Here is a 115,343-nt window from a genome sequence, read left to right as displayed (position 1 = left end):
TCACGCCTACTGATCGCGTATTGCCGAGTGCAGTGCTGGCCGATTCTACTTTATTTGAAAATTATATCGTTAACCGGTACATGAGCATCACCATGCAGGAAAAAGAAGGCGAAGGCTCTAATCCCGGTTTTGGCCGTGGCTTCGAATATGCACTGTGGAGCTCCATCTCCGACGAATCTATTTACAACAATGATGACAATACCTGGATCATTCAACAGGGACAGATCGCACCGGAAAATACCGGTATAGCGGGTACCATCTGGGGAAGAAGTTATCGCAGTATCCGCGAATGCAACTTCGCTATCAATAATATTGATACCGTGGAAATGAGCGCGCCTCACCGCAAAAAACTGTTGGCGGAATTGCGTTTTATCCGCGCCTACCGCTATCATGACCTGATCCGCAACTATGGCGGCGTAGTGATGATGGGCAATAAGGAATACAATTTGAGTGACAACCTCACCGATCCGGCTTTGTTCAAACGCGCTACCCTGCAGGAATCTATGGACTATGCAGTAGCAGAACTCGATGCCGCCGCCGCCGATTTACCGGTAACCAATGATAGCGACTGGAAACCAGGCCGTGCTACCAAAGGTGCAGCACTGGCCTTGAAAGCGCGCCTGTTGCTGTATGCAGCCAGCCCATTGTATAAAGTAGGCACCTGGCAGGCAGCTGCCACGGCTGCTAAAGCAGTGATGGATATGAGTAAATATTCGCTGGCCGACGATTATACCCAGCTGTTTGTAAAAGGCAGTAATACAGAAGTAATTTTTGCCCGTCAATATGCTGTGGGAGCCCGTCACGTGTGCCTGGAAATATCCAATGGTCCAAACGGCTACGGCGGCTGGGCTGGTAATTCGCCGCTGCAGAACATGGTAGATGCCTATGAAATGAATAATGGTAAACCTATTACAGATGCCACTTCCGGCTATAATCCGCAACAACCATATGCTAACAGGGATGCACGCTTTTATGCTTCCATCCTTTACAATGGTGCCAGCTACCGTGGTTCCATAATACAAACCTATTCGCCTGGTGGTAAGGATGGGAAAGATGGTCCATCTAACTGGAACGCCACCAAAACCGGTTACTATCTCCGTAAATTCATGGATGATAAAAATCCTATCGATAACCCATGGGATGTGGCCGGGTTACAACCATGGATTTATTTACGTTATGCAGAAGTATTGCTGAACTACGCAGAAGCCCAAAACGAAGTAGCCGGACCAGATGCCAGTGTATATGCCGCCGTTAATCAGATCAGGCAACGTAACAGCGTAAAACAACCGGCGCTCGCTCCCGGCTTGTCCCAGGCGGATATGCGGACAGCCATCCAGCGGGAAAGACAGGTGGAGTTAGCTTTTGAAGAACATCGTTTCTACGATGTACGCAGATGGAAAATTGCCAACGTTACGGAAAACGTTCCTGCTTACGGAATGGACGCTGCCGCTACCGCACCTGGTGTGTATACTTACACCCGCAAAGTGGCACTGGCAGGCCGTTTGTTTGCTGATAAAAACTATTGGCTGCCTATTCCGAGAGCCGACATCCTGGCTTCTAATAAAAAACTGGATCAAAACCCTGGTTACTAATAAGTAGAATTGTTCACGCAAAGCTGCAACAGCTGGTGGAGGTAAAATACCGGTCAACAAGTTTTAAAAATAATCCACCTGTATTTTACTATTTTACAGTCTTGCTCACAACATATGGTGATTGTTGGATGCTTACTTTTTGCGGCTTTGCGTGAACCAAACCGCAGCTACTATGAACATGAAAAAAACAATTTGCTCACTATTGCTATGCAGTGCGCTACAAACGGTAGTTGCACAAAGTAGCCCACCCGTACAAGTATATATCGACCTGCAACGTACTGCGCAAACCATTCATAACTTTGCTGCATCCGATGCGTGGGCCTGTCAGTTTACCGGTAACTGGCCCGATAGTAAACGTGTACAGTTAGCAGATTGGTTGTTTAGCATGGACACCACGCGCAATGGCCAGCCTACCGGCATTGGCTTATCTATGTGGCGATTTAATATTGGTGCAGGTAGTACCGAGCAAGGCAGCAACAGCGGTATTGGAGACGAGTGGCGACGCGCCGCCTGCTTTCGCAATACAGATGGTACTTATAACTGGCAAAAACAAGCAGGGCAACTATGGTTCCTTCAAGCTGCCAAAGCAAGAGGGGTTACCCGCTTTTTAGGATTCCTGAATAGCCCGCCGGTGGCGTTTACCCGCAACAGCAAAGCTTTTGCAGATAAAGGCATTTGCAATCTTACACCAGACAAATATGATTCTGTAGGTATTTTTTTGAGAGATGTGATACTGGGTATACAAAAAAATACCGGTGTAACGCTCAGTTATATCAGCCCTGTCAACGAGCCACAATGGGATTGGAGTGATGGCGGGCAGGAAGGATGCCCATACAATAATGAACAGATATACGGTCTCACCAAAGCCATTGACCAACAATTCAGTGCCGCGGGTATTAAAAGCCAGCTACTGATACCGGAAGCCGGGCAGTTCAACTATCTATATGCCAGCGAAAACAAGCCGGATAAAGGCATGCAGGTGAAAGCATTTTTTGATCCCCAAAGTTCCACTTATGTTGGTCATCTCAAAAATATTTATCACGGCATAGCCGCACACAGCTATTTCACTACTTCTCCCGCAGACACGGCCACCGCTATACGAAAAAGAGTGGTGGCAGCATTAAAGGGAATTCCCTTCTGGCAATCGGAATGTTGTATACTGGGTAGTAATGCCGGCGAAATGGATGGCGGCAAAGTAGACCTGGGCATGGATGCCGCTTTGTATATAGCAAGGGTGATTCATACCGATCTGACCGTAGCTAATGCGGCCGCCTGGCAATGGTGGCTGGCCATGTCGCCTTACGATTACAAAGACGGACTGATCTACATCGACAAAAATAAAACGGATGGACAAATCCACGACACCAAAATGTTGTGGGTACTGGGTAATTACAGCCGCTTTGTAAGACCCGGTGCCACGCGGGTATCGGCGGCACTGAATGATAGCGCTGCCGCAGCTCATCTCCTGGTATCGGCTTATAAAAATACCGATAACAGCCTGAATGTAGTGGTGATTAACAGTAGTCAAACTGCGGCCAACGTAGCAATTCAATGCAGGCAATTGCGCGCCGGCAGTATACGCAGCTATACTACCAATGCACAGGGTAACCTGCAGCCCGGCTATGTTCCGGGACGTACGCTTACCGTGCCCCCTCGCTCTGTAGTAACATTGACAGGAAAAATAAACAAGTGATGAAAAAAATTAGTGTTGTTATTTTAATGCTGATATGCTGTTTCCAGTTGAAAGCACAGCATACCTTCCAGTTGGGCGACTCCGCCTTCCTGCTGGATGGCAAACCATTCCAGATGATCTCCGGGGAGATCCACTACCTGCGCGTACCGAGGGAATCGTGGCGCGACCGGATCAGGATGGCAAAGGCCATGGGACTGAATACCATTGGGACCTACGTATTCTGGAATATGCATGAACCGGAGCAGGGGCATTATGAATTTACGGGCAACAATGACGTAGCTGCTTTCGTAAAAATAGCACAGGAAGAAGGTATGTGGGTTATATTACGTCCCAGCCCCTATGCCTGCGCAGAATGGGAGTTTGGTGGCTATCCTTACTGGCTGCAAAATAAAAAAGGACTGGTAGTACGAAGCAAAGAACCACAATACCTCAACGCTTATCACAACTATATCAAAGCGGTGGGCAAACAACTCGCGGGACTGCAAATCAACCATGGCGGTAACATCCTGATGGTACAGATCGAAAATGAATATGGTTCCTACTCCAACGATAAAGAGTACCTGGAAATCAACCGCAAAATGTTTGTGGATGCCGGGTTTGATGGTCTTCTATATACCTGCGACCCTGCTAACGACGTAGCCAACGGACATTTGCCCGGTTTGTTACCTGCCGTAAACGGCGTAGACGACCCGGTAAAAGTAAAGCAGCTGGTAAGAGATAATCATAATGGCAAAGGCCCTTTCTACATCGCAGAATGGTATCCTGCCTGGTTTGACTCCTGGGGCGAAAAACACCATACCGTGCCTTACGAAAACTTCCTGGACAGGCTCGATCGCGTATTAGCTGCCGGTATCTCCATCAACATGTATATGTTTCATGGCGGCACTACCAGGGGGTATATGAATGGCGCCAACTATGACGACCAGCATCCGTATTCTCCACAGGTGAGTAGCTACGACTACGATGCCCCACTCGATGAAGCAGGAAATGCTACGCCGAAGTTTATGAAATTCAGAGAAGTGATTGCAAAGCATTTACCTGCCGGCCAATCCTTACCGGAAGTTCCTGCTAAAAAGCCAGTGATCACAACACCGGTTATTACGTTTAGCCGTAGCAGTTCGTTATTCAACACTTTACCTGCCCCAGTGAAAAGCGTAGATCCGCTAACGTTTGAAGATCTCCACCAGGCATACGGCTATGTATTATATCGTACTACCGTTGGCGGCGGACAAACGGCATTGCTGAAAATAAAAGACCTCCGCGACTATGGCCTCGTATTCGTAAATGGCAAACGGGTAGCCATACTGGACAGGCGCCTGAAACAGGATAGCGTTACCGTAACACTACCGGCAGGTAAGGCGACCCTCGAGATCCTGGTGGAGAACCTGGGGCGCATCAATTTCGGTACTTATCTCCTGAAAAATAAAAAAGGAATTACAGAAGCCGTACTGCTCAATGGGCAGGCAATTCATAACTGGCAACAGTTTAAGCTCCCCTATGCTCAACAACCTGCAGTAAAAGCAGGCAAGGTAACGGCAGATGCCCCTGTATTAAAAGAAGGCAACTTTGTACTGAATACATTGGGAGATACCTACCTGGACATGACTAAATGGGGCAAGGGCGTAGTATGGATCAATGGCCATCACCTGGGCAGATACTGGCAGGTAGGCCCTCAACAGACATTATATGTACCATCAGGCTGGCTGAAAAAAGGCAGCAATAAAATCACCGTACTGGAAATGATTAAGCCTGATGTGAGTGCATTGCAGGGAATTGATCATCCCATACTCGACGTACAGCAATAACCCAACTGAGGAGATATAGAAAGGTAGTGAGACGGATATTCCGTTTCATTACCTTTTGTTTTTAATAACGAAAATTATCTAGTAACCGCCTATTCCGCCACCACAAATGCTCCTGGACCGATTTTTGATATTTTAATTCCATTGCCTGACCTTTTATTTGTAGCCATTCATCCCGTAATTGCCTGTTATGAAAAGGATCCTTTTGTTAGCTGTTATCTGCCTTACCGGCCTTCACACTTTCTCTCAAAGCTTTATGCATGCCGTTGGCTTATCGGTATTTGTGGATCATACTTCCGGATTGCGTAAGGTAACCAGTGCCGCTATTACCTACTCTCCCCGTTATAACATGATGGAGAACAACCGAATGTCGGTATCCATAGGGATTCCGCTGAGTATTGGCGGCTCGGGTGGCCGTGGAGGCACTACCGACGATGGCTACTGGATTGATGATGTATATTATTATACGGGTACCACTACCAGCACCCCTGAAGTGAAAGCCCGCTGGATGATAGATATTCCACTGATGATTAACCTGAACTTTGGTGCTCTTTCTACCAAAACCAACAAACAAACATTCGGCTTTTACGTAGGTGGCGGCTTTGGCTACCACTATGGCCCGGTGAACCTGGACAAGATAGACCGCTATGGGGAACATTATAAAGACTCCACGATGCAAAATTCTTACGGCCCCGTAGGAAATGCAGGTCTGAGGATCAATTTTTCGAAGCGTACCCGGGAAGGATTAGATCTCCGGTTTTCCTACATGAAAAGTGTCAGTAAAAAACAACCGGAGATCTATGGTATAACAGCGATGTACGCTTTTTAATGAGGAATATTAATGCCTAATCTTACAAAGTAAAATGCACCCAGTGATCCCATTTGTACAGAGGCGTATTTAAACACGCCGAAATAGCTGTTGCCATATACCTGTTTATCCGGGAAAACATCCAGGATATTATTGGCGCCAATGGTAATTACCACTGGCTTCAGTGCATAGCTAAGCGACAAATCTGTTACCACTTTTCCCTTATGCACCTGTACTTCACCGTAAGGGAAACTATTACGCGACACTTCTCCGAAATACACATTACGTAGTAATACACTGAACTTCTTGTAACCATAGGTGAGCGATAAGTTTGCTTTCACTCTCGGTGTACCTTCTGTGATCAGGATACTATCGTTTGGCGAAAAGAAGATTTGTTCCTGCCCTTTCAAACCAGCTGGTATGTGTAGGTTGCCGGTAATTTTATTTTTGTTGTAGTTGAATCCCAGCGATGCATTAAAGCTATGCGGGCCGCGGCGGAGGTTATAATCTGCTACCACATCTACTCCGGCTGTACGGGTATCTATGCCATTGCTAAAAAAGCGGGCAGAGGAAGCGCCCAGCGGATTGATGATATGCTGTATTGCCGGTACCGCCTCTCCATTGGCATCGAAGCCAAAACTACCGGTGAGTACAATCCTGTTCTTGATATCTGTGAGATATCCATCTACGGAAATGTTGAAATTGTTGCCTGCACGCGCGGTAAAGCCCAGGCTATAATTCACAGATGTTTCCTGTTTCAGCTTCGGAATACCCAATGCTATTGCCACTTTGCTGGGATTGGTAAAAAACCCGGATTGACCGAGGGTGTTATCCGGCAAAATATCTGTGCTCAATGCACTGAAATATTGCTGATGGAGAGATGGAGCGCGGAAACCATTACTAACGGCGCCACGCACATTAAACACGTCTGATAGTTTATAACGTGTAGCCAGCTTGCCGCTTAACGCCGTACCGAAATCGCTGTAGTGCTCCAAACGCGCTGCTGCGCTGACCAACCATTTGCTGGTCACATCCAGTTCTCCATCTACATAAACACCGGTATTATTCCGGCTTTTATGGATAACATTTTCGGGAGAGAAACCGGTAAAAGACTGGGAGCCGCCTGCCAGGCCGGAAGGGTTCGTGACAGTGCCATCCGGGTTGGTGATCAAAGCATAATTCTTCCAGGAGGCTTCCTCCCCTTGCCTTATACGATAATCATCGACGCGGAATTCAGCACCAAAAGCCAGGTTCAGACCAGCAGCCACTTGTGTAAAGCGGCGGCTAAAATCAAGGTTCGTGGTGTTTTGCAGGAACTCATGTCCGCCGGCTTTAAACTCAGTAGGTGAGGCTTCTTTCAGGGAAGCATTCACTGTATGATCTACCCGGTAATCGAAACGGTTGTCGCCGAGGGTATTGCTGAGATCTGCCTGCCAGGCGCCCAGCTTATGTTTCAGCCCAACAGCGATAGAGCGGTCGTGGATACGGGAATCTGTAGTAGGTTGAAACCCGTTGGGGAAGATGCTGTACACATTCACAGAAGGATCGCTGGGAAGGCGTCTGAAGCCGAATCCCTGTCCCTGGCGATAGCTGTAGCCACCGAAGGAATAGAATTCGCTTTTACTATTATTAAAGGGCAGTGATAAGTTATAGAAAACGCCCCCATTCTTTATTTGCGCATCACCGATCTGGAAATTGAAGTCATCTCTTTTCAGTCCTTTTTGCTTCAGCATGTCATCGTCGTACTTGCGGGAAGCAGCGGGATCGTTGGTGAAGTCGTACGCGAAATAATTGTCCAGCGACGACTGATCAAAAATGATCAGGTTATTATTTTGCGCCCTGGTGGTTTTACCCCGCTGGTAAGCTTCCCCGGTGATGTTGAGATAGCCACCCTGTTTACCCAGGCCGGTGCCGTAGTTGAGACTGAGTTGTCCCAGGCCTCCGTCGCCGCGGGAGGTAACACCGCCGGTGATGGCGGCTGATAACTGATGCGTGTTTTGTTTCAGTATAATGTTGATAACGCCGGCAATAGCATCGGATCCGTATTGGGCGGAAGCACCATCACGTAGTATTTCTATACGGTCGATCGCCGCAGCAGGAATTGCATTCAGATCGGTACCTACGGACCCATTGCCTACCGTACCCTGGTTATTGACCAGGGAGGTAGTATGACGACGTTTGCCATTAATCAGTACCAGCAACTGGTCCGGACCGAGGCCCCGGATGCTGGCCGGATCAATATGTTCACTTCCATCAGAAGACGATTGCCTGTTTGAATTAAAGGAAGGAGACACATATTGCAATAGTTGATTCAGATCGTTTTGTGGCGCCAGTATTTGTAACTTAGATAGATGAAATACATCTATCGGTGCTACTGAATTCAGCCGGGTACGCCCGGTGCTACGGGTTCCTACGGTCACCACTTCATTCAGGTTGCGTATGGCCGGGGCTGGAAGTACAGCGGTATCCTGCTGTGCCTGCGCCAGATGACTGATCAGTACAAGAAAAGAGGCAGGGATTAAAATTTTTATCATCAGCAGTATTATTATTTGTGTGAAACGGTTACTTCTACACTCCATTCACTTCCACTTCCAATATGATGGGTAGCTGCAAAATTTCCCTGGTTGAGGGCGAAAGACAGCTGCATTAAACTATTCAGGTAGCTGAGTGGCTGACCTACTTTTACGGCGCCAAAGGTTTGACTGTAGGGGGCGTTGGTTTCGTATACCTTCTTCCCGTTATGGAAGAAATTGACGTGTAATACATCGCCGTATTTCAATGCCAGCTGGTTCACTAAGTCAGCCGTGATATTTGTCCATACATTGCCATATTGTACATCCAGGATAGAGATATTTCCTTTCAGCCTGCCACCTTCCAATACGGCCGCCTGGTAAGGGATATCGACTACCTGCGAAGGTAAAACCTGGCCTACCTGTTCGAAGCCGATGGTACCTGCGGCCAGGCGTGCACCGGTATAGGCGTATACATCGCGGCCATGGAAAGTATACGACTTTTGTGAATCCTTGCGGCGATTCACTGCTTCGTCAATTTCCCTGACTTCTGCAATGCCCAATGACTTTGCTACCAGGGTGAGCGTGCCATTGTCTGGTGTCACGATAAAATGACCACTCTTTGTTTTTAATACCACAGATTTCCGGCTGGTACCTACGCCCGGATCTACTACAGATACGAATACAGTTCCTGCCGGCCAGTAAGGAACGGTTTGTTCCAGGCGATAAGCCGCTTCCCATATGTTATAGGCGGGAATTTCGTGCGTAAGGTCATAGAGTTTCAGATCAGGGGATACACCGGAAGCCACGCCTTTCATAGCGGAAACGGCGCCATCTTTCAAACCGAAATCTGATTGAAAAACGACTATTCTGTTTTGAGCAAATCCATAGCTGGTTACCAACAGGAGCACCAGGCAGCTGATAAAATGGTGTAATACTTTCTTCATGGGCAAAAATTAGTCTACAAAAATAGTAGATTATAAGTAAATCAGTAAAAATTGTTACCTTGAAGGTATGAAGTACCAGGAAATACCGCCGCCAATATATCTTAAAAACCATGTCCGTTATTTCTGGACTTTGGAAGGTAATGGTACCGGAGATGCACCGCATATCTTCGGACCAATGGCGGATGGCTGTCCGGGCTTGATGTTCCAGCAATCGGCAGATACTACTTTTCTCCTGAACGATAAACAATTGCCGGATCAGTTGCTGTACGGTCAAACCACTAAGTATACAGAGATGCAGTTAACCGGTGCATTTTATTCCATTGGTGTTTGTTGTTATCCGAATGCGTTGAAATCTATTTTCAGGTTAAACGCGGATGAGTTGACCAACACCTGTATGGACCTGGATTTGCTGTCGGTCACCAAAGATTTCAGTCTTGCCGAAAAATTATTGGAAACCCCTTCTTTAAGCGGGAAAATTGATGTGATTGCGGCATTCCTGTTTAAGCAAATTAACAAGAATGAATCAGCGGCGGATGATATCACGCAATTTGCATTGGACCAGATTATTCAATCCAACGGCAGCATATCACTGAAAGACCTCCAGGAACAGTTGCAGTTAACGGAAAGAAGTTTTGAGCGCCGGTTCAAACAAGGCGTAGGTATCTCTCCCAAATTATTTTCCCGGATATGCCGTTTTCAAAATTCACTGGCGCAATTGCGGAGCAATAAGTTCAGCAAGTTATCAGATATTGCTTTCGAAAACGACTATGCAGATCAATCCCATTATATCCGCGCCTTCAAAGAGTTTGCGGGTATTTCCCCTAACCAGTTTCAGAAAAAATCAACTGACCTTTCCGCTAATTTCCTCCTGAAACCCAACAAGTAACCGTTTTTTCCAGTGGCCATATGCGCCCATTCCATTAAATTGGGCCTTCAATAAAGGAACGATTGTATGGAAATATTTGCATCTACTGCCCGATTGATTCTGCGGGAGCTGATTCCGGCTGATGCCCCGGGCATGTTTGCACTTGATTCCGATCCGGAGGTACACCGCTACCTGGGAGGACATCCTATTAAAACCATTGAAGAAGCCCGGGAAAGTATCCAATTTATCCGGCAGCAATACAAAGACAATGGCATAGGCAGATGGGCGGTGATTGAAAAAGAAAGCAATGAATTTATAGGCTGGGCGGGGCTAAAGTTCGTTACCACACCTACAAATAACCATGTCAATTATTACGATGTAGGGTATCGTTTTATCAAAGATTACTGGGGTAAGGGATATGCCACTGAATGCACTATTGCCGCACTCCAATATGGTTTTACCCGGTTGAAGCCGGATATGATTTATGCCTGGGCGGATGCAGCCAATATAGCTTCCAACCGGGTATTGCAAAAAACCGGGCTGACCATGGATGGTACTTTTTACCAGGAAGGCGTATTAGTTAACTGGTTTAGGATCAGCCGGGAAGAGTGGGTTAAACGCTATTAACCGGGATCTGCTGACTGAGGTGTAGTTACAGCGGGCTTCATTAATTTGCTTTATACATTAAAGTGCCGGCGTTACAATCCATTACCCTCAATCAGTATCCCATTTTATGAAGATTAACAGCATTCAGTTCTTACGAGCCATAGCAGTACTTTTGGTTGTTCACGTACACGCTATTGATACACAGGAAGCATTTTCCGTATCGCATCAACAAAAATTCTATTTCCTGGAAAACTTTGGCGCCATTGGGGTGGACCTGTTCTTCGCGATATCGGGCTTTATTATCAGTTATGTGGCCAATAGTTACTTTGGTATAAGAGATGGTGTGGATTTTCTGAAGAAGCGCTTCCTGAGGATTAATCCTATTTATTATGTGGCCAGCCTGCTATTCATGGTCATGTTTTGTGTATTCGACAAATTTTTCCCGGTAATTGCTGTATTAAATTCATTGCGGGATACCATTTTTATGTTGCCGGTATTGAATTCGCAGAAATGGCTGGCACCTATGCTGGTAGTGGGTTGGTCACTCAGCTTTGAGTGGTGGTTTTATGTATTATTTTTCGGATTGATTTTACTCCGTGTAAAAAATAAAGCTTTATTGCTGTTACTTGTTATTCCTGCGCTGGTGCTGCTTGGCCAGCTGATACATCCACAAGACTTCCGCGTTATATTTTACACCAATCCTATTATGCTGGAATTTCTTTCCGGTGTTGTTATTTACTGGTTATACCAACGCGCCAAAATACCGACAGGTGTGGCCGCATTGCTGCTGGTGCTGGGCATCGGTGGGTATGTATATAATATTTTACATGGATTCGGGAACATCTCTGAACTGGGCAGTGTTACCAGTGGCAGCGGCAGTTTAAAACGGGTATTGCTCTGGGGCTTACCCAGTGCCTGTATCCTGGCGGGTGGTATTTTCCTCGAGAAAAAAGGGGTGCTGGTGAAGTTGTGGAACAATCGTTTCTGGCTCCTGGTAGGAGATGCGTCTTACTCTATTTATCTTACACACTACACGTTATTTTATATTCTTACGCAGGTATATATCCAGACTGGATTTTTCTGGAATCCGGATCTATCCATCTTCGTACATATGGCGCTGGCGGTAGGCGCAGGAATTTTGTTCTATCAGAAAGTAGAACGTCCGCTGTTGAAGTTACTTCATTCGAAGCCTCCCGTGCCTCCGCCACCTGTTCACGCTGCTATGCCATGACTCAATATCAGGGGGTATTGGGTAACCAGCCCCCTCTTTTCATCCACCAGATCATAGGATCGAGCCATTCGTATACGGGTAACCGTTGGGTAAATCCGTGGTTACCGGCAGGGTATAGATGTAATTCGGCCGGTATACCACCTTTCAGCATAGCCTGGTAGAATACCATGGCGTTGTTGGCGCTGACTACCCCATCATCGTTAGCATGGGTAATATAAGCAGGGGGCGTATTGTTATTCACCCATTCTTCATTGGAAAAAAAGGCAACTTTTTCCGCGGAAGGATTGTCGCCCAACAGGCCCATCATGGAACCTACATGAGTCAATTCCTTGTGCATGCTGATAACGGCATATACGAGGATCATAAAATCCGGTCGCAAATCTGTTTTCTCTTTGTTAGGAATATAGCTCCTGGCACTGTGTGTACCCAGCGTAGATGCCAGGTGTCCTCCGGCTGAATAGCCGGCAATCCCGATTTTATGCGGATCTATTCCCCATTCCGCGGCGTTCATTCTCACCAGTTTGATGGCTTGCTGGGCATCCTGTAGCGGGCCCATACTTTTATCACGCATGGTAGCGTCTGAAGGGAGGCGGTATTTTACCACGAAAGCCGTCACTCCTTTTGCAGCAAACGCTTCTGCTATTTTATAGCCTTCCTCATCGATGGCCAGGAAGGCGTAGGCGCCACCGGGGAAAATGATAATGCCGGTGCCATTGGGCTTTTCAGGTTTGTAAATCCTGATATTGGGCATATTTTCCGGTGCTAACTTGCCGATGCTGTTGGGAATAGAATCTTTATAGAGTGGTCTTGTTTCCTGTGCTTTTACGCGGATACCCAATATTGTTAGGGTGCAGATAATGAGGGCCAAGAGTTTTTTCATGCGCAGATAATTATGTTCGATTATCTGTCAAAAGAAAAAATTTCTGCCCAGGATACTGTTTCGGGGTTCAGAAGGTAACGTGATTAACAAATGATTTACAAAAAATGGCCACTTCTTGTCACGTTTTGCTGCAGTTTCCACTCTTATTAACGTTAATCAAATATTTAAAACCAAAAATGACTATAATGGAACAGCAGATTTCTTCTCCAGGCACCAGCAAACATCATCAGCATAAAATGGCCTTCATCATCTGGCTGGCCATCTTCCCACTCATTACCATTACTTTTTACCTGTTTGGCGACCTGTTGATGTTGTTGCCGCTGGTAGCAAGAACCTTTTTGCTAACAATTATCATTGTTCCCACAGTATTCTATATCATTGTGCCGTTTTACACCAGGTTACTGGCCAATTGGTTCAAATAGATATTGCTTAAATTATTTGTTTTGAAAGATTATCAGACTATCTTATTTCCATACGCCTATAATATTTTAGGTGCAGTAGAAGACGCGAAAGACGCGATACAGGACGTATTGTATAACTACCTGGCCACTGATAAAACGCATATAGAAAATGAGAAAAACTACCTGATTAAAAGTGTCATCAACCAGGCGTTATATATCAAACAAAAGAAAAAACAACTGAAACTGGGAGATGTGTGGCTGCCGGAACCGGTAGCTACGGAAAGCGCCGACACCAATATTAACCTGCACGACATCGCTTCCTACTCTATGCTGGTACTGCTGGAGCAACTCAGCCCCAAAGAGCGGGCTGTATTCATCCTGAAAGAAAGTTTTGGCTATGCACATGAAGAAATTGCCGATGTACTGGGCATTACCATTGAAGGATCCCGCAAATTATTAAGCCGCGCACGCACACGGCTAAACGAATCCAAACCCGTAAGTAACCGGCAAAAAGTACCTTCCGATATACTGAATAATTTTATTCATGCTATCAGAAGTCGCGATACACAGGTATTGGAAAGCTTACTATCCAAAGATGTGACCTTCTTTGCAGATGGTGGCACCAGGATGAACGTGGTGAAAAAGATAGCTATAGGTTTGGAAGAAGTGGCAGCACTGTTGCGCTATATCTACGAGAAATACGATGCCGGTTTCCGCGTTCAGTTTTCTGAAATCAATCACCAGCCGGCATTACTTTACTACAACGATACGCAACTGGTGGCCTGCCAGGTGCTTGGTGTATCCGCAGAAGACGGCAAAATATTCCAGGTGAGTAACATCGTGGATCCGGATAAACTGGCGACCCTTACAGTAGCATAGAAGGAAAGAGAACGGAAATAGTGGAGCAGTGAAAGTGTTCATGAAGAATTAATTCTCACTGCTATGAATAACACCTCTTCTGGTGTATTTTTAAGTATAAACCTTTTCCACTATGAAACAGAAAACCCTCTTTCTGGCTTTAGCCGCGTTCTCCCTTTTTGGCTGTAAAAAAGACCTGGTAAACCCAACTGCCGCCAGCGGCATTGAAACAGGCAAAAACAGCCTTACTGCCAGCACGTTAACGGTATCTCTCACTTCCTGGATGGGGTCTATTGCAGACAACACCAGCCTGAGCGCCTTGTCTATTCCCGGTACGCACGACAGCGGCGCCCGGAATGAACCGGTGAGTGGTACCGCCAAATGCCAGAACCTTAGCATCCGCGAACAATTGGATGCCGGTACCCGTTTTCTCGACATTCGATGCCGCCACATTGGCGATGCCTTTGCCATTCACCATGGCTCCATTTACCAGAACCTGAACTTTACGGATGTAACCACCGCCTGCTACGATTTCCTGGCAGCCAATCCGTCAGAAACCATTGTGATGTGCGTAAAAGAAGAATATGACCCTACCAACAACACCCGGACATTTGAACAAACATTCGACAGCTACACCGCACTGCAGCCCTCCAAATGGTATTTAGGCGATGCCGTACCGAACCTGGGATCCGTAAGAGGTAAGATTGTATTGCTTAGAAGATTCGGCGCCGCCAGCACACCTAAAGGCATTGAAGCCACCAACTGGGCTGACAACACCACCTTCTCCATCAATAACACCAACTCCAGCTTACGGGTGCAGGATCAATATGTAGTGCCTGATAATAACGTCAAATGGACCGGCATCACCAATTTGCTGACTGAAGCCCAAACCGGTAACTCATCTGTTTTATATATCAATTTTACCAGCGGATATAAATCGCTGATCTTTGGTATTCCCAGCATTACTACGGTTTCCAACAATATTAATCCAAGGATCAATACCTGGTTTACCAGCGCCACACACGGCAGGTATGGTATTATTCCGATGGATTTCGCGGCAGCCGACAGGAATACGTTGATCATTAACACCAACTTCTAACATATCTTCATAAAAAAACAGGCAGGAAATGGATATACCACTCCTGCCTGTTTTTTTAAATGAACAATGCTTACCAGCCCGGATTTTGCTTCAGGGAAGGCGCCTTAGACACTTCCCCTTCCGGAATCGGGAAGAGATAGAAATTAGGACTAAAAACGTGTTGACGGATATCGAACAACTCGTAATTGAAACCTCCACCTGCTTTGGCAGTTACTTTTACACCCTGCGCCATCCCTCTCAGTAATTCTTCTCCACGCAGCCAGCGCCGGGCATCCCATAACTTATGCTCTTCAAACATCAGCTCAATCATCCGTTCATGATGAATGGCTTTCCGCATTTCGTCCTTCGTCATACCGGCTTTCAAACCATATCCATTATCAGCGCCCGGATCGATACCCGCCCGTTTGCGGATATCTCTTAAAGCCTTGTATACCGGCTCAACCGGCCCATCGTATTCGTTGGTGGCTTCTGCAAAATTCAATACTATCTCTGCATAGCGGATCAGTGGCCAGCAACGTTCCGTGTTACCGCTACCATCTTCATACAACATCTTCCGGATATAATAACCGGTAGTGGCAGGGCGGCTTACACTCCAGCCATCATTGGAATTCACCGTTACATTGATCGGATCCTTTTTGTTGGTAGAAGCAAAGAACCAGGGCGCGCCATTATACAGGATAGAATTATTGAAGCGCGGATCCCTGTTTTTATACGGCTGCGCCGGGTCATATCCTGAGGCAGGATCGGTAATAGGTTTTCCGTTGATCATATCAAACATATCCACCGTGGCCTGCGTGGGCACACTGGAGTAGTTGCCGGATCTGCTGGGCGGCAACCAGCCTCCTTCCAGATCCCTTCCCGGCGCCCGCATACCTGGCAGGATATATTCATCATTACCGGCGCGTACCTGGAACACTTTGTAAAAACCATAACCAGGGCGGGTGGTATTGTCTTCATTTAAACTATAGAGAGATAAAGACATCACCCGCTCTGCGGCTGCTGCAGCCTTCTGCCAGCGGTCAGCAGAGAAGGCAGGGTATCCCACTATTGGTTTTATATCGCCGCTTACATCCGGACGGCCACCGTTGAACAGTGGGCTGGCGGCGTATAACAACACCCTGGATTTTAAAGCCAGGCAAGCCCCGCTGGTAATGCGACCATAATCTCCCGGTGCATACTCTCCTTTGGCGGGTAACAGTGTAGCAGCTTCATCGCATTCTTTCACAATGTAGTTGACACATTCTTCGTACGTAGCCCTGTTTAATACGATGTTCTCTGCCGGCGTAAATACTTTATCACCGATCAATGGTATGCCACCGTAGCATTTCAATAAAATACTGTAATACCAGGCCCGCAGAAAACGTGCTTCTGCTTTTAAACGTGCGCGCAGCTCCGGCGACAAAGGGGAAGCATCTACTTTGCTGAGAAAGAGGTTCACCCGCCTGATATTGCGATAAGGCGTCAGCCAGTTATTCAATATCTGCACATTCTTCGAGGCATCTGTGGTTTGAGAAGAAATGGCGCCACCAATCATGATCACCACATCATTTTGCGGTCCTACGTAACGTAAAGGTTCGCTTTCATTACTTACCACCGGATGCCCGCCGGCTTCCCAGCGGCCCGGATCAAAAGAAAAACCGATGTCGGCATAAATACCGGTTAGAAAATCCATGGTTTTGGCACTATCTGAAAAAGTACTGGCTTCATTCAGGTTACCAGATGTTTTTTTATCAAGGAAATCCCCGGATTTTTTACAGGCGTTGAGCCAAACAAAGATCAACAGCAGATTTACGGGTATAATCAGTTTTTTCATGTATGACTCATTTACTAAAAGGAAATATTAACACCGAAATTCATGATCTTCTGGTTAGGATAGGTAGATAACACGCCCCCAGAGCTAACTTCAGGATCTGCCTGGTACATTTTAGTGACGTTTGTCCAGGTGAGCACATTGTACGCGTTCGCATATACACGGATACTCCTCAGCTTTGTTGGTTTGATGAATGCAGCCGGCAACTCGTATCCCAGCTCCACATTTTTCAGGCGGATATACTTCGCATTGATAAACCAGAAATCAGAAGGATTGATAAATCCGCGGCTGATTTCTGAAGCGGGGCTTGACAATACCGGGAACTTTGCGTTGTCTTTATTCTCCGGTGTCCAGCGGTCCATGTGTATCGGCTGGAAATTGGTAGACATCACGTCGATACTTTCCGATGTCAGGCGTAAACTATAGTTAAAGGCCGATTGCACCAGCGCACTAAAGCTGAAACCCTTGTAATTGAAGCCCAGCGTAAGTCCTAACACGGTGTTAGGTAAGTTAGGGAATCCCATTACGCGCTGGTCCATTTTGTTAATGACTTTATCGCCATTCAGGTCAGCATATTTCAGGTCGCCTGGTATTACAGGTGTTGGTGGCACAGCGCTGGTGTCAATATCCCGCTGGTCGCGGTAAAAGCCGATGAAGTGATATCCGCGGATCTGCCCGATGGAGCTCCCGGTGAGCGCCAGCCATGGATAACGTTGTGCCGGTTCATCCTGGTAGAGAATTTTATTTTTTGCAAAAGAGAAAGTCCCCCGTACAGAATACTGGAATTTGCCGGCGTTGTTACGATAGGTGATCTCTCCGTCAAATCCTTTGTTTCTTACCCTACCCAGGTTTACCGGAGGTAAACCTACGCCTATTAACTGGGGAATACTGGAGCGTGGCGCCAGAATATCGAAGCGATAATTATTAAAATAATCTACTGTGGCAGAGAGCTTTCCATCAAAGAAGGCCAGATCTACACCGATGTTGGCTTTCTTTTCTTTTTCCCAGGTTACGTCATCATTACCAAGTGTACCTTCGCGGATACCGGTAACGGGTGTATGAATTTCACCGAAAGAATAGCTTCCTTCGCGATTGTATACCTGCTCATAAATGTAGCGATAACCGCCTACGTCATCGGAGCCCACCAATCCGTAAGAGCCGCGTATCTTGAGCAAATCAATACCACTTGCATGATCCCTGATGAATGGTTCCTCTGCCATATTCCAGCCTACGGAGATGGCCGGGAACAGTCCGTATCGTTTGTTGGATACAAACCTGTCTGTTCCATTGTAGCCGGCATTGAATTCCACCAGGTATTTCTGTGCATAATCATACCCTAAACGCATGGAATAGCCCAGGAAATTGGCCGGCGTATAGCGGGGTGTAATTTCCGCATCATCTTTAATAGCGGTGTTACGGTTAAACAATCCCAGGCTGTAGATGTGGTGTTTTTTATTAAAGGTGCGATCATAGTTGATCATTGCCTGGGTGGTGAGTATTTTATCTCCGGGTTCTGTAACATAGTCAAGCTTCCATCCCGGCACGCGATACAGGGTAGCATCACGCGGTGTATAGCTGCCGTCTGCAGGATTGTAATAATAAGCAGGAAAAGCTGCAGTAGTACGTGACAATCCTCTCGTATAGGAGTTACCGTTAGCATATGCAATGGTACCTTTCATCGACAATCCCTCTGTGATCATATCCAGCTTTTGCGTAGCTCCTACCGCCACATTCAGGTCGTTCTGGTGTTTGCGGCTATAGCCCAGCAATGCCAGTCGCCCTACAATATTCATGGTACCGGGCATGGCGATGTTATGTCCATAAGAACCATTTGGATTATAAACCGGATATGCAAAAGGCGGCAGGAAGTTATAACTGTATATTTCTCCGATCAGGCCGTTACCATTGGGACTATTGGTAATAGGAGAATTGGTTTCCCCAAAACGGCCGGTAATATCTGTGCGGATGCTCAGGGTTTTGGTAGCCTGTACATCCAGGTTGGAGCGGAAGTTATAACGTTTATAGTAATAGTTGTTATTTACATCTGCCTTATCAGAAAAGTTTTTGATAAACCCATTCTGCCACAGGTATCCCATAGATACGAAGTACTTTACTTTGTCTGTACCACCAGAAATATCAAGATTGTTACGGGACTGCAGCGAGTAGTTATTAGTGAGTGTTTCGAACCAGTTTACATCCGGATGCCCGTAAGGGTCAGCGCCACTTTTAAACAGGTCCAGGTCTTCCTGCGAAAAGCGGGGTGTTTGTTTTCCGTTTACCATGGCTTCATTGGTCAGCAGGGCTGATTCATAGGCATTCAGGAATTTCGGTTTATATGCCCATGTCTGCCGGCCCAGCTCTGATTTGAAGTTAATAGATGGCGGACCGTTTTTACCACGCCTGGTAGTTACCACCAACACGCCGTTAGCGCCTTTAATACCGTAAATAGCAGTGGTGGAGGCATCTTTCAGGATAGAGATACTTTCAATTTCATTGGGATCCAGTGCAGCCACATCGTCATAGCTTACTTCAATATCATCCATGATCACCAGTGGTTTATTGGAAGAAGCAAAAGAGCTTTGACCACGGATAAAGAAGGTAGCCGCATCAGCACCGGGTTGTCCGCTGCGTTGCTGCGAGAAAAAGCCTGGTAAACGGCCCATGAGGGTATTTTGTACACTCGCCGTAGGGCTTTGACGAATTTCCTTTCCACCTACTACGCTCACAGCGCCGGTATTGGTAATTTTCTTCTGTTTACCAAAACCTACAATCACCACATCTTCCAACCCTTTGGCATCTCTTCGCATGATTACTTTTACTTCATTTTTTCCGGCGATGCTCACTTCCTGGGATAAATATCCCATCATATTGATGACGAGTGTATTGGTGCGCCCTTTTATTTTCACTTCGAAGCCACCGGCTTCATTGGCTACTGCGCCATTGGAAGGAAGTCCTTTTTCAATAACAGTTGCACCTGGCAAGGGATTTTCGCCATCCGTAACTACTCCTTTTATGATGCGGGTTTCAATGACGGTAGTCCCCACTTCCTTCCCGACACGGCTTTGTGCCTGCATCATAAACGGAACCAGGGTAACCATTATGCTTAGTTGTAAAATACGTATGTTCATACCTGTTATACTTATCATTTAGTAATCAGCGGGATTCCCAGCCGTCATTTTGTTGCAGCCTGTTATTTTTGATTATCTCCGCATAAGGAATCGGATAGAGATACAGTTTAGTGGCAAACTTTACATCATTCACAGGTATCAACTGGTAGCTGAAACTGTTGTCAGCGTTCAGCGTGATACGGGTACCATGCAGCGTGCCATTCAGTACCTGGTCAGCTATTTTCCAGCGACGGATATCCCAGAAGCGATGTTCTTCAAACGCCAGTTCCACGCGTCTTTCATGACGAATTACATCGCGAAGCTGTTGTTGGGTAAGTCCGGCTTTCAACGTGAAGGGCTGTAATCCTGCGCGCTTACGGATACTTTCCACCGCCGCATAGATACCTGCATCAGGGCCGCTGGCTTCATTCTGAGCTTCTGCAAAGTCGAGTAATATTTCTGCGTAACGGAAATAGATGAAGTTATGTGTCTGGTTTGCATAGGCGGTGCTTTTAGAGTAATCGGCCATGAACTTACGCATATAGTACCCGGTGCGGGTTTGCAGTACGGTACCTCCGGGTTTGTCTTTACCGCCTTCATAGGTTTCCACTGGCCGGCCCAGCCATTTCATGCCGTTGTACATTACGGTGTAGTCAAGGCGGGGATCACGTCCTTCGTAAGGCCTGGCGGCGTTATACCCGGAAGCCGGATCTGTAATAGGTAGTCCATTTTTCATTTCAAAGGCATCCACTAATTCTTGCGTAGGGCTGGTAACACCAGATCCAAGGCCATTGCCGGTGTATCCAACAGGACCATTTGTTTTCTCTACATCTGTGGTATTGGCGCGTTGTTTAGCAAAAATCACTTCTGTATTTTTCCGGGTGGTAAATACATTGGGGAAAGATGGAACCAGGGAAAAGGTATTAAGGTCCATTACGGCCTTTGCCGCATCTGCAGCGGCCTGCCACCTGCTTTTGTCGTTGGCGGGATTATTCAGCGGACTGGCGTCGTAAAGTAGTACCCGGGCTTTCAGCGACATTGATACCGCTTTTGTAACACGCCCCAGGTCCTGGTCTGATACCGGATCCACCCGCAGGCTATCTTTCACCGCATCACATTCACTGCTGATGTATTGCACACATTCCTTCCAACTGTTCCGTGGTAGTTGCAGATCGTCTTGCAGGGTAAATACTTTATCTCCCAGCAAAGGCACACCACCGTAGCGTTTTATCAGTTCAAAATAGAAGTAGGAGCGCAGCAAACGAACTTCGGCCTTCCAGTATTTCTTCTCGTCGTTAGATATCAGGGGAACGCGATCGAAGCTTTTCATGAAAATATTACACTTACGAATAGCTGCATAAGCATCTCCCCAAAAATCATCCATGAGGTTAAATGCCGTAATACGACCGTTGGTAAAGCTTTCTATTGTAGATGTAACCTGTGACGACACCGCATCATCTGAAGCCGCATCCAGCAAATTCATCGGCGTGGTAGTGCCTATCCTGTTAAACCCATCCGGGAGCCGGGAGTAGATATCGAGTGAATAGTTGCGGGCATATAAACCCAGGGAATCGGTTACATCAAATATCTGGTCTTCCTGCCATTGTTCCAGCGGCACTTCTTCAATACCGTGTTTCTTACAGGAAAAGAGCAGTAAGCTCCCCGCCAGCAACGTAAAATATAGAGATCGTTTCATGTTTATGTAGTTTGTGGACGGCCGGTTATAGTTTGATATTCACGCCCGCGTTGTATACTTTTTGCAGTGGAAATAATCCGCCGAAGGTTTCCGGGTCACCGTGTTTCATCTGGCTGGCGGTCAGCAGGTTCATACCGTTCACGAATACACGAACACCGGCAATATGTGCGCGTTTCAGCATCGCTGTTGGCAATGAGTATCCCAGTTCCACATTCTTCAAACGGATATAATCTCCTTTCTGCATCCAGAAGGAAGAAGTAGTGTGATTGTTGGGATTGGTGCCGATGCTTAAGCGCGGATAAGTAGCAGTACCGGCTGTTTCAGGTGTCCAGCGATCCAGGTGATGTTCAAATACCTGGCCTTTCCCGTTGTTCTGGAATTCCCATTCAATGGCGCCTCCTAAGTAAACGGTCCTGTTTCTTACGCCCAGCAACAGCAGGTTTACATCAAATCCTTTCCAGCTTCCACCCAGCGATAGCCCATAAAACAGGATTGGCTTATTTGGAGTCAGTGCTTTCTGATCGAACTGGTTGATCACACCGTCCTGGTTGAGATCTTTATATTTCAGGTCTCCCGGCACCGGCGTATAGCCGTCGATGGTAGCATGGCCTGCTATTTCTTCTTTGTTTTGGAAGAAGCCCTCTGCCTCGTATCCGAACACCTGGTTAATGTTTTGGCCGGTACGGTTCATCCAGGGATACTTGCGGTATACTTCATCCTGGAATATGATAGTGCCTTTGTTCAGCGAAAGATTGCCGGATACAAACCAGTTAAAGCGCTGCATTTTTCCGGAGTAGTTTAACTGCAGCTCTGTACCGGTGTACCGGTTAATACCGATATTTTCGTTTGGATAGGTATTCCCGATAATCGTGGTATTGCGGCCACGTTGCTGCATCAGGTCAGTATAACGGTTGTTATAGTATTCGATGCTGACACCCAGCTTATCGGAGAAGAGGCTGGCATCCAGGCCTATATTAAACTTATGCGACTTTTCCCAGGTAGCATCCGGATTAGCCAATACTTTTTCAGTAGAGGTATAGAAGAAAGTACCGGAAGATCCAAGGTAATATCCTTTACTATCCCCATAGTACTGGTTGTATACAAAATAGCCCACATTGGCATTTCCACCGGCGCCATAGGAAGCACGCAGTTTCAATAAAGATACAAACGGTATATTTTCATAGATAAACGCTTCTTTAGCCATATTCCAGCCTATACCGATACTGGGAAACAAGCCATAACGTTTACCAGGTTTGTACCTGTCGAGGCCACTATAGGAAGCCGCTGCTTCCAGCATGTATTTCCCCTTGTAATCGTAGGAAAACCGGGCGGCGAGATTGGTATAATTAAGCGGCAGGGCAGATCCGCTCACGATGTTCTGCCTGTTGGCTATTACTTCAGTATTAAAATGATTGCTGCCGATGGCTCGTTCCCAGCCGAGCGACAGGGACGTATAGAAGTTTTTCCCCTGTGGCATCACCTGCATGGTATTCGCCTGATCGCCATCGTTACCAAACTTTTGATAGCTGGTATCGCCGGTGGGGCTGATATTCATCTTATAGGTAGCAAATGTTTTGGAGCGGTCTGTTGTTTCGGCGTAGGAAGTATTAAAGGAAGCCACACCTTTGATGTACAGTCCTTTTAACACATCATCCAGTTCTCTTTTCAATATCACGTCTGCCATCACGTCCCTGGCATAACCCGGACGATAGCCTGATTTTACGGCCTGTCCGTACAGGTTAGCCTGGTAGTCCTGGCTACCACCTAACGATCCGTCCGGGTTCATTTTCGGATAGGCGTTGGCGGGAGTGGTGAGCATACCTCCGTACAGGCTCATTGTATAGGCACCGGGGTCGTTACTGTTTTGAATACGGCCGGAGAGGTTGAGTGATACGTTAAGTCGTGGTGTAACGTCAACGGATATATTAGAACGAATAATATAGCGCTTATAATCTGAGTTGGTATTATAGGTATTAAAAGACGCTGTGTTAAAAGGTCCTTGTTGATTAAGATAATCCAGGGCAACAAAATAGCGGGCAATGTTGCTACCACCGGAGGCATTGAGATTGTAACTGCTGAAAGATGACCTGCTGCGCAGAATTTCATCGTACCAGTTTACATCCGGGTGGCCATAGGGATCTGCACCACTTTTATAGAGGTCCAGGTCTTGTTGGGAATACACGGGTATTTTATTGTCGTTGGCCAGTGCCTCATTGTATAACCGGGCGTAGTCGTAGGCTCCTAAAGGCTTTGGCAGGAATGCCAGTTGTTGTATACCTGTTTGAGCAGTAAAGGAGATGTGGTGACTTTGTGGGCTGCCTTTGCGGGTAGTAATTAACAGGGCGCCGCCGGAGGCTTGTTGTCCGAGCATGGCGGTAGCCAAGGCATCTTTCAGTACGGTGACTGATTCCACTTCTTCCGGAGAAATAGATAATGCTTCCCTGGGGATGCCATCAACAATAATGAGTGGAGTAACGCCGCGTAAGCTCATGGTGGGGGCATCGAGGCCGGGTAAGCCGCTGCTTTGTACGGTAAACAAGCCGGCGAGTCTTCCTGACAGTGCATTTGAAAGGACTCCTACGGGTGATTTCACCAATTCGTTAGTACCAATTTGTGATACTGCGGCCAGGGTAGCGGCGGGCTTTTGCTGGCGGTAAAGCAGGTTATAAGCAGGTGCCGGCGATAATTTGGTGGTGTCTTTAGCGGATAGCTTTGGACGTTCTTTTACCTGGGCCTGCCCTTGCTGAGAGGCAGTCAGGACCAGGGGCACGGCCCATAGCAAGGCCGTGACACGATTAAGGTAACGTATCATAACTAGATTAGGTTGAATAAAATACAATACAAGTCCGGGTAACGCCGTTGTGCAAACGTTTGCATTACCAGGTTAAATAATAAAATGCTGACGGAATACGCGTACTACATGATACAGGTTGTTTTGTGCATAACTATTGACGGAAATTTGGTTTGCATAAGGCAATTCATTGTTCGGGTTTACTAGTGTAAACGTTTGCATAAAAATAGCAATAAAAAAATCATATCCAAACTTCCGGGAAAAAATATATGGATGGCCGATAGTGTTATGCGATTTTTCTATTTACCTGATAACTATAAAAAATATCACTTCTTTGGATATTATCTGGCTAGTCTGCCGATCCATATGATCCGCATTTCCAGGAAGGCACCCTGATGAATATGTCAGAGCAAGCTGTTCACGATGCCTCTTTTCCGGATCACCCGTTAACGCTTGCCAGGCAGCTTATTTCGCAAATAAAATCTGGCTTCCACCAGGCGCCTGAGATAGATAAACTCTCTCCTTTTTATCGCTGATAAAACCATACGATGCTACCGCCATTACTTCGAACTTTTTCATAACAGCATTGTTAAATAAAAAACACCTGGCACAAACATATCCTTTAACTCAAAATAACTGTCATCATCATACATATACACCTTAACTATTATCCTGGAGTCAGCGAAACCCCTTCCTTACTCCCACTATATTCACCATACATCTGTATGCATATATGCAATGAAGATGCATAGTGAATGCTCATCCAATAAATATGAACAGGTAGCGGATGGACCGCACTATATAGTTAATGCAGATCCAATTATCCAGTGGTGTGGCGATTTTCCTGCATTTCTACCCACACAGGTGGCTAACCTGACGAGCACACTGGCAATGATTGTATAGTAACGTAGGTTCGAATCCTGCCCTGTTCACAACAACCATCGCTTTACCATAGCGCTGCATTCCCCCATAATGGGATTTCACCTTATTTTTTCGCAATATCCGGGTGGTACTAAACCCTCCTGTATCGTACTATTGCAACCGATGAGTATCCTTAACACTCACATCATATTTATATTTAATCCAATATTTGAATTTTGTATATAATAATCATAGTCGTAAATTGATACCGTGATTGTCATATCAGCAACGCGAAAAACACCTCATGGAGCAAGTACAAACCGGTAAATGTGTGTACATTCTGAACACAGGAAAAAACCTGTATAAGATTGGCAAAACGCAGGACCTGCATAAGCGGTTAGCTGCGTATCATACACATCTGCCCGTTATGTTCCGCGTTATCAGGCAGTATGCAGCGTTGAATATGACCGACCTGGAAGAAAGTCTGCATATCGTTTTTCAACATAAACGCGTAAAAGGCGAATGGTTTGAATTAAGTAAAGATGACCTGATTATCTGCGATAACGTAGCCCGTAACTACGCGCTGCAAAACCTGCAGCGACAGCCAAAAAAACAAGCGGATATTGTTTTCAGCAATAACCCGATGCTGCAGGTTATGGAAGCCAACGAAAAATACCTGCAGGATTATTCCAGGATCGCAGATGATGTTAAACTGGGCCTCAACAATAACGAGATTTTCGAATTACATGAAGGCACAGTGAGTAAAGTGGTTATTGAAACCGTGAGAAGGCTCCTGAAATACCGGACACCGAATTCGGAATTCCTGGGCAAATGGTTGCGGGTGGCCGGCGAGCTAAGTAATCAAACCAGTGAGCGTAGTATTCTTCAGAAATATAAGGGAGAAGTAAGCCGCGCTACTATACAAATGATCAAACGGATATTGCATAACCAATTATACTAGATGGGGCTCATTTAATGGTTTCCCGGCGAAATTCACCCGGCGCCATCCCGGTAGTTTGGGCAAATAAGCGGGAGAAAGATGCCAGGTCCTCATATCCTACCCGGTAACAGATTTCAGAAATACTCAGCTTCGTGGCTCCCAATAATTTTTTAGCCGTTTCAATTCGTTTTTCCTGGATCCATTTACCTGGTGATGGCGGTATGAGTTCAGCGCAATATTCGCTTCACAATTTCGATGTGCTGTTAAAAGGATTACAGATTCAATCGCACGTATACCGTTATTTCTTCACACCGCCTTCCCCGGAAGATGCGGCGCTGTTGCAGGAAATAGCCACTATATCCATGCAATTTGAAGCCAATGTTTCCGGTGTGCATCCCTTTGAGGATTTTACGATTGCCATTCAAAAAAGCAGGGATTCCTCAGAGGGAGGGAAACAAATTTTCCGTTCTTAAAATTGCTGTTTTGTTCGTTATTGTACAATTTCCGGCTGAGGCGCAGGTGGATCTTTGTAGAAAATAATATCAACTTATGAAATTATCCTTTTCTTTATTGGTACTGCTTATGATGACTGCCTTCTCCATGAAGAGCAGCGCACAATCCACAGATTTACAGGAAGCCAAACAGGCCATTGCGAAAGCGAATGCCGCCCATTTTGGTCTCTTTGCCAAAAATGATGGCTCTATTCTAAGCCTGTATACAGACGATGCCTGCCTTTTAATGCCAGGCTCTCCGGCCGCCTGCGGAAAGGAAGGTCTTACGAAATTCTTCAACAGCGCATATGCTGCCGGCTCCCGGAGTGGGAAAATTGTTACCCTGGATATTTATGGAGATGGAAATGAATTTGTAACGGAAGAAGGATTAACAGAAGTGTATGACGGCAATGGAAAACTGCTCGGAGCAGGCAAATACATAGTGATCTGGAAGAAAACGAAAGACGGCTGGAAGATGTTCAGAGATATGTTTAATGGCAATAAATAATACTACCCGCTGCCGGGCAGGCCACTGTGCGGCAGCGGATCATACCCCGGAAACCATTTGCCCCGCACGGATTTCCGAAGGCGTTACCCCGGTAAACTTTTTGAACTCCCGGATGAAATGCGCCTGGTCAAAATAGCCGCAATCGTAGGCAATGCTGGTCAACGATTGCTCCCCGGCATGAATCAGTTCCAGGCTTTTATTAAATCGTTGTATATGAAAGAAAACCCTTGGTGTAAGGCCTACGTTATCGAGAAATAATTGCTGGATATAGCGTTCAGAAAACCCATACTTATGCGCCAGCAACTTAATATTAAACAGTTCACCTTCTGCACTGATATGGCTACAAATCCGCTCCAGCATAGTGACTTTATTGCTGCGTTTTTTGCTGCCCAACAGTCGCTGAACCAGGAATTGATCCAATTCTTTTACTTTCTGCTCAATAGTGGGCGCCTGCATAAGCCGGTCGTAGAATTCAGCAGATACCTTTCCCAGCAAGCCTTCCAGGTCAACCGAATCATTGGTAAATGCTGAAATAGGATTGGGAAAAAAGAGCGCATTGGCATAGGGAAAAATCCGGGCAATCAACACCATCATTCCCCTGGTAACCGTTAGCCGGGTGGGCACGGTTAGCTGTCCCAGTACTTCTACATTAGGCATATCAATGGGGCGTCCATTGATAATAGTACTGGCAGTACCGCCGGATATATTAACGGCGAAATCGATATACCCACTGGGGAAAAATGTTTGGTTCGTCATGTCCTGTTCACTGGTAAAAACCCAGTATCCCTTTACATATGACTTTAATGGAAGCGATGGCTGATATTGCATAGGTGTTGTCTATATTTCGCTGAGTAAACGAAGCGTTGTATTAGATTTCTGGTAACTGTGTTATTATCACCATAGGGCCGGACAAATCATAGTACTACTCAGAAATCTACCTACCTAATATAACACATATTGACTAATTTATTTAAGCCTCATCGGCATGTGCTGATGAGACTTAAATAACTCATATAGAATGACAATGGTGTTAATTTGCTAAATAGCCCTGATTTTATTGAGTAGCCGGCTAAGTTCTACTACTTCTTTATCATTTAGCGACGCCATATACGTTATCTGCTGAAGGAGTAAGGTGATAGCCCAGTTTCCTACATATCAATAATTCGTTAGCGTTGTTCTTATGGAATGGCCTAACATTTGCATAATACATAATATATATTAAATATTAATAATCAAATTTCTGCTTCAAAATTTGCTACGCTAATGAAGTATTACTAACTTGTACTAACATATGACTTCTTTTTTCGAGAAAATAATCGCGATACTGAATCAACTCAATATCCCATATATGCTCTCTGGTAGTGTGGCGATGAGTTTATACATTGTTCCAAGAGCAACACGGGATTTTGACTTTATTATACATATTGAACTTAAGGATATTGACAGCTTTATTGCAAATTTCGCAGAAGGATACTATTGTGATAAAGATGCAATTCAAGATGCGATAAAACACCGTAGCATGTTTAATATTATTGATCACGCAACTGGTTTTAAAGCAGATTTTGTTGTTTTGAAGCCTGATCCGTTCAGGCAAATGGAATTTAGCAGAAGAGTACAAATGGACTTCTATGGCCAGGTTATATATGTTGTTTCTGCAGAAGATTTACTTATCTCTAAGCTCATATGGATTCAAACTTTACAGTCTGCTATACAGATGGATGACATTAGAAATCTTACCTCTCTTGAAAGCCTGAACTGGGAGTACATAAAGACATGGATTAATAAGCTTAATCTGAATACTTTTAATTTACTAAAAACATGAACGACACACCAGCCCATATAAAACAGCTCCAGCTTAAAATCTGGCTTTCCAAGCCTCCAATGGAAAGGCTCAAGCAGATGATGGAAGACAATACCGCGTTATATGCCTTCTGGACAGCAGCTAAACAAAAAGGAAAAAACAAACCAACGACGACTTCAAAATCTAATTAAATAAAAGCAGTAAAAATCATTTTAAATACAGAATAAAAAAAACGCTCAATGGGCGTTTTTTTTATTCTGTATTTAAAATGACTGTATATTAACCATTATGACAGATTCATCTCACACAGAAAAACACATTCACTATGTCTCGAGTTTTCAAGACCTTGTTGCCACACCATTTAGCGGAGGAATAAACGCAATTTGCTGGACACGTGAACTAACAGGCGATTTCTCTGAGATTGTCAAAAAAGTAAATCAAAATGGAAATATAACAGTAATCGAACCGGAAGAACTTGCTGCACTTCAGTTGAGTGAACAAGGACAACTTGCCCGTGAAATTGTTTTAAATGACCTGAACCTATTAAAAGCTCATGGCGCATCCCCGGTCCTTAATGTGATCAAACACTATGACCGGGATGATACCTACCCATTTTTCCCAACGGATGTTTATTCTTTTCACGTAGATAGCTCACCCATCCCCACTGATACTTTTTTATGTACTTACTTTGGCGAGTCCAGTGAAATATTACCGAACTCACAAGGCATCCAAAAAATACTCATTCCGGAAATACGTGACGAACTCAAAAAACTATATGATGGAGCGGACGAAGGTTTTGAGTCATTCTTAAGTGAAAACTGCTTTGATCTGCATTACCAGGCTATGCCTGATGCCTCTCCAATACGCCTGGGACTTGGTCATATATGGAGATTGGCAGTTGATCATCCTGAAAGCCAGGTGCCTCCTTGTCTTCACCGTGCACCAACGGAAAAGCCCGGAGAAAGCAGGTTATTACTGATCTGCTGAAATCCGTAAAAAATGTTTGTTCATCCGATTTTTGTAATCAAAAAATCAGTCGCAGCGCAATGCATCTAATAAATACCATTGAGATACTTCCATATAATTTTTGTCATAACGCCTATGAATCCCCTAAGGGAAGCTCGATGGAATTTCCAAACGAATGGAATCAGTTTTGGAAACAATGTATATCAGATAAAAAATTAGGCCGTTTAGAAGCAGTCAGAAAAGGTGCTTATTTCGTTGACATTAAAACGATCAATGATGACGAGCTTGCAATAATCCTGGAGGATGAACTTAAGGACGTTGAATTATGGGATTACGAAGAACAAGTTAGCCCAATAAATGGTGGGATAGTTTTAGAAGACGACAATATAACATACATAGAACCCAGCTGCTGCGGAGATATTGGAAACATTAACGACTGGGAAAGTATTTTCGAAAGCGAAGCAAATAAGTGGCATCAACTATGGATAGGACACCCCTGGATCTACTATAAAAAAAATAATGGAATCATTGAATTCTCCAACTATACCGAATTAAAGCCAGCACACGATGAAAATATATGCATACTCGTTCGTGTTTCTGAGCCCCTCCTGCAAATTGAATTTAATAAAATCAAAGAACAGCACAACAAGCTTGAATTCCGCATTCGAAAAGTACTTGATAAAATGGGGATAGCAAATGCAGCACAAATCGCGAAGCTAATGACTGGTAATGTGTAAAAATTAATTCCCCAGAGACATTGACAATAATTTCTACCAACCAAGAAAGCCTACCCATTACTGAGTAGGCTTTTTTTTGAAGTCGCCCTTATTTATATAAGCTTCCAACCAAAGATTGTTAGCGAGGCTACCTCCTTAAATACCAATCCCTTTCCTATTTTTAAGACTTACAACTACAAAATCCTGCGTTCAGGATATTCGGATTGGTATTGCCATTGAGTTTCTCAAGCAAATACTGGTAAACAGGTAATTGATGTGCACATCCGGCGCCGGGGGTGACATTCGTGTCATTGGTTGAATCAACTTTATAGCCCCTGGCTACCTGTGTATAAATGTTATTACCATTATTATCGAGCCATATCGGAAGGTTTGGAACATTATCCGGCACATTATATACCCGATGGCTTCTGCCCATGTTGCTATTGAACGTGTCGGTAAATGTTTTGTCTCCTGTCATGGGCGATGCAAAAGTATAGAGGCTAAGATCTATATCCTTATCCTGTCCAGCGGTGACAGCGGCAGCATAATAGGTTGCGATGGTGGATCCCAGGCTATGTCCTGCCACTACAGTCTGTACACTCATGGCATCTGGCATAAACTTTACCGGATTAGCTGCAACAGCTGATAAAGAAGCAGATAGTTGGGTATCGTGAGGCAATGATGTAATCGATCCTGCTCCATAAAGTGTGTAAAATCCAACCGGAACTTGCGCATTGTTGTTAAACTCATTAAAAGTCGTTGGATAAATTAAATCGTCTGAACCCAGTTCAGATATGGTTTCCGTTCCGCGAAAAACGATTACATAGTCTTTAGAAGACTTATTCTGTGCAATAAAACCAAAGTATACCGGGGAGCCATTCTCTGTCATCTGTATATTGTACAACAATTTGTACTCCAGATCGAAATTCGTGTCTACCAGCAACTGGTAGGTTTTACTTCTTAAGATAGTCCTGTAGGCTAATATAGATGGATTTTGTTGTGATGCAGTATCATTATTCTGTACTGCTACTTTGTAAACAATGTCCGCCAGATCTACCAATTTGGCGTACTTAACAGCCTCTACCAGGGAGATGGATATGGCTTGAGAAGGCGTTTGGGTTTGAGATTGTGTTTCCATAGAAAAATGGTTTTTGAGGGTGAAATAAATATACGTTGAGACACTAAAAAGCTATGGGTTTTCGTCAGGAATCCAAATTAATACATTTTTCTGTTTTGGCAACAAAAAATATTTAATTATGGGAGATTTAACATAGCTCATTTCAAACAAAAAAATTGATAGAATTGTAAATAAGAATAAATAACTCCAGGAATCCCATTTATTTTATCCAACATTTTATGCAATACAAAACTCAATCCCATATACCATGTTTCAAGATGCTTTTTCTTAGCGTTCTATTAATCCTGGGGTTCATTCAAAATATCAAATCGCAAACAATGACAGATAGTATCCTGATAAACACAATGAATACATACGGCCTGGGCGATTGTATGGATCACTATAAAGGATTTGTTCCAATAAAAGATGTAAAAGACAACTTCGCTATGAGCATCAGCTTTCACCCTTTCAGAGTGGACTACCTATTAGTTCAAGCAAAACTACCTGCGGGGATCCAAAACCTGGGGATTTCGGTAGTTGATGGAAATATTGCCGGTGTATATTTACAATTCATCGATACCAGTACCATTTTACCAATCCTGGAGGCGGCATATGGCCGATACGATTTAAAATTCAGTGGCATAGGAGACGGGTATTCATATAATTGGAAAAAACATCCCTGTATTAGCTATACCAACGTCACTCCCCCTGTTAAAAGTCAGGATAAAGAAGCTGTGATCTTATTATATTCTTGCGATAAGCTGAAGCAAATTATCCATAAACCGCTTTTAAAATTTTTAAAAGACTAACGATGCCTTCATCCATTTTCCCTTTGTGAGCATTCTTTTTCCCGACTGGCTATGACTTTGACAGCCATTGTAACCTGGGGCTTGGAGTGGAGAACTTGTTCAACAACGACTATTTCACTATACCATCCCAGTGGCAAGCAGATAACCTGACCTATGTAAAAGGAAACGGTGCCAGGATCAATTTTAATTACACATACAAGTTTTAAACAGCAGGGAAAACACTATAAGATTAGGAGAAATTTATTTAACGTTGCCGGGAAAATACTTCATGCATAGTAACGTTCCATCCTGGTACAAGGTATAACAGATAATTTTACTAAACATACAGAAGCCTATTCAGCGATGACCAGGCTTCTTCTTTACATAAAGATAGCTGGACAGATGTCGAACTTTATTATAGCAGATTTAATAAGAATTGACATTTTCATCAGGAAACAAATTATTATATACAATTAAATCTCAACTCTTACATATAATGGCATTGAATATTCCGCCGCTTATTATGCAGTTTATCGAGAACCCTACAGAAACGGGTGTCCTGTTATTGCCCTTTCATTACCCCAGGAAGGAGGAGTGGAGGGAGTTTCAAAGTGGGTTCAGGTATCACGGTATTACGCTGGAAGATCTGACTTCTACCAAAGAAGGTAAATGGCAACCGGGATGGCACGTTATAGCGCTTAATGGGATGGATGATCCATTTTTTATTGACCTGAATGAAGAGACCTCAGGTTTCCCGGTTTATTACGCACTACATGGAGCCGGGCGATGGGATGCCATTGCCCTTGATTTCAATATTGTTTCTTTTGCCCTCTTTTTAGAACAGATGGAAAAGGCTGGTAAAGATAAAACAGCCTGTCTTCAGCTGGTGGAACTTTCTACAGATACCAGGAATCCTTTCTGGATGGAACTTCACACAACCATACAGGAATGGGACGATGAAGAAGCGGAAAGTACAGAAATAGACCCTGCACTGCTCAGGTACGGAAAACTGGTCATTACAGGCGCAGGTCCCAATAAAGTAAAAGTGGCCAAATATCTCATGAAGATCTGGAATATTGGCCCGCAGGAAGCGTTAGCCAGGCTAACCCAACAGGATGTACCGGTAGCAGATGGGTTTCTGCTTCACTTACAAAAGTACATTGATGGTTTGCAGGAGCTTGGCGCAACAGTGGCATGGTCAGATAAAGAAATATTCTGACAAGTGTATGCGAGGTGGCATTGGTGACTTCTTTGATTTTCCGGTAGCGCAACGCCGTAACTGCGTTAGTGAACCTTTGGGTAAAGGTAGGTGTTGTTTATCAGCATAAGGCTCCCGGGCCCCAAAACCTTTGATATGAAATATATCCTACTCTTCTGCATTTGCATCGTACCTGGTATCGTATCGGGACAGGAATCCACCAAACCCGTTACGCTCGTCAATAACGTCCGGATCTTTACCGGAAAGGATGCGGCGCCCTTTCCTGGAAATGTATTGATAACAGGCAACATTATCACCAAAATATCGACCGGGCCTATTGCGACTGACCGCAGCATGAATACAACAATCATCGATGGCGGCGGGCAATTCCTTATGCCTGGACTTATTGATGCACATTATCATTGCATGTTTGCCAATGTGACTCAGGTCGCTACTTTGTCGAAAGACTACGGATTTGTGGTGCTGATGGCGGCAATGAATGCCCGCGAGGCGCTTCTGCGTGGCTTTACAAGCGTGCGGGATATGGGAGGCCCCATCTTCGGACTAAAAGATGCAATTGACGCGGGCGTAACGCCCGGGCCACGTATCTGGCCTTCCGGCGCGTTTATCAGTCAAACGGGAGGCCATGGAGATTTTCGTTTGCCATATGAAGTACCACGGGCCAATAATGAGCCGCTCAGTTATACGGAACGGATAAAAGCCGCTGCTATTGCAGACGGCGCGGACGCTGTACTACTCCGTGCACGTGAGCAACTGATGGCTGGCGCCAGCCAGTTGAAACTCATGGCTGGCGGCGGTGTTAGTTCCATGTACGATCCGCTGGACGTAACGCAGTACACAGAAGCAGAATTCCATGCGGCAGTAGAAGCGGCAGAAAACTGGGGAACCTATGTTACCGTACACGCCTACACGCCGAAAGCCATACAGGTAGCCATTAAAGCAGGTGTGAAATGCATTGAGCACGGGCAACTGGCTGATGAGGCAACAGCGAAGCTGATCGCAGAGAAGGGAATATGGTGGTCGTTACAACCGTTCATAGACGATGAGGACAGTAACCCTCAAACCGGCGAGAACCGCGAAAAGCAGCTCGAAATGTATGGAGGAACAGACAATGCATACGCGCTGGCAAAGAAATATAAAGTAAAACTCGCCTGGGGCACAGATGCACTTTTTAATGCCAGGAACGCAAAACGCCAGGGGGCACGGCTCGTAGCGATGACACGCTGGTTCAAGCCAGTAGAGATCCTTCAGATGGCAACGCGGAACAACGGCGAACTGCTGGCACTTTCCGGTAAACGAAGCCCGTACAAGGGGAAACTGGGCGTACTGGAAGAAGGCGCACTTGCTGATATGATCCTTGTAAACGGTGATCCCATCCAGGACCTTCAACTGCTGGCCGACCCCGAAAAGAATCTTTCGCTGATCATAAAAGATGGTGTGATATATAAGAACACGCTGTCGCAAAAATGATATGCTGCAAGTCACTCAGATTATTGCATAGTGGGCTTTTTTATTCCTTCATAAAAACTCATATATTTTTCTGCCAAATCAATCTCTTTCTCGTTTACGTCAGCAATACTCCATTCCATAACAACGCTTTGCCCGTTATTATCATAAAGTTCTAGTCTTGTTACAATTCCATTAAACAAATGATCTAATCCGGTGCTTAACAGATGTACCTTCATGCCATCCAGATCTTTATTAAGAAAAGCCCTTGCCTTTCGATAAAAGAAATGATCTATTTGAAAGCTAATAGTATCTTCCAATATTGCATATTTATACTTACCAATCACAGAGTCGCCGACAAAATGAAAGTTCCTGATTTGCTGCCGGAACTGAGGATACATTTCATCCTGGAAACTAAATCCACCCAACTTTCTCTTATCACTGATACTTATTTTTTCCAGTAATACCGGAGGAGATGATAAATCAAATTTAAGACACTCCTTTGCATGGATATCGGTTAATACATAATTCATCAGGCTATCACCGGTATCCTGCTCACTTCCGCGGTGTAACCTGCCGTCTTCTCCACGTTTTACATCTACCCTTGTCTTATGCATATAACCTTCTTCAAAAGCATACGCTTTAATTATTAACATCTCATTCCTTCCTATTGGCACCTTTCTTTCATTATAGTATAAATTGAATACTGCTTTTATAGGTGGATATACCCTGGATTGGCAACTTTGAAACAATAAGGGAAAGGACAGTAATAATAAGAAGAGGTGCCTGCTTTTGTAACAAGAAATCATTTTCTGACGCATTATTTATAAGAAATGTTATAACTATTACAACATGAATAACATCAACTGTCCTTTATATAGCGTTGAATACACCGGACAGTTGATGTATCAATACGGCCGATGTTATAAGCACAGCGTTATAAAACAAGTGTTATCAATATTTACATAAACCATTCCGATTCCAACCTCGCCGAAAACGCGTGTGCTGGCTACACAATCATAGAAAGGGCGGCTACTGGGATTAAGTGAATACCCGGTTTCATAAAAGTCTACCGGAATAGGTATATAAGAATATGCCGTAGATCCGTTATGCTCAAAATCAATCACCTCCGGCATGAATGAACTACCAATGTTCCTCACTGTTATTTTATCTGCTGACTTTACCTTCCAATAACCAGATTTGTTATCGGCTACTGTCCAATCCAGTTGGAAAGGCTGATCATAAGTAGGATCTGAAGAGATCTGCTCCCGTAACGAGATGTATTGGTAATCGCCCCAATATTCTTCCAGGCCAGGATAATCATCACTTAAAGACCCCGGCTGCATCCGTGCATTGTTTTTAACTGTAGCCGGTTTCTTTTGATCGGAGTAGCGGCGAATAGCATCCACCTGGGCAGATGTGGGTAAATCAGTGATGCTATGCATTAGCTTATCAAGCTCAACATCCTTAACGGCTGTCCCTTTTGACAGAACGCCAATCTTAGCCTGGCTAGAGATAACAGGAGAAGGTTTGGCTGCTTCTTTTTGACAGGAAAAAAAAGTTATTGCAATAAAAGCAATGTAAGTGATTCCTTTTTTCATATAGTGAAATTTAGAATTTCAAGTTACAACAAGCCATAGGTAAGTCCTTTAGAAACACAGGGGGTATTTCTATCAAATAACGGGGGTACTTACATCAGTTTGAAAGTTTGTAGCTCGCTGAGGGATATTTGTACCGTTCTAAGGATGATTTCCTTTTATTCTGACTACATTTCGACGGGGATTCGCATGATATATTAGTAAGAAGCGCTGATATCTATCACTTTCAGTGAATTGTCTCTTCCCGGCTTTTCTTGTTAATATTAATTTTGTAAAGTGACGGTCTATTTTCTACATTAGTTCCACTAAATATATAACCTCTATCCATGAAAAAGTTCACCCGTATTTTGCCGCTGCTGTTTGTAATCATCAGCATGTCCTGCAAAAAAGACTCCTCTCCAGTGTACCAGCCATTAAATCAGAGATCGGACCATATAGCTGTCAAGGCTGAGGGACAGGGCCTTGCTGCCGGCTCAATAACAACGGAAGGTCTTCCTTACCCTTTTGAGGAGTCGCCGCTCTATGATTATTATAATAGTGCAAATGGCGATCGTTTCCTTAGCCTGGATGCGAATTTTTCTGATCCGGGTTGGGTGCGCGTTGGTGTCGGCTTCGGTGCATATCCACAACCTATATCGCATATAGGCACCGTGCCGGTATACGAGTATTATAATAACGTTACACGGGACCATGCTTATTCACTTGATCCTAATGATCCTGGGATCCTGGGATACCCAAATTGGTATAGAAATACGCCGGACGCTGTATTTCATGTTTTCCCTAATAACTCAAGACCGGGGACTGTTGCCGTTTATAGTTACTATAATGCAAGTATTACAGCACACCTGTATTCTATTGACCCGGATATTCAAACAAAATACCCGGATTGGGGACAGAAGTTTGTGGCATGGTATGCATGGCCTCCTCAATAGCAGTAGCAGGTCCTTGTTATCGATTTTGTAAAGTAGATATTGAAAAATAGTTAACAAGTAGGGGGTACATTAACAATGTACCCCCTACTTGTTTTTAGGAATCGCTACATCTTTCCCCGGAGTTTTTTCTGATGAATTTTACCCCATTTTTCCAATGGAGCAGCCACTTCTTCTGTAGTTAAACAGTAATCCGTAATGGTATATTCGATCCTAACGGGGTAATCATCTATAACAGTTCTACTGATCAGTAAGTTTTCTTCCAGGTGCTTTAGCTCTTTGGATAATACACGGTTGGTAATGCCGGGAATAGAAGCGGCAATATCATTAAACCGTTTGTTGCCACTATAAATGGAAAGGATGACTGGTAACTTCCATTTACCCCCAAGTACAAACATCGTATCCTGTATGGCTTTTATCTTCTCTTTAAAACGCCGTTCGTTGTGTTTGCTTGTCATAGTAATACCAAAATAAATTAAGTATCCTAAAGGATACAGGTATCAAATGTATACTCTTTACGCAATATTTTTGAATCATAAATCTACCAGAATATATGAAAACAATTTTTATTACGGGTGCTTCATCAGGCATCGGCAAGGCAACAGCAAAATTATTTCAGGCGAGAGGCTGGAAAGTAATAGCCACTATGAGGACGCCAGAAAACGAAACGGAATTAACCGCACTTGAAAATGTATTAATCCTTCCTTTAGATGTTACAAATAATACACAAATTCATTCCACTGTTCAATCGGCAATTTCATCAGGCAACATTGATGTGGTGCTGAATAACGCCGGCCATGGGTTGTTTGGTCCGTTGGAAGCTGTTAACGAAGAGCAAATATTAAAGCAGGTTAACACAAATCTTTTAGGTCCATTGAAAGTCATCCAGGCCTTTATACCTTATTTCAGGGAAAAGAAAAGTGGATTGTTTATCAACACTACTTCCATGGCAGGACTTACAGGCTTTCCGCTAAGCAGTGTCTATAACTCAACCAAGTGGGCATTAGAAGGTTTAAGTGAATGCTTATCCATAGAGTTATCCATGTTTGGCATCGGTGTTAAAACTGTTTCACCGGATGCAACGAAAACCAATTTATTCACCTCCGCCGATGTCGTTTCACACCCTTTATATGATGATGTGATTAAGAAGATGATCGGCCGCATACAGCAGACCGGAGAATCCATAAATATTGCGGAAGTTATTTTTGATGCCGCAACCGACGGAAAAGATCAACTACGCTATCCTGCCGGTGGTGCAGCAAAGCAGATCTATGCAAGGCGCCTGGATATTGGGCCGGAAGCTTCAAGGATCGAAACTACTAAATGGTTCCTGAACTTGTAAGTATGGCAACAAACCTCCAGGTTGCTTAACCGTGTTGAGCATAAAACGCAAGGCTATCGAGGCCTTGCTTCTCAGCGTAATAATATTAGCTACTGATTGCCGGTGCTTGCTGTATGTAAGCGGGATTAGCTACCTGATTTAAAATGAAGTCCGCCATATCTGCACGGGAGGTTGAAAAACCGATAATACCATGCCCTAAATATCCAGACTTCACGTTGTTGGATTTAGCTTTGTTAGTCAACCCTGCAACTCTTACTAATGTCCAGTCCAAATCGGAGGTTCGTACAATCTCTGCTACCTTATAGAAATGCTTAGAGGAATACCTGGTATTTCAAGTAAAGTGTTGTCCAAAGAGTTAAAAGATCTGGAAATAAACAAACTTGTGGAACGTACTGTTCATGATACCAAACCTGTTACTGTAGAATATTCCATTACCAGTTATGGTAAAACGCTCATTCCTGTGGCCGAACAATTATTGCAATGGGGAATGTCTCACCGTAAAGTCATTAAGGAAAAATAATTTTGATTTCTTAGTAGTAGACACGTTGCCGTAGTCCCATGGTTGACAGGATTCAAACCTGCGTCACTTGACGTTTACAGCGGTACGATATATCTGATACGTTAAGCTAAAAACAAAGAATCCTACTCAGCAACAAAAGTGAACAAGGTAATTTTAAATAATTGATAAATTGTACCCCTTCGCATAACCAGACCGCTGAACCTGGTGTATTTCAATGCATTGACAGTGGAGTTTTATTTAATAAATATATTAGCAAAGCTTTAACGGCCTGTTTGTTATTTTCCGCCAGTGGGTGTTATAACTTGGAATCCATACAAACGTTGTTTTCGGAAGGGAAAGAATAAGTATAAATGTTGTTAATCCGGAGGCTCGTTAAGATTGTTTTTTATGTTGTATTAACTATCTTATTTAAAATGGGCAGGTACATCCAGGTTGGGATCCTTACAGTTGTATTATTCTTTTTCGTTTCTGACAGTTGGGGACAGAACCGACAATTTATGATTCGGGGTATTATCCTGGATGCAGCCACGGGAAAACCTGTCAGTCATGCTACTATCCAGTCATCGAGAGGTCTGTATAATACATACAGTGATGATGAAGGGCAATTTTCGCTCGTGGTACCGCTACATGATGGAAATGATAGCATATTGATTACGCATATAAAATATGCATCTGTTTCGTTACCCTCTCGACAAACCGATACGGCACATAAGATAATCAGGATGAATGCGAAGGTTAAACAATTATCTGAAGTGGTAGTATCGGGTATCAATGCCCTTGATCTGATCAGGCGGGCCATAGATAGCATCCCACTGAATTACGCTACCGTTCCGTACCTCGTGCATGGTTTTTACAGGATTATCACTTCCAATGGTAAGACTATCATCAATCTCTCCCAGGCACGTTTTAACATCTATAATGACAACTATGCGCGGCAGAATAAGCAATTGCAGGTTGATCGGGTCCGAGTCGTTAAAGACGAAACCGTTTTCAATGGCAACGACATCGATTTTGACATCACTCCATCAGATCTCTTCGATTATGACCTGGTTGCCAACGTTCATGAATCTGGTTTACTCAGTAAAAAAGGGCAGGAAGAGTACGATTTTTCCTTTAATGGATTGACCCAGCTCAATGGCCGAAAGGTATATGAGATCACTTTTGATCAAAAAGACGGCATAAAGAAACCACTATACAAGGGCCGTATGCTGCTTGATGCACAAAGCCTGGCTTTTCTTCAATTCGATGTTCAATTGAGCCAGAAGGGAATCAAATACTGGGGATTAAGTGCTATAAAAACATTAGTGATGCGTATTCTGCGCATGAATGTAAAGATGCTCAGTGATTCTGTATCGATTGTTTACGAGCAACACGGTGGTAAGTATTACCTGGATCATGTGCAGGACAATAATGCACTTCATATTTATGGTGGTAGAAAAGTTTTTGACCTTAATCCGGCCCGGAGCAATCTGAATTATTTTGTATTGGGAATTGATACCGGCAAAGTAGCGCCTTTCTCAAAGCAGGAGGTAGTGCGCCAGGGAAAATCTATGGCTGCATTAAGTCCGGATGTGAATACGGACAGTGCAGATGTGTTCTGGAAAGATTACGATAGCTTACAAGTGGGATACCGGGTGGATTCTGTAATCAGGATGATACGGGAAAAGAATTCAACACTTAACTACAAAGTCGTCCTGGGAAAACGCTTACCTCAATACAGAAAGGACAAGTCAGCCGGCATAGATTCCATACTTTCATTTTACTATCAGCAGCATCAGTTCAGCGGTGTAGCCCTGGTTAAATACCAGGGTAAAGTAATTTATGAGAAAGGTTTTGGTATGGCCAATGTTGAAAAGCATATACCGAATACCTTAGCCACTCAATTCAGGATTGGATCAATGAGCAAGCAATTCACAGCTATGCTCATTATGCAGTTGGCGGAACAGGGCAGGATCGGTATGCAGGATGCCGTAAGGAAGTACCTTCCGGAATATGTGAATGGCGGCGTAACAATAGCACAATTACTAACACACCAGGGAGGTATACCCAATTACACTGACAACATGGAGTATGTTCAGCAAATATTCTCCAGAACTTATTCCCCTGATAGTCTTGTACAGCGCTTTTGCAGTGACTCCCTGGATTTTGAACCGGGTACAGCCTTCAGCTATTCTAATTCAGGTTATGTTGTTTTGGCCGATGTGATAGAAAAGGTAACCGGTCAAAAATTTGGCGATCTGTTGGCCAGGCGTATTTTCTTGCCGGCCGGGATGAAGCATTCCGTGTTTGGATCTACTGTTCCTAACGATACTATCGCTATTGGCTATATTAATGGAGACCCCGAACTGAGCTACCCGCTGGAGAATGTAGTAGGGGCCGGAGGTATCACTTCTTGTGTAGAAGACCTTCTCGCATGGCATGATGCGCTGTCGACGCATACGTTATTATCGCCCTACTGGATGAATGAGCTGTTTAAACCCAGGGTGGAGTGGAAAGAATGGGACGCATGGTACGGCTATGGATGGATGATAGACAAATTACAGTTTAAAGCATCTAAAAAACACAACATTGAGTATCATCCGGGAACGGAATTAGGACAATATGCAATGCTGGCACGGCAGCCAGATAAAGATATTGTGATTATTTTATTAAACAACACGGGTGAATTTCCGAGATTCGAAATTACCGATCTGTTATTAGATCTCTTAAATTAATACGATAGTCTCCAAATACAAAAAGCGCGCTCGCTGCTGAGTAAGCTTCTTTATGAAAAATAGCCACCTATCACCCGCGCTGCCTGGCTAGCGGATCAATATGCTGATCAAGCTGTTTTTCGTATTTTACAGGAAAATCATTTTGAATGAAAAAATTTATCTTGTTAGGTGTTATGCAATTCTTAGGATGGTATAGCATGTATGCACAATCTGTACAACAGGGGGAATTTGAATTCAAAACAAGTGATAGTGTTAAGCTTTACGTGAAAGTTGCAGGTAAAGGCCCGGTTTGTATATTTATTCATGGAGGGCCGGGGCAAGGGAGCCGCTCGTTCGAAGAAATGAAAGGCAAGGAATTAGAAGCGTGCTTTACAATGGTATACCTTGATCAGCGAGGATCGGGAAAGTCGCAAAATGCAACAAATTATCATCTTTCCAGGGTGATACAGGATATAGAAGAATTGCGCCGATACCTAAAAGCCGACAAACCATTTCTGCTTGCCCATTCTTTTGGAGGTATGCTGGCATTTAATTATGCCTTAGCACATCCTGCCAATGTTCGGGCGTTAATGCTGGTATCCGTTACATTAAACATGTTGAGCAAAACCGCCTTAACGGAAGCTCTACAGTATAAGAAAGAACTCCTGGGTGAAGATACGAGTGTATCCGCTACGCTTAGCAGGGATACACTTTGGCAGTTAAATGTGGAGAAAATGACAGCACTACGTAAACGTGGCTTAGCATACAAGCTACTGTCGGAAGATACGGCGACTATTCAAAAACAAATGGCAATAGATGACTATAAGCGCTCACAGGATTTTGCGATAGCTGTGCTATTCAAACAAGAACAATACCCCGAGTATACAAAAGACTATATACCTTTTACACAGCAACTAAAGATACCGGTGCTGATTATTGCCGGAACAGCGGATCATGCCGTGGGCATAAAGGGCTACAAAACTTTTGCTTTCCCGAAAAAAACAGTGAGTATAATAGAAGGAGGACACCTGCTTTATTACGAAAACAATACTGCTTTCAAAGCTACGGTTTGCGATTTTGCGCAACAGCATTAGCCCTCGTATATCCGTTGCTACACCATTAAACCCTGAAACTATTCTAACATCATCTCCATTAAAAACCCTCCAGATTCAAATGATCTGAAGGGTTTCCTTTTGTTGCCGGGGCGGCTGAGCAATTGTCGAACCTGCTTATAAATCGGACAACAATAGTATTATAATGTTCTGTGGGCTTCCCAGCTGCCAGAACCGGTATCCGAACTCCAGTTTCCTTTAATATTTTTTTCGGTAATAACGCCTGTAATAGTTGCGATCTTATTGGGCTCTTCCCCTATACCAGCGGTAATGTTATTATTAGTTACTGAACCTTTTAAAGGCGGGATAACCTGGAAGTCAGCAGGAATAAACAATCCTTCAACTTTATCTTTTTTGATAACCAAATTTAGGGTACCATTACCACCTTGTTCAGTAAAAGTGCCTTCAAAGCAATATACTTGTGCATTAGACGCTTCTTTTAATACCCGAACTATCGCGTTGCTATGACCGCTGATATGAATATTTGCAATAGTCGGATTGCTTCCGTCTGCATTCACCGTAAAATCAAAATAGTCATTATTATTGCGGAAAGTGATAGTGCTATTTGTACCTTCTGTGGTTGAACTATTGGATGTGTAAGTATACAATTTGCTATCAATTACAAAATTTGCAGATAACGTGGTACCGTCATTTTTAAAATTGATCAAAACATTTCCGGTTGAACCTACAAAAACCCCTTTATAAATACCATAATTTTTGTTGTCGTATGTTACTTTTGCAGTCGGGGCGGTTGATAAATTGCCACCAGTTTCAGGTTCAGTTTTATTTTTATCTTTCGAGCAGGAAATAAGCATTACACATGCTACTAAATAAGTGTACAGTTTCTTCATTTAAGTTGTCTTTTCTAATGTAAAGTGTAATTCGTAAAGATTAGTGCTGTAAGCTACATTGCGTTTGCATCGTGTGCAATACTCACTTTTAGGTATTTTTTTAAAATTGAAAGTCGCCCCCGATATTAGCACGGTTCGGACCACGCCCTGAAAAACGAACCCGGGCTTGGGCGAGTCGGGGCGACAGGACCCAAACTTTTTCCTTTTTCGCGTTGATTATTTACCAGCCAGGGAAGATTTACCAGAAGGTGTGTAAGAATTGGGAGTAACAACGATTGATGGGAACAATAGTTGGATAGGCTGCTATGTGAGAGAATTGTTCAAGTTGTCACAGTATTCACAATTTGCGTCTAAGAGACAAACAAATTAAAAGGGCAATTATGAAAAAATCATCTTTCCATTTGAAAACAGCCATTGTAATCGGCGGAACAAGCGGTATGGGCAAAGCCACAGCAAAATTATTATTAGAGAATGGCGTTAAAGTGATTGTCATTAGTAAAAGCCAGACGAGTATTGATGCGGCATTAACCGAATTAAGTGCATTCGGCGAGGTTTCCGGAGTAAGGCTTAATCTTACCTCAGACATAGACGTGTCTGGTTACATTTCTATACTTGAACAAGATGGTCAATCGATTAATTATCTGGTTAATGCCTCCGGCATTTTCGCACCTAAACCATTTTTGGATAGTACTCGCGAGGATTATGACGCTTTCCTGAATATCAATCGTGGATTTTATTTTATTACCCAGGCGGTCGCAAAGAAAATGAAAGCAAATGGTGGTGGTTCGATTGTAAACATTGGTTCATACTGGGCAGAACATGCGGTCAAAGGAATGCCTACATCAGCTTACTCGATGGCAAAAGCAGCTTTGCAGGCTTTTACACGACATGCGGCTATGGAGTTGGCGGATGATAAGATCCGTGTAAACGCTATTGCTCCGGGAATTGTTGAAACCGGTGTTTTGGACGAACTGATGGGATCAGCGGAAGGTGTGAAAGAAGCCTATAAGGGATTTAACAGCATCCACCCTTTGGGACGAAATGGCCAACCAGCCGATGTCGCTAATGCGATCGTATTTTTATTGTCCGATGAAGCGGCATGGATTACAGGCACTGTACTGGATATTGATGGCGGCCTGGCTGCAGGCCGAAGTTAATCTTATTAAATAACTTATGGTTATTGGGAAATATTTCACCATTAAATATTGATCATGCATCCATTTACCGAAAAATACGATGAAAGCCAGGACATCATCCTAGTGCAGCAGGCTTGTCAAGGCTCAAGACAAGCCATGGAAAAACTGGTTAGCCGTCATCAGCGGTTCATTTATAATGTCGCGCTCAAACTGGTAAAGAATGCTGATGATGCCGCTGATTTGACACAGGAGGTGCTCATCAAAATGATCACCAAGCTTAGCTTATTCAATGGCAAAAGCAGTTTTCGCACCTGGTTATATCGCATGGTCGTGAATCATTTTATCAGCTGTAAGCGCAAAAGGGAAGAGAAGGAAGTGATTTCTTTTAATCAACTTGGTGTCTATATCGATGAAGTACACGCTGATGAGGATATGAGCGTTGAAGAACAGGAACAATATCGTGATTACATTATCGACGTACGAAACAATTGTATATCGGGCATGTTGCTATGCCTCGACAGGCAGCAAAGGATTGTCTTCATACTTGGTGGCATATTTAACCTTAAATCATCCGTTGCATCTTCATTGCTTGATATTACGCCGGAGAATTTCAGAAAGCAATTATCCCGGGCTAAGGCTGATCTTTTCCAATTTATGGATCATAAATGTGGGTTGATAAATCCAGAAAATCCATGCCGTTGTTTTAAGAAAACCAAGGGATTTATGAATGAAGGGAAAATAGATGTCAAAACCCAAACCTTCAAACCGGACTATCATCAATCTATTCTTTCCGTTTCGGGTGCTAAAAATAAAGAATTAGACAGCCTTATGGAGTATAGGTACCTTCATTTCTTTACCAGTCAGGCCTATGCGGATACTAAGGTTGGAGATCAGCTTACAGAAGCCCTGCTACTTGATCCAAAAATTAAGCAACTGTTTCATTTAAACTGAGAGCAATTTTACCAAAAACAAAAAAGCCTACTCATCTCTGAGTAGGCTTTTTTGTTAAGTCGCCCTGTTTAATAGATTTAAGACAGATTGCAAAATACCATCTGACAGTCAATTATTTGTAACCCTTTTCGACTTTAGAACCCACAGAGAATACCAGAATTGGATATAATTTGAAAATTATTTTCTTCTCTGGCAAAAATATTTCCCTTGTCACTGTCCATTTTTCGTTTTCTCAGTAGTTATTGTAGTGAAACAATTACTCAATTATATTTTTACCATGAACAAAAGAAAAACAATTTTGGGACTGATGCTCCTTTGCAGTGCTACACTTCCCAAGGTAAATTATGCTCAAATTGCGCAGACAGTAAACAAATCAAAAAAAGAAACAATAATGACAATCGAAAAAAACAAAGCAAGTGATGAAGCCCAGATTCGAGGGCAAATCGACAATTTTGTTAAGGCATTTCGCACCAGGGATTTGAATTTAATGATGTCTCTTTACGCTCCGGAATTCGTAGCGTTCGATATTGTGCCCCCGCTGCAGCAGGTGGGAACAGATACGTATAGAAATGTTTGGGAACAAGTATTCGCTTTTTTTCAGCACCCTATTGATTTCGAGACACGTGACCTAAGCATTGTCACGGGCGCCGACGTGGCGTTCAGCCACCAGCTCCTCCGGATGCAGACAACAATGCCGAATGGACAGAAGGTCGATCGTTGGGAACGTCTAACCTTTGGCTTCCGCAAAATTGATGGAGTATGGCTGATTGCGCACGAACACGTTTCGGTACCTGCAGACCTTTTCAGTGGTAGAGCAGTACTGGACCTCCAACCTTAAGTAAATTAAAAATTAGCCGAAATAAAAAGGCCGCTGCCAGAGCAGGATGACGATACAAAAATAAATCTGTCGGGGCGGCAGCATTCGAACCTGCGACCTTGCCGCTTACAGCGGTACGCGATACCAAGACGTTTAGCTAAAAACAAAGAAGCCTACTCATCTCTGAGTAAGCTTCTTTGTTAAGTCGGGATGACTGGACCGAGTTCGAACTTTTTGATAAATGAAATAGAAAATTTAAAGCAATTTTGTCAAACTCGCAATTCAGGACAATACACTAAATAAACTATTTCCATTCACAAGTTTGTACACTTTGTGTTTTAGTAGATGTACAGGTTATCCTTATGACACAGACAACTTACCAAATGTAACACCCAAACAATTTGAAAATTTTCCCAAAACTAATGGAGGAAAAAGTATTACAGCGAAAGCCGGAAACAAAGTGGAAGCTCGTTTTGTAGTGACAAAAACAAAAGTGAATATCTTGGAGAAGGAAATGCAGAAGAAGCACTTAAAATTGTAAAAGTAAATTTACCAGACAATATACGGCCAGCTAGATAAGGGACAGCAGATAAAGCAGCTACAGTCAACCCAACCTCTCCAGCGAAGGGCACCGGAATACATTATAATACTCTAGTAAGAAAACTAAAGAACCCAGGACTATTCAAACTTGATGAAATGGAGTTAATGGCTAATTACTTTAGAATAACCCCGAAAAACACAGAATATATTTTTAATATGTGATACTATTTATTGCACTTATTAATAAGTAAGCCAACACTGTAACTGCCTTCTACAAACCTATCAGACGAAAATGGCTCAAAACACCCTATGTATGGCGCGTTTGCACAGCCTTCGATTTATTATACTTGTGCATCTTTACATCCTAAATTTCAAGAAAATGATAAATAAAGAAACCTCTATTGTTTTGGCAAAACTTTCCATAGCAGCAGCAATGACTTATCATCTTTTAATAAGTGTATTAATTTTCATTAGACCGGACTTAGACCCCTATTGGCATCCATTGAGTGAATACGCCATTGGTTCTCATGGATGGATGATGTCTTTAGCATTTATTATTTCATCATTCAGTTATGGAATATTGCTATTTAACATTAAATCGCATGTAAAAGGATTTTTTGGGAAACTTGGATTGGTCATTTTATTTATCTGCTGTGCAGGAACTTTTTGTGTGGGAGTGTTTACCACCGACCCTTTAACGACTGCACCTGATAAAATATCAACAACAGGTTTAATTCACATGTTTTCAGGTATGGCAGGTTTGTTTCTTTTTCCATTTGCTGCGTTATTGATTAACATAAGCATTGCTTTAAAAAATAAATCATGGGCTGCGGCAAAGAAAGTTTTGATATGGACATCAGTTATACCATTACTTGGCTTAGTCGGTTTTATTATTCATCTCTCTATTTATGTAATACCAAAAGGCGACTACGCATATGGACCCGATGTCCCATTAGGCTATCCACCTCGTTTACTTTTTTTAACTTATTTGGTATGGCTAATAATCTTAAACGTACAACTTATTAGAATTCAAAAGTCAAATCACAATTAAAGTTAGCAATCATGGCAACATCAAAATTTAAAACAGTTGCTGAGTATTTTGCACAGCAACCTGAAGATACCCAAAAAACATTACTTGCTTTAAAGAAAATAATTTTAAAAACTGCTCCCAATGCGGAAGAGTTAATTAATTATGATATTCCAGCCTACGCTTTAGTAAAAGGCGGCAAACGAGACAAGCAAATTATGATTGCTGGGTATAAAAAGTTTGCAGGATTTTATGTAGGAACAGGGATTTTGCAAAACTTTGCAAAAGAGTTATCGGAATATGTCGTAGGCAAAGCATCCGTACAGTTTCCCAACAATCAACCATTGCCAGAAAAATTAATCATTGAAATTATTCAATTTAAGAAAAAGCAAATTTCATAACCGCATTACAGGCGAAAATAAAAAAGGACAGGATGGTATAAAAAACATCCCTATCCAGTTAAATCGGGGCGGCAGCATTCGAACCTGCGACCTTGCCGCTTACAGCGGTACGCGATACAAGACGTTTAGCTAAAAACAAAAAAGCCTACTCATCTCTGAGTAAGCTTCTTTATTAAGTCGGGGCGGCAGCATTCAAACCTGCGACCTTGCCGCTTACAGCGGTACGCGATACAAAACGTTTAGCTAAAAACAAAAAAGCCTACTCATCTCTGAGTAAGCTTCTTTATTAAGTCGGGGCGGCAGGATTCGAACCTGCGACCTCCTGCTCCCAAAGCAGGCGCGATACCGGGCTACGCTACGCCCCGTCTCCGACCTTTTGTAGCGGGATGCAAATGTAGGAAATAAAATCTCACAAAAACAAACCTTCTAAAAAATATTTTAGAAAATTGTTGAAAGTAATCTCCAAAACAGGCTACCACACTACTTATTAACCGGGTGTCCGGATAGTATATCCTTCACTGTTAGTCCGGGTAATAAACGGAATACAGGAATATTAATCGCGTATTTGTTGCATAAATCTTTGATGGCATGGTCTATCTGCTCAGCGGAATACCGGGAAGAGAAGTGCCCCAGGATAAGCTGTTCCACGCTGATATGGCTCACCATCTCCATCACTTCTTCCAGTTTGCTGTGCTTATTTTTATGCGCCACTACCTTTACATCGCCTTCGCTGGCTAAGAAAGTTGCTTCATGTATCAGTATACCCGATTGATCCCAACGCTGCAGGTCTTTTACTGGTGTATCGCCGGAATAGCCGACCAGGTTAGTTCTCACTTCCATGGTGGTGCTTTCCTTTCCCTTTTCCATGATGATTTCCTTCAGCGTGGCAGGAGGCAGGGTGGCCAGTTCCGGTTTTACTTTTTGCTTTACCTGCATCACTTTATAGCTCAGGCTTCTGATAATATGATGGTCGGTGGTTACATGTTCGTTTCGGATGGGAACGACAACTACGTCATCTCTCACCCAAATTTCGTCGCCGGGACCTACTGCGCGCCATTGTATGCCGCTGGTGTGCGGGTCAAATCTTTGCAGGAAGTCGGCCATGGCGGGGAATGATTTGCTGTCGCGGGGATAGCAGATCACCGGGAAGCCATCGCGGGCGTTGAGCTGGTTCAATTGTACCAGACCCGTGAGGTGATCCCTGTCGGCGTGTGATATAAACACGTAATTAATTTTCCTGCTCTTTTGCAATAAGGCCGATGTAAGTCCATCTCCCGCATCCATTAAAATCCCCAGCTCTTCCAGCAGATACCAGGTGGAAAATAAAGCGGTGGAGTATCCTGATATAGTGATTCTCATCTCTCTGCTATTGTTACATGATGAAGATACATATATTTTACGGAAGCAATACTATAAAGACTTATACAAAATCTGATCTGGTCTAAATAAACAAAAGTGAATCTGTTTTAAATGGTATTAAAGTTTGAATTTTACAGGCATTAAAATTCATCTCTCATGGAAATTATTAACAGCACTATTGAAGACATCGACATCATCTTCAGTTTGTATGATGCAGGCACTATCCTGCAGAAAAAAGCTAAACAAACGTACTGGCAGGGATTTAAGAGGACACTGATAGAAAATGAAATACAGGAAGGAAGATTGTGGAAGATAGTAGTGGATCAACAAATTGTATGCGTTTTCACCATTACTTTCCAGGATCCTTTTATCTGGAAAGAAAAAGATAAAGATCCCTCTGTTTATATCCACCGGATAGCCACCCATCCTGACTTCCGCGGCAATGGATATGTAAAAAAAATAGTGGCTTGGTCTAAAGATTATGCCGCCGAACATCATAAACAATTTGTCAGAATGGATACCGGCAGCGGCAACGACAAACTAAACAACTACTACATTAGTTGCGGGTTTAACTATCTTGGTGTGGTGCCTACCGGCGACGCCCCGGAGCTGCCTGCACACTACCGTGGCGGTAGTTCCAGCCTGTTTGAAATAGCACTGTAAGCAAAGAATATCACCGGCCCTGATCTGATGTCCTCAGCTACTACCTGCTGCCCCGGCCAACAGGCAGTAGCTACTATTAATATTTCACTCCTCCCTTTTTCCGGTTCACCCGCCATTTTCTCCGGTTCATTTATTTTATCCCCCACTCAGCCTGCACCGGTATTGATATTTGCCTTCTGTTATAAAAATTCAGATGGCAATGAGATATAAAACCGCTTACCATACTATTTTACCCGGATTACTGATGGCAGTTGCCCTATATAGCTGTGGCAATAACGCCGGGGCTGAAGCAGCCAACAGCGCTATGCCTGCACCGGAGCTGCCAGTGATCACACTGGATACCAGCAGCGCCATGACCAGCAGCCAATACTCCGCTGTGCTGGAAGGAAAAGTGAACGTAGACATACGGCCACAGGTAGATGGCTATCTCGATAAAATATTTATAGACGAAGGTAGCTTTGTAAAAGCCGGCCAACCGCTTTTCCAGATCAACGACCGCCCTTACCGCGAGCAACTGAATAAAGACATTGCTAACCTGCATGCCATGGAATCGGCAGTTACTGCCGCGGAACTGGAAGCTGATAAAATAAGACCGCTTGTGGCTAACAAAGTAGTGGCCGAAATGCAGTTGAAAACAGCCAACGCCGCACTTCAAACGGCCAAAGCAAATGTAGAACAGGCCAGAGCCGCGGTGGCTGCCTCCAGGATCAATATAGACTTTACCGTAGTGAAAGCCCCGGTAAGCGGCTACATTGGCCGCATTCCCAAAAGAGTGGGCAACCTAGTGGGCAGAGCAGATGCTACGCCACTGACTACCTTATCTGATATCAGCGAAGTATACGCCTACTTCTCCATGAGCGAAAATGATTTCATGAACTTCAGCAAAGGCGCTTCCGGCACCAGCTTACAGCAACAACTACGGCAACTGCGCCCCGTTTCCCTCCTGCTTTCCAATGGAGATGAGTTCCAGCAGAAAGGTCGCATTGAAATGATAGATGGACAGTTCAATAAAACAACCGCCGCCATCAGCTTACGCGCTACCTTCCCCAATCCCGCTGCTGTACTCCGTTCCGGCAATACCGGTAAAGTGAGGATAGAACAATTGTACACCGGTATACTACAGGTGCCACAGGCGGCTACCCTGGAAATGCAGAACAAAGTATTTGTGTATGAATTGGGCGACAGCAACATTGTAAAACGCCGGATCATACAACTGGCTGGCAGCAATGGTGATCAGTTTATTGTAAAAGAAGGATTAAAACGTGGCGATAAAATCATAACGGCTGGCATAGAAACCCTCGTGGAAGGCAGTGTAATAACACCCGCCGGCATCAAACCCACATCCAAAAAGTAAGTGCGCAGACCCGCTGCACAAAATGATACTGAGTTATGCTGAATAAAATCATACAACGTCCCGTACTGGCTACGGTGATTTCCGTTATCCTGGTGATACTGGGACTGGTGGGCCTTTCCCGCCTGCCTATTACACAGTTCCCTGATATTGCGCCACCCAGCGTGGTAGTCACCGCCTCTTTTCCCGGTAGTAATGCCGCTACCGTATTACGTTCTGTTGTTACACCACTGGAAGAAGCCATCAACGGCGTGGAAAACATGACCTATATTCAATCCAATGCCGGCAACGATGGCGTTGGCTCCGTTACTGTTTTCTTTAAGCTGGGCACCGATCCCGACCAGGCAGCAGTAAACGTGCAAAACCGCGTGGCACAGGTAACCAGCCAGCTTCCCACAGAAGTAGTACAGGCAGGCGTTACCACTACCAAACAACAAAGTGGCATGATCATGATCCTCGATATCTTTAGCGAGGATAAAGAAAAATATGATGAAGCGTTCCTGCAAAATTTCGCCAAGATCAATGTCATCCCGGAAATTAAACGTATCCCCGGCGTAGGACAGGCTCAGATCTTCGGCGCCAAAGATTATGCGATGCGTATCTGGCTGAAGCCGGAACAACTGTCGGCCTACAACGTTACACCAACAGAAGTCATGAACGCCATCCGCGACCAGAGCCTCGAAGCAGCCCCGGGTAGATTTGGCGAAGGCACCAATGAACCACTTTCGTATGTGATCAACTATCAGGGTAAATTTAACAAGCCCGAACAGTTTGAAAAAATCGTGATCCGCGCGGCTGCAGATGGTTCGGTGTTATACCTGAAAGACCTTGCCCGCATTGAGCTGGGATCTGCCAACTATACCACCGACAACAAGGTAAATGGCAAAGATGCCGTTACCATGGCTATCTTCCAGACCAATGGCTCCAATGCCAACCAAATACAAACCAGCATCCGGCAGGTAATGGATAATGCCGCCAAAACATTTCCCAAAGGCATCAAATACCAGGTGACCATGAGCACCAAAGAGCAACTGGACGTGTCTATTGCACAGGTAAAGTCCACGCTGATAGAAGCGTTCATACTGGTATTTGTGATCGTATTCCTGTTCCTGCAGGACTTCAGATCTACACTTATTCCTGCTATAGCCGTTCCCGTGTCATTGGTAGGTACCTTCTTCTTTTTGCAGATGATGGGCTTTTCTATCAACATGCTCACGTTATTTGCCCTGGTACTGGCCATTGGTATCGTGGTAGATGATGCCATTGTGGTAGTGGAAGCGGTGCACAGTAAAATGGAACGGACTCACCTACCTGCCAGGACCGCCACTATGTCGGCGATGAGTGAAATTACCGGCGCTATCTTATCCATTACATTGGTGATGGCAGCAGTATTCCTTCCGGTAGGATTCATGGAAGGCCCTACCGGCGTATTCTACCGGCAGTTTGCTTTTACGCTGGCTATTGCCATCCTCATCTCGGCATTAAATGCACTAACACTGAGTCCTGCGTTATGTGCTTTATTTTTAAAAAATACACATGCCGGGGAAGATGGCGCCAGCCACGGTCCACAAGGATTCTCCCGCAGATTTTTCACGGCATTCAACACCAGCTTCCAGGCAATGACCAACAAATACACCCGTGGTGTAAAATGGCTGGTTGCCCATAAATGGGTGAGTCTCGGCGGTTTATTATTGGTAACACTGGCCACCGGGTGGCTGATGCTCACTACACCGAAAGGCTTTATCCCCAATGAAGACGGCAGCTTCGTGGCTTACTCTTTATCACTGCCTCCGGGAGCAGGATTGGATCGTACGACAAAAGTGCTACATCAGGCAGACAGCATCCTTAAAAAGCTGCCAATGGTGGAATCTGAAACCAGTATCTCCGGTTATAATATCCTGAGCAATGGCGCCAGTCCCGCGTATGCCATGGGGTTTGTGAAACTGAAACCGATTAAAGAACGCGGCGAAGTACAACAGATCGATGATGTTGTGGGCCTGTTAAATACGGAGCTGAGCACACTAAAAGAAGGCACCTTCAGCGTATTTACGTTCCCTACTGTACCTGGGTTTGGTACTTTCAACGGACTGGAAATGGTGTTGCAGGACCGTACCGGCGGATCTGTCGAAAAGTTCAGTGAAGTCACCAATCGCTTTATTGGTGAAATGATGCAGGCAAAAGAGATAGGCGCAGCCTTTACCATGTTCAAAGCCGACTTTCCACAATACGAAATCATGGTAGATGCGGTGAAAGCAAAACAACTGGGCGTGAGTGTGAGCGACCTGATGATGACTGTACAAACGTACTATGGCAGCAACCAGGCGAATGATTTTAACCGCTTCGGTAAATATTACCGGGTAATGGTGCAGGGCACTCCTGAATCGCGTAACAATGCCGGCAGCCTGGAAGGAATTTTTGTTAAAAATGATCAGGGGGAGATGGTGCCCGTCAACAGTATCATTACGCTAAAAAAAGTGTATGGACCGGAGATGATGAACCGTTATAATCTTTTTAATTCCATTGCCATTAATGCAATGCCGAAACCCGGATACAGTACCGGTGAGGCCATCAAGGCGGTGGAAAAACTGGCCGCCACCAAACTTCCCGCAGGCTATAGTTATGAGTGGACGGGGTTGAGCAAAGAAGAAACCACTGCCGGCAACCAGATGATCATGATTTTTGCACTGGCCATCATTTTCGTGTACTTCCTGCTGGCGGCACAATACGAAAGTTATTTGCTGCCACTGGCGGTATTGTTCTCTATTCCTACGGGTATACTCGGTGTTTTTGTGGCCATTTCACTGGCGGGTATCGACAACAATATTTATGTACAGGTAGGACTGGTGATGCTGATAGGCCTGTTGGCTAAAAATGCCATCCTCATTGTGGAGTTTGCAGTACAACGGCGCCGTGCAGGAAAAACCCTGTTGGCAGCAGCACTGGAAGCAGCCAAGCTGAGGTTGCGGCCTATCATCATGACATCGCTGGCTTTTGTGGCCGGGCTGATACCGCTGATGGTAGTGAAAGGCCCGTCTGCATTAGGTAACCACTCTATCAGTATTGGCACCGCTGGCGGTATGTTGTCCGGTGTCATCCTCGGTGTGTTTATCATCCCGGTGCTGTTCGTGGTATTCCAGTTTTTACAGGAGAAAGTCAGCAGCAAAAAAATCACCACGATACCAGAACCGACGATGGTTGCTACCACCGTTTAATCATCATCTTCCAAAACAAAAAAATGAATAAATATATCATGCCTTTACTGCTGATAACAGGATTGAGCAGTATGATGATGGCCTGCCGCGTGGGTAAAGATTTCAGCAGACCCGACACTGCGCTGCCTGTTCAATATCGCAGCGCTGTGTTGCCGGCGGATAGCAACAACATCGGGTTGCTTCCCGCAAAAACATTTTTCACGGATCCGGTATTACAAACGCTGATCGACAGTGCCCTGATCAAAAACTTTGATATACAGGTCGCCATCCGGAATGTAGCCATTGCTGCGCAAACGGTCAAAACAGCCCGTTTAGGCGCCTTGCCTGATCTTAACCTGCAGGTGCAGGCAAATCGCAACTGGCCATCTAAAAACAGCCTGAATGGCTCTTTATCCGAACAGTTCATGGGGACCAAATATATGGACGACTATAACGCCAACCTGGGATTAAGCTGGGAGGTAATTGCCTGGGGAAAAATCAACCGGCTGAAAGAAGCCGCCCTGGCTACTTACCTGCAAAGCGCCGAAGCATCCAAAGCCGTGCAAACGAAAATTGTGAGCGAGGTGGCACAGGGATATTACAACCTGCTAATGCTGGATACCCAACAGGAAATTGCCGCTAAAAACCTGGCGCTGACAGACAGCACATTGCAGATCATGCAGCTACAGTTTACTTCCGGGCAGATTACTACGTTGGCTATTGAGCAAACGCAGGCCCAACGCCAGGTAGCCGCAGCACTGATTCCCAAAATAGCACAGGAAATTACCTTGCAGGAAAATGCGCTGCAACTGCTCACCGGCGCATTGCCGGGCGCCATCATCCGCCAGAGCCGCCTGGAATCCATTCGTTTCAACCTCCCGCTATCAGCGGGTGTACCGGCGGCCCTGCTTACGCAACGGCCGGATGTGCATGCCGCTGAACTGGCCGCAAAAGCTGCCAATGCCCGCACCGGTATAGCCCGGGCCAATATGTATCCCGCGCTGAATATTACCGCCAGCGCAGGTGTCAACTCCTTTAAAGCCAGTAATTGGTTTAATATACCAGGCAGCCTTTTTGAAACAGTAGGCGGCAGTATTACCCAACCCATCTTCCAACGGAAAAAGTTAAAAACAGACTGGGAAATAGCGAAACTGGAAGAAGAAAAGTCAGTCATTGAATTTAAACAATCTGTACTCACGGCTGTTGGGGAAGTATCTGATGCGTTGGTCCGGTTAGACAAGCTGCAAGCGCAGCATGCCATCACACAGGTAAGGGTGGAACAGTTGCAAAGCGCCACCCAACATGCCGGCCTGCTGTTTCAAAGTGGTATGGCCACCTACCTGGAAGTACTCAATGCACAAAGCAATGTGCTGCAAAGTGAACTGGATCTGGCCACCCTGCAACGGGATCAGCTGAGTGCCGCCGTAGATCTCTACCGCTCACTGGGAGGAGGCTGGCAGTAGGAAGTACCACCGAATTATCTATATTTAAGCGTGGTTAATTACGCAGCATGAATCAATATCAACAAAAACAAAACAGGCTATTCAACAGGTATTACAGGATACTGATCATTCCTGTGATATTTCTCCTGTATTACCTGTTGTCTTACCTGGTAAACCCCTTCAGTAAATATTGGACGTTACTGCCTACCAGGAGCTGGGACGACCTGCTCACGGAATGGCTGATACTCATGATTTTCTGCGGGCTGGTAACAGAAATCAGCCTGCTGTCTGCCCGCTTGATGGACAAGCGGATTCCCTGGGAACGATGGCCCCTAAAGCGGTTCATTGCACAACTGTTTTGCCAGATCATTTCTGTATTCCTGCTGCTGACCATCCTCACCATCGTACTCAATTTTATTTTTGGTCCTCCACCGGAGCCAAAAGACAATGGCCCTGAAAAGCTGGACGAATGGCAGGTAGTGTTTGTATGTGTGATGATGTCTATTCTGCTCAGCGCTGTGCAAACAGGTAATTACCTGCTGCAACGCTGGAAAACAGCTATGCTGGAAGCTGCCGCCCTGAAACTCAAAGCAGCAGAGCTGAAACAAATTGCTATGCAGGCAGAGCTACAATCGCTGAAATTACAGCTGGATCCACATTTCATGTTCAATAACTTCAGCACACTTTCTGCCCTGATCGAAGAGGACAAAAGCACTGCGCTGGCTTTCCTCGAAAATCTTTCCAGGGTATACCGGTATATGATTATTAATTTGCACAACGATATCATTACCCTGCGGGAGGAACTGAAATTCATACAGGCGTTCACGTACCTGATTAAAATTCGCCATGGCGACAATGTAGACATACAAATCACTATTCCGGAATCCAGCCAGTCGAAAGGCATTCCACCTATTACGCTGCAGTTGCTCATTGAAAATGCCATCAAGCACAATGTAGCATCAACGGCACAGCCACTGCATATACACATTTACCTGGATGACAGCAACCAGCTTGTTGTCAGCAACAATATACAGCTCATCCCAACCAATATTCCCTCTACCAAACTGGGACTGGAAAATATCCGGAACCGGTATCGGTTGTTATCAGATCAGTCCACCGCCATCAAAGAAGAACATGGGCAATTTATGGTGATACTGCCTTTACTTGATTTTTAAAACTAACTGTCATGCGTGTTGTGATTATTGAAGATGAAAAACCAAATGCGACCCGTTTAAAAAACATCCTGCTGGACATTGCGCCAGACATCACTATAGATGCAGTGCTGGATACCGTATCTGCCAGTGTAGCCTGGTTCAAACAGCATCCACACCCGGATGTGGCCCTGATGGATATCCGCCTGGCCGATGGATTATCGTTTGATATTTTTCCACAGGTAACGCTTACCTGCCCTGTTATTTTTACTACCGCCTACGATGAATACGCCATCCGTGCCTTTAAAGTAAACAGTGTCGACTACCTCCTCAAACCCATCGAAAAAGACGATCTGCAACAGGCATTGGAACGTATACACCAACAGCCCGCCACCACGGAGCCTACTGTAATGGTGCAACAACTGCTGGAGTTTTTCAAACAAAAAGAAGTGACTTACCGCAGCCGGTTTATGCTGCCCTTCCGCGACGGCTACAAAACTGTACTGGTGGCGGATGTGGATTATATCTTTTATGCCTTCAACGTTACCCATCTTGCCCTGAAAGATAAAACACAGGTTGCCCTCACGCACACAATGGACGAACTGGAAGAACAACTGGATCCTTCGCAATTTTTCCGCGCTAACCGCCAGCATATCATTAATATCAGCAGCATCGATAACATTCAACATTATTTCAACGGCAAGCTGAAAATTACCCTGAAGCGGGATCCCGACAGAGAAGTGCTGGTAAGTAAAGAGAAGGTTCCCTTGTTTAAACAATGGTTAGATAAATAGCTGCCATTTACGCAGCAGTGCTATCCCCAGGGGTGAAAGCGTATAGCCGGGATCATAGTTGATTTTGCTAAATATTATCAGGGAATAAACAACTTCCAATGTCCTTCGGAGATAACTTCGACGGTATCATCGATTACTTTAATGGCGGTGTGATCGTCAATTAAATAGGAGGGTACGGGTATTGTGGCGGCCAGCTTTTCCAGGTTAGCCAGAGAATTCTCAGGAAACCACTCGTTGTCCAAATGTGGATGCAATGCAAAATCAAGCAGCCCCAATGATTTATCACTTTCGGCTGGCAGCGTGTGGCTGTTGTAGGTCGTTCCAAAGCGGGTCATTACCATACTTCCTGCGCTCAAGCCTACGTAGACCGTCTTTTGCAGCAGTGAAGGCAAGAGCTCCGCTAGCCCGGACTGTTGCATCCAGTACGTCAAATACTGGCAATCTCCACCTCCGACCAACAAAGCGTCGGTTTCCTGAAGCGCAGGAACCCAAAGCTCCTGCCTGATACTAAGCAATGCAGTCAGCTCCAATATTCCTAACGACTTCCAACCCAATTCGCAGAAGGGATCACCTAATGATCCATTGATCACTCTTCGTGCTATGTTCGCCCCTCCGGGCAGGGCGTATATAGCGGTAGGTATGAAAAGAGCACTTGCCTCGGCAACCGGTTTGCCCATGAGGTCAACCAGCGCGTTGCGAATGAGGGTGTTGCTGATACCGGCTGAAGTAAGAAGCAATTTCATGATTTGTTGACTTTAACATTGCACTGCCGGCCTCCATGACAGGCCTCAGAAGAGCAGTGTTACAAAAATGAACTAATAAATTCTACCTGGCAAGGGCTAAATGAGACAGATTACAGGGGGAATCGCGCAATCGGTGGTCAATGAATGGAGATGGCGTGGCATGCCTTAAATATGTGGTACACGATGTTATTCTGCGCAAAAGTCTTCAAAATAAGAAGCCCGCTCAGTGATGAGCAGGCTTCTTTTATTAAGTCGAAACAACCGGATGAACTTCCAACCTGTTGCTAATAGCTTTAATAGAAATTCCCGGGGCTTACATTACACAAAATGATACAAGAATACAACACTACCAGTGTAAGCAGGCTTCGGCTGATCTTTAATCATCAATGTGGCTTCGATAATAACTTTGGTGACTCCTCTTAAATTAGTTATCGTATTGAGTTTAGCCTTCAGCTGCACTTCACTGTCTACCAAAACCGGCTGGCCAAATTTAAAACTCTCTATACCATAGTTTATTTCCATTTTAATATTGCGTACATCTACAATCTGTTTCCATAGATAGGGGATTAATGCTAATGTTAAGTAGCCGTGAGCGATGGTACCGCCAAATGGACCTTCCCGTTTTGCTTTTTCCTCATCCGTATGAATCCATTGGTGATCCAGTGTTGCGTCTGCAAACTTATTAATCTGTTCCTGGTCTATTTTATGCCAATTAGAAACACCTAATTCTTTTCCAAGGTGCATACTGTATTCCTCGAAAGAATTAATTACTAACAGTTGTCGATTGTCGATTGTGTCCATTATGGGCATTTTTTTGTCAAAAAGTTATAATATAGTGATTTCTGTGCTTTTATTGATTGGGAGTAAATGTATTCAGAAATATTTAAAAAAAATGCTTTTACTCAATTTAAGGCCATAATACACCCTTTCCAACTGTAGATTCCGGGCTGAGTCGTGAATAAAAAAGCCCACAGATGCAATATCTTCGGGCTTTTCGGCATATTGCGCAACAAAATGTTAAATGATTTTAGCCTTTTTGCCCGGACAAATAGGCTGCTGATGGGGGATCTGCCCCTTCTGAAGGTCTTTCTGTATACAAATCGCTATAAAAGAAGCAGGTTGAGCAAACATAAAGTATTCCTGTAAGTAGCCAAAAGGTTGCCACTGCAGCAAGATGATTAGGAGAGATTGCCAAAGGGTAAACTTAATTCAATGCCGTTTGATATTTTGGTCATCAAGAAGGAAAGTTATTTACAAAGAAGCCCAGTGGCTAAGTTTAGCCACCGGGCTTCTTTTATTTAATTAAAGCTCTACATCTTCTGTCATTTCCTGCGCTAATGATGCCAGGATTATTATCGCCACCAATTTTCGCCAGCAGGTACATATAAACAGGAAGCTGGTGTGCACATCCCAGCCCTTCTTTAGTAGTATCTTCATGGTTTACATTTGGATCCTTTGTTGAATCAATCCCGATACCACCAGTAACATGTACATAACTATCGTTTTGAGGTCCGTTCCACACCGGAAGATTAGGAACCTTATCTTCTGCATTATAAATACGGATGCTTTCAGCGAGGCTATCGTTCAGCAGAGATACAAATTTCTTGTCCCCTGCCTTTGGCGATGCAAAAGTATAAAGACAAAGATTCAATGCTTTTTTCAGGCTGAGTGTAGCAACAGCAGCAAAATAGGTAGCCACTGCAGCTCCCAGGCTATGGCCTGTTACCGTTATCCGTTGTTTACCCGTTAGGTTTAGATTTTTTACAAGATCGGCCGCAAATTTATTTAACATAACTTTTTTAGGGTTTGCCGCTCCAGGTAAAGATATAACCTGGGCTGTTTCAAAAATAATACGAAAGCCCTGCGGTACTAATCCCTGGTTATTATACTCATGGAATGGAACTGGAAAAAAATCATCGTCTCTTGAGGCTTCAAAGCCGTTTTGCGTACCTCGAATGGCAATCACATAATCACCAGACGTGTTATGAGATGCTATAAAACCAAAATAGGACCAAACATCAGAACCATTGTCATTCTCCGGCACCTGTATATTGTACTTTACCGTGTATTTATCAAGAAAATCAGGATCTAACAATAATTTATAGTCAGGATCAGAAACTATATCCTGGTAATCCTGCAGGGAAGGATTAAAATCTTTCTTTTTCCCTTTTTTGTTAAGACCAGCCGCTATGGCAACAAATCCGCCTATAGTAGTGGCTTCAGAATAGGAAATTGCTGCTGATGCTACTTGAGGTTCCATAGAGTATTAATTTTGAAAGTGAAGAATGAAATGATTATTGAGGTATGACATGACAGCTATTTTGAGGTATATAAACTGAAGTTAGTATTTTTTCCAATTATTCCAAATAAACATCCTAGGAGCAAAAAGGCTGGTTATGCCAGCATGATTCGAAGTCTTTTAAGGCTGGTTTTATTCATATCTTCATAACAAATACTAATTATGGAACCTCCGGTATATATCGATGGTGCAAAAGTTATAAAATGGGCCTGGTCTGAATTGCAGCCTTTTGGAATTGTGAGTAATGAAGAAGAATCGGAAAACCAGGAAATACATGGACTAGCAATTTGCCAATACGAAAATTCAAAAAAGATCTATCGTTTTAGCTGCAATAAAAACTGGGAAACTATTCAGGATGGAGCATATAGAAATATTGAAGATGCGGTTAGGCTATTACCAGATCAATACAAGAATGTACAAGCCAACTGGCATTCCCGGAAATCAAGTGAATAACCTGACTAGGTTACAGGATTCGAATCAAAGTCCTTGCTGCTTACCCCAGCGGGTGATATCATTACACCACATTGTGATTTGATCCCAATCGGAGATTCCGGCGTTAATCGACGGCAATAGCGCGCTAAACAAAACATATTAAGCAGGAACCTGACTACAGGACCCGGTTTCTATATTCTCTGGAAATACGGGGTGGGACAATTGTCCCGCCACAAGCAGTTTTTTTTCCAAACTTTGTGGAATTGCAATAAAAATAGCGCACATGAAAGTTTTGGTAACTGGCAGCGCCGGGCATCTTGGAGAAGCCCTGGTACGAACATTAAGGCAACGTTCTATTGACGTGATCGGGTTAGATATACAATCTTCTGCATTTACAACGAATGTAGGCTCCATAACGGACCGCTCCTTTGTCAGAGATTGTATGAAAGGAGTAACCAATGTCTTACATGCAGCAACGCTGCATAAGCCCCATGTGGCCACGCATACTATGCAGCAATTCGTAGATACCAATATTACCGGCACGCTTAACCTCTTACAGGAAGCAGTGGCTGCCGGTGTGCAGCGTTTTGTTTTCACCAGCACGACCAGTGTTTTTGGCGATGCATTAGTACCGCCGGCAGGAGCACCTGCAGCCTGGATTACGGAGGAAGTGCAGCCACAGCCCAAGAATATTTACGGGGTAACCAAAAAAGCAGCGGAAGATCTTTGCCAGCTCTTCTACAGAAATCATGGCCTGCCGTGCATTGTACTTCGTACTTCCCGTTTCTTTCCTGAAAAAGACGATGACAAACATATGCGTGAAACCTTTCAGGACGAGAACCTGAAGGCCAATGAGTTTCTGTTTCGCAGGGTAGAGCTGGAAGACGCAGTAAATGCACATTTGCTGGCGGCAGAAAAGGCTTCCTCCATCGGATGGGGCGTTTATATCATCAGCGCTACTACGCCTTTCCGTCCCGAAGATCTGCATGACCTGCGCCACAATGCACCGGAAGTAGTACTGCGCACCGTGCCGGCTTATGCAACAGTGTATAGCCATCGTGGATGGAAGATGCACCAAAGCATTGATCGGGTATATGTAAATGAAAAAGCGAGGAAAGAGCTGGGGTGGGAGCCAACATATGATTTCAATTATATAGTAGCTCGTTTAAACGCAGGAGAAAGTTTATCCAGCCCGCTTGCACAATTAACCGGCTCAAAAGGATATCATGCAGAGCGTTTTACGGATGGTCCCTATCCCATCGCAAATAGACCATAGATCCTGCAACGCCAGGGCTAATACTAAGATAACATAGCAGTTACCTCCCGTCAAAATTATGAAACGCATATTGCGGCTGTATAACGAAAAAAGGGCGCCTCCGCTCTGAAGACACCCTGCTATAAATGAAATCTTTTGCACTAATTATTCTGTGCGCCTTAGATGGAAGAGGATGCAATTAGCTAAATTTGCTTTTCAATCACAATTGAAAAACGATGATCTTACCCAAAGATAGAGACCCAAGATTTATAACCATAAGACGAGGTGGCACTTTAACGGATTCAAATCATCATTTACTTGCCCTATGGGCGGCGGATTGCGCAGAGCACGTACTGCATTTTTTTGAAGCAGTGCAACCATCCGACCCTCGTCCACGTTTGGCAATCGAGCAGATTAGGGCATGGGTGCGTGGCGAAGTTAAAATGATGCAGTGCCGTGCGGCAGGTGGCCATGCCATGGCCGCTGCACGAGATATAAAAGGCGCAGCCAGAAATGCGGCTTATGCGGCAGGACAAGCGGCCGTGACAGCGCACGTAGCAGCCCATGAACTTGGAGCAGCCGCTTATGCAATTAAAGCAGTTAAGGAATCTGTTTCAGAAAAAGAGAAAGACGATCTGGGCAAAAAAGAATGTCAATGGCAGCGTAATCAACTACCGGATAATATTCGCGATCTTGTGCTGGATGATCAGAAACTTAGAAATCATCTCTGTTGGTTTGTGTTCAATTGCTGAGATTACCAATTTCTGGAGTGCCAGCAGCAACAGGACTACAATCTTCGACCTTATTGCCTATAGAGGTACACGATATTAGAGTGGCATAAAACAAAGAAGCCTACTCATCTCTGAGTAGGCTTCTTCCTTTAAGTCGGGGCGGCAGGATTCGAACCTGCGACCTCCTGCTCCCAAAGCAGGCGCGATACCGGGCTACGCTACGCCCCGAAATCCCTTCTTAAATCCACTTTTTCAGCTTTATCGGCAACCCTTGTGGTGTGCCTTGCTTCAATTGCGGAGTGCAAATGTAGGGAATTGTTTCACATAAAAACAAATTTTTTTTCATAAAAATGTAACAACACGCGAAAACAGGCCATGATAAGGAGTTTACAGCTATAATAAATACACAAAAAAGGGAGCAGTCCACTGCTCCCTCTCCAACTTCAGGGTGAATATCCTTATTCTGCGCTCTTTTTAGAATTGTTCTGTGCGTTCATCGCTTTCAACTGGGTCAGCTGATCCGGTGTAAGAATAGTCTGATACTGCTGCTTGCGGTAAGCGGAAATTTCCTTAGCACCAGGTCCTCCTTTCTGTCCGCTGGCTTTCAGGGCATCTTTACGTTTAATGCACTCTGTATTTACTGCTAACACTTTCTGGTACTGATCATCGGTGAGGTGAAGCTTTGTTTTGAGCTCATCTGTGTAAGCGATCGCGCGCTTTTCAGGAGCAGGCAATGCTTTGGGAGTAGCAGGAGCTTGCCTCGCAGCAGGCGCTTGTTGTGGAGTAGCAGTTTTTGCGGTTTGTGCGAAAGCCGGAGATACCGCCAGCATGATAGCAATTGCAGTAATTAACTTTTTCATGTGTGTTTAGTGTTTTGTAAGAAGGATTAACCAATTTTCCTGCCAGCGGCACATAATCACGGTTAAGAGCAGCTTAAAATGTCCTTAAAAGGTAGCAGACACACGTCCATCAACACTTTCAGAGCGATAACAAGATAGCTGATTCCTATTTAAATAAATATCCAGGGAAAAGTCTTCCACAAAATCCAAAATACAGCCCGTTTTTCCACCTAAAAACACCCTTACAACCCGACGATCAGGAAGGTCATTTTCCCTGGCTAAATCCGCCTTATTTAAACTTAAAAAAGGCATCAAAAACCTTGCATAGACAGCATTTTCAAACTATCTTTACACTATCAGCAACATTGGTATTCAGGCAACCGGTTGCTGCGTCTGAAGAAATATTCACCGGCTTTTATCGCCACACATTTTCCTCCCGCTTTGCATAGCTATGATGATTGATTATCCAGCATAATCAGTCCGGCAATGCTATGGCTGCAAAGCAACGGAGCAGACATTATATGGATTATGGAAGGAACTACCACTACACATCCGGACTTTAAAACAGCTTTAAAATTCTGGTTTAAATTAGGTTGGATCAGCTTCGGCGGCACAGCAGGACATATCGCCATTATGCACGACTACCTCGTAGACAAAAAACAATGGATCAGTAACACCAAATTTTTGCACGCCCTCAATCATTGCATGTTACTACCAGGACCGGAAGCGCAACAACTCGCCATCTATATCGGCTGGCTGTTACATGGAAAGCGGGGAGGACTCGCAGCAGGAATATTGTTTGTGCTGCCCTCCATGTTTATTCTGCTGGGACTGAGCATTACTTATGTACTGTTTGGCAATATCCCGTGGGTAACCGCACTGTTTGCGGGACTAAAGCCTGCCGTTATTGCGCTCATCATAGTAGCGATGTTTAAAATAGCAGGAAAAGCATTGCATAGCCCTTTGCATTATTTCCTGGCGGCTATCGCTTTCGTGTGCATCTTCTTCTTCAATATCTCCCTGCTCGCCATCATAGGAGGAGTGATTATATTCGCTACCTGCTGCCGGTTCCTCTGGCCACGGGTCTTACAATCTGCGCCCAAACAAGTGCATCCTGCTATCGCTGAAAGCAACTATGTATTGGACCAGAAAACAACACCCGAAAGCGGTACGTTCAATATAAAAACAATCCTGCGAATACTGGCCGCAGGTATCTTTCTCTGGCTATTTCCGCTCCTGTTATTTTATTTATTGCTACCTGATTTTACTTTCTGGAAACAGCTAAGTTTCTTTTTTACCCAAACGGCCTTTGTGACCGTTGGTGGCTCCTATACGGTACTACCTTATGTGGCACAGTTTACCGTGACCAAATTAAACTGGCTGAGCAAACTACAGATGATGGATGGATTTGCACTCGCAGAAACCACACCAGGCCCATTGATCATCGTATTGTCGTACGTAGGCTTTATGGCTGGATACAATCATTTCAACGGCTCTCTATGGATGGGTACCATTGGACTATTAGCTACTACCTGGTTTACCTTTCTGCCTTGCTTTGGACTGATTTTCATCGGCGCCCCGCTTATTGAAAAAACACATGGGAATGCCCTGGTTGAAAACACCCTCAGCTTTATTACGGCTGCTGTAGTAGGGGTTATCCTGCATCTTGCACTTTACCTTGGGAAAGATGTATTATTTCCACAGGGTATGCATATCCGCGAACTGGATTACATGGCATTGATATGGATTATTGTTTCATTGGTACTGATATTACGATGGCAAGTGAATATTTTATACCTGATTGTATTAAGCATGGTGTATGGATGGGTACATTACCTCTTGCTATAAAGATAGAAAGTAGTGGCATTGCAGGAGTTATAAAAGTAATGAAGAATAAAAAGGGATGGCTTACTCCATCCCTTTTTATTGCTGCAACACCATAAACATTCCTATCCCTTCTCAATAAGTCCTTTTAACACCTCCAGGTTCTTCCCAACGGCCCTTTTTACACTTCCTTTAAATAAAATCCCCAATAAGCTATCTCCTAATCGCCCATGCAATTCAAAGGCATTGATTACAATCGTTCCTTGTCGTGAAGGCTTAAAGGAATAACTGACTAAAAAAGGATATTCAGCTTCAATGCTTCTCAGTGTCAATAAGCTATTGACCTGGTAGGAACTGATGATAAAAGTATCCTCAAGGATGCGACCCAAAAATTTTCTTTGCTGCCTGTAAACAGTGCCGGCACCCACAAATTCAGTTGATATCATTTCGGTTTTTACCACCGCATAATTCCATACCGGAATATTTTTGATATCACTCACATAGCGAAAAACAATCTCCGGAGAACGTGCTATAAAAATTTCGTTAATGAACTTCATCGTGGTAGTCTTTTATTGATTCACAGGTATAGGTTGCGTACTTTTTACGTTGGCATAACGGTATACGAAATACCAGGTAACCAGTATCTGGAATAATATCACCGATGGTAACAGAAATGGATAATGCATGAAAGGAGTCAGCGAATCACCATGTGCCAACATGATCGGCAGATCAATTACGTTGAACACAATGATAACCCAGAGTAAAGCCTTGCTTCCTTTAAAATACCACCAGCAAAATATGCCGTAAGCAAATTCAATGATGAAATTCAATATCGGGTAGTCGATAATGCCAAATCCCAAAACCGGTGTAGCAGAGAAAGGCGACAACCGGATATCCTTTTCATGGAAGACCAGGTCAATGAGAACATGCGATACAACGCCGATAGCGAAAGCAACGGCGAGCTTTCTATTGTGATAGCCCCAGTTAATCACACAAAATGAAAGCACGGCTGCTAACACTCCTGAAAAAATGGAATGTGAATAAGGCAGGTAGTCGAGATGAACGTGGCCGCCGGAAATGGAAAAATGTTCCCATCCCAGGTAGTTGAAAAGCACCCATAATATTTCCACTAATTGCACGGAGACCAACAGCGGAAACAATGGCAGTTTGGATTCTTTCTTTCTCAACAACAAAGCAGTTGCGGCGTGGTTAATTGCGTACATAAAGTTTGGATTTACTTTATGCAAAGATCCCGCTGTTACTTTACATAGGCTTGAATGATTTGGCTATTCTTCAATAAGAAGGAAGGGGCCAACCCGAACATTCTTTTAAAGGTCCGGTTGAAATGCGGAGCATCGGAGAAACCTGCTTCGAGGGCTGCATCTGTGATATCCCTGGCGTTAATGATATACTGCACTGCGGTTAAAATCCTGACCCATAGGATATATTTCCGGATGGGAATACCTACCTGTGTTGTAAATAAATGGATAAGGCGACTGGGAGAGAGGTAGACGATAGCTGATAAATGGCTGATCTTTAATGGCACTTCTCCCGGCTGTTTAAGCACCTCCAGTACCCTGGTGATGCGATCATCCATTTCTTCATTTCCTTCTGTATGTGAAAGTTCCCGGAGGAATTGAAGCGTAATATTAAAAATACGGTCAACAGCAGTATGATCCGGTAATAGCGGTTTTATTTCTTCCAATAATACTTCCACCATTGCAACAGGTAATGCGGCTATTTTTTTGTCAGCCAGGCAAGCCTTTTTAAGTCCCCTGCCTATTTTACATTCCGGGTCAATATTGATCAGTAGAAAGGTATTGTTTTGTGTTCTGCATTCATGTGGTTCATCAGAGCCGATGATAACGGCCTTATGTTTCAGTATTGAACCCGGTGAGATGATCTCTATGGTATCCTCAAAGCTGATGGCTATCTGTAAGGCATGATGCTCGTGAACAACAGTGTCTATAGCGCGGCCTATATACATAAAGTACCCGGTGGAAAAAAATAACAGGGGCTGTTCCATGCTATGCAGGTGTATGTTTTAAAGGATACCCCAATAAAGTTACAGGAATCAGGCAGATCAAACAAACTGCTGTTGAAGATGGGCGCTCCGGAGGTATGGAATAAAAAATGCCCCCGCGTTAGCGAGGGCATTGATGCGTTTAATCTCTGCGGAGAGAGAGGGATTCGAACCCTCGATACAGTTTAACCCGTATGACGGTTTAGCAAACCGTTCCTTTCGGCCACTCAGGCATCTCTCCGTATTCCCCGTTAGGGGTTGCAAAAATAAACAAAGTTTTATATTCACCAAAAGATTTTCATTTTTTTATAAAAAAAGTTGAAAACCCGGTGCTGCCCCGGTATACGCTTGTTCATAGCAGCAGATGGAATTTATCACATCTTCTCATATTCAAAATGCTATTAATCTATTTTTTGGGAAGAAGTAAATAAAAAAAGCTCCACAATGATTGCAGAGCTTTTTTAAATAGGTTATCAGGGTTAGGCTGGTCTTACATCGCTGCCAGTTGTACTTTCTGTTGCAATTCAATCACGCTGTCACGGAAGTTATTATCAGTATCCATCAGGTCTTTCACAGTCTGACAACTATGAATCACCGTAGTATGATCACGACCACCAAAATGTTCACCAATAGTTTTGAGTGAATTTTTAGTAAATGATTTGGCGAGGTACATGGTAATTTGTCTGGCCTGCACGATTTCACGTTTACGTGTTTTCTGCAGCAACTTATCATATGGTACATCAAAATATTCACATACCATTTTCTGTATACTCTCGATGGTAATTTCTTTGGAAGATGTTTTCACAAAAGATTTCAATACACGCTTCGCCAGCTCCAGGTCTATTTCTTTGCGGTTCAGTGACGACTGTGCCAGCAATGAAATCAATGCGCCTTCCAGTTCACGTACATTTGTTTGAATATTGTAGGCTACATACTTCACTACTTCTTTAGGCATTTCCAGTCCATCATTCCGCATTTTCATTTCGAGGATTTCCATCCTGGTTTCAAAATCCGGAATCTGAATGTCTGCGCTAAGCCCCCAACGGAAGCGGCTCAGCAACCTTTCCTGTACACCATCCAGATCTTTAGGCGCCTTATCAGACGTTAAGATCAGCTGTTTACCAGACTGGTGTAAATGGTTGAAGATAGCAAAGAAAGCATCCTGCGTTTTCTCTGCACGTGCAAAAAATTGAATATCATCTACAATCAACACATCTATCAATTGATAGAAGTGAATAAAATCATTGATGATATTATTCTTTGAGTGATCTATAAACTGGTTAATGAATTTCTCTGCACTTACATATAACACCGCTTTATTCGGATGTATACGTTTTACATCATTGCCCACAGCTTGCGCCAGATGGGTTTTTCCCAATCCTACGCCTCCATATATTACCAGTGGATTAAAAGACGTACCACCTGGCTTTTCAGCCACGGTTTTCCCTGCGCGTCTTGCTACCCGATTACTGTCACCTTCTACATACGCATCAAAGGTGTAATTTGGATTGAGCTGCGAGTCAATCTGTACTCTTTTAATACCCGGAATAACAAAGGGGTTCTTAACCGGGTTGTGAATCGTTAAAGGAAAATCTACTTCATTGTCTTTCTGAGGTTTTGTAAACTGCGTGGGCATGTTTACTGTTCTGGGATGCTGATGTGGTGTACCGTTCTCGACTACAATGCGATACTCCAACCTGGCTTCTTTACCTAATTCTCTTTTAATAGTTTTTCCTAGCAATCCCACATAATGCTCCTCAAGGTATTCATAAAAGAATTGGCTGGGGACCTGGATGGTTAAAACATTGTTTTCAAGTTTAATGGGTTTAATAGGTTCAAACCATGTCTTAAACGGCTGCCATTCTACTATATCCCTAATTATATTAAGACACTTTTCCCAAACTTGTTCGCAAGTTTTATTCATTGAGATAAAAAAAATTAGATTGTTTCTTAATTAAGGATGCTTAGTTCTCGAATTCGAAATTCCCCAACGCAGGATGTTGAAAAATTTTCAGACAGGACGACGAATATCTGTAGAAAATGTTGAAAAAAAAAATTTATCTACCCTTGTTTATATTCTCCTGATTACAGAGTACCCAAACTCCTCATTCCAATACTGCCGTGGCTTTACAGCCCAGACGTGACACGGTTTTCAATACTATGAACCCCATTGATTAACAGCACACTTATCTTCTTCATTCTCCTTTTTATCATAAATATGGATATATAATTGATAAAATAATATTGTATCCCTTCTTCCGAAAAAAATCGTTCACTGGTAAAGCGTGAGATATTCACACTTTTTCCGGAGAGGGTGCAAAACTATGTTAGTATCTCCATTAAAAAAAATGAATTCAGCAATAGTTATTATGAAACAATTTTTTTATATCCGCGCGCACCGGATTAATAAAAAATATTTGCCCGCACTAAGTCGAATACCTTATCTTTGACCCTTCTGAATTTAAAATAATTTTTCTATGAGTTTTGAAATTACCGGAAAGCTGATTGTGAAGTACAACACGGTACAACGTAGCGAAACTTTTAAAACAAGAGAGTTCGTTATAGAGAAGTCCGATGACATCAATGGCCGTGTTATCAATAACTACATTAAGTTTCAGTCGGTGCAAGACCGCACTGGTATTGTTGACCGGTTCAATGAAGGTGAAAACGTTAAAGTTTATTTCAATATTAAAGGCACCAGATGGGAAAAAGATGGTAAAGTAAATTACATCACCAACCTGGACGCATGGCGTATGGAATCTGTAATGGCAGCACCCGCTCCAGGCGCAGACCCAATGCCTAACTACAACGCACCACAAATGCCTGCTGGCGACGGTGGAGACGATTTACCGTTCTAGTAAGCTGAAGGCATAAAGCTAAAAGCACAAAGCTATTGAAGCGAATGACTGTTGCGAAAATATTACGCTACGGGCATTCGCTTCAATAGCTTTGTGCTTTCAGCTTTATGCTTTTTCCTATCTTTGCTCCAGTTTTAGGATAACCACCTAACCGTTAGCATGATACAACAACTATCTCTTAAATTACTGCCGGCTGATGCCGCCTCTCATACACATATCATACAGCACGCCGCTGCTGCACTGAGTGTAAAGCCCACTGATATTACCGGATTCAATCTGCTGAAACGCTCTATAGACGCGCGCTCCAGGCAAGTATTCTTTGTACTCACCATACAGGTATTTGTAAAAGAACCTTTCATCGAACGCCAACATACCCATCCGGTATATCCTACGCTCCCGGCCAATGCCCCCAGGGTATTGATCGCAGGCGCAGGCCCCGCAGGACTCTTTGCCGCACTACGGCTCATAGAAGCAGGACTGAAGCCTATCATTATTGAACGAGGCAAAGATGTACGCGCCAGACGCAGAGATCTCGCCGCTCTCAATAAAACCGGTATCGTAAATCCCGACTCCAACTACTGCTTCGGCGAAGGTGGCGCCGGTACTTACTCCGATGGGAAATTATATACCCGCTCCAACAAGCGTGGCGATATTAACCGCATACTCAACATTTTTGTTCACTTCGGCGCAGAAGAAAAAATCATGATTGATGCGCACCCACATATTGGTACCAACAAACTCCCGCATATCATCACCGCTATGCGCGAGCAAATTATCAACAGTGGCGGAGAAGTACACTTTGAACAAAAAGTATCGGCCATACAAATAAAAGACGGTGCCGTTACCGGCGTACAAACCGCCTCCGGACAACACTTCGAAGGCAGGCAACTCATCCTCGCTACCGGCCACTCTGCCCGCGATATTTTTATCATGCTCCACCAACAGGGCATCTTGCTGGAAGCCAAACCCTTTGCGCTTGGCGTACGGGTAGAACATCCACAGGAGCTGATCGACAGTGCACAGTACCACTGCAGCACACGCGGCGAATTCCTTCCTCCCGCCAGCTATAGCCTGGTAGAACAGGTAGATGGCCGTGGTGTATTCTCTTTCTGTATGTGCCCAGGTGGCATTATTGCCCCCGCCGCTACAGATCCCGGCGAACTGGTGGTAAACGGCTGGTCGCCTTCCAAACGCAACAACCCATTCGCCAACTCCGGCATGGTGGTTACCGTTGATAAATCCGATTTTGCACCCTTCGCTAAACACGGGCCACTGGCTGCCATGTATTTCCAGCAGGCAGTAGAAAAACAGGCTTATATCGCCGGTGGTGGCAACTTCGTAGCCCCCGCACAAAGAATGACCGACTTCGTCAACAAAAAAATATCCGCTTCTTTGCCCGACTGCTCCTATGTTCCAGGCCTCCAAAGCGCCGATCTGCGCAATGTATTACCCAAAGTAGTACACCAACGCCTCGCAGGCGCCTTCAAAGCATTTGGCCGCAAAATGAAAGGATACTATACGGAAAATGCCGTACTGGTAGCCACCGAGTCACGCACCTCTTCCCCTGTACGCATCCCCCGCGATAATGATACACTGGAACACCCACAGGTAGCCGGCCTGTATCCCTGCGCAGAAGGCGCCGGTTATGCCGGTGGCATTGTTTCCGCTGCCATGGATGGAGAACGCGTAGCTGCCATGATTGCAGATAAACTGCGATAAGCAGCAGGTAAACGTTGATGATTATTTATTGCAGATTAATCATTAATTTTTCACCATGAACTTACTCGAAGTCAAACACCTGAAAAAACATTATCAAACCCATAAAGCGGTAGATGATGTGAGCTTTGATATTCAACAGGGCAGCATCTTCGGACTACTGGGACCTAACGGCGCCGGTAAAACCACGCTGCTACGCATGATTACCGGCATCTTCTATCCCGATGAAGGAGAAATACTTTTCCATGGTAAAAAGTTTAACCCCGAAAACGATGTACAGTACATCGGCTACATGCCCGAAGAAAGAGGCCTTTACAAAAAGATGATGGTAGGAGAACAAACTCTCTACCTCGCTCAGTTAAAGGGCCTTTCCAAAAAAGAGGCGACACAAAAAATCAAATACTGGTTCGATAAGTTTGATATCAACTCCTGGTACCATAAAAAAGTAGATGAACTCAGTAAAGGCATGCAGCAAAAAGTACAGTTCATTTCCACCATCCTGCATGAACCTAAACTGCTGATACTCGATGAACCCTTTTCCGGCCTGGATCCTATTAATTCCAACCTGATCAAACAGGAAATCTTTCAACTCAGCAAACAAGGTACTACCATCATCTTTTCTACCCACCGTATGGAACAGGTTGAAGAGATCTGCGATCATATTATGCTGATCAACAAAGGACATAAAATATTGGATGGCGGCGTACAACAAATACAACAGGACTTCAAACAAGGTCTCTTCAAAATAGGCCTGGGTACGATGCCTAACCCGGCACAAATGGCCACCTGGCACTTCAACATTGTGGAAACACATGACAAAGCGTTTACGGTAAAAATGAATGAAGACAGTACCACTAACGATATCCTGCTACATTTCATCCGCCAGGATATCCCCGTAACTTATTTCGAAGAAATTCTGCCCTCCATTAACGAGGTATTTATCACCCAGGTACAGCAAACTGAAACGGCCAACGCCCGCCTGGCGGCTATGCCACTCACCTGATTACGCTACTTACTTATGGAAAAAATCTGGCTCATTATAAAGCGGGAATTTACCACCCGCGTTCGTAAAAAATCTTTCCTCGTTACCACGCTGCTGGTGCCGATTGCCTTTGCGGCCATGATCATTGTGCCTATACTGCTGGCTACTTCGTCATCAGAACACAAGCGCATAGCAGTAGTAGACAACAGTGGCTTATTTGATAACAAATTCCCCGATTCCAAAGGCACCTATTTCAAATACCTGCATGACCAGAACATTGATAGTCTCAAACAACACTATGCGGATCAGGGCTATGAAGGCCTGCTCTACATTCCACAGTTTGATATCAGTCGCCCTTCCGGATTCGAATTCTATAGCAGCGGCCAGGCCAGCATTACGATAGAAAGCAGTATCAATAAAGATATCAACGATATCATTGAAAAGAAGCGGCTGGAAATGCAGGGAATTGACCAGTCCAAAATGGAAGGTATCCGCTCTAACGTGGAAGTAACCTTCAAAAATGGACGCGATGAAAAGAAAGGCAGCTCCTGGGTGGCCTATGGAGTTGGCTATGCCAGCGGCTTTATCATCTACATTGTGCTGCTGTTGTTTGGTACCTCTGTGATGCGTGGAGTGATGGAAGAAAAAGTAAGTCGTATTGCGGAAGTGATGATATCCAGTGTAAAACCTTTTCAGCTGATGATGGGCAAAATCATTGGCATTGCAGCGGTTGGACTGCTGCAGTTTTGCATCTGGGGCATCCTCATCACGGCTATCTATTCTTTGATACCGTTGTTCTTTTCTCCGGAAAGCATGCAGGCCGCCGCACAGGGTGGTGGCGCAATGGCGCAGGCCAGTCATGCTGATCAGGTAGAAATGATTCATAAAATGCGTGAACTGGTAGGCAGTATTCCCTGGGGCCTGATTATCCCTTGCTTCGTCCTGTATTTCCTGGGGGGCTACCTGTTCTACTCTTCGCTGTATGCGGCTATTGGCAGTCTGGCCAATGAAGATGCCAGCGATATCCAGCAATTAACAATTCCGGTTACAGTACCTATTATCATTGGTATAATGATCATGATGAAAGCAGTACAGGATCCGGGCAGTCCACTGGCGGTATGGGGAAGTATTATTCCTTTCACCTCACCTATGGTGATGATGGCCCGCCTGCCATATGGTGTTCCCGGCACGGTGCCTTACTGGCAACTGGTGCTGTCCTTATTATGCCTCATAGGAGGCTTTATTGGTACTACCTGGGTAGCCGGCAGAATATATCGCACCGGTATCCTGATGTATGGCAAAAAAATTACGTTGAAAGAAGCCATGAAGTGGGTAGTGAGAAAGCCGTGATAGCTTCTAGCTTTTAGCTTTTAGCAAAATGCAGCGAATATATACGGGAATATAGCCTATTATCTTCGCTGCATTTGGCTAAATGCTGGCAGCTAAACGCTGTATCGTTTCCCTGAATTCGTTCCAGATTTCTTCCACTACCATTGCAGCCGGTTTTATTTCATGTATCAGTGCACTCACCTGGCCTATTTCCAGTTCTCCTTCTTCAAGATTACCTTCAAACATACCGGCTTTGGCGCGTGCGCGTCCCAGCAGGGTTTTCAGGGCTTCGGCATCGGCGCCGCTATCTTCAGCGGCCTTGATGGCCTGGTAGAAATTATTTTTAATTAAACGCACGGGGGTCAGCTTCTTTAAACTGAGCATGGTATCTCCTTCTTTTGCGTTGATCACCGCTTGTTTAAAATTTATATGGGAAGATGCTTCAGGGGTGGCTACAAAACGGCTGCCTATCTGTACACCGGAAGCTCCCAGCGCAAAGGCCGCTGCCATGGCTTTTCCGGTGGCAATACCACCCGCGGCTATTACCGGGATTTTCACCTGTTCGCATACGGATGGGATCAGTACCATGGTAGTTGTTTCTTCGCGACCATTATGACCACCTGCTTCGAAACCTTCAGCTACTACAGCGTCTACACCGGCAGCCTCACTTTTCAGGGCAAAAGCGGCGCTGGATACCACATGTACTACCTTTACGCCAGCAGCTTTCAGCACCGGCGTCCACGTTTTGGGATTGCCGGCAGAAGTGAACACCACTTGTACCCCTTCTTCCAAAATAATATTTATCAACTGGTCTATATCAGGATACAGCAAAGGCACATTCACACCAAAAGGCTTGCTGGTAGCTTTTTTACATTGCTGTAGATGCTCCCGCAATACATCCGGATACATGCTTCCGGCGCCGATCAGTCCAAGGCCCCCGGCATTACTAACAGCACTGGCTAAACGCCAGCCACTGGCCCAGATCATGCCCGCCTGAACAAGAGGGTACTGAATATTGAATAAGGAAGAGATATTGTTGTGCATAAGGCAAATATATTTTAAAAGCATAAAGCTGAAAGCAAAAAGCTATTGAAGCGGAGATAGAAGCGACCAATAATTTCATTATCCGCTCTTATCTCCGCTTCAATAGCTTTTTGCTTTCTGCTTTCCGCTTTATGCTCAACCAAGATCTATCTCGGTATTATCACCAATATTCAGGCTTTGGCTCAATCCCCGGATATTGGCATCGCTACCAATCAGGGAAGATTTCAGTACTACTTCATACAGGTTACTAAAGGACCCAATGATGGAATCCTTCACGATAGAGTAGTTGATCACGGTGTTATCGCCAATGGCCACATTAGGACCTATAATAGCATTTTTGATATTACAGCCTTCCCCTATACTCACCGGGGGAATAATGATCGTATTTTCGTAAGGTAATACCGGATTATTAGCCAGCTTATACTTCTTCAGCAGAATGGCGTTGGTTTCCAGGAGGGTATCTTTCCGGCCACAGTCGAACCAGTTGGATACTTTAAAGGAATTAAACTGTACGCCATGCTCAATCATGCATTCCAGGGCATCTGTGAGCTGGAACTCATCATGTGATTTGATCTTATTATCGATATTGCTTTGGAGGCAGTCGTACAGTTGTGTGGTTTCTTTGATTTTGTAAAGTCCTACCAGTGCAAGGTTCGACTTAGGAATCTGTGGTTTTTCCACCACGCGGGTAATTTTGCCATGTTCATCCAGTTCTGCCACACCGAAGTTTCGTGGGTCATCTACCTTCTTGAGCCCCAGCATAGAATAAGGAGACGCTATTATTTCCTTGAAATCACATTCACAAATGGTATCGCCTAATACAATGAGTATTTCGTCGTTGCCTACTATATCGCGGGTAAGTGATAATGCGTGTCCGGTGCCTTCACGGCTGTTTTGTTGTACAAAGTGACAGGTCAGTTGTGGGTATTTCTTCTCCACGTAGTGCTGGATCTTTTCGCCCAGGTAACCTACCACAAATACAAACTCGGTGATACCTGCATCCCTCAGCTGATCAATAATGATACTGAGAATGGTTCTGCCGGCTAAAGGTATTAATGCTTTAGGCTGTGTATATGTATGTGGACGAAGCTTGGTGCCTGCCCCTGCCACGGGTATAATTGCCTTCATTATTCGTTGTAGTTAGGATGTTACTATTGCACTCGAATGTGCGAAAATACTATATTTAGCAGAAAGCAGAAAGGATAAAGCAAAAAGCTCCCGTAGCGGATGATACGGGCGATTTAAATGCTTAAAAATCCGCTGCTATCTTCGCTTCGGGAGCTTTTTGCTTTCTGCTTTCTGCTTTCCGCTTGCTATTGATCTGCCTTTCATTTAATTTTGCCAAAAAATTTGGGCAACATGCAAAGAGACCAGCAAATATTTGATTTAATTGGCCAGGAATTGGAGCGTCAGCGCCATGGCATTGAATTAATCGCATCTGAGAACTTTACCAGCTACCAGGTAATGCAGGCAATGGGGCAGGTGATGACAAATAAATATGCCGAGGGCTATCCTGGCAAAAGATATTATGCAGGTTGTGAAATTGTAGACCAAAGCGAGCAACTGGCAATAGACAGAGCTAAACAAATATTTGGCGCTGCTTATGTAAACGTACAACCTCACTCCGGTGCACAAGCCAATGCCGCAGTAATGCTGGCCATCCTCCAACCGGGCGATAAAATCCTTGGACTGGATCTGAGCATGGGCGGTCACTTAACCCATGGTTCTGCAGTAAACTACTCCGGAAAGCTCTACCAACCTCATTTCTACGGTGTTAACAAAGAAACCGGCCTGGTAGAATATGATAAAATGGAAGAAATTGCACAACGCGAAAAACCAAAATTGATCGTGTGTGGTGCATCTGCTTACAGCCGCGACTGGGATTACAAACGTATCCGCGAAATTGCTGACTCAGTAGGCGCCTTTGTAATGGCTGATATCGCGCACCCTGCAGGTTTGATCGCCAAAGGTTTGCTCAACTCTCCATTTGCACATTGCCATTTCGTTACTACTACTACTCACAAAACATTGCGTGGACCTCGCGGTGGTATGATCATGATGGGTGCCGATTTCGAAAATCCATTTGGTCTGAAAACACCAAAAGGCGAAACCCGCATGATGAGCTCCCTCATTGATACCGCTGTATTCCCAGGTATCCAGGGTGGCCCGCTCGAACATATCATTGCCGCTAAAGCAGTGTCTTTCTTCGAAATATTATCAGACGACTATACCGTTTACGCCAACCAGATCCTGAAAAATGCACAGGCAATGGCGAAAAGCCTGGTAGGTAAAGGCTACGAAATCATTTCAGGTGGTACCGATAACCACCTGATGCTGATTGACCTCCGCAACAAAAATATCTCCGGTAAAAAAGCAGAACAAACACTCGTTAAGGCGGATATCACTGTTAACAAAAACATGGTGCCATTCGACGATAAATCTGCCTTCATTACTTCCGGTATCCGTGTTGGTGTACCTGCTATCACTACCCGTGGTCTGAAAGAAGGTCATATGGGCCAGATCGTTGACTGGATCGATCAACTGCTGATGGACGCTGATAACGAAGCACTCATCACCAGCATCAGAGGTGAAGTAAATACCTTCATGAAACAATTTACCCTGTATCCTGAACTGGGATAAAGCGGAAAACATAAACTCTACAATAAAAAGCCATTGTCGCGTACATCACTCGCGGCAATGGCTTTTGCTTCTGCTTTACGCTTTTGGCTACCTAATCTTATCTCTCAAAAAAAATTCTTTGAAATATTAAAATCTCCTTTATCTTTACAGTGTACTAGTTAAGTAGTACACTAAATCACACGATATGATTAACATCCAATCCCTGTCATTCAGCTATCGGAAAAACAAACCACTGTTTGAGAACCTGCAACTAACCCTGGAGGCAGGCCACATCTATGGTTTACTCGGAAAAAACGGAGCAGGTAAATCTACGCTGCTCAAACAAATAGCCGGCCTGCTATTTCCTGATGGCGGCACCTGCGAGGTAATGGGCTATACCTCCGCCAAAAGACAACCGGCCTTTCTCCGTGAATTGTTCCTCGTACCGGAAGAATTTTACCTGCCTAAAGTGAGCGTGAAAAAGTATGTGAACCTCTACGCACCGTTTTATCCCAACTTCGACGAGGCCGCCTTTTCACGCTACCTGAAAGAGTTTGAAATTCCCCGCGAACAACAGCTAACGGAGATGTCGTACGGGCAAAAGAAAAAAGTACTGATCAGTTTTGCACTGGCCACCAACACCAAAGTACTGATCATGGACGAACCCACCAATGGGCTCGACATCCCCTCCAAAAGCCAGTTCCGTAAGGTAATTGCAGCAGCTGTGACAGAAGATAAATGCATTGTCATCTCTACCCACCAGGTACGCGACCTCGACAACCTCATAGATAGTATTGTGATCATAGATGGTCATAAAATTATTTTCCGGGAAGATGTACAAACGGTAACGGATAAACTGAGCTTCAAAACCGTGAGCCGGATGGAAGAAACGGCCGGGGTATTGTTTGCCGACAGTAATCTCCGCGGCCATACCATTATCACTAAAAACACCGGCAATGAACAAAGTAAAATAGATATGGAACTCTTGTTCAATGCGGTATTGACTAATCAGCAACCTATCCAGGAAATATTCAACTAATTATATCCCATGCAAGCAAATAACGTTTTCAACCTACGACGCATGCAGCTTTACCTGCAGAAGCACTTAGCAGATCAACTCCGGTTTTACCTGATGGGAACATTGGCCATACTTGGGTTAGCGGCTGCATTTGGTACACTAATGCCCCTGATGCATACCGAGATCCATCAAACAAGTAATATTGTTCCGCTTTACTATATAGGCCTGTTTGCCGGCGGCCTGCTGTTTACCAGCAGATCTTTTAATGAACTGGCTCATAAAGAAAAAGGAATAGACTTTCTCCTGCTCCCTGCGTCACAATTCGAAAAATTCCTTACCACATTTCTTATCAGCACTGTTGGCTTCTTCGTGTTTTATCATATAAGTTGCTACCTGGCTCTTAATATATTTGAAAAGGTGCAAGTATCTTTGATAGGCCGTCATATACAAAGAGATTATCAATTCCTGAGCGCACCGGACGAAAAAGTGTATTTCTACCACGTGTACTTTATACTGCAATCCATCTTCCTCTTTGGCGCTACCTGTTTTCATAAATATAGTTTCATCAAAACGTTGCTCAGCACACTCCTCTTCCTGCTTGGACTATATGTGATTAACTGTTTGATCATTACTGTTCTCTTTGGCCTGCAAACAGAGTTCTGGAAAAGATCTGTACCATTTTTCATGGTAGCTAAACTGGATGGAGGTCCCATCAGCTGGCATACTACTGTATATGTCATCCCGCGCTGGTTGTCAGATACATACTTGTTTATTGTCCGGTTTATCATAGCACCCGTATTTTGGACATTGGCCTATTTCAGGTTGAAAGACCAGGAAATATAAAATTTTTGTGAGATGGAATTCAAAGAAACACAAGCCATATACGTACAAATCGCGGACTACGTCTGCGAACAGGTACTCCTGCATAAGTGGCAACCGGATGAGCGTATCCCTTCTGTAAGAGAACTGGCGGTATCACTGGAAGTAAATCCCAATACCGTGATGCGTACTTTCGAACTGCTGCAGCAACAGGAAATCATTTATAATAAAAGAGGCATCGGTTACTTCATCAGCCCGGATGCGGTAAAAAAAATCAGGCAGGTTAAAAAAGACGCGTTCATCAGCAATGAACTACCCAGCTTCTTCCGTGGCCTTTACCTGCTGGACCTTAGCCTCGATGAACTGAAACCTCACTACGAGAAATTCAAAAAATCTAATTTCAACTGATATGAAAACGAGTAAGAAATTATTGATCGGTTTTACTGGTATACTCGTGCTTATGATGCTATTTTCAGCCATCACATTGAGGGTGAATTATAGTAAAGGTGTTACCAACCAGGAACAATACAACAAGCATCAGGATGATAAACCCGATCCTAATTATAAAAAAGAAACACTGCAACCATTTCAGACAGTGGTATTTATAAACGGTCAAGCGGATTTAGCTACTGTAAAAACACAAGACTACGGTAACGGCAACACGGAAACACGAAGCATTAATAACGTCAACATTCAACACGGTGACGCATATACGCTGGAGCATCACACCCGTGTAACTACGCGGCAATCAGGCGACACCTTGTTTATTAACCTGAATGAACCAGGAGACATTACCCTTACCTGTCCGTCATTAAGTGCTATTCAGAACAACTACTGCAATGTATCTATATCTGATTTCAAACTACCGCGACTGCAGATTATCGCCGGACCTAAAGCAGGCGTTAATCTCTACAATAGTCAGATAACAACGCTGATTTATACCGGCGAGCTTGAAAATGATTTCTCCCTGAACAGTGGCATTACACTGGACAGCTTAAAAATAACTATGGGGAAAACAGGAGCGCTCCGGATGGAAGATATCACCTACAAAGTGGCTGATATCAAAGTAGATAGCTTAAGGGAACTTGCGGTATATGGCAAAGCTATCAACAACATTAAACAAATACATTAACAAGCGCGACACATGCTCTAAGCAATAATTTCTATCGATATAGTAAAAGGCTTATTTTCTAATCTGCCTTAATTCTTCAAAAAGATACGATACATAAAAAAGCTCCGATTTTCATCGGAGCTTTTTTATAAATACTATTTTAGAACTGCGTTGCCAGGTAAGCCATGGCACCCATTCCTACTTCTATCGCCTGTTCGTCAATATCAAAAGTAGGAGTATGTACACCGGAAGTAATTCCCCTGGCTACATTACCAGTACCCAATCTGAAAAAGCAGGCAGGTATTACCTGTGAATAAAAAGCAAAGTCTTCCGCCCCCATTCTTATCTCTGTATCTCCCACATGTTCCGCATCCAGGTATTCTGTAGCGAAATGGCGCGCCTTGCGGGTCACTTCTTCATTGTTATACAGGGTAGGATACCCCACCAGGATTTCAATGTCTATTTCAGCGCCCATCGCTTCTGCAATACCAATAGCCTGTTTGCGGATCAGCTCATGTGCTTTAAAGCGCCAGGTTTCATCCATTGCCCGGAAAGTACCCATCAGCTTTACTTCGCTCGGAATAACATTGGTAGTAAATCCGCCGTTGAAAGCGCAGATAGATAATACAGAAGGTGAGAAAGGATTATTGTTACGGGAAATAATTTGCTGTAAACTTACTACCAGCTGGGAAGCCACCAGGATAGTATCTACCGTAAGATGTGGCTGCGCCGCATGGCCGCCTTTACCTTTGATGGTGATATAAATTTCGTCTGCACTGGCCATGTATTTGCCTTCCCGGAAACCCAGCTTACCTGCTTCCAGCGTAGGATGCACGTGCATACCCAGGATAGCGTTTGGTCGCGGACTTTCGAGGGCGCCTTCTTCAATCATAATACTGGCGCCACCGGGATGTTTTTCTTCTCCCGGCTGAAACAATACTTTGATAGTTCCTTCAAACTGATCTTTCAGTTCATTTAAAATTTTGGTAGCGCCCAATACACAGGATGTATGTACATCATGGCCACAGGCGTGCATTACGCCGGGGTTAGTGGATTTATAAGTTACTTCATTGGCTTCTGTAATCGGCAGTGCATCGATATCCGCGCGGAGCGCAATTACTTTGGAAGTGGGGTTCTTTCCTTCAATCAGGGCAATAATACCGGTACCGGCAATACCTGCCTGAAAAGGAACACCATAGGCAGTAAGCTGCTGCTGTATATAAGCAGCTGTTTCAAATTCCTGGAAGGATAGCTCCGGATGTGCATGCAAATGCCGTCTGATGGCGGTAAATTCCGGTGCATATGCCTTCGCCAGCTCTTTAATTCGATTCTTCATTCGATAATTCTTTATCCAGTGGCACGTTGATAATGGCAGGTACTACAAATACACCGCCTGAAAACAGGTCAGATAATTTGTCCCGTAATTCAGCTGCTTCTTCACGGGTTTTAAAATCGCCTACGCGCACTTTAAAATAGGGGGCCTGGTAATCGAGATAGGTGCGATAGTCGCCATAAAGCTGCATTACTTTTGCTTTGGCTTCATTGGCATCACCGCGTTTGTTGGTGGAAATCACCTGTACCCGGAAACCGGACTGGTTGCGGATGGCCAGCGTGTTAATGTAGATCTGTTTTTTAATCAGCACATCCACACGACTATCTTTCACCACCCTTACACTTCCGTTGGTTGCTGTGGTATTGTCTTGCGCCATGGCCCAACTACTTCCCAACAGACAGCAAACCAGGATGAATAACTTTTGCATGAATACTGTATAATTAACTATGAATAATTATTTATTGCGCCGATGCATCTTTACTTTCTTTCACAATGTTCACACTGGCACTGGCTCCTATTCTGGTTGCTCCGGCAGCTATCAGCTCCTGGGCGAATACAAAGGTACGAATACCACCCGAAGCTTTTATTTGTATGTTAGCCGGTAAATTAGCACGCATCAGTCTTACTGCTTCTACAGTGGCTCCTCTTTCTGCATAGCCGGTAGAGGTTTTCATAAAATCAACCCCATATTTGGCATATAGCTGGCAGCATTTCACGATCTCTTCTTCCAATAATATGCCACTTTCAATTATGATCTTGATCACTTTTTTCTTCTCCCGGATGATATACATGATATTGGCGATCTCCTTTTCCAGGTATTCCCAGTCGTTGTTTTTAATAGCTGAGATGTTGATCACAAGGTCCAGTTCGTCCGCCCCGTCTACAATAGCCAGTACGGTTTCTGCTACTTTTGCTTCAATAGCGGAATAACCAAAGGGGAATCCTATTACGGTGGCTACTTTAGTATTGGTAGCGCCCAGGAATTGTTTGGCCAGTTTCACGTACAGCGGAGGTACGCAGGCCGCGGCAAAATCGTATTCCACGCATTCCATGCACAATTTCTTTACATCTTCCAGCGTAGTGGTAGGTTTTAATACAGTATGGTCTATATAGCGGTTAATCTCCATCATCATTCATTTATGGATTACAGGGCGAAATTAATGCAAAACGGATTACGTTGCCGTAATCCGTTCTGATATCATTTACCGGTAAAGCTACTTACGCATTCTTACCGTGGCATTGTTTGTATTTCTTTCCGCTACCGCAAGGGCAAAGGTCATTGCGACCAATCTGTGGTCCCTGATGACGAATGGGCTCAGATTTCACTTCTTCCGGCTGAAAATCCGGGGCACCAGCCTGATGACCGTTATGATCTACCAGGTCTTCATGAGAGGCACGCATGCGGCTCATATCGGTTCTTTCTTCTACTGCTTCCCTGATTTCAGGCGCTGTTTCCTCTGCCTGGTTATTTACAGGGATACCGCATTTAGACAGGAAGGAAACGATATCGCGGCTGGTTTCACCATCCATTTCTCTGAACAGGTTGAATGCTTCGAATTTATAGATCAGCAATGGATCTTTTTGTTCGTACACGGCGCTTTGCACAGATTGTTTCAGGTCGTCCATAGCACGCAGGTGCTCTTTCCAGGACTCATCGATCAACGCCAGGGTGATACTGCGTTCCAGGGCGTTCATGGTTTCCATGCCTTTGGTTTCTACTACTTTCTGCAGGTTCGCCATTACGTTGATACCTTTCTTACCATCTGTGAATGGAATAGAGATATTTTCGATGTGTTGACCTTGTTCTTCATAGATCCGCTCAATTACCGGCAGCGTGTTGCTGATCAGTTCATTGACTTTGCGGGTATAGTTACCTTTTCCTTCGTGATATAATTTAGAAGCCAGTGTGTTGGCATCGGTTTTACTCAGCTCTTCCCGGGTGATAGCAGTATCAATAGAGAAGTTCATGATAGCATCCATTTTGAAGGCTTCATAGTCGCCACTTGCCTTGTGGGTATTTACCATGTTTTCTGCAACGTCGTAGAAGGCGTTGTCGATATCGATGGCCAGACGTTCGCCAAACAATGCGTGGTTACGTTTTGCGTAGATCACGGTACGTTGCTTGTTCATTACGTCATCATACTCCAGCAAACGCTTACGGATACCGAAGTTATTTTCTTCCACTTTCTTCTGCGCTCTTTCAATGGAGCGGGTGATCATGCTGTGCTGGATCACTTCTCCTTCTTTATAACCCATACGGTCCATGAGGCCTGCAATACGTTCTGAACCGAACATACGCATCAGGTCATCTTCCAGGGAAACGAAGAACTGGGAAGTTCCCGGATCTCCCTGACGACCGGCACGACCACGTAACTGTCTGTCTACACGGCGGCTTTCATGTCTTTCTGTACCAATGATCGCCAAACCACCCGCTTCTTTAACGCCAGGTCCGAGTTTGATATCCGTACCACGACCGGCCATGTTGGTGGCGATGGTCACGGCGCCGGGCAAACCAGCTTCTGCTACGATCTGCGCTTCACGGGCATGTTGTTTCGCGTTCAATACATTGTGAGGCACTTTATCGAAGGTCAGCATCTTACTCAGCAATTCTGATACTTCCACGGAGGTAGTACCTACCAGTACCGGGCGTCCTTTTGCCTGTAATTGTTTTATTTCTTCGATAACGGCTTTATACTTATCCCTTTTGGTTTTATATACCAGGTCTTCCGCATCAACACGGGAGATAGGGAGGTTAGTAGGAATAGTTACCACATCCAGTTTGTAGATTTCCCAGAACTCGCCGGCTTCTGTAGAAGCGGTACCGGTCATACCGGCCAGCTTGTGATACATACGGAAGAAGTTCTGCAGGGTAATGGTAGCAAAGGTTTGGGTGGCAGCTTCCACTTTCACATTTTCCTTGGCTTCAATGGCCTGGTGTAAACCGTCGGAGTAGCGGCGTCCATCGAGGATACGACCGGTTTGCTCATCTACGATTTTCACTTTACCATCCATTACTACGTATTCTACGTCTTTATCAAATAAAGTGTAGGCTTTTAATAATTGCTGAACGGAGTGGATACGATCTGATTTAGCGGCAAAGTCCTGCAGTAATACATCTTTCTGCTGCAGTTTCTCTTCCGGCGACACTGACAGTTTTTCAATTTCTGCCAATTCAGAACCAACGTCTGGCAGAATAAAGAAGTTAGCATCTTCTCCGCCTTGTGTAATCAGGTGAATACCTTTATCGGTGAGGTCTACGCTGTTTTGTTTTTCTTCGATCACAAAGAACAGGCCTTCATCTACTTTTGGCATTTCACGTTGCTGATCTGCCAGGTAGTAGTTTTCTGCTTTCTGTAAGATAACACGGTTACCGGCTTCACTGAGGAATTTGATCAGCGCGCTGCTCTTAGGTAAACCTCTCCAGGCGCGCATCAGGGCCAGACCACCGGTTTTCGGATCGTCTTTACCTTCCGCGATCAGCTTTTTAGCTTCCTGCAGGTATTGGTTCACCGATTTCTTCTGCATTTCCACCAGGTATTCGATACGTGGCTTCAGTGCGTGGAATTCCTGTTCTTCTCCGCGGGGGATAGGACCAGAGATAATCAATGGTGTACGGGCATCATCTACCAATACGCTATCCACCTCATCCACCATGGCGTAGTGATGTTTACGCTGCACCATTTCATCGGGATTGTGTACCATGTTATCACGGAGGTAGTCAAAGCCGAATTCATTGTTGGTACCGTAGGTAATATCCGCCAGGTACGCGTTGCGGCGATCAGCCGTATTAGGCTGATGTTTATCGATACAGTCTACTGTAATACCGAGGAATTCGAAGAGAGGGCCGTTCCACTCAGAGTCACGACGAGCCAGGTAATCGTTCACGGTAACGATGTGAACACCTTGTCCGGCTAATGCGTTGAGGTAAGCGGGCAGGGTAGATACCAGGGTTTTACCTTCACCTGTGGCCATTTCAGCAATTTTACCCTGGTGCAATACGGTACCACCAATCAGCTGTACATCATAGTGAACCATGTTCCAGGTAACGCGGCTGCCGGCAGCATTCCAGCTGTTTTGCCAGATAGCTTTGTCGCCCTGGATGCTTACGTAGTCTCCTTTCAGGGCCAGTTGGCGATCGAGGTCGGTAGCGGTTACGGTGAGGGTGGTATTGTTGGTGAACCGGCGGGCGGTTTCTTTTACAACGGCAAAAGCCGCAGGCAACAACTCTTTCAGTACTACTTCCAGTTGCTTGTCGCGGTCTTTTTTCAGTGTATCTATTTCCTGGTAAATGGCATCTTTTTCGGTTACGTCTTCCGCTTCATCTGCAGCAGCCTTCTTATCCGCTATTTCTTTATCAATATTGGCGAGATGTTCGGCGATGCGGGCGCGGAATTCCTGCGTTTTATGGCGCAGCTCATCTATTGACAGGGATTGTAGCTTTTCGTACTCCTCATTAATCTGCTGCACCACTGGAGTGATGGATTTGATATCCCTTTCCGATTTATTCCCTCCAAATAGCTTTGATAAAAAACCTAACATGTTAAATGTTTAATTACGAATTACGATTTCTATTTATTGTAACCTAACCCCATCCAGGCTGAGTATATTATCAGTTGATATTTCCTGCTTTCCCGGCCTGTGGCACTTAGGCTGTGGGCTTAGTCAGTGGATAGATGGCACCCTGATTACTCAAATACTGTGCTTGTAAAGGAAAACTGTCAAGGTGTCAGGTTTGCAGCTTTCCGGGCAAGGCCTGTAAAAGTAGGAATAAATTCGGTGATTTGGGAGAGATTTTACAGGGATTTCGCAATTTATCTACATCAATTAACATATCCTTTATACTAGCTATAAAAGCTGGCAGGGTAGCGAGTTCGAAGAGAAAAAAAAGAACACCGGACCTGCATTTTCTTTGTACCATAAACACCTGCTGCTATCACCATGCATTACATTACTCCAGTGTTATGTATGTATTGCACAATAACACCCTCGTCTGCCGTCACAACTATTCATGGTAGCTGCAAAAATGGCTTTATCCTGGTTATGTGCTTAGTTATTATGGATAATATCTATATATTTGAGCAAAGATATCCTTGAAGATAGCTCACCCTATATCTGAGCTGCCGCAAAGGCCAATAAATCCCTATCGCCCGTACAATTTTAACAGTAACATGATTAAAACCCTTATTCTGACCCTTGCCGGATTACTGGCTTCTTTATTCAGTATTGGACAACAAGTTTACCAGATCCGCGCCGACAGTGTTCGCATCTACAACGTTTGTGATACCGCAGAACTTATCCTGGAAAACAGGACACAAGGCGTATCCGGCTTCCTCTATAACAAAGGCCGTGGACGCACCGAATTCCGGAAAATAAGATTGGAAAAAATCGGCAACAGCCAGATTGCCATCTCCGGGCAGGATACCCTGGATTTAGGCACATTACCCGGATTAAGTGGTGTGGATACTATATATCGCTCAGGCGATAATATCGTTTACAGAAAATATGGGCAACTGTATAACATTGCCGTCCCAACAGGTACTTCTTCCAACTATATTCAAAATCAATCAGCAGGCCCACAGGCTAACAGTGCGTTCTGGATTAATAATGCCGGCATTATGCGAAGCCTGAAAACCGCCAGTAATATAGGTGATGGGCACTGGGACCTCTATTCAGGCACCACACCAGCAAATACAAACATCAGATGGACCATGCTGCTGACTAAAGCAGAAGGAGGTAGCAACACTGGCGCCGATTTCTCTATTCAAAGATATGCTGATAACAATGGTGGCGCTATGAGCATTCCGCTGCTGATTAACAGAAACACCGGTATCGTAAATCTGAATAATGGTTTGAGAGCAGCCAACAGCTCTGGTATAACCGGTAGTGGTGCAGCAGGTAGCAATTATTCATGGCTCGGTTTTTACGACAATAACAACACGAACCGGAGTGGCTATGTTGGAAAAGGTAGCGCCACTACTACGGATATTCATTTAACCAGTGATAGTGGTAATGTAATATTGATTCCTAAAGGGATTGGTGTTATAGGTCAACTGATCGTTTCTCCTATTGTAGCGAATTATACCGGCGGACAAATTTCGTTGGGCAACACAACTTCCAACAATATTTTCTTCGGAAAAAATGGTGTCAATCCACCTACATTTACCTCCCGTAGTATAGGTACTAAAATCGTGTTGTTTGATAGTCTGAGTAGCACATCAACAGACTACGCAATTGGCGTGGAAAACAATCATATCTGGCAGGCAATTCCAGCGGCCAACGCTGTTACAGGCTTTAAATGGTATGCAGGCACCACACTGCTTTCCAGGCTTGATGGTACAGGTGTACAGGAATGGACCAATATGGGACGATTTAAAGGCTATAATGCCGGAGGGACCGGCATGGCTGCTGAAGCATACTTCGGCGGCGGAATGGCTTATTTCAATGGATTTGATCGCACCAATAATATTTACACACCAGTTGCATTACAAGGTGGCAACACTGGTACTGGCAGGGTATTTATTATTGATGGCACCGGCTACAAATTTCCCATGCTTGCCGGAGCAGGGATATTGGGAACAGATGCCAGTGGGTATCTGACAGATAAATCTGCCGCCTTTGCACCTGCAACAGGTGCTACCGGCTATATACAAAATCAGGTTACAGCTATGCAGCCTGCGGGTAACTTCTGGATTTCAGGTGCTGGCGTAGCTAATACATTGGCGGGCCTGAATTCCACTGTAGCAGCCACACCTGGCTCTCAAAGCATCAGGCTTTACAATGGCGATTTTACTACCGGCAAATTAAGATGGTCCATAGGACTTATGAATACAGAAACAGGCAGTAATCTAACCGGGTCAGATTTAATTTTATTCCGGTACACGGATGCCGGCGCACTCCAGGGCACTGCCATGATAATGAACAGAAATACCGGTCTTATCACTATGCCTTACGGATTCAGAACAGGCAATGCTTCCGGAGTTACAGGCACCGGGGCAGGCAATAGCAACTCTTCCTGGTTTGGCTTCTTTGAAAATAACGGCAGCACAAGAAGTGGTTATGTAGGTAAAGGCAGTACTTTAAACCCTGATATACACCTGGTAAGCGACAGTGGCAATGTGGTGTTGATACCCAAGGGTGTAGCTTCAACGGGGACGCTGATTTTATCCCCCACTTCATTGAATTATTCAGGTGGCCAGATTCTGCTAAATGAACCAACCGGAAACAATATTGCCTTCAGCAATGGTGGCGTAAATCCACCATCATTTACAACACGCAGCAGTGGCGCTAAAATAGTGCTCTATGGTGGTATGAATTCCGCCTCAACAGACTTTGCTATGGGGATTGAGCTGAATCATATCTGGCAGGCAGTACCAACGTCTATCACGGGATTAGGATTCAAATGGTATGGCGGCACTACCCAAATTGCCAGGTTAGGCGCAACAGGTAACCAGGAATGGGCCGGCGCCGGACGGTTCCAGGGTGCACCTTCACCTACCTCTGATGGTACAGGAAGTGCTATTGAATTAGGGTATGTAAGTGGTACCGGTGTGGTACAATCTATTAATAAAACAGGTAATTTATACATGCCTACACGCATTATTGGTGGTTCCGGCGCCGCATCTCCTGCTTTTAAAACTTTCCTGGTTGACAATGCCGGTTATAGAATAGATCTGCCCAATGCCGGCATACTCGGCACAGACGCCAGCGGATACCTGGTAGACAAAGCAGCTAATTTCGCAGCCGTAACGCATACGCATACACTCACTTTAACCGGTGCTGTTACAGGTACCGGCACTATAACAGGAAGCATTGCCACCACACTCGCTGCCGTTGATGCCGCAAAAATAACTACCGGAACAATAGCACCTGCAAGATTGGGTACGGGTACCGCCAGCAACACTACCTTCCTGAGAGGCGATGGTACATGGCAGACAGTTTCCACTACTACACCTACTCTGCAAAGTGTTACTACGGCAGGAGCAACCACCAATGTAGCTATTAGTTCTACTAACATCATTACTTCCACAGGATTTTATCAGTCTTCTTTGAGATCCTTAAAACAAAATATTAATGACTATACCGGCAATGCGACCGATATCATTAATCACTTTAAAATAAGAGAGTTCGAGTATAAAAATAATCCAGGAAAAAAAGTAGTTGGTATTATCGCGGATGATGAGGCTGAAATTATCTCCGGAAAAAATCACGATCGCTTCGATATGATGAATGCCATGGGCTTACTCCTCAAAAGCGTACAGGAACTCCATCAGCAAAATGAAAAAATAAAGCAAACGAGCGACCAGTTGCAAACAGAGAATGATCAACTGAAAAAACAATTGCAATCGCTGATGGAAAGAATGGAAAAATTAGAAAAACAATCGTCCAAATAGTAGTAGCCATGAAAAATATACTGGTCTTTTTTGGATGCTTTTGTTACAGCTTTTATTCACTGGCACAAAGTTTTGTACCTACGCATAACTATATTAAACAGAAAGTAACAGAAGGATATTTTACAACAAAAGCATCTGTGGTATGGCCCTCCGATGATAAGTGTATCAACAAACAGGAAGCCCTTGGCTATCTGAATCTTGACCCGTCGTATTTACCTACAGATGAACGGTCGCCCTGGTTTTCAGAACTGGTGCCCTGCCAGAATTCAGCAGTGCTAACTGCCATGCCTGCACAAAATGTCTATTCCGCCTGTGGAACATATATTTTGGGAACCGGTTATCCTGTGGATATTGAACATTTTTGTAATCGTTCCCGTATTACCGGTAATCCCTTCTGGGATGCAAATCCAACAGAACAAAGCCTTTGCGGGTTTAATTGCGCATCTGCTATGCCATTAGCAAAAGCCGGTACGGATACAACGCACAGGGATACCACACTAAAAAACCTGCGGACTTCCGGTTTACTGGCAACCACTTATGGCGGTCCCATGAACAGGGCTGGCGTTTGGGCAAATGTGCCCACGATGCAATGGGTAACCTTCTCCGTAAAGAGAACCCTGACCAGGAGCGGGACCTATTATATCGGAGTAGCTGCCGATAACCAGTTTAAGGTAAGTATCGACGGAGTAGAAATAGCCAAATATACTTCCAGTAACCAGGGGGCCTTTGAATTTTGGTTTATACTCCCGGTTACCATGACAGCCGGCACGCATGTCATTACCCTTTCAGCTAAGGATGACAGCAGTCCTGCTGGCGTAGCGGCAGAAATGTATGACAATACCGAAGCGGAAATAAGGGCGGCAACCAGTTATAGTATGTTAAATCTTGTGTTCAGTACCAAAGACATGATAGGTACTACCACCTATATGTGTTATTGATAACTACATTGCTGTCCTGACGATGTGGGTGGCTGGCTTCCCGGCTAAGCCGCCCCATGCTTCAACAAAAAAAATTTCCACGTAAAGAGAGGCCGTGGACAGCACAGCAGAATGCTCCAACCGCTTATCCTGAAATTTAACCGCCCTAATACTGCATTAGCATTTCATTTAAAATGTAAAACAAGACATTGGCATCGTAAATTAAATTTTTCCCAAAAAATGGGCAGAATCCATACAAAAAGATGGAAATATGCAAATACTTTTTATAAATTTAAAGGTTTAATTGCCGTTTTTTAACTTTTATTTAGACAAAACATCCACGTTTATGGCAAATGTAATACAGCCACAAAAACTGTTCGTAGCCAGCTGCATGGCGCTGCTGGTGACATCGTTGTCCTTTGGTATCCGCGCCGGAATTCTGGGCGGACTTGGTGTTGAATTCCATCTGGATAATCAACAACTGAGCATTATTACCAGTACTGCTTTCTGGGGTTTTCCACTGGCTGTGGTAATAGGCGGTTTTATAGTAGATGTAATAGGCATGAAACGATTGCTCCTTGCAGCTTTCGTTCTGCACCTGCTGGGTATTGTACTGACAATATTTGCCAGCGGATTCTGGTCCCTGTTTATATCCACTTTGTTTATAGGAATGGCCAACGGTACCGTAGAAGCGGCCTGCAACCCGCTGGTGGCCACCATTTTCCCGGATAACAAAACCACTAAACTCAATCACTTTCACCTGTGGTTCCCCGGCGGTATCGTTATAGGTACCCTGCTGGTATTCCTGCTTTCCAAATTGGGCCTTAGCTGGCAACTGCAGGTAGCTACCATGATCATCCCTACCCTCATCTATGGTTACCTGTTCCTGAAACTCGACTTCCCTGTTACTGAAAGGGTTGCCTCCGGGGTTTCTTCTGCCCAGATGTACAGATCTATTTTTAGTCCCCTGTTCGGCGTAATGTTTATCCTCATGTTTGGTACTGCCATCACTGAGTTGTTCACCGGCCAATGGATAAATGTACTGTTAAGTAACGTTACACAAAATGCAATCCTCATCCTGGCCTTAACTGCTGGAGTGCAAACATTGGGTAGAGGTGTAGCAGGTGCGGTAGTACATAAAATATCTCCTACCGGTGTATTACTGTTTTCAGCCATCTTCTCTGCACTGGGCTTGTATTTATTATCCCACGTGTCTGGCAATATGGTATTTGTGGCAGCATTCATTTTTGGTCTTGGTGTTACCTATTTCTGGCCCACTATGCTGGGATTTGTATCAGAAAACATTCCTCAATCCGGCGCTTTGGGTATGAACCTGATGGGCGGAGCCGGTATGTTTGCGGTATCCCTGTATATGATCTTTATGGGTGGTTTTTATGATCGTATCATTTTAAAACAACTTCCAGCCGGCGCTTCGCTGGATGCTTACAGCCACGCGGCACCTGGCTCTGCTGAAGCTACTGCTTTCGCCCAGGCCAATGCTGTTGCCGGTCCTGAAATCCTCAATGCTACGCTGATCATCCCGATTATGCTGATTGTTGCTTTCACCGGTCTGTTCTTTTATATGCGTAACCGCAAAAAAACAGATGTACCTGTTAAACATGTTGAAATAGTATAACTAATAAAAGATAATTGTATATATGACACGGAAACTTAGAATGGGAATGATAGGAGGCGGTAAAGATGCCTTCATTGGAGCGATTCATCGTATTGCTGCCAACATGGATGGACTGATTGAACTGGTGGCAGGCGCCCTCAGTATCAATAACGACATCGCCGTAGAATCAGGTAAAATGCTGTTCCTCGATCCGGAGCGTACGTACCTCGATTTCAAAACCATGTTGGAAAAAGAAGCGAAAATGCCGGCAGATAAACGCCTGGACTTTGTAACTATCGTTACACCGAACTTCGCCCACTTTGAACCAGCTATGATGGCGCTCGATCTCGGTTTCAACGTAGTAATAGAAAAGCCTATCACCTTCTCACTCGATGAAGCCAAACAATTAGATGCTAAAGTAAAAGCAACCGGCTTAACCCTGTTGCTCACACATACCTACACCGGCTACCCGATGGTAAAGCAAGCCAAACAAATGGTAAAAGACGGTGCATTGGGTAAAATCCGTAAAGTATGGGTAGAGTATCCACAAGGCTGGCTGAGCAAACTCAGTGAAAGAGAAGGCAACGCCCAGGCAGCGTGGAGAACAGATCCTAAAAAATCAGGTAAAAGCGGTTGTATGGGCGATATTGGTACCCATGCGGCTAACCTGGCAGAATATATTACCGGCGCACAGATTGAAAAATTATGTGCCGACCTGAACATCATGGTACCTGGCCGTGCACTGGACGATGATGGCGCCGTATTACTCCGCTTCGACAATGGCGCTGCCGGTGTGCTGATGGCGTCACAGGTTGCTGCCGGTGAAGAAAATGCGCTGAAAATCCGCGTATATGGAGAAAAAGGTGGCCTCGAATGGGCACAACACGAACCTAATACACTATTGGTAAAATGGCTGGATAAACCAACTGAAATCTACCGCGCAGGTGGTGGCTATTCTTTCCAATCCAGCTACATGACCCACAATACCCGCACTCCGGGCGGCCATCCGGAAGGATACCTGGAAGCATTCGGTAACCTGTATCGCAACTTCGCACAAACTTTAGGAGCGAAAATAGACGGCGTTACCCCATCTCCGGAATCCCTGGACTTCCCGGGTACTGCAGAAGGCATACGTGGTATGGCTTTCATCGACAACGTAGTACGTTCTTCCCAGAGCGATGCGAAATGGACAAACTTCGAGATATAGTATTCATAACCAGAACAAGCGTATGAAAACGATCAAAGGACCCGGCATTTTTCTGGCGCAATTCATGGGAGATGAAGCGCCTTTCAATAACCTGAAAACCATCTGCGAATGGGCTGCTTCCATCGGTTTTAAAGGCGTGCAGATCCCTTCCTGGGACAGCCGCCTGATAGACCTGCAAAAGGCAGCGGAAAGCAAAACCTACGCAGATGAAATCAAAGGCATCGTGAATGCAGCAGGACTGGAAATCACAGAACTGAGCAGCCACCTGCAAGGACAGCTGGTAGCAGTAAATCCTGCCTTCACCGAAATGTTCGACGGATTTGCCCCTGCACAATATCATAACAACCTGGCCGCCCGTACTGAATGGGCAGTGAACCAACTGAAATACGCAGCGAAAGCCAGCCGCAACCTGGGACTCAATGCCCATGCTACTTTCAGTGGTGCTTTGTTATGGGCGCCTGCCATGTATCCATGGCCACAACGTCCGGCAGGACTGGTAGAAACCGGCTTCGCCGAACTGGCGAAACGCTGGCTGCCTATCCTCAATGAATTTGATGCCAACGGAGTAGATGTATGTTATGAAATCCATCCGGGAGAAGACCTGCACGATGGTATTACTTTCGAACGCTTCCTGGAAGCTACCGGTAATCATAGCCGCGCCAACCTCTTATACGATCCAAGCCACCTGTTACTGCAATGCCTCGACTACCTCGAGTACATTGATATCTACCACGAAAGAATCAAAGCATTCCACGTAAAAGACGCGGAATTCAACGCTACCGGACGCTCCGGCGTTTATGGCGGATACCAGTCGTGGATCAATCGCCCGGGCCGTTTCCGCTCTCTTGGCGATGGACAGGTTGACTTTAAATCCATCTTCAGTAAAATGGCTCAATATGACTTTGCCGGTTGGGCAGTAATGGAGTGGGAATGTTGTATCAAACATCCGGAAGACGGCGCCAGAGAAGGAGCTCCGTTTATCAAGGATCATATTATCCGGGTAACGGAAAAAGCATTTGATGACTTTGCCGGTGCTGGCACGGATGATGCTTTTAATAAAAGAATACTCGGTATTTAAATTTGAAATATATCCATCGATCGTTTACGTAAACAATAACCAAATAAAAAAATCAACAATGAGAAAGAGATATCTGGCGCCGCTGGTACTAAGTGTTTTATTCTTTGCAGCATGCGGAGGAGGTGAAAAAAAACAAGAGAACGCTGACAGCGCAAGCACTCACGAAAGCGCAGCAGCAGATAATTCCATGGTATCACCTAATGCCAACAAACCTGTTAGCAAAGGTGAAACCCTGATGGCAGAAAGCGATTGCAAAACCTGTCACAAAGAAGAAATGAAAGTAGTAGGACCTGCACTGAAAGATATTGCAGCCAAATATCCTAACACACCGGAAAATGTGGATAAACTGGCAGACAAAGTAATCAAAGGCGGTTCAGGCAACTGGGGAGAAGTAGCCATGTTACCTCACCCACAGGTATCCAAAGAAGATGCTAAAGAAATGGTAAGCTATATCTTATCATTAGCTCCGGCCAAATAATTGCTATCCTAACAAAAAACACAATCATCCGGCATGAAAAAATTAATCATCGGAGCCTTCGCGGCAGGCGCACTACTGGGCACCTCCGCGGTGAAAGCCCAACAATTAAATACCTTATCGGCTAAAGAAAAGAAGCAGGGATGGGTATTGCTGTTCGATGGTACTTCTACCAAAGGCTGGCATACTTACCTGCAATCTACTGCAAGCCCGGCATGGAGCGTAACAGATGGCGCTATCGGCCTGAATCAGGCAGCTAAACAAAATGGCGCTCCTGGTGGTGACCTCGTTACCGATGCAGAATATGAAAATTATGAGCTGACGTACGAATGGAAAATTTCTCCGGGTGGTAACAGTGGCCTGATCTTCAGCGTACACGAAGATCCTGCTTTAGGCCAGACCTACCTGTCGGGGCCCGAAATGCAGGTACTCGATGATGCCGGACATCCGGATGGCAAAAATCCCAAACACAATGCAGGAGAATTATACGATCTCATAAAAGCCTCCAGCAGACCGGCTAAGCCAGTAGGTGAATGGAATTCCGCCAAATTATACAAGAAAAACGGCCACCTGATCCTCTGGCTCAATGGTGTGAAAACAGCTGAAACTACCATGGGTACCCCTGAATGGGATGCACTGATAGCTAAAAGCAAATTCCACGATTGGAAAGACTTCGGCAAATATGCCAAAGGACATATCGCTTTACAGGATCATGGTAACGATGTATGGTATCGTAACATCAAATTAAAAGTTCTTTAACATAAGCGGAAAGCTAAAAGCATAAAGCAAAAAGCTATTGTAGCGAATGATCTAAGCGAATATTTATCCTGCGCTTTATTCATTCGCTACAATAGCTTTTTGCTTTATGCTTTCAGCTTTCTGCCATTATTCATTTCTATTCCCACGTAAAACAATGAAAGCATTAACCGCGTTTATTGCACTCCTGATCCTCGCCGGCACTTTTTCTGTGCAGGCAAAAGATAAGCACAAACACAAGACTAAAAGAGTACTCGTGTTTTCTAAAACAATGGGCTTCCGCCACGATTGCATCCCCGCTGCCAAACTAGCGATCATGCAACTCGGTAAAGAAAATGGCTTCGACGTAGATACTACCGAAGATGCCAGCGCATTTACCGCCGACAACCTGAAAAAATACGCCGCCGTTATTTTCAGTTGCACCACCGGCGATGTACTCGATGATGCACAACAGGTAGCCTTCCAGAACTACATCCACAAAGGCGGCGCCTGGATGGGTATTCACGCGGCTACTGACACGGAATACGACTGGCCATGGTACAACAAACTGGCCGGCGCCTGGTTCCTCAGTCACCCTCACCAGCAGCAGGCTACGCTGAAAGTAGTAGACCACAATCACCCCGCTACCAAAGACCTGCCGGACGAATGGATCCGCAAAGATGAATGGTACAATTTCAAAGACCTGAATCCCGATGTACACGTGCTCATCAAAATTGATGAAAGCAGCTACACCGGCGGTAAAAACGGCGACAACCACCCTATGTGCTGGTATCATAGCTTCGAGGGAGGACGCGCCTTCTATACTGAAATGGGCCACGTAAAAGAAGCCTACCAGGACCCTGTTTACCTGAAACATTTACTCGGAGGCATTCAATACGCCATCGGCAACTGGTCTCCCAAAAAATAATCTGCTATACCATGAAACATACTATAAAACTTATTTTGCTGCTGGCCCTCGTAGTAGGCATGGCGGCGTGTAAAAAGTCGCGTCCGGGTAAACCGAAAGTACTCGTGTTTACCAAAACCTCCGGCTTTCACCACAGCTCTATTCCTGCCGGCATCGCCGCCGTACAAAAACTTGGCGCCGAAAACGGATTTGAAGTAGATACCACCACCGATGCCGGAAAATTCAATGAAGATACCCTGCAAACTTACTCTGCAGTCATCTTCCTGAATACTACCGGCGATGTACTCAACAACTACCAGGAAGCCGACTTTGAAAGATATATCCAGGCCGGCGGTGGATACGTTGGTGTACACGCAGCCGCAGACACAGAATACGAATGGGGTTGGTACAATCACCTCGCCGGCGCATGGTTCCAAAGCCATCCTCCGGGCGTTCACAAAGCCATCGTAGACGTGATCGTAAAATCATTCCCTGCTACTGAAGGCCTTCCTGAAAAATGGGAACATACTGACGAATGGTACAATTACAAAAACGTAGATACCACTACCACCGTGCTGTTAAAGCTGGATGAAAAATCCTACGAAGGAGGTATCATGGGCGCTAATCACCCCATCAGCTGGTACCACGATTATGACGGTGGCCGTGCATTCTACACCGGCCTCGGTCACACGGAAGAATCTTACACTGATAGCTTATTCCTGAAACATCTCGCAGGCGGTATTAAATATGCCATCGGTAAAAACCAGGTACTGGACTACAGCCTGGCTAAAACCCTGCGCGTACCGGAAGAAGATCGCTTCACCAAAAATGTATTGGTATCCGGCGAATTCTTCGAACCAACGGAAATGGCTATACTCCCTAACCTCGACATCCTCGTGGCTCAACGCCGCGGAGAACTGATGCTCTACAATGCAGCAGAGAAGAAACTGTCGCAGGTAGGTTTCCTCAAAGTATATCACCATACTGATGTACCTAAAGTGAATGCAGAAGAAGGATTCCTTGGCCTGGCCGCTGACCCCGACTTCAAAAACAATCACTTCATCTATGCCATGTATTCACCCGTAGATACGTCTGTGAACCGTTTGTCCCGTTTCAAATTTGAAAACAACAAACTGGACATGGCATCTGAAAAAGTAATTCTCCAGTTCTACTCCCAACGCGATATCTGCTGCCATACCGGTGGTTCAATTGCTTTCGGACCAGGTGGATTACTGTATTTGTCTACCGGTGATAACACTACTCCATTTGATGAACCCGGTCAGAAATATGTAAGTAAAGGTTATGGCCCCAGCGATGATCGCCCGGGTCACCTGCAATACGATGACCTCCGTGGATCTGCCAACACCAACGACCTGCGTGGAAAAATCCTGCGCATCAAAGTGGAAGCAAATGGTTCTTACACCATTCCTGATGGTAACCTGTTCCCGAAAGGCACTAAAGGTACCCGTCCTGAAATTTATGCTATGGGTACCCGTAATCCTTACCGGATGTCGGTAGACCAGAAAACAGGTTGGGTATATTGGGGAGAAGTAGGCCCTGATGCCAACAACGACGACTCGCTCCGCGGACCACGGGGATACGATGAGATCAACCAGGCGAAGAAACCGGGCAACTACGGTTACCCGATGTTCATTGCCAACAACAAACCTTATCGTAAATACAATTACGAAACCGGTGAAAGCGGTCCTTACTACGATCCGAAAAAACCAATGAACGAGTCACGTAACAATACGGGTCTGAAAGAACTGCCCCCGGCAACTTCTGCCTTCATCTGGTATCCTTATGGTAAATCAGATGAGTTCCCGATTGTAGGTAGTGGTGGCCGTAATGCGGAAGCAGGCCCTGTTTACCACAGTGAGTTCTATCCGAAAGAAACCCGTTTCCCGGATTATTTCAATGATAAACTGTTTATCTACGATTGGATCCGTGGCTGGATTATGGCCGTTACACTGGATAAAAACGGCGACTTCTCCAAAATGGAGCGCTTCATGCCGCATACCAAGCTGAATGCTCCTATCGACATGGAAATGGGACCAGACGGCAGATTGTATGTGCTGGAATATGGTAATGGATGGTTCAGCAAAAATGCCGATGCAGGCCTCTCCCGGATCGATTTCAACGGTGGTAACCGTGCACCGGTGGCAGACATCCACGCCGAGCGTTTAACCGGCGGATTGCCCTTTAAAGTGAAATTGAGCGCAACAGGTTCTGTAGATCCGGATGGTGATAAAATCACTTATCTCTGGAACTTCGGTAATGGTAGCAAAAAAGAAACCACTGAACCTACTGTTGAATACACCTACACTACCGCCGGCGAATTCCAGGTATATGTAGAAGTAGCAGACGACAAAGGTGCTAAAACAAAGAGCAGGTCCCTTGATGTTTACGCAGGTAACGAAACACCTGATGTAAAAATCACCCTCACCGGCAACCAGATGTTCTACTTCCCTGGTAAACCCGTACAATACACGGTAAATATCAGCGACAAGGAAGATGGCAACTCTGCTGATGGAAAACTCGACGCCAACAACATCTTTGTAAAAGCAGATTATATCCAGGGACGTGATAAAGCAGCGGCGCCACAAGGCCACCAGATTGTTACCGGCGCTATTGCAGGTAAAAATATCATGGAAGTATCCGACTGTAAAACCTGTCACAAACCGGATGAAAAATCTATCGGTCCTTCCTTCAAACAAATAACTGAAAAGTATAAGGATGATCCTTCCGCCGCAGAAAAGCTGGCTAAAAAGATCATCAGTGGCGGTGGTGGCGTATGGGGAGAAACAGCTATGTCTGCCCACCCTGGTATTTCTTTGGGAGAAGCTAAGCAACTGGTGGAATACATTTACTCCATTGGAGGCAACGCGCCAAAAGTAAGCTCCCTGCCTGTTTCCGGTACTATTAATCCTACAATGGGTGGTGAAGTTAAAGATAACGGCGTACTATACCTGCTCGCCAGCTACACCGATAAAGGTGGTCCCGGCATCAAACCAATCACCGGTACCGCACAAACAGAGCTGATCAGCCCTGTATTACCGGCGGCTGACTACAGCAAAGCCGACGGCGTATCTACCTTTGCAGTGGGTGGTATGAAATTCCTCATTCCCTCCAACACAGAAGGCTGGGTAGTTTACAATAAACTGGACCTTACAGATGTGAAAGGTATTGAACTTGCCTACATGGTACAGGAAACACCGCAACAGGGTTATGTGGTGGAAGCCTTCGTGGATGATGCCAATGGCACCCGTTTGGGAGAAGTCACCATCGGACCTGGCGCACAGCCTAAAACTGCCAACAACGTACATTTCAACTTTGCACCGGTAACAGATGGTAAAAAACACAACCTGTATTTCCGTTTCAAAGCAACAGATGCTACACAGAAAGTACAGTTGGGAATATTATCATTTACGTTGCATCCGTAATGGAAAGCTGAAAGCATAAAGCGTAAAGCAAAAAGCTATTGAGGCGAATGACCAAAGCGAAAAAATAATCATCGCTAAGGTCATTCGCCTCAATAGCTTTTTGCTTTACGCTTTATGCTTTCAGCTTAATTCGCATCCCACCATACGCGGTCATTCAGTGTTACCTTTTGATCAGGTTGTGGATTGGTCAGCGGTTCACTGGCCGGGTAAGGCCATCTGCGGGGAATGCTGTTCACCACTTCATCTTTGTAAGGCTTCAACACCGGGAAGCCGGTACGTCTCCAGTCATTGTATACTTCAGGAGATAGAAAATTCGCAATATACTTCTCTGTAATAATCTGTTCCAGGGCATTGGCAGTAGTTAACGCTGGTCTGGAGGCGATATAGGTTTGCTGTGCTTCCGGAGAAATACCCAGCATAGTCATATGCTGTGCAATGGCACTCCGGTATATTGGTGCGGCAGCAGCAGCGCCCTGTTTAATGAAAGTAGCTTCTGCTTTTATAAATAATGCTTCGCTGTAAGTAGCCAGGTAGAGGCTCGCAGCAGCACCCGCATAAAATTCGTTCACATGGGAAAAAGACTCCAGGTCCGGTGCCGGTGCATCACCTACTCTTCTTCCTGCATAAACGCTATCTTTACTTTTGGCAGCAATAACGGACAGGCGGGGATCTTTTCTCGATACCAGGGAATCAATAAATGACTGTGCCATTACCACGCCACCGGCTGCATCCTGGGTATTTACATACCATGGGCTTTCTGCCTGGCCACCGCCGGTATAAGCTACAGCAGCATTATCTTTATTGTCGCTAAATCCATTTGCGAGGGCCGCCAGCGCTTTATCTGCCTGTTCACCAGGAGTATGGCCCGGCGCCTTGCTCAAACGCATCGCATAGCGCGCTTTAAGCATATACACCAGTTTCTTCCATTGGTCCATTTTACCACCGTAAATGTAGTCTTCCGTACCTGGTACGGCTGGTCCTGCAGGCTGCGCTATATAGTATAACGCACTGTCCAGGGTTTGATCAATGGTAGCGTAAATCTCCTCTTGTTTGTCGTATGGCGTTTGCTTTACGGTTGTCACTTTAAACCCTTTTGAAAAAGGGATATTGCCCCAAAGGTCTGTAGTGATCGCCAGGTTGTACGCTATCAGGACTTTCCCGATAGCTACATACCTGTTGTTATGCCGGCTTCTTGCTACATCAATCATCGTATTCAGGTTGTTGAAAACATGCGGATACAACGCCCAACTCCAGGTATTTTCTACGTCCGGAGGAGTAACGTTGTAAGATTCTACGCTGGGGGTAGACTGGTTCAGCGACAATTGTTGCATCCAATACGATGATATGATCCCACAATATCCACCTACTACCCAGGTACTTGTAGTAACTTCCACCGGACCCAGCATCATCGATTCCTGTACACTGGGTGGATTATTAGGATCATCATTAATATCCAGGAATTTTTTACAGCCAGTACCCAGCAAAACGCTACCGGCTACCAGGTATATCATCAGTTTATTTTTCATGTTGTTTCTTTTGTTGTTGTTTAAAATGTAACCTTTACACCAGCAATAATGCCCCTGTTAGACGGCACAGAGAAGTTGGAAAACCCTTCACCATTGCCGCTTCCATACAAACCAACTTCAGGATCTGACCCGGAGTATTTTTTATGCAGGATAAAATTGGTACCAGTGAGGGTAACAGTAGCTGACTTGAAGAAGGAGTTTTTCAACAGGCTGGTACCGAGGTTGTAACCCAGCGTTACCTGCCGCAATTTCAGATAGGATCCATCTTCCACACTGTTTTCACTTACCGCAGAATAATAAGTCTTGTAATAAGTTTCATCCAACACTATTTCTTTGGTATTAGGCGCCCCTGTTTTCTGGTTTACACCAGGCAATACTACCTTAGTGCCTCTGTTCTCTGTGCCTTTAGCAGTACCGTAATAATAGAGAGAAGAGTTATCCAGGTTAATCACGTCACCACCATGCTTGGCGGCCAGTACAAAGGAGAAACTAAATCCTTTGTAAGTCAGGTTACTGGTAAGTCCTCCCAGCCATTTAGCGGTGGCATTACCAATAGGACCAAAGTCGTGTCCCACAATAGGATAACCATTATCCGTCAGTACCAATTCATGCTTGTCGTTACGTACGAAACTATTTCCATAAATAACATTGTATGGCTGATTAGCATATGCAAAAACACCCAACCCCGTAAACCCGGCCAACTGGATGTAATTCACACCATCAGACAGGTTTAGTACCTTGTTATCTATTTTCGTATAGTTGATACCAATAGTCCAGTTCAGGTCTTTAGTTTTCACCGGTGTGAAGCCCAGGGACACTTCAATTCCCTTGTTCTGCATGGCGCCGGCATTCAGCGATGCTGCATTGTAACCGGTAGCGGCAGATAATGGGGATCCTGGCGTAATCAAATCACTACTGCGCCTGTCGAACCAGGAAACCTCCAGTGAACCCCTGTTTTTAAGGAACCTGGCTTCAAATCCTACTTCAAATTCTTTCAGGGTTTCATTCTTTAACGGGAAATTATAGGTAGTACTCAGCGTATATCCGTTCGCACCATGGAAAGGGAAATATACATTACTGATGCTATTACCACCGGCAGCCTGGTACCAGTTGTTACTCAGTGAATAAGGCTGTACGTTATCGTTACCTACTACAGAATAAGAAAGCCGTACTTTACCGAAATTCAGAATAGGATCATCCTGCATATGTAACGCTTCTGTAAAAACAAAACCTGCACTGACAGAGCCATAGGGATAAAACTGTTTATCCTTCGACAATACAGAGCTTCCATCGTAACGACCCGTAAGTGCCAGGGTCAGCATGTGTTTATACTCCGCATTGGCCTGACCATAAAACCCTACCTTCCGGGTTCTGTAATAACCATAAGTAGAGGTTACTTTATCCGCATTAGTAATGTTATAGAACTTCTCCACTGATAAGCCCACCCCTTGTACAAAGTTGTTATCATTGTAATTACTGAGAATATTATTTCCCAGGAGCACACTGGTATACCAGTCTTTTCCAAATTCCTTCCGCGCTTCTACCATCAAATCATTACTGAACTGCTGGTACCTGATATCCCGTTGATATACCTGGCCGATATCGGGCGTAGAACCATTATTTCCCCAACCTATAGCACCAGGCGCTTCATGGTAGTTAGTACCATTCACATACATATCTGCACCCGCTCTCTCCGTAATAGTAAGCCATGACTTTGGGCTATAGCTGAGTGATATTACCGGAATAATACGATTGTTCTTGTCCGCTAACCCGGTGTTATCTAACACCCAGTAAGGGTTATTACGGGAACCACGATATAAACGCTGGCTGCCGTCCGGGTTAGTAGATGGCAACGGATCCCATGAAATAGGTGCACCGTATATTGTCCAGAGTGGATTCACAAAGTTGTTACCTTCCAGGTAACGGTGGTTATTGGTTTGTATGTAATTGAACTGTGCAGATAACTGCAGGTTATCCATCAATTTCACACCATATCGGGTAAACAGGGAGTGCCTGGAATAATCTGTATTAGGGATAGTACCGATGGTTTTCAGATAAGAGTACGATACGATGTAATTAGACTTGTCTGAATAACCACTTACGTTGATATTATTATCCGATGTATGTCCTGTTTGGAAGAACTCCTTCATGGGGTTGTGCTTCTGTACCGGCTTTCCATTTACTTTCAGCGTATCCATCAAAGGGCCCCAGGAAGAAGATCCATGTTTTCCGTTATTCCCATCTACGTACTCGCCTCCGGTTCCCTGCGCATATTTATCCTGGAATTCAGGTAAGATGGGTGTCTGGAACGAATAGCTACTGCTGAAAGATACCGTGGGTTTACCTTTTGCATTAGATCCCATTCCATTTTTGGTAGTAATAACGATGGCGCCCCTGGCAGCAGCAGAACCATAAATAGCAGTAGCCGCCGCACCTTTCAGTACAGTCATTGTTTCAATGATATTAGGGTCAATATCACTGCCCCTGTTGGAGGTACCACCATTGTATTCTGCCCTGTTAGGATTACCGGCTTCGCTGTTGTCCATGATCATACCGTCTATAACAAACAGGGGTTGGTTATTACCTACCAGCGATGTACTACCACGGATCACGATCCTGGCGGAACCGCCTGGCACGCCACTGGAGTTATTCACCTGTACACCGGCTACTTTTCCGGACAAGGCATTCACTACGTTGTCTTGTTTCGCCTCTGTCAGGGTAGCGCCTTTTACTTCCTGCACGCTATAGGTGAGCATCCTTTTATCGCGCTTAACACCTAAGCCGGTAACCACTACTTCAGTAATGTCTTTGGAATTGTCCACCAGGGAAATGGTAATGGGTGTTTTACTATTTGCTTTTACGGTGGCGGTAGTAAAACCGATCGCTGTTATCAATAGTACTTCGCCATCTTTTGCTTCAATTTTAAAAGAGCCATCCGCTGCGGCCGCCACGCCTGCATTGCGGCCCTGTACGTGAATGGAGGCGCCGGGAACAGGCGTACCTTCTTTAGTCAACACCTTCCCGGTGATCACCGGCGATTGGGCGTAGGCAAAAGCTACCGCGAACAGCAGCCATGCTGCCATTGCAATTGTTTTTTTCATAAGTGTTAAATTGTTGAGATTAAACCGCTACTGATGCTTACAAACGAAGCCCATACAGCATTGTAAGGAATGCAGAAAAACGATTGTTAAAAATGGTAAAGATTTTGTGTCTGATAATTTTTTTTCGCCTGATGGCCCGTTCATAACATGTACTCTGGTTGATACGCGCTACTTATCAATACCGATCACTCTTTTAGCGGAAACAGGATACATAACCTGAGTTTAATGTAAAAGTAAAATTAGATCACATTCCCGGATGTGGTCACACCAGAATTAACCAATTTAATGCAGATATTAACTTGGGGTAAAAATTAAAAACTAGAAAACAAAAAGCAGGACATATGCTATAAAATCAACAACAGCATTACTAGATATCAGATTAAATGTCCAACAGACAATAATATCAGCGTTATAACAGGTAATGGAGCAACACGGAATAATAGCTTTCTTATCTCCATAACATCAATAATACTGCTTTATAGGAAAGGTTAAAATTTGCGCACATTCAATTAAAATTTGCGTGTGCGATCTTTCTCCACCACACACGCAAACATTACCATTACGCGGTGATAAACGCATAATTCTTAATCAGGAACTGGTCTGCGAAACCCATCTTCAGGTAAATCCCAATGCCCATTTTAGAGGCCTGCAATGTGGCATAGGCGGCATTCAGCTCAATAGATTCATTCAACACATGTTCCATGATTTCATTGGCAAACCCTTTCTTCCTCATTTCCGGAATTACGCCTACACCATGAATACCCGCAATGCCATCCACACAATGTAGTATCGCTGTACCAACTAGCTGATCACCTAAATATGCCAGGTAAAAACGAATATCCTGGTATGTTTTTTTGAGGATCTCCCCGCTGATCTGATAACCGAATGATTGTGGATATATAGCAGCCCAGGCGTCTGCCTGCTCATGGCTACGAACCAACTCATAGCGGAGATGTTGAGCGCCTGTAAACGGCCGTCCCAGCTTCAGCGACATCCCCGCCTGCTCAGACGATTTTACACCACCCCGCGCTATTATATATTCGTCTGCGTTAGTGCCGTAAATATCCCAGTAAGGAATCGTCATTTTCCCTGTTGGCAGCGCCGCCAACGCAGCAGTCAGCGTTTCCGGCGTAACATCCTGCTTAAACCACAAACGATTGGGCCAGTCCGAACCCGGTACTTTGCAATAATTATAAATGGGCGTTTCTACAAAACCATTAAAGGGAATACCTACAGTTTTCCACAAAGAAGTGAGGTTGTCGAGATTGGTTTTAATAATATCGATAGGTGCTGTCATATTTTACGCGATTAAATAATACGCCCGCAATATATTACTTATCTCATTTCCAGTTGTTATAGCATGCCATAACAAAAAAATAGGCTGCCTCCGGAACTACCGGAAACAGCCACTGTCTGATCACTGTTTATAACTATTTCTTCGGCTTTGCTCCCATGTAAAATGTGAGGGTGCCTCCATTCATAATATCGGCATGCGTGATATACAGCCGGTTTAATGGTGTTCCATTCAGTAATAACCGTTGTACATATACGTTTTTATCGCTTTGATTTTTCACATCTATCACAAAGGTTTTTCCATTCTCCAACTGCAGCGTGGCCTTATCAATAGCCGGGCTTCCCAGCGCATACTGGTCACTACCCGGACAAACGGGATAGAAGCCAAGCGTGGTGAAAATGTACCATGCACTCATCTGGCCGCAGTCGTCGTTACCACCCAGTCCATCTGGTCCGGGATGATACATCTTCTTCAGAATCATGCGTACCCGCTCCTGTGTTTTCCATGGATAGCCGGTCCAGTTATACAGGTAGGCCACGTGATGCGAGGGCTCGTTCCCATGTACGTAGTTACCGATGATACCGTCGCGGGTAATATCTTCCGTTTCAGCAAAATATTTATCGGGTAATTCCATGGTGAACAGCGAATCCAGGTGAGCGGTGAATTGTTTCTTACCACCCATCATGGCAATCATTTCGTTAGGATCATGTGGCACATATAAACTGTAGTTCCAGGCGTTGCCTTCAATAAAGCCCTGGTCGTGTGTTTGCAACGGATCGAAGTTGGCTTTAAAAGTACCGTCGTTCAACCGTGGGCGCATAAACCCGGTGTTGCTGTCGTATACGTTTTTATAGTTAGCAGATCGTTTGGTGAATTCTTCATAAATAGCTGTTCTGCCCAATTTCTTCGCTACCTGCGCAATACACCAGTCGTCGTACGCATATTCCAGTACTTTGGAAACGGAAGAACCATTTCTGTCTTCCGGGATATAGCCCCGGTCTATATAATACTCCAGGCCATCATAACTGCGATGACGGGCGGTGGTAACGCAGGCATCCAGTGCTTTATTGACATCAAAAGGTGCATTACCTTTCATGATAGCATCCGCAATAACAGATACGCTGTGATAACCAATCATACACCAATTTTCATTGGCGTAATGCGCCCATATGGGCAGCATACGCTGTGCGCTTTGCTCATAGTGATGGAGCATCGACTGAATCATGTCTGCATTGCGCTGCGGCTGAATCACGTTAAACAACGGGTGTAAGGCACGATAGGTATCCCACAGGGAGAAAGTAGTATAATTCGTGTAGCCGTTAGCGGTATGAATGTTCATATCCAGTCCGCGGTATTGTCCATCCACATCCATATAAGTAGTAGGATTGATAAACGCGTGATACATGGCAGTATAGAAGTTTTCCTTCTCTTCGCGGCTAGTGGATTCAATATGAATTTTATTCAGTTCTTTGCTCCACAAGGCCTGTCCATCGCGCTTTACCTGCTCAAAATCCCAGCCTGGAATTTCTGCCCGCAGGTTTTTCAATGCACCTTCTGTGCTCACCGGCGACAGCGCCATTTTAATTTTAATCTTTTCGCCGGGTGTGGTTTTAAAATCGAAGTACGCACGAATCTGCCTGCCTGCCATTTCGGGGAAGTTCTTAGACTGGTCAAACTTGCGCCAAAAGCCTTTGTACACATCCTTTGCATGGTTCTGCTGACCGTATGCTACAAACGGCTTTGAGAACACCATCGCAAAATATTCTATTCTCGTACGTGCCCAACCGTTAGTTTGCCGGAAGCCGGTTACCAGGGTGTCATTCTCCACACGGATAAATGTCCATACGTTTTTGTTCTCGTAATTATAAATACCGGACATCATATCCAGGATGATATGTGCCTGGTCTGTACCGGGAAATGTATACTGATGAAAGCCCACACGGTTGCTGGCAGTCAGTTCCGCGAGGATATCCCCATCTTCCAGTTTCACTTTATAATAAGCGGGTTCCGCTACTTCTGTGCTATGGGAAAAAGGAGAGCGGTAACCACTTTCAGGATGATCTGCCGTACCTGGGTTTAATTGCAAAGCGCCTACGGTAGGCATAATTAAAAAGTCGCCCAGGTCAGAATGCCCGGTTCCGCTGAAATGCGTATGACTAAACCCTACAATGGTTTTATCTTCATACTGATATCCCGCGCAATACTTATACACATCCGGGTTATACTTACCATTCATTTCATAGGGAATGGTATCTGTTTCCGGGCTGAGTTGTACCATACCGAAAGGTACAGTAGCGCCGGGATAGGTATGTCCCATTCTCTGGGTGCCGGTGATCGGCTTTACATACTGTATGACGTTTTCCTGTGCTGCTGCTGATATGGCGGTCAACAGGATAACGGGTAATAAAAGTTTTCTCATCTCGGTTGATTTAGCTGTTAGCAGTTAGCTATTAGCTGTTAGATACTATCCGCTGCATGGCTAACAGCTAAAAGCTAAATAGAGTACATCCTGAAGAGTCAGGATGAAATATTTCAGTGAACAATGAAAATCGTTTACAGATCTATTTGTTCGCGGTAGGCGAATAAGAATATGGGTAATCAGCTGTGTTCGCACCTCTTGATTTTTCAGGAGTAGCGCCCATTTTGAACTCCAGGGTACCGCCTTTCTGCAGGTCCTGGTGGCTGATCCAATTCTTAGAATAAGGTTGTCCGTTTAAAGACGCACTTTGTACGTACAGGTTAGTATCACTGTTGCCTGGTGCATTAATCACCATTTGTTTACCGTCTTCCAGCGTCATCGTGAGTTTGGAAAACAGCGGGGTACCTAACACATACTGTTGTGTACCGGGGCATACAGGATAGAAGCCCATCGCGGAGAAAACGTACCATGCGCTGGTTTGGCCATTGTCTTCATCGCCACAGTATCCATCGGGGGTGGCTTTGTATAAACGGCTCATCACCTGGCGTACCCAGTATTGGGTTTTCCATGGCTGACCTGCATAATTATATAAGTAGATCATGTGTTGAATGGGTTGGTTGCCATGTGCATACTGTCCCATGTTCATGATCTGCATTTCGCGTATTTCGTGGATAACGGTGCCGTAGTAGCTTTCATCAAAGATGGGCGGCATGTTGAAAACAGAGTCCAGCATGTTGGCAAACATTTGCTGGCCACCCATCAGTTTCGCGAGGCCTTGTACATCGTGGAATACAGACCAGGTATAGTGCCAGCTGTTTCCTTCGGTGAATGCATCGCCCCATTTGAATGGGTTAAATGGCGCCTGGAATTTGCCGTCTTTATTTTTACCACGCATCAGTTTTGTTTCCGGATCGAAGAGGTTGCGATAGTTCTGAGAACGTTTTTCAAACAACGCAATTTCACTCTTAGGACGGTTCAGTGCTTTCGCCAACTGAAAAATGGTGAAGTCGTCGTATGCATACTCCAGCGTACGGGCGGCATTTTCATTGATGTTTACATCGTAAGGCACGTAGCCGAGCTTGTTATAATATTTCACCCCCAATCTGCCTACAGAGCTCATGGGTCCTTCGTTTTCCGTATTTTTCAATATGGCTTTGTACAGGTTGTTGATGTCATAGCCACGGATGCCTTTCAGGTAGGCGTCGGCGATGAGGGAAGCAGAGTTGGAGCCAATCATACAATCGCGGTGACCGGGGCTGGCCCATTCAGGCAACCATCCGCTTTCGTTGTATGCGTTGGATAATCCTTCCATGATATGCGCACTTAATGTGGGATACATCAGTGTGAAGAAAGGATGTACGGCGCGGAAAGTATCCCAGAATCCGTTGTCGGTGAACATATAGCCGGGTAATACCTGGCCGTTGAACGGACTATAGTGCACAATTTCATTCTTCGCATTGATTTCATAGAACTTCCGTGGGAACAGCATGGTGCGATACAGCGAAGAATAGAAGGTGCTGACCTGTTCGCTGGAACCGCCTTCTACAGATAATCTGCCCAGTTCTTTATTCCAGATATCTTTTGCTTTTTTACAGGTGGCGTCAAAGTTTTCATTGCCTATTTCGCGTTGCAGGTTGAGTTCTGCCTGTTCAAAGCTGATGAAGGAAGAAGCAGTTTTGATCCCTACTTTCTCACCTTTAGTGGTTTTGAAACCTACTACGGCGCCGGTATGATCAGCCTGTAATTCCAGCTGACCTTTCACCAGTACGCTGTCGTGCCAGATATTAGCTACGGTAAATGGCTTATCGAAGGTGATAACAAAGTAGTTCTTAAAATTGGAAGGTACGCCGCCGCTGTTTTTGGTGGTGTATCCGATTATTTTCTTTTGCTCCGGTAATATTTTAATATAAGAGCCATGATCAAATGCATCTACCACGATGTAGGCGCTGTCGGTCGCCGGGTAGGTGAACCGCAGTTGGGCGGCTCTTTCGGTAGGTGTAATTTCTGTGGTAACGTCGGGATCAGCGAGGTATACACTATAATAATATGGTTTGGCTACTTCTGATTTATGGGAAAACCAACTGGCGCGGGCATTCTGATCAAACTTCACGGTACCTGTTACCGGCATGATGGCAAATTGTCCGTAATCATTGATCCAGGGGGAGGGTTGGTGTGTTTGTTTGAATCCCCTGATTTTATCAGCGGTATATTGATAGGCCCAGCCATTACCCATGGTATTGGTTTGGGGCATCCAGAAGTTCATTCCCCAGGGCAGGGCAATAGCAGGATAGGTGTTACCATTTGACAGGCTTACTTTAGAATCAGTTCCCATCAGGGTGTTAACCCATTCCGCCGGTTCAGCTACTTTAAGCACTGTTTGGGCGAAGGCGCCGTGCAATGACAATAAAGCGGCTGCTAACAGTCCAACTTTTTTCATGAATCAGATATTATAAACAACAAAAATGATCTCTTCGCCAATAACACGCAAAGCTTGTGTAAGTTAACGTGAAATTTTCACAAAATCGATTTAGCACAGGTATAGAAAAAAAAGATTCTGCGAATCCTTTCTTCTGTAATCAAAATCTGGTACTAAAATTATAATTTTTTTTATCATTTGCAAGTATTTCACGCTTTTTTCACGGGTAGGGTCTGGGATCCTGCCAGCAGCGTGCATACCGCGTCCATTAAGCCGATCCCCGTAAGATAAATTTGCCGGGCAGCTCAATTGCATTTTTCTTCAGCGGCCCGCTGTTTTTATCCAACTGGTGCATCAGCAGGTCAATGGCTGTTTTAGCAATACCCTCAATGGGTTGTTCTATCACGGAAATACCGGGAGGGTATAAACGAAAAATATCATGGTCATCGAAGCAAAGCACGGCAATATCATCCGGCATCTTCAACCCCATACGGGCCAGCACTTCCAGCCCAAGGATACCCAGGTAGTTGGTAGAGAAAAAGATGGCTTCCAGCTCAGGATTGGCTTCTATAAAGTCCTGTAGCTGTTTCAGCGACTCTTCGCGTTCCCTGTGATATTGCAATTGCAGGATATATTTTTTCCGGACGGGGATCTTATGATCTTTCAGTGCGGTAACGTAGCCCCGTAGACGTTCTTCTATCTGTATCAGCTTCACATCTACCATTACAAAGGCAATCTTGGTAAACCCTTTACCAATCAGGTGTTTCATGCCCTGTTGTACGCCGTCGAAATTATTGATCAGTACATAAGGCGTTTTAATGGAAGGGAAAAAGCTGTCCATCAGTACTACCGGCTTATGTTGTTGTACCAGGTGCTGTATTTCTTTTTCCATACCTGGTGCGGGGGTAATCAGGTAGCCATCCACCATTTGGCGGCCCAGCATCCTGATCAGCTCTCCACCTTTCTGGGCGTTATTTTCGGTACTGCAGTATACTACATTATAACCCCGGCGCTCTGCTTCGGTTTCAATAGTTTTAGCCAGGCTGGCAAAGAAACTACCGGAAATACTTTCTACAATAAGGCCCAATGTTTTGGACTGCCCCGTACGAAGATTTACCGCCATACGGTGAGGCTCATAACCCGATTTCTCTGCTACCTGCATAATATGCATAGCCACTTCATCCCTGATGCGCATTTGCTTCCCCTTTCCGTTCAATACAAACGAAACCGTAGAAGGGGCCACCCCGGCCATTTTTGCAACATCTTTGAGGGTTAATCTCTTCATGTATAGTGATTGGTTTTGGCAACTATGAAATGGATTTTACAGGAACATTTCATCTAACCGGCCAGTTATATAATTTAAGCGCCCCTATTTTTTTGACAGATTCACTAAAACGGAAATTACAAAAATACCGGTAATTACTACCA

General features: G+C 44.6%; 94 protein-coding genes, 3 tRNA genes and 2 pseudogenes (1 of these 99 only partly in view). 60 read left to right on the top strand and 39 right to left on the bottom strand.

What is annotated here, in order from left to right; genetic code table 11:
- From J7623_RS12375 to J7623_RS12360, 4 genes are all read left to right on the top strand, one after another.
- Positions 1-1,592, top strand: partial view of a RagB/SusD family nutrient uptake outer membrane protein gene (locus J7623_RS12375; RefSeq protein ID WP_291920601.1) — the 3' portion only. 82 nt of this gene lie to the left of the window's left edge; only the last 1,592 of its 1,674 coding nucleotides appear in the window; the start codon falls outside the window, past its left edge; the stop codon is at positions 1,590-1,592.
- 172 nt (positions 1,593-1,764) lie between these two features.
- Positions 1,765-3,285, top strand: a complete 1,521-nt coding sequence (locus tag J7623_RS12370) for a glycoside hydrolase (protein ID WP_291920600.1) — start codon at positions 1,765-1,767, stop codon at positions 3,283-3,285.
- The gene (locus J7623_RS12365; RefSeq protein ID WP_291920599.1) at positions 3,285-5,090 is read left to right on the top strand and encodes a glycoside hydrolase family 35 protein; all 1,806 of its coding nucleotides are present in this window, start codon (positions 3,285-3,287) and stop codon (positions 5,088-5,090) included. Before J7623_RS12370 ends, J7623_RS12365 begins: the two co-directional genes overlap by 1 nt.
- Before the next feature lie 187 nt (positions 5,091-5,277).
- The gene (locus J7623_RS12360; RefSeq protein WP_291920598.1) at positions 5,278-5,916 is read left to right on the top strand and encodes a hypothetical protein; all 639 of its coding nucleotides are present in this window, start codon (positions 5,278-5,280) and stop codon (positions 5,914-5,916) included.
- Here J7623_RS12360 and J7623_RS12355 read toward each other — a convergent pair.
- Positions 5,913-8,429 (bottom strand): TonB-dependent receptor, encoded by a 2,517-nt coding sequence (locus tag J7623_RS12355; protein WP_291920597.1) that lies wholly within the window; start codon positions 8,427-8,429, stop codon positions 5,913-5,915. The genes J7623_RS12360 and J7623_RS12355 overlap by 4 nt on opposite strands.
- An 11-nt stretch (positions 8,430-8,440) precedes the next feature.
- Complete coding sequence (locus J7623_RS12350) at positions 8,441-9,352, bottom strand: S-adenosyl-l-methionine hydroxide adenosyltransferase family protein (RefSeq protein WP_291920596.1); 912 nt, start codon at positions 9,350-9,352, stop codon at positions 8,441-8,443.
- Positions 9,353-9,419: 67 nt separating this feature from the next.
- Between J7623_RS12350 and J7623_RS12345 the strand changes: the two genes are divergently transcribed.
- From J7623_RS12345 to J7623_RS12335, 3 genes are all read left to right on the top strand, one after another.
- Positions 9,420-10,238, top strand: a complete 819-nt coding sequence (locus J7623_RS12345) for an AraC family transcriptional regulator (protein WP_291920595.1) — start codon at positions 9,420-9,422, stop codon at positions 10,236-10,238.
- A gap of 66 nt (positions 10,239-10,304) precedes the next feature.
- Positions 10,305-10,844: a GNAT family N-acetyltransferase gene (locus tag J7623_RS12340; protein ID WP_291920594.1), complete on the top strand. Its 540-nt coding sequence runs from the start codon at positions 10,305-10,307 to the stop codon at positions 10,842-10,844.
- Between the two features lie 106 nt (positions 10,845-10,950).
- Positions 10,951-12,054, top strand: coding sequence for an acyltransferase (locus tag J7623_RS12335; protein ID WP_291920593.1), 1,104 nt, complete (start codon positions 10,951-10,953; stop codon positions 12,052-12,054).
- Between the two features lie 7 nt (positions 12,055-12,061).
- Here J7623_RS12335 and J7623_RS12330 read toward each other — a convergent pair whose 3' ends face one another.
- Positions 12,062-12,934, bottom strand: a complete 873-nt coding sequence (locus tag J7623_RS12330; RefSeq protein ID WP_291920592.1) for an alpha/beta hydrolase — start codon at positions 12,932-12,934, stop codon at positions 12,062-12,064.
- A 185-nt stretch (positions 12,935-13,119) separates the two neighbouring features.
- On the opposite strand from J7623_RS12330, the gene J7623_RS12325 reads away from it, so the two are divergent.
- From J7623_RS12325 to J7623_RS12315, 3 genes are all read left to right on the top strand, one after another.
- Positions 13,120-13,356, top strand: a complete 237-nt coding sequence (locus J7623_RS12325; RefSeq protein ID WP_291920591.1) for a hypothetical protein — start codon at positions 13,120-13,122, stop codon at positions 13,354-13,356.
- A 21-nt stretch (positions 13,357-13,377) separates the two neighbouring features.
- Positions 13,378-14,214 (top strand): sigma factor-like helix-turn-helix DNA-binding protein, encoded by an 837-nt coding sequence (locus tag J7623_RS12320; protein WP_291920590.1) that lies wholly within the window; start codon positions 13,378-13,380, stop codon positions 14,212-14,214.
- A 112-nt stretch (positions 14,215-14,326) separates the two neighbouring features.
- Positions 14,327-15,292, top strand: a complete 966-nt coding sequence (locus J7623_RS12315) for a phosphatidylinositol-specific phospholipase C (RefSeq protein ID WP_291920589.1) — start codon at positions 14,327-14,329, stop codon at positions 15,290-15,292.
- Positions 15,293-15,362: 70 nt separating this feature from the next.
- Here J7623_RS12315 and J7623_RS12310 read toward each other — a convergent pair whose 3' ends face one another.
- From J7623_RS12310 to J7623_RS12295, 4 genes are read right to left on the bottom strand one after another with little or no spacing between them, the layout of a single operon-like run.
- The gene (locus J7623_RS12310; protein WP_291920588.1) at positions 15,363-17,105 is read right to left on the bottom strand and encodes a RagB/SusD family nutrient uptake outer membrane protein; all 1,743 of its coding nucleotides are present in this window, start codon (positions 17,103-17,105) and stop codon (positions 15,363-15,365) included.
- 14 nt (positions 17,106-17,119) lie between these two features.
- Positions 17,120-20,230, bottom strand: a complete 3,111-nt coding sequence (locus tag J7623_RS12305) for a TonB-dependent receptor (protein WP_291920587.1) — start codon at positions 20,228-20,230, stop codon at positions 17,120-17,122.
- Positions 20,231-20,255: 25 nt separating this feature from the next.
- Positions 20,256-21,905 (bottom strand): RagB/SusD family nutrient uptake outer membrane protein, encoded by a 1,650-nt coding sequence (locus tag J7623_RS12300; protein ID WP_291920586.1) that lies wholly within the window; start codon positions 21,903-21,905, stop codon positions 20,256-20,258.
- Positions 21,906-21,930: 25 nt separating this feature from the next.
- Positions 21,931-24,717, bottom strand: coding sequence for a SusC/RagA family TonB-linked outer membrane protein (locus tag J7623_RS12295; protein ID WP_291920585.1), 2,787 nt, complete (start codon positions 24,715-24,717; stop codon positions 21,931-21,933).
- Between the two features lie 723 nt (positions 24,718-25,440).
- On the opposite strand from J7623_RS12295, the gene J7623_RS12290 reads away from it, so the two are divergent.
- Both J7623_RS12290 and J7623_RS12285 read left to right on the top strand, forming a co-directional pair.
- Positions 25,441-25,599: a hypothetical protein gene (locus J7623_RS12290; protein ID WP_291920584.1), complete on the top strand. Its 159-nt coding sequence runs from the start codon at positions 25,441-25,443 to the stop codon at positions 25,597-25,599.
- 262 nt (positions 25,600-25,861) lie between these two features.
- Positions 25,862-26,518, top strand: coding sequence for a GIY-YIG nuclease family protein (locus J7623_RS12285; protein WP_291920583.1), 657 nt, complete (start codon positions 25,862-25,864; stop codon positions 26,516-26,518).
- Positions 26,519-26,525: 7 nt separating this feature from the next.
- On the opposite strand, the gene J7623_RS12280 is transcribed toward J7623_RS12285, so the two are convergent.
- A complete protein-coding gene (locus tag J7623_RS12280) occupies positions 26,526-26,681 on the bottom strand; it encodes a helix-turn-helix domain-containing protein (RefSeq protein ID WP_366838914.1) in 156 nt (51 codons plus the stop codon).
- Positions 26,682-26,718: 37 nt separating this feature from the next.
- On the opposite strand from J7623_RS12280, the gene J7623_RS12275 reads away from it, so the two are divergent.
- Together J7623_RS12275 and J7623_RS12270 are read left to right on the top strand one after the other, a co-directional pair.
- A complete protein-coding gene (locus J7623_RS12275; RefSeq protein ID WP_291920582.1) occupies positions 26,719-26,970 on the top strand; it encodes a hypothetical protein in 252 nt (83 codons plus the stop codon).
- A 76-nt stretch (positions 26,971-27,046) separates the two neighbouring features.
- Complete coding sequence (locus J7623_RS12270; protein WP_291920581.1) at positions 27,047-27,496, top strand: nuclear transport factor 2 family protein; 450 nt, start codon at positions 27,047-27,049, stop codon at positions 27,494-27,496.
- A gap of 39 nt (positions 27,497-27,535) precedes the next feature.
- Here J7623_RS12270 and J7623_RS12265 read toward each other — a convergent pair whose 3' ends face one another.
- On the bottom strand, positions 27,536-28,324 hold the full coding sequence (locus J7623_RS12265) for an AraC family transcriptional regulator (protein ID WP_291920580.1): 789 nt from the start codon (positions 28,322-28,324) through the stop codon (positions 27,536-27,538).
- Positions 28,325-28,787: 463 nt separating this feature from the next.
- On the opposite strand from J7623_RS12265, the gene J7623_RS12260 reads away from it, so the two are divergent.
- From J7623_RS12260 to J7623_RS12245, 4 genes are all read left to right on the top strand, one after another.
- Positions 28,788-29,318, top strand: a complete 531-nt coding sequence (locus tag J7623_RS12260) for a hypothetical protein (protein ID WP_291920579.1) — start codon at positions 28,788-28,790, stop codon at positions 29,316-29,318.
- Positions 29,315-29,488, top strand: coding sequence for a hypothetical protein (locus tag J7623_RS12255; protein ID WP_291920578.1), 174 nt, complete (start codon positions 29,315-29,317; stop codon positions 29,486-29,488). Before J7623_RS12260 ends, J7623_RS12255 begins: the two co-directional genes overlap by 4 nt.
- A 97-nt stretch (positions 29,489-29,585) precedes the next feature.
- Positions 29,586-30,284: a hypothetical protein gene (locus J7623_RS12250; RefSeq protein ID WP_291920577.1), complete on the top strand. Its 699-nt coding sequence runs from the start codon at positions 29,586-29,588 to the stop codon at positions 30,282-30,284.
- A gap of 59 nt (positions 30,285-30,343) precedes the next feature.
- Positions 30,344-31,000 carry a hypothetical protein gene (locus J7623_RS12245; protein WP_291920576.1) on the top strand — a complete coding sequence of 219 codons (657 nt, stop codon included), beginning with the start codon at positions 30,344-30,346 and terminating at the stop codon, positions 30,998-31,000.
- Positions 31,001-31,160: 160 nt separating this feature from the next.
- Here J7623_RS12245 and J7623_RS12240 read toward each other — a convergent pair whose 3' ends face one another.
- Positions 31,161-32,117 carry a lipase family protein gene (locus J7623_RS12240; RefSeq protein WP_291920575.1) on the bottom strand — a complete coding sequence of 319 codons (957 nt, stop codon included), beginning with the start codon at positions 32,115-32,117 and terminating at the stop codon, positions 31,161-31,163.
- 317 nt (positions 32,118-32,434) lie between these two features.
- Between J7623_RS12240 and J7623_RS12235 the strand changes: the two genes are divergently transcribed.
- The 3 genes from J7623_RS12235 to J7623_RS12225 all read left to right on the top strand — a co-directional run bounded on the left by J7623_RS12235 (position 32,435) and on the right by J7623_RS12225 (position 35,573).
- Positions 32,435-32,905, top strand: a complete 471-nt coding sequence (locus tag J7623_RS12235) for a hypothetical protein (protein WP_291920574.1) — start codon at positions 32,435-32,437, stop codon at positions 32,903-32,905.
- Positions 32,906-33,380: 475 nt separating this feature from the next.
- Positions 33,381-34,103 (top strand): hypothetical protein, encoded by a 723-nt coding sequence (locus J7623_RS12230; protein WP_291920573.1) that lies wholly within the window; start codon positions 33,381-33,383, stop codon positions 34,101-34,103.
- 135 nt (positions 34,104-34,238) lie between these two features.
- A complete protein-coding gene (locus J7623_RS12225; protein ID WP_291920572.1) occupies positions 34,239-35,573 on the top strand; it encodes an amidohydrolase family protein in 1,335 nt (444 codons plus the stop codon).
- A 20-nt stretch (positions 35,574-35,593) separates the two neighbouring features.
- On the opposite strand, the gene J7623_RS12220 is transcribed toward J7623_RS12225, so the two are convergent.
- Both J7623_RS12220 and J7623_RS12215 read right to left on the bottom strand, forming a co-directional pair.
- Entirely contained in the window at positions 35,594-36,166 is a 573-nt protein-coding gene (locus J7623_RS12220; protein ID WP_291920571.1) for a hypothetical protein, read from the bottom strand.
- A gap of 306 nt (positions 36,167-36,472) precedes the next feature.
- Positions 36,473-37,150, bottom strand: coding sequence for a hypothetical protein (locus J7623_RS12215; protein WP_291920570.1), 678 nt, complete (start codon positions 37,148-37,150; stop codon positions 36,473-36,475).
- Between the two features lie 323 nt (positions 37,151-37,473).
- Here J7623_RS12215 and J7623_RS12210 point away from each other — a divergent pair, with 323 nt between their 5' ends.
- Positions 37,474-38,079 (top strand): hypothetical protein, encoded by a 606-nt coding sequence (locus J7623_RS12210; RefSeq protein ID WP_291920569.1) that lies wholly within the window; start codon positions 37,474-37,476, stop codon positions 38,077-38,079.
- 104 nt (positions 38,080-38,183) lie between these two features.
- Here J7623_RS12210 and J7623_RS12205 read toward each other — a convergent pair whose 3' ends face one another.
- Positions 38,184-38,534, bottom strand: a complete 351-nt coding sequence (locus tag J7623_RS12205) for a helix-turn-helix domain-containing protein (protein WP_291920568.1) — start codon at positions 38,532-38,534, stop codon at positions 38,184-38,186.
- Positions 38,535-38,629: 95 nt separating this feature from the next.
- Between J7623_RS12205 and J7623_RS12200 the strand changes: the two genes are divergently transcribed.
- On the top strand, positions 38,630-39,418 hold the full coding sequence (locus tag J7623_RS12200; protein WP_291920567.1) for an SDR family oxidoreductase: 789 nt from the start codon (positions 38,630-38,632) through the stop codon (positions 39,416-39,418).
- 85 nt (positions 39,419-39,503) lie between these two features.
- Here the strand turns inward: J7623_RS12200 and J7623_RS31755 are convergent.
- Positions 39,504-39,710: pseudogene (locus J7623_RS31755) on the bottom strand (NAD(P)H-binding protein); the annotation flags it as partial.
- Between the two features lie 15 nt (positions 39,711-39,725).
- Between J7623_RS31755 and J7623_RS12195 the strand changes: the two are divergent.
- From J7623_RS12195 to J7623_RS12185, 3 genes are all read left to right on the top strand, one after another.
- Positions 39,726-39,938, top strand: a complete 213-nt coding sequence (locus J7623_RS12195; RefSeq protein WP_291920566.1) for a helix-turn-helix domain-containing protein — start codon at positions 39,726-39,728, stop codon at positions 39,936-39,938.
- Positions 39,939-40,435: 497 nt separating this feature from the next.
- Entirely contained in the window at positions 40,436-42,652 is a 2,217-nt protein-coding gene (locus tag J7623_RS12190) for a serine hydrolase (RefSeq protein ID WP_291920565.1), read from the top strand.
- Between the two features lie 146 nt (positions 42,653-42,798).
- A complete protein-coding gene (locus J7623_RS12185; protein WP_291920564.1) occupies positions 42,799-43,725 on the top strand; it encodes an alpha/beta hydrolase in 927 nt (308 codons plus the stop codon).
- A gap of 158 nt (positions 43,726-43,883) precedes the next feature.
- Here J7623_RS12185 and J7623_RS12180 read toward each other — a convergent pair whose 3' ends face one another.
- A complete protein-coding gene (locus J7623_RS12180; RefSeq protein ID WP_291920563.1) occupies positions 43,884-44,594 on the bottom strand; it encodes a hypothetical protein in 711 nt (236 codons plus the stop codon).
- A gap of 380 nt (positions 44,595-44,974) precedes the next feature.
- Here J7623_RS12180 and J7623_RS12175 point away from each other — a divergent pair, with 380 nt between their 5' ends.
- From J7623_RS12175 to J7623_RS12155, 6 genes and pseudogenes are all read left to right on the top strand, one after another.
- Entirely contained in the window at positions 44,975-45,751 is a 777-nt protein-coding gene (locus J7623_RS12175) for an SDR family oxidoreductase (protein ID WP_291920562.1), read from the top strand.
- A 54-nt stretch (positions 45,752-45,805) separates the two neighbouring features.
- Entirely contained in the window at positions 45,806-46,681 is an 876-nt protein-coding gene (locus tag J7623_RS12170) for an RNA polymerase sigma factor (RefSeq protein WP_291920561.1), read from the top strand.
- A gap of 277 nt (positions 46,682-46,958) precedes the next feature.
- A complete protein-coding gene (locus tag J7623_RS12165) occupies positions 46,959-47,519 on the top strand; it encodes a nuclear transport factor 2 family protein (RefSeq protein ID WP_291920560.1) in 561 nt (186 codons plus the stop codon).
- Between the two features lie 256 nt (positions 47,520-47,775).
- Positions 47,776-48,039, top strand: a pseudogene (locus tag J7623_RS31750) (DUF6193 family natural product biosynthesis protein); the annotation flags it as partial.
- Positions 48,040-48,417: 378 nt separating this feature from the next.
- Entirely contained in the window at positions 48,418-49,089 is a 672-nt protein-coding gene (locus tag J7623_RS12160; RefSeq protein WP_291920559.1) for a DUF998 domain-containing protein, read from the top strand.
- Between the two features lie 11 nt (positions 49,090-49,100).
- Entirely contained in the window at positions 49,101-49,466 is a 366-nt protein-coding gene (locus J7623_RS12155; RefSeq protein WP_291920558.1) for an iron chaperone, read from the top strand.
- Between the two features lie 291 nt (positions 49,467-49,757).
- On the opposite strand, the gene J7623_RS12150 is transcribed toward J7623_RS12155, so the two are convergent.
- A tRNA-Pro gene (locus J7623_RS12150) sits at positions 49,758-49,831 on the bottom strand.
- Between the two features lie 115 nt (positions 49,832-49,946).
- Positions 49,947-50,825, bottom strand: coding sequence for an MBL fold metallo-hydrolase (locus tag J7623_RS12145; RefSeq protein ID WP_291920557.1), 879 nt, complete (start codon positions 50,823-50,825; stop codon positions 49,947-49,949).
- Positions 50,826-50,981: 156 nt separating this feature from the next.
- Between J7623_RS12145 and J7623_RS12140 the strand changes: the two genes are divergently transcribed.
- From J7623_RS12140 to J7623_RS12115, 6 genes are all read left to right on the top strand, one after another.
- Positions 50,982-51,488: a GNAT family N-acetyltransferase gene (locus tag J7623_RS12140; RefSeq protein ID WP_291920556.1), complete on the top strand. Its 507-nt coding sequence runs from the start codon at positions 50,982-50,984 to the stop codon at positions 51,486-51,488.
- Positions 51,489-51,687: 199 nt separating this feature from the next.
- Positions 51,688-52,842 (top strand): efflux RND transporter periplasmic adaptor subunit, encoded by a 1,155-nt coding sequence (locus J7623_RS12135; protein WP_291920555.1) that lies wholly within the window; start codon positions 51,688-51,690, stop codon positions 52,840-52,842.
- A gap of 35 nt (positions 52,843-52,877) precedes the next feature.
- The gene (locus J7623_RS12130) at positions 52,878-56,051 is read left to right on the top strand and encodes an efflux RND transporter permease subunit (RefSeq protein WP_291920554.1); all 3,174 of its coding nucleotides are present in this window, start codon (positions 52,878-52,880) and stop codon (positions 56,049-56,051) included.
- A 23-nt stretch (positions 56,052-56,074) separates the two neighbouring features.
- A complete protein-coding gene (locus J7623_RS12125) occupies positions 56,075-57,493 on the top strand; it encodes an efflux transporter outer membrane subunit (protein ID WP_291920553.1) in 1,419 nt (472 codons plus the stop codon).
- A 47-nt stretch (positions 57,494-57,540) separates the two neighbouring features.
- Positions 57,541-58,647, top strand: coding sequence for a histidine kinase (locus J7623_RS12120; protein WP_291920552.1), 1,107 nt, complete (start codon positions 57,541-57,543; stop codon positions 58,645-58,647).
- 11 nt (positions 58,648-58,658) lie between these two features.
- On the top strand, positions 58,659-59,417 hold the full coding sequence (locus tag J7623_RS12115; RefSeq protein ID WP_291920551.1) for a LytTR family DNA-binding domain-containing protein: 759 nt from the start codon (positions 58,659-58,661) through the stop codon (positions 59,415-59,417).
- Between the two features lie 77 nt (positions 59,418-59,494).
- Here J7623_RS12115 and J7623_RS12110 read toward each other — a convergent pair whose 3' ends face one another.
- From J7623_RS12110 to J7623_RS12100, 3 genes are all read right to left on the bottom strand, one after another.
- On the bottom strand, positions 59,495-60,160 hold the full coding sequence (locus tag J7623_RS12110) for a Type 1 glutamine amidotransferase-like domain-containing protein (protein WP_291920550.1): 666 nt from the start codon (positions 60,158-60,160) through the stop codon (positions 59,495-59,497).
- A gap of 318 nt (positions 60,161-60,478) precedes the next feature.
- Entirely contained in the window at positions 60,479-60,961 is a 483-nt protein-coding gene (locus J7623_RS12105) for a MaoC family dehydratase (RefSeq protein WP_291920549.1), read from the bottom strand.
- A gap of 493 nt (positions 60,962-61,454) precedes the next feature.
- Positions 61,455-62,420: a lipase family protein gene (locus J7623_RS12100; RefSeq protein ID WP_291920548.1), complete on the bottom strand. Its 966-nt coding sequence runs from the start codon at positions 62,418-62,420 to the stop codon at positions 61,455-61,457.
- Between the two features lie 201 nt (positions 62,421-62,621).
- On the opposite strand from J7623_RS12100, the gene J7623_RS12095 reads away from it, so the two are divergent.
- The 3 genes from J7623_RS12095 to J7623_RS12085 all read left to right on the top strand — a co-directional run bounded on the left by J7623_RS12095 (position 62,622) and on the right by J7623_RS12085 (position 64,898).
- Positions 62,622-62,912 (top strand): hypothetical protein, encoded by a 291-nt coding sequence (locus J7623_RS12095; protein ID WP_291920547.1) that lies wholly within the window; start codon positions 62,622-62,624, stop codon positions 62,910-62,912.
- Between the two features lie 262 nt (positions 62,913-63,174).
- The gene (locus J7623_RS12090; RefSeq protein ID WP_291920546.1) at positions 63,175-64,167 is read left to right on the top strand and encodes an NAD(P)-dependent oxidoreductase; all 993 of its coding nucleotides are present in this window, start codon (positions 63,175-63,177) and stop codon (positions 64,165-64,167) included.
- 215 nt (positions 64,168-64,382) lie between these two features.
- Positions 64,383-64,898 carry a putative immunity protein gene (locus J7623_RS12085; protein WP_291920545.1) on the top strand — a complete coding sequence of 172 codons (516 nt, stop codon included), beginning with the start codon at positions 64,383-64,385 and terminating at the stop codon, positions 64,896-64,898.
- A gap of 133 nt (positions 64,899-65,031) precedes the next feature.
- Here the strand turns inward: J7623_RS12085 and J7623_RS12080 are convergent.
- Positions 65,032-65,105 (bottom strand) — tRNA-Pro (locus tag J7623_RS12080).
- Positions 65,106-65,335: 230 nt separating this feature from the next.
- Complete coding sequence (locus J7623_RS12075; RefSeq protein ID WP_291920544.1) at positions 65,336-65,737, bottom strand: hypothetical protein; 402 nt, start codon at positions 65,735-65,737, stop codon at positions 65,336-65,338.
- 465 nt (positions 65,738-66,202) lie between these two features.
- On the opposite strand from J7623_RS12075, the gene chrA reads away from it, so the two are divergent.
- Positions 66,203-67,564, top strand: a complete 1,362-nt coding sequence (chrA, locus tag J7623_RS12070; protein WP_291920543.1) for a chromate efflux transporter — start codon at positions 66,203-66,205, stop codon at positions 67,562-67,564.
- A gap of 101 nt (positions 67,565-67,665) precedes the next feature.
- Here chrA and J7623_RS12065 read toward each other — a convergent pair whose 3' ends face one another.
- The 5 genes from J7623_RS12065 to dnaA all read right to left on the bottom strand — a co-directional run bounded on the left by J7623_RS12065 (position 67,666) and on the right by dnaA (position 71,487).
- The gene (locus J7623_RS12065; RefSeq protein ID WP_291920542.1) at positions 67,666-68,097 is read right to left on the bottom strand and encodes an SRPBCC family protein; all 432 of its coding nucleotides are present in this window, start codon (positions 68,095-68,097) and stop codon (positions 67,666-67,668) included.
- A gap of 12 nt (positions 68,098-68,109) precedes the next feature.
- Complete coding sequence (locus tag J7623_RS12060; RefSeq protein WP_291920541.1) at positions 68,110-68,763, bottom strand: hypothetical protein; 654 nt, start codon at positions 68,761-68,763, stop codon at positions 68,110-68,112.
- A gap of 35 nt (positions 68,764-68,798) precedes the next feature.
- Entirely contained in the window at positions 68,799-69,566 is a 768-nt protein-coding gene (locus J7623_RS12055) for a helix-turn-helix domain-containing protein (protein ID WP_291920540.1), read from the bottom strand.
- Positions 69,567-69,715: 149 nt separating this feature from the next.
- Positions 69,716-69,804: transfer RNA gene (locus J7623_RS12050), tRNA-Ser, on the bottom strand.
- A 249-nt stretch (positions 69,805-70,053) separates the two neighbouring features.
- The gene (gene dnaA, locus J7623_RS12045; RefSeq protein ID WP_079469646.1) at positions 70,054-71,487 is read right to left on the bottom strand and encodes a chromosomal replication initiator protein DnaA; all 1,434 of its coding nucleotides are present in this window, start codon (positions 71,485-71,487) and stop codon (positions 70,054-70,056) included.
- Positions 71,488-72,040: 553 nt separating this feature from the next.
- On the opposite strand from dnaA, the gene J7623_RS12040 reads away from it, so the two are divergent.
- The 4 genes from J7623_RS12040 (at position 72,041) to J7623_RS12025 (ending at position 76,469) form a co-directional block, all read left to right on the top strand.
- Complete coding sequence (locus J7623_RS12040) at positions 72,041-72,421, top strand: DUF3127 domain-containing protein (protein ID WP_291920533.1); 381 nt, start codon at positions 72,041-72,043, stop codon at positions 72,419-72,421.
- A 159-nt stretch (positions 72,422-72,580) separates the two neighbouring features.
- On the top strand, positions 72,581-74,140 hold the full coding sequence (locus tag J7623_RS12035) for an FAD-dependent protein (protein WP_291920532.1): 1,560 nt from the start codon (positions 72,581-72,583) through the stop codon (positions 74,138-74,140).
- A 55-nt stretch (positions 74,141-74,195) separates the two neighbouring features.
- Positions 74,196-75,140: an ATP-binding cassette domain-containing protein gene (locus tag J7623_RS12030; protein ID WP_291920530.1), complete on the top strand. Its 945-nt coding sequence runs from the start codon at positions 74,196-74,198 to the stop codon at positions 75,138-75,140.
- A 15-nt stretch (positions 75,141-75,155) separates the two neighbouring features.
- Positions 75,156-76,469: an ABC transporter permease gene (locus tag J7623_RS12025; protein ID WP_291920528.1), complete on the top strand. Its 1,314-nt coding sequence runs from the start codon at positions 75,156-75,158 to the stop codon at positions 76,467-76,469.
- A gap of 78 nt (positions 76,470-76,547) precedes the next feature.
- Here J7623_RS12025 and J7623_RS12020 read toward each other — a convergent pair whose 3' ends face one another.
- Positions 76,548-77,492, bottom strand: coding sequence for a DUF561 domain-containing protein (locus J7623_RS12020; RefSeq protein WP_291920526.1), 945 nt, complete (start codon positions 77,490-77,492; stop codon positions 76,548-76,550).
- A 135-nt stretch (positions 77,493-77,627) separates the two neighbouring features.
- A complete protein-coding gene (locus J7623_RS12015; protein ID WP_291920524.1) occupies positions 77,628-78,620 on the bottom strand; it encodes a sugar phosphate nucleotidyltransferase in 993 nt (330 codons plus the stop codon).
- A 231-nt stretch (positions 78,621-78,851) separates the two neighbouring features.
- On the opposite strand from J7623_RS12015, the gene glyA reads away from it, so the two are divergent.
- The 5 genes from glyA to J7623_RS11990 all read left to right on the top strand — a co-directional run bounded on the left by glyA (position 78,852) and on the right by J7623_RS11990 (position 83,080).
- A complete protein-coding gene (gene glyA, locus J7623_RS12010; protein WP_291920522.1) occupies positions 78,852-80,132 on the top strand; it encodes a serine hydroxymethyltransferase in 1,281 nt (426 codons plus the stop codon).
- Positions 80,133-80,316: 184 nt separating this feature from the next.
- Positions 80,317-81,150 (top strand): ABC transporter ATP-binding protein, encoded by an 834-nt coding sequence (locus tag J7623_RS12005; RefSeq protein ID WP_291920520.1) that lies wholly within the window; start codon positions 80,317-80,319, stop codon positions 81,148-81,150.
- Between the two features lie 9 nt (positions 81,151-81,159).
- Positions 81,160-81,972 carry a hypothetical protein gene (locus J7623_RS12000; RefSeq protein ID WP_291920519.1) on the top strand — a complete coding sequence of 271 codons (813 nt, stop codon included), beginning with the start codon at positions 81,160-81,162 and terminating at the stop codon, positions 81,970-81,972.
- A gap of 12 nt (positions 81,973-81,984) precedes the next feature.
- Entirely contained in the window at positions 81,985-82,356 is a 372-nt protein-coding gene (locus J7623_RS11995) for a GntR family transcriptional regulator (protein WP_291920517.1), read from the top strand.
- Between the two features lie 52 nt (positions 82,357-82,408).
- The gene (locus tag J7623_RS11990) at positions 82,409-83,080 is read left to right on the top strand and encodes a hypothetical protein (RefSeq protein ID WP_291920515.1); all 672 of its coding nucleotides are present in this window, start codon (positions 82,409-82,411) and stop codon (positions 83,078-83,080) included.
- 139 nt (positions 83,081-83,219) lie between these two features.
- Here J7623_RS11990 and J7623_RS11985 read toward each other — a convergent pair whose 3' ends face one another.
- From J7623_RS11985 to secA, 4 genes are all read right to left on the bottom strand, one after another.
- The gene (locus tag J7623_RS11985; protein ID WP_291920513.1) at positions 83,220-84,395 is read right to left on the bottom strand and encodes a M20 family metallopeptidase; all 1,176 of its coding nucleotides are present in this window, start codon (positions 84,393-84,395) and stop codon (positions 83,220-83,222) included.
- Positions 84,379-84,819 (bottom strand): SPOR domain-containing protein, encoded by a 441-nt coding sequence (locus tag J7623_RS11980; RefSeq protein ID WP_291920511.1) that lies wholly within the window; start codon positions 84,817-84,819, stop codon positions 84,379-84,381. The genes J7623_RS11985 and J7623_RS11980 overlap by 17 nt, the downstream gene beginning before the upstream one ends.
- A 31-nt stretch (positions 84,820-84,850) precedes the next feature.
- On the bottom strand, positions 84,851-85,525 hold the full coding sequence (deoC, locus tag J7623_RS11975) for a deoxyribose-phosphate aldolase (protein ID WP_291920509.1): 675 nt from the start codon (positions 85,523-85,525) through the stop codon (positions 84,851-84,853).
- An 85-nt stretch (positions 85,526-85,610) separates the two neighbouring features.
- Entirely contained in the window at positions 85,611-88,931 is a 3,321-nt protein-coding gene (gene secA, locus J7623_RS11970; protein ID WP_291920508.1) for a preprotein translocase subunit SecA, read from the bottom strand.
- Positions 88,932-89,560: 629 nt separating this feature from the next.
- Between secA and J7623_RS11965 the strand changes: the two genes are divergently transcribed.
- The 9 genes from J7623_RS11965 (at position 89,561) to J7623_RS11925 (ending at position 103,159) form a co-directional block, all read left to right on the top strand.
- On the top strand, positions 89,561-92,782 hold the full coding sequence (locus tag J7623_RS11965) for a tail fiber domain-containing protein (RefSeq protein WP_291920507.1): 3,222 nt from the start codon (positions 89,561-89,563) through the stop codon (positions 92,780-92,782).
- Positions 92,783-92,790: 8 nt separating this feature from the next.
- Complete coding sequence (locus tag J7623_RS11960; RefSeq protein WP_291920505.1) at positions 92,791-93,720, top strand: hypothetical protein; 930 nt, start codon at positions 92,791-92,793, stop codon at positions 93,718-93,720.
- A 325-nt stretch (positions 93,721-94,045) separates the two neighbouring features.
- Complete coding sequence (locus J7623_RS11955) at positions 94,046-95,335, top strand: MFS transporter (RefSeq protein WP_291920503.1); 1,290 nt, start codon at positions 94,046-94,048, stop codon at positions 95,333-95,335.
- 22 nt (positions 95,336-95,357) lie between these two features.
- Entirely contained in the window at positions 95,358-96,521 is a 1,164-nt protein-coding gene (locus tag J7623_RS11950; protein ID WP_291920501.1) for a Gfo/Idh/MocA family oxidoreductase, read from the top strand.
- A gap of 22 nt (positions 96,522-96,543) precedes the next feature.
- Positions 96,544-97,599, top strand: coding sequence for a sugar phosphate isomerase/epimerase (locus tag J7623_RS11945; protein ID WP_291920499.1), 1,056 nt, complete (start codon positions 96,544-96,546; stop codon positions 97,597-97,599).
- A 58-nt stretch (positions 97,600-97,657) separates the two neighbouring features.
- Positions 97,658-98,077 carry a c-type cytochrome gene (locus J7623_RS11940; protein ID WP_291920497.1) on the top strand — a complete coding sequence of 140 codons (420 nt, stop codon included), beginning with the start codon at positions 97,658-97,660 and terminating at the stop codon, positions 98,075-98,077.
- 33 nt (positions 98,078-98,110) lie between these two features.
- Positions 98,111-98,833, top strand: a complete 723-nt coding sequence (locus J7623_RS11935; protein ID WP_291920495.1) for a DUF1080 domain-containing protein — start codon at positions 98,111-98,113, stop codon at positions 98,831-98,833.
- A 154-nt stretch (positions 98,834-98,987) separates the two neighbouring features.
- Positions 98,988-99,737 (top strand): ThuA domain-containing protein, encoded by a 750-nt coding sequence (locus tag J7623_RS11930; RefSeq protein ID WP_291920493.1) that lies wholly within the window; start codon positions 98,988-98,990, stop codon positions 99,735-99,737.
- Positions 99,738-99,748: 11 nt separating this feature from the next.
- On the top strand, positions 99,749-103,159 hold the full coding sequence (locus J7623_RS11925) for a ThuA domain-containing protein (protein WP_291920491.1): 3,411 nt from the start codon (positions 99,749-99,751) through the stop codon (positions 103,157-103,159).
- Positions 103,160-103,284: 125 nt separating this feature from the next.
- Here J7623_RS11925 and J7623_RS11920 read toward each other — a convergent pair whose 3' ends face one another.
- From J7623_RS11920 to J7623_RS11895, 6 genes are all read right to left on the bottom strand, one after another.
- The gene (locus J7623_RS11920) at positions 103,285-104,685 is read right to left on the bottom strand and encodes a SusD/RagB family nutrient-binding outer membrane lipoprotein (RefSeq protein WP_291920489.1); all 1,401 of its coding nucleotides are present in this window, start codon (positions 104,683-104,685) and stop codon (positions 103,285-103,287) included.
- A gap of 20 nt (positions 104,686-104,705) precedes the next feature.
- On the bottom strand, positions 104,706-107,786 hold the full coding sequence (locus J7623_RS11915) for a SusC/RagA family TonB-linked outer membrane protein (RefSeq protein ID WP_291920488.1): 3,081 nt from the start codon (positions 107,784-107,786) through the stop codon (positions 104,706-104,708).
- Positions 107,787-108,345: 559 nt separating this feature from the next.
- Positions 108,346-109,083, bottom strand: a complete 738-nt coding sequence (locus J7623_RS11910; RefSeq protein WP_291920485.1) for a GNAT family N-acetyltransferase — start codon at positions 109,081-109,083, stop codon at positions 108,346-108,348.
- Between the two features lie 133 nt (positions 109,084-109,216).
- Positions 109,217-111,499, bottom strand: a complete 2,283-nt coding sequence (locus J7623_RS11905; RefSeq protein WP_291920483.1) for a GH92 family glycosyl hydrolase — start codon at positions 111,497-111,499, stop codon at positions 109,217-109,219.
- Positions 111,500-111,641: 142 nt separating this feature from the next.
- Positions 111,642-113,936, bottom strand: coding sequence for a GH92 family glycosyl hydrolase (locus tag J7623_RS11900; RefSeq protein ID WP_291920481.1), 2,295 nt, complete (start codon positions 113,934-113,936; stop codon positions 111,642-111,644).
- Positions 113,937-114,183: 247 nt separating this feature from the next.
- The gene (locus J7623_RS11895; protein ID WP_291920479.1) at positions 114,184-115,200 is read right to left on the bottom strand and encodes a substrate-binding domain-containing protein; all 1,017 of its coding nucleotides are present in this window, start codon (positions 115,198-115,200) and stop codon (positions 114,184-114,186) included.
- Positions 115,201-115,343 lie beyond the last annotated feature (143 nt).

The organism is Chitinophaga sp. (assembly GCF_017745275.1).
Classification (GTDB): domain Bacteria; phylum Bacteroidota; class Bacteroidia; order Chitinophagales; family Chitinophagaceae; genus Chitinophaga.
Note: the sequence above shows the minus strand (reverse complement) of the source record. Positions and strands in the feature narration are given on the sequence as shown.

What these genes read in the sequence shown, in the direction of transcription:
- J7623_RS12370 (WP_291920600.1), top strand. Translation starts at nt 1,765, where the DNA reads ATGAACATGAAAAAAACAATTTGCTCACTATTGCTATGCAGTGCGCTA.
- J7623_RS12365 (WP_291920599.1), top strand. Translation starts at nt 3,285, where the DNA reads ATGAAAAAAATTAGTGTTGTTATTTTAATGCTGATATGCTGTTTCCAG.
- J7623_RS12360 (WP_291920598.1), top strand. Translation starts at nt 5,278, where the DNA reads ATGAAAAGGATCCTTTTGTTAGCTGTTATCTGCCTTACCGGCCTTCAC.
- J7623_RS12355 (WP_291920597.1), bottom strand. Translation starts at nt 8,429, where the DNA reads ATGATAAAAATTTTAATCCCTGCCTCTTTTCTTGTACTGATCAGTCAT.
- J7623_RS12350 (WP_291920596.1), bottom strand. Translation starts at nt 9,352, where the DNA reads ATGAAGAAAGTATTACACCATTTTATCAGCTGCCTGGTGCTCCTGTTG.
- J7623_RS12345 (WP_291920595.1), top strand. Translation starts at nt 9,420, where the DNA reads ATGAAGTACCAGGAAATACCGCCGCCAATATATCTTAAAAACCATGTC.
- J7623_RS12340 (WP_291920594.1), top strand. Translation starts at nt 10,305, where the DNA reads ATGGAAATATTTGCATCTACTGCCCGATTGATTCTGCGGGAGCTGATT.
- J7623_RS12335 (WP_291920593.1), top strand. Translation starts at nt 10,951, where the DNA reads ATGAAGATTAACAGCATTCAGTTCTTACGAGCCATAGCAGTACTTTTG.
- J7623_RS12330 (WP_291920592.1), bottom strand. Translation starts at nt 12,934, where the DNA reads ATGAAAAAACTCTTGGCCCTCATTATCTGCACCCTAACAATATTGGGT.
- J7623_RS12325 (WP_291920591.1), top strand. Translation starts at nt 13,120, where the DNA reads ATGGAACAGCAGATTTCTTCTCCAGGCACCAGCAAACATCATCAGCAT.
- J7623_RS12315 (WP_291920589.1), top strand. Translation starts at nt 14,327, where the DNA reads ATGAAACAGAAAACCCTCTTTCTGGCTTTAGCCGCGTTCTCCCTTTTT.
- J7623_RS12310 (WP_291920588.1), bottom strand. Translation starts at nt 17,105, where the DNA reads ATGAAAAAACTGATTATACCCGTAAATCTGCTGTTGATCTTTGTTTGG.
- J7623_RS12305 (WP_291920587.1), bottom strand. Translation starts at nt 20,230, where the DNA reads ATGAACATACGTATTTTACAACTAAGCATAATGGTTACCCTGGTTCCG.
- J7623_RS12300 (WP_291920586.1), bottom strand. Translation starts at nt 21,905, where the DNA reads ATGAAACGATCTCTATATTTTACGTTGCTGGCGGGGAGCTTACTGCTC.
- J7623_RS12295 (WP_291920585.1), bottom strand. Translation starts at nt 24,717, where the DNA reads ATGATACGTTACCTTAATCGTGTCACGGCCTTGCTATGGGCCGTGCCC.
- J7623_RS12290 (WP_291920584.1), top strand. Translation starts at nt 25,441, where the DNA reads ATGCATAGTGAATGCTCATCCAATAAATATGAACAGGTAGCGGATGGA.
- J7623_RS12285 (WP_291920583.1), top strand. Translation starts at nt 25,862, where the DNA reads ATGGAGCAAGTACAAACCGGTAAATGTGTGTACATTCTGAACACAGGA.
- J7623_RS12275 (WP_291920582.1), top strand. Translation starts at nt 26,719, where the DNA reads ATGAGTTCAGCGCAATATTCGCTTCACAATTTCGATGTGCTGTTAAAA.
- J7623_RS12270 (WP_291920581.1), top strand. Translation starts at nt 27,047, where the DNA reads ATGAAATTATCCTTTTCTTTATTGGTACTGCTTATGATGACTGCCTTC.
- J7623_RS12265 (WP_291920580.1), bottom strand. Translation starts at nt 28,324, where the DNA reads ATGCAATATCAGCCATCGCTTCCATTAAAGTCATATGTAAAGGGATAC.
- J7623_RS12260 (WP_291920579.1), top strand. Translation starts at nt 28,788, where the DNA reads ATGACTTCTTTTTTCGAGAAAATAATCGCGATACTGAATCAACTCAAT.
- J7623_RS12255 (WP_291920578.1), top strand. Translation starts at nt 29,315, where the DNA reads ATGAACGACACACCAGCCCATATAAAACAGCTCCAGCTTAAAATCTGG.
- J7623_RS12250 (WP_291920577.1), top strand. Translation starts at nt 29,586, where the DNA reads ATGACAGATTCATCTCACACAGAAAAACACATTCACTATGTCTCGAGT.
- J7623_RS12245 (WP_291920576.1), top strand. Translation starts at nt 30,344, where the DNA reads ATGCATCTAATAAATACCATTGAGATACTTCCATATAATTTTTGTCAT.
- J7623_RS12240 (WP_291920575.1), bottom strand. Translation starts at nt 32,117, where the DNA reads ATGGAAACACAATCTCAAACCCAAACGCCTTCTCAAGCCATATCCATC.
- J7623_RS12235 (WP_291920574.1), top strand. Translation starts at nt 32,435, where the DNA reads ATGACAGATAGTATCCTGATAAACACAATGAATACATACGGCCTGGGC.
- J7623_RS12230 (WP_291920573.1), top strand. Translation starts at nt 33,381, where the DNA reads ATGGCATTGAATATTCCGCCGCTTATTATGCAGTTTATCGAGAACCCT.
- J7623_RS12225 (WP_291920572.1), top strand. Translation starts at nt 34,239, where the DNA reads ATGAAATATATCCTACTCTTCTGCATTTGCATCGTACCTGGTATCGTA.
- J7623_RS12220 (WP_291920571.1), bottom strand. Translation starts at nt 36,166, where the DNA reads ATGCATAAGACAAGGGTAGATGTAAAACGTGGAGAAGACGGCAGGTTA.
- J7623_RS12215 (WP_291920570.1), bottom strand. Translation starts at nt 37,150, where the DNA reads ATGAAAAAAGGAATCACTTACATTGCTTTTATTGCAATAACTTTTTTT.
- J7623_RS12210 (WP_291920569.1), top strand. Translation starts at nt 37,474, where the DNA reads ATGAAAAAGTTCACCCGTATTTTGCCGCTGCTGTTTGTAATCATCAGC.
- J7623_RS12205 (WP_291920568.1), bottom strand. Translation starts at nt 38,534, where the DNA reads ATGACAAGCAAACACAACGAACGGCGTTTTAAAGAGAAGATAAAAGCC.
- J7623_RS12200 (WP_291920567.1), top strand. Translation starts at nt 38,630, where the DNA reads ATGAAAACAATTTTTATTACGGGTGCTTCATCAGGCATCGGCAAGGCA.
- J7623_RS12195 (WP_291920566.1), top strand. Translation starts at nt 39,726, where the DNA reads ATGCTTAGAGGAATACCTGGTATTTCAAGTAAAGTGTTGTCCAAAGAG.
- J7623_RS12190 (WP_291920565.1), top strand. Translation starts at nt 40,436, where the DNA reads ATGATTCGGGGTATTATCCTGGATGCAGCCACGGGAAAACCTGTCAGT.
- J7623_RS12185 (WP_291920564.1), top strand. Translation starts at nt 42,799, where the DNA reads ATGAAAAAATTTATCTTGTTAGGTGTTATGCAATTCTTAGGATGGTAT.
- J7623_RS12180 (WP_291920563.1), bottom strand. Translation starts at nt 44,594, where the DNA reads ATGAAGAAACTGTACACTTATTTAGTAGCATGTGTAATGCTTATTTCC.
- J7623_RS12175 (WP_291920562.1), top strand. Translation starts at nt 44,975, where the DNA reads ATGAAAAAATCATCTTTCCATTTGAAAACAGCCATTGTAATCGGCGGA.
- J7623_RS12170 (WP_291920561.1), top strand. Translation starts at nt 45,806, where the DNA reads ATGCATCCATTTACCGAAAAATACGATGAAAGCCAGGACATCATCCTA.
- J7623_RS12165 (WP_291920560.1), top strand. Translation starts at nt 46,959, where the DNA reads ATGAACAAAAGAAAAACAATTTTGGGACTGATGCTCCTTTGCAGTGCT.
- J7623_RS12160 (WP_291920559.1), top strand. Translation starts at nt 48,418, where the DNA reads ATGATAAATAAAGAAACCTCTATTGTTTTGGCAAAACTTTCCATAGCA.
- J7623_RS12155 (WP_291920558.1), top strand. Translation starts at nt 49,101, where the DNA reads ATGGCAACATCAAAATTTAAAACAGTTGCTGAGTATTTTGCACAGCAA.
- J7623_RS12145 (WP_291920557.1), bottom strand. Translation starts at nt 50,825, where the DNA reads ATGAGAATCACTATATCAGGATACTCCACCGCTTTATTTTCCACCTGG.
- J7623_RS12140 (WP_291920556.1), top strand. Translation starts at nt 50,982, where the DNA reads ATGGAAATTATTAACAGCACTATTGAAGACATCGACATCATCTTCAGT.
- J7623_RS12135 (WP_291920555.1), top strand. Translation starts at nt 51,688, where the DNA reads ATGAGATATAAAACCGCTTACCATACTATTTTACCCGGATTACTGATG.
- J7623_RS12130 (WP_291920554.1), top strand. Translation starts at nt 52,878, where the DNA reads ATGCTGAATAAAATCATACAACGTCCCGTACTGGCTACGGTGATTTCC.
- J7623_RS12125 (WP_291920553.1), top strand. Translation starts at nt 56,075, where the DNA reads ATGAATAAATATATCATGCCTTTACTGCTGATAACAGGATTGAGCAGT.
- J7623_RS12120 (WP_291920552.1), top strand. Translation starts at nt 57,541, where the DNA reads ATGAATCAATATCAACAAAAACAAAACAGGCTATTCAACAGGTATTAC.
- J7623_RS12115 (WP_291920551.1), top strand. Translation starts at nt 58,659, where the DNA reads ATGCGTGTTGTGATTATTGAAGATGAAAAACCAAATGCGACCCGTTTA.
- J7623_RS12110 (WP_291920550.1), bottom strand. Translation starts at nt 60,160, where the DNA reads ATGAAATTGCTTCTTACTTCAGCCGGTATCAGCAACACCCTCATTCGC.
- J7623_RS12105 (WP_291920549.1), bottom strand. Translation starts at nt 60,961, where the DNA reads ATGGACACAATCGACAATCGACAACTGTTAGTAATTAATTCTTTCGAG.
- J7623_RS12100 (WP_291920548.1), bottom strand. Translation starts at nt 62,420, where the DNA reads ATGGAACCTCAAGTAGCATCAGCAGCAATTTCCTATTCTGAAGCCACT.
- J7623_RS12095 (WP_291920547.1), top strand. Translation starts at nt 62,622, where the DNA reads ATGGAACCTCCGGTATATATCGATGGTGCAAAAGTTATAAAATGGGCC.
- J7623_RS12090 (WP_291920546.1), top strand. Translation starts at nt 63,175, where the DNA reads ATGAAAGTTTTGGTAACTGGCAGCGCCGGGCATCTTGGAGAAGCCCTG.
- J7623_RS12085 (WP_291920545.1), top strand. Translation starts at nt 64,383, where the DNA reads ATGATCTTACCCAAAGATAGAGACCCAAGATTTATAACCATAAGACGA.
- J7623_RS12075 (WP_291920544.1), bottom strand. Translation starts at nt 65,737, where the DNA reads ATGAAAAAGTTAATTACTGCAATTGCTATCATGCTGGCGGTATCTCCG.
- chrA (WP_291920543.1), top strand. Translation starts at nt 66,203, where the DNA reads ATGCTATGGCTGCAAAGCAACGGAGCAGACATTATATGGATTATGGAA.
- J7623_RS12065 (WP_291920542.1), bottom strand. Translation starts at nt 68,097, where the DNA reads ATGAAGTTCATTAACGAAATTTTTATAGCACGTTCTCCGGAGATTGTT.
- J7623_RS12060 (WP_291920541.1), bottom strand. Translation starts at nt 68,763, where the DNA reads ATGTACGCAATTAACCACGCCGCAACTGCTTTGTTGTTGAGAAAGAAA.
- J7623_RS12055 (WP_291920540.1), bottom strand. Translation starts at nt 69,566, where the DNA reads ATGGAACAGCCCCTGTTATTTTTTTCCACCGGGTACTTTATGTATATA.
- dnaA (WP_079469646.1), bottom strand. Translation starts at nt 71,487, where the DNA reads ATGAATAAAACTTGCGAACAAGTTTGGGAAAAGTGTCTTAATATAATT.
- J7623_RS12040 (WP_291920533.1), top strand. Translation starts at nt 72,041, where the DNA reads ATGAGTTTTGAAATTACCGGAAAGCTGATTGTGAAGTACAACACGGTA.
- J7623_RS12035 (WP_291920532.1), top strand. Translation starts at nt 72,581, where the DNA reads ATGATACAACAACTATCTCTTAAATTACTGCCGGCTGATGCCGCCTCT.
- J7623_RS12030 (WP_291920530.1), top strand. Translation starts at nt 74,196, where the DNA reads ATGAACTTACTCGAAGTCAAACACCTGAAAAAACATTATCAAACCCAT.
- J7623_RS12025 (WP_291920528.1), top strand. Translation starts at nt 75,156, where the DNA reads ATGGAAAAAATCTGGCTCATTATAAAGCGGGAATTTACCACCCGCGTT.
- J7623_RS12020 (WP_291920526.1), bottom strand. Translation starts at nt 77,492, where the DNA reads ATGCACAACAATATCTCTTCCTTATTCAATATTCAGTACCCTCTTGTT.
- J7623_RS12015 (WP_291920524.1), bottom strand. Translation starts at nt 78,620, where the DNA reads ATGAAGGCAATTATACCCGTGGCAGGGGCAGGCACCAAGCTTCGTCCA.
- glyA (WP_291920522.1), top strand. Translation starts at nt 78,852, where the DNA reads ATGCAAAGAGACCAGCAAATATTTGATTTAATTGGCCAGGAATTGGAG.
- J7623_RS12005 (WP_291920520.1), top strand. Translation starts at nt 80,317, where the DNA reads ATGATTAACATCCAATCCCTGTCATTCAGCTATCGGAAAAACAAACCA.
- J7623_RS12000 (WP_291920519.1), top strand. Translation starts at nt 81,160, where the DNA reads ATGCAAGCAAATAACGTTTTCAACCTACGACGCATGCAGCTTTACCTG.
- J7623_RS11995 (WP_291920517.1), top strand. Translation starts at nt 81,985, where the DNA reads ATGGAATTCAAAGAAACACAAGCCATATACGTACAAATCGCGGACTAC.
- J7623_RS11990 (WP_291920515.1), top strand. Translation starts at nt 82,409, where the DNA reads ATGATGCTATTTTCAGCCATCACATTGAGGGTGAATTATAGTAAAGGT.
- J7623_RS11985 (WP_291920513.1), bottom strand. Translation starts at nt 84,395, where the DNA reads ATGAAGAATCGAATTAAAGAGCTGGCGAAGGCATATGCACCGGAATTT.
- J7623_RS11980 (WP_291920511.1), bottom strand. Translation starts at nt 84,819, where the DNA reads ATGCAAAAGTTATTCATCCTGGTTTGCTGTCTGTTGGGAAGTAGTTGG.
- deoC (WP_291920509.1), bottom strand. Translation starts at nt 85,525, where the DNA reads ATGATGATGGAGATTAACCGCTATATAGACCATACTGTATTAAAACCT.
- secA (WP_291920508.1), bottom strand. Translation starts at nt 88,931, where the DNA reads ATGTTAGGTTTTTTATCAAAGCTATTTGGAGGGAATAAATCGGAAAGG.
- J7623_RS11965 (WP_291920507.1), top strand. Translation starts at nt 89,561, where the DNA reads ATGATTAAAACCCTTATTCTGACCCTTGCCGGATTACTGGCTTCTTTA.
- J7623_RS11960 (WP_291920505.1), top strand. Translation starts at nt 92,791, where the DNA reads ATGAAAAATATACTGGTCTTTTTTGGATGCTTTTGTTACAGCTTTTAT.
- J7623_RS11955 (WP_291920503.1), top strand. Translation starts at nt 94,046, where the DNA reads ATGGCAAATGTAATACAGCCACAAAAACTGTTCGTAGCCAGCTGCATG.
- J7623_RS11950 (WP_291920501.1), top strand. Translation starts at nt 95,358, where the DNA reads ATGACACGGAAACTTAGAATGGGAATGATAGGAGGCGGTAAAGATGCC.
- J7623_RS11945 (WP_291920499.1), top strand. Translation starts at nt 96,544, where the DNA reads ATGAAAACGATCAAAGGACCCGGCATTTTTCTGGCGCAATTCATGGGA.
- J7623_RS11940 (WP_291920497.1), top strand. Translation starts at nt 97,658, where the DNA reads ATGAGAAAGAGATATCTGGCGCCGCTGGTACTAAGTGTTTTATTCTTT.
- J7623_RS11935 (WP_291920495.1), top strand. Translation starts at nt 98,111, where the DNA reads ATGAAAAAATTAATCATCGGAGCCTTCGCGGCAGGCGCACTACTGGGC.
- J7623_RS11930 (WP_291920493.1), top strand. Translation starts at nt 98,988, where the DNA reads ATGAAAGCATTAACCGCGTTTATTGCACTCCTGATCCTCGCCGGCACT.
- J7623_RS11925 (WP_291920491.1), top strand. Translation starts at nt 99,749, where the DNA reads ATGAAACATACTATAAAACTTATTTTGCTGCTGGCCCTCGTAGTAGGC.
- J7623_RS11920 (WP_291920489.1), bottom strand. Translation starts at nt 104,685, where the DNA reads ATGAAAAATAAACTGATGATATACCTGGTAGCCGGTAGCGTTTTGCTG.
- J7623_RS11915 (WP_291920488.1), bottom strand. Translation starts at nt 107,786, where the DNA reads ATGAAAAAAACAATTGCAATGGCAGCATGGCTGCTGTTCGCGGTAGCT.
- J7623_RS11910 (WP_291920485.1), bottom strand. Translation starts at nt 109,083, where the DNA reads ATGACAGCACCTATCGATATTATTAAAACCAATCTCGACAACCTCACT.
- J7623_RS11905 (WP_291920483.1), bottom strand. Translation starts at nt 111,499, where the DNA reads ATGAGAAAACTTTTATTACCCGTTATCCTGTTGACCGCCATATCAGCA.
- J7623_RS11900 (WP_291920481.1), bottom strand. Translation starts at nt 113,936, where the DNA reads ATGAAAAAAGTTGGACTGTTAGCAGCCGCTTTATTGTCATTGCACGGC.
- J7623_RS11895 (WP_291920479.1), bottom strand. Translation starts at nt 115,200, where the DNA reads ATGAAGAGATTAACCCTCAAAGATGTTGCAAAAATGGCCGGGGTGGCC.